Origin of the sequence: Caldimonas mangrovi (assembly GCF_023721835.1) — a bacterium.
Classification (GTDB): domain Bacteria; phylum Pseudomonadota; class Gammaproteobacteria; order Burkholderiales; family Burkholderiaceae_C; genus Caldimonas; species Caldimonas mangrovi.
The window spans coordinates 169,673-285,015 of the sequence record NZ_JAMKFE010000005.1 but is presented as its reverse complement, the minus strand read 5'-3'; the positions used below and the strand labels follow the sequence as shown (position 1 = coordinate 285,015).

Genomic DNA, 115,343 nt, shown 5'->3' with positions numbered 1-115,343 from the left:
GCGAGTACCGAGCCGCCCCTCGAGCCAGCTCGCTGCGGCATTGGGAGCGTTGGCCACCATGCCGTAGCGCGACCGCATGCCTTGGGGCTCACGCAACGCGACCTTGGGATACATCGCCAGCCAGCGCATTTCCTCGGGCGAATTGATGTCGATCTGCGTGGTCATCGCCTTCGTGAAGCGCTCGTAGGCCTGTGCCTCGAGCTTTTCCTTCAGCGTTCGCGACAGCAGCAACACGTTCAGGGAAGGCGGCAGCTGCAACTCCATGCGCATGCGCAACTCGTTGCCCTCGATGTAGTTGCGCTGCGTGGCGCCGTATTCCAGGCGCCAGCGTTCGGCAGGTTCGAAATGGCCGTCGAACACCACCTTGAAGGGGTCGCGCTCGCGCCGCATTTGACAGTCGAGGTTGCGTGCCCAGGCCTCGATCGCCGGCCAGTCGATCGAGGAGCCGCTCCCCCCGAGAAGACGTTTCAGGGCATTCAGCATCGTTGTTCGTGCCGCCAGCCGGTGGGCCTCGGCGCTGCGGGCTTTTCTCCGGGCTGCTAGATTCGGGCCGTCGACAACCACGTCAACGGAAGCGAGCCAGATGATCGAAGTGTATTCCTGGGCCACCCCCAACGGGCACAAAGTGCACATCATGCTGGAGGAATGCGGCCTCCCCTACAAGGTGTTCCCGGTCGACATCGGCGCGGGCGACCAGTTCAAGCCCGAGTTCCTGTCGATCAGCCCGAACAACAAGATCCCGGCCATCGTCGACCCGGTGGGGCCGGACGGCAAGCCGGTCGCGCTGTTCGAGTCGGGGGCCATCCTGCTCTACCTGGCATCGAAGTGCGCCAAGCTGCTGCCCAAGAGCGATCGCCAGAAGTTCGAGGTGCTGCAATGGCTGATGTTCCAGATGGGCGGCGTCGGCCCGATGCTGGGACAGGCCCATCACTTCCGGATGTATGCCCCCGAGAAGATCGACTATGCGATCAACCGCTACACCAACGAGGCCCGGCGCCTATACGGTGTGATGGACAAGCGCCTGGCGCAGAGCAAGTACATCGGCGGCCCCGAGTACAGCATTGCCGACATCGCCGTCTTCCCGTGGCTGCGCTCGTGGAAAAACCAGGGCATCGACTGGAACGACTACCCGCACCTCAAGGGCTGGTTCGACGAGATCGCCGCCCGCCCGGCCGTCCAGCGGGGTGTCGAGGTGCTGGCCGACCGGCGCAAGCCGCTGACCGGCGACAAGGAGCGCGAGGTCCTGTTCGGTACCCAGCAGTACAAGCGCCACTGACGGCGCCCTGCGGCGTCAGGGATCGAGGGCAAACACCAGCGCGGCCTCGCGCTCGGCCGCGCTGTGGCCTTCGAGTGCCGCGCCCCATTCGGGCCCGGTGGCGCCACGTTGAGGCACGACCCCGGACGTCATCACCGCCACCTCCTCCGACGCGGCATCGAAGTCGGAAAGATGCGCTCGTCGCGCGTCGAACAGCCTTGCGATCATCGGACCGGCGGCTTCGATCAGGACCAGGAATTTCGCAGGCGCGTGGGTATGCATGTTCGGCTCCGGGACGCGCCTAGCGTATCACCGCAGAAATGCGCGCTGGCACAGGCCGGCGGAGTCGACCGCAACGAGTGGCCTGCCCGGAGGGACTCGAACCCCCGACCTGCTGCTTAGAAGGCAGCTGCTCTATCCAGTTGAGCTACGGGCAGACGGCCTGTTCATGAGGCGGTCGGATTCTACGCCGCCCCTGTGGGGAGGCTCTCGGCACGGGAAGCGTGCCCGCTTGACGGCAGGCACCCTGTCAACTGTGGCAGCGCGGTTTCCCCTCGGTTCCCCTCCTCAACGGCAGGACCGGTGGGTAGGATGGCCGCGAGCAAGAACCCACCGCGCAGCGACAGTGAACCCACCAGACCCAACCGCGTACGACGAACCCGCCGGCCAACGCAAGGCGGGCGGTGCACCCCGCCCTGGAGAGGCTGAGCGCAGCGAGGAGCATGCCGACGCGCTGGCGCTCCTTCAGTGCGGCGCGGCATCCGCCGGGCCCGGCTGCGGCTTGAGTTCTCGACCTGTCGTCGCGACCGACCTGGAGTTTCTGTACCGGCTCTACCGCAGCACGCGCTGGGACGAAACAGCCGCCACCGGCTGGGCTGACGAGGAACGCGCCGCCTTTCTCGACACTCAGTTCCACCTGCAGCATCGCTACTACCAGGAACACTATGCCGATGCGCAGTTCCGGCTCTTGCTGCAGGTGCGGGGGCCCATCGGCCGCGTGTACTGGCGCGATCGGCCAGACGCGTTCACGTTGATCGACATCAGCCTTGTTCCCGAGGCACGAGGTGCCGGCATCGGCAGCGCCGTGATGGCATGGATGACACATCGTGCGGACCAGCGCTCGCAACCCTGCAGGCTGCATGTCGAGCCGGCCAATCCGGCCCGGCGGCTTTACGAGCGCTTCGGCTTCGAAGTCGTCGCCAACAACGGCGTGCATCTGTCGATGCGTCGCACCCCGGGCTTGCTGCAAGCCCCCTCTTCCTGCCCGCGACACGCGTATGCAGACCTTGCCCGGCCATGACCGCTTTGCCCGCGCCGCCGGGCAGACCTTTCGCATTCTCTGGGGCACCGACGGTGCCGTCGAGGCCGAGTTGCGACGGGTCGACACCCGCCTGCCGATGAATGAACGCCATGAGTGTTTTTCGCTGCTTTTCGCGTTGCCGCCCGGCGTCGCCTTGCCGCAGGCGCTGTATCACGTCGGCGGGCCCGAGGGCATCGAGTGCGCGTTGATGCTGACGCCGGTGCGCCCCGAGCCGGACGGCCGGTCCTGCCTCGAAGCCGTGTTTCATCGGCTCAAGACCCCGGCGGCGGCATGACGCTGCAAGCTTGCCCCGCAGGCAGACACCGCGGGAGGCTGCCGTCAGCCGGCCCGCTCCCCCACCCCCCAAGGAGACGAGTATGAGTGAACCATTCATCGGCGAGATCCGCATGGTCGGCTTCAATTTCGCGCCGGTCGGTTGGGCGCAATGCCAGGGACAGTTGGTGCCGATCGCCCAGAACCAGGCGCTGTTCGCGCTGCTGGGCACGATGTACGGCGGGGACGGGCAAGTCACTTTCGGCCTGCCGGACCTGCGCGGCCGCAGTCCGGTTGGCATGGGTCAAGGACCAAGGCTTTCCAACATCGTCCAGGGTGCACTCGCCGGCACGGAGAACGTGACGCTCACGCTCAACAATCTGCCCATGCACAACCACCCGACCTCGGTGCAGGTCGCCGGCACGGCGACGGAGCCGGCCAACACGCCCAGCGCAAGCAACAACGCCCTCGGAGCATCCAGCGGCGGGCCGGGCTCGGCGAACATCTGGTCCACGCAGTTGAACGGGCCCGTCGAGATGGCGGGTGTGCAGTCGGGTGTTGCGGGCGGCGGCCAGCCGGTGGGAATGCGCAACCCCTACATCGGCATCAACTTCGTGATTGCGATGGAAGGCATCTTCCCGTCGCGACCCTGAACATCAGCGTTCGAGGCGCCGCAGCAGCAGATCGAGCACCAGGTCGGCGGCCTGCTGCGGTGTGTGCCTCGACGTGTCGATCGACAAGTGCGGGTTCACCGGCGGCTCGTACGCGGCGCCCACACCGGTGAAGTTTGCAATCGCCCCGGCCTTGGCCTGCGCGTAGAGCCCCTTCGGATCGCGGGCCGCGCACACGTCGAAAGGGGTGGAGAGATAGACCTCGATGAACCTGTCGTTGCCGATGATCTCCCGTGCCAGGCTGCGGTGGACCGCCAACGGAGCAATGAACGCCGCCATCACCCACACGCCGCCCTCGTTGGCCAGGCGCGCTACTTCGGCCGCGCGGCGGATGTTCTCGTGCCGGTCTTCGGCAGAAAAGCCGAGGTCCCGATTCAGCCCGCTGCGCACGGCGTCTCCATCCAGCACCAGCACCGGCCGACCCTCGCTGCGCCACGCGCGGTACAGCTGCAACGCCAGCGTCGACTTGCCCGCCCCGCTCAATCCGGTGATCCAGACGGTCGCCATGGGCCACGTAGGCGACATGCTGTCGGAGGTGTCGGTGGAACTGTCCTGCATTGATCCTCCTGCATCGGTACTTGTACACGGCCTGCTGCTTTCGCTTGGCCACACCGGCCGCATCTTGCGCAATAGTGCAGGCAGATACAACCAGATTCATGTTGCGCTGTCCGCGCACCACGAGCGCGCCGACAGTTGCGCATGAACTCAAGGCCGCCGACGCACAGGAAACCGATTTGAACAGCCCCCCCCGGACCTTCCACTTCATTTCGGGCCTGCCTCGCTCCGGCTCGACGCTGCTGGCAGCGCTGCTGCAGCAGAACCCGCGCTTCCATGCCGGCATGACAAGCCCGGTCGGGTCGCTGTTCACGTCGATGCTGGGGCAATTCAGTGCCGGCAGCGAGTTCGGTCCCGTGATATCGCGCGAGCAGCGTCAGCGGCTGCTGCGCGGGCTGTTCGACAACTATTACAGCGAACATGTCGACAAGCCGGTCGTCTTCGATACCAACCGCCTCTGGTGCGCCAAGCTGCCGGCCGTGCTGGGTCTCTTTCCACAAGCCAAGGTCATCGCTTGCGTGCGCAACGTCGCGTGGGTGATGGACAGCATCGAGCGTTTGTATCGGGCCAACCCGTTCGAGAACACCAAGCTTTTCAACGACGACGTGGAACGCAACACGGTCTACAGCCGCGTGGACACGCTCGCCCAGCGCAACCGACTGGTGGGCTTTGCCTGGGCCGGGTTGAAGGAGGCCTTCTACAGCGAGCATGCCGGCGCCCTTCTAGTGGTGGAGTACGACCTGCTTGCGCAAGCACCAGACAAGGTCCTGCGTCTCGTCTACGACTTCATCGGCGAGCCCTGGTACCCGCAGCACGACTTCGACGATGTCCGGTACGACGCACCGGAGTTCGATCAGGCGCTTGGGCTGGCCGGGTTGCATCGGGTGCGTCCCAAGGTCGGCGCGCAGTCCCGGCAGACCATCCTGCCACCCGATCTGTTTCAGCAGTACGCCAACCTGAGCTTCTGGCGCGAAGAACACACCAGCGCCGCTCATGTGATCCGCGTGAGGAACGACGAAACACCGAATGGCACGGCCCACCCCGCTCGCCACGCCACCTGACCCGCAGCTTGCCAAAGGAACCCAACCATGTGGTGGCTCAAATCTCGCGCACCCCGTCGCTCCCCTGCGGGCAAGACCAGCCCGGCGCGTTCCCAGCAGCCGCCGCTGATGCTCGCGCTGGAGCCGCGCATCATGTTCGATGCGGGAGTCGTCGCGGCGGCGGCCGGCGTTGCCGAAGCGAGTAGCGACGCTCCACCGCCGCCTGCCCCGGCGCACGAAACTGCGGCAGACATCAGCGATGCGCTGGCTCCTGCGCAGCATCCACGCACCGAGATCGTCTTTGTCGACACCCGGCTGCCAAACTACGACGAGATCGTTGCGGCTGCCGCCCCGGGAGCAGAGATCGTCTTGCTCGACAGCAACCGCGATGGCGTACAACAGATCGCTGATGCCCTGAACGGGCGCACCGGGATCGACGCCATTCACGTCGTCTCGCACGGCGACGAAGGGGTATTGCTGCTCGGCAACGTGCCACTGCACAGCGGCAACCTGACGGCGTACAACGACCGGTTGAGCGCCATCGGTTCCGCACTGGCACCCGACGGCGACATCTTGCTGTACGGATGCGACGTAGGCGCAGGTACCAAGGGCGAGCAGTTCCTGGCGGCACTGGCCGATGCGACCGCCGCCGACATTGCGGCATCGAACGACAGCACCGGCAACACCCGGGGTGGCGGCAACTGGACCTTGGAGATCACCACCGGCCTGGTCAACGCGGTGCCCGCGTTCGACGGCGCCCGACTGCAGGACTACGACCATCAACTCGCCACGTTTTCAGTCAGCACCATAGGCGAACTTCGCACGGCATTGAGCACGGCGGCCTCGAACGGCGCGACCGATACCATCACCCTTCTGGGCAACATCAGCGCGACGGGCACCGGCGACATGCTTGCCAGCAGCACCGACGGACACCGCACCTTTGTCGATATCAACGTTAGTGACGGTCAGGCTCTCGATATCGTGGGCGGTGGGTACACCGTGGACGCCAATTATTACGGGCGGGTCGTAGAGGTTCGTTCCGGGACGGTCAGCATCGCCAACCTCACCATCCGTGAAGGCTTGATCGCTGCCAACGGCGGCAACAAGGGGGCTGTCGGCAGCGATGCCCTTGGTGGTGCGATACGCAACGCCGGTACTCTGACCCTGACCGGGGTCACGGTCACCGCAAGCGGTGCCTCGGGGGGGGGTGGTGGCGGCGGTTCCGGCGTATATGCCGGTGGCGGTGGCGGCGGGGGCGGCGGCCTTGCCGGCATTGGCGGCGGGTCCGGCGGCGCTGGCGGCACGAGCGGCACCAACTACGCTGGCAGTTCCGGCGGCGGCGGTGTCGGTGGCAATGGCGGGGACTACACGACACCGATAAACAACAGGCACGGCGGACGAGGCGGTAGCACCACCGGTGGAGCAGGAGGGGCGCTGGGCGGCTATGCCAGCGGAGGGACAGGTGGGACCGCCAGCAACGGCAGCTTGTCGATCGGCGGCGGCGGCGGCGGCGCGGCGTACGCGAGCAACGGTGGCAGGGGCGGTCACGCAGCGGGTGCGGTTTACAACGCCGGCACCCTGACGATTTTGTCCTCGACAGTATCCAACAACGTCGGTGCGGCAGGCGGCGGCGGCGCGGGTGGAGCGTTACAACCGGGTGTCGGAGGCGGCGGAGGTATCGGCGTTGGTGGCCTGTGGAACGCCGCCGGTGCGACGCTGAGGCTGGACAGCATCAGCAACGGCGACCTGGCGTCGAATGCCGGCGCAGGGGGCTCGGGTGGCTCCGGGCAAGGCAACGGTTCAGCGGGTAGCGGCCAGACCAACATCTACAACCTCGGCACACTCGACACCAATTTTTCGCCCAACAGCGCGCCGACGGCTACCAATCTCACCCAAACGGTCGCATACGTCGAAGACCCGGGCGGCGCTGTAGCGCTCGACGATATAGTGGTGACCGACGTGGATAGCGGCGATACGATCATCGCGACCCTCACGCTCTCAACTCCTGCGGCAGGCACCCTCAGCACCGGCACCTTTGGCTCGGCCACCGCAACCTACAACGCTGGCACTGGCGTGTGGACGGTCACGGGCTCGTTGACCGACGTGAACGCGGCGCTCGCCGCCGTGGCTTTCACCCCGGCGGCGAACCGGGACCAGGACGTCACCATTACCGCGCGCATCCGCGATGCCGCCAACACCGGCCCGGCGGACGGCACCATCACGCTCGACGTCACACCGGCCAACGATGCGCCCACGGCTACCAACCTCACGCAGAGCAAGGCCGCGACCGAAGGCGGCGGCGCGGTGGCGCTGGACGACATCGTCGTGACCGACGTGGACACCGGTGACACGACCACCGCCACGCTCACGCTTTCGGACACCTCGGCCGGCACGCTGTCGACCGGCACCTTCGGCTCGGCCACGTCCACCTACAACGCCGGCACCGGCGTGTGGACGGTCACCGGCTCGGTGGCCGACGTCAATGCCGCACTGGCTGCCGTCGCGTTGACCCCTTCGACCAACAACGACCAGAACTTCACCATCACCACGCGCGTTCGAGATGCCGCCAATACCGGCCCGGCCGACGGCACGATCACGGTCACTGTCACGGGCACCAACGATGCGCCCACGGCGACCAACCTCACCCAGAGCAAGGCCGCCACGGAGGCCGGCGGCGCCGTGGCGTTGGACGACATCGTGATCACCGACGTCGATACCGGCGACACACTCACCGCCACGCTCACGCTGTCCGACCCTGCGGCCGGCACGCTGTCGACCGGCACCTTCGGCTCGGCCACGTCCACCTACAACGCCGGCACCGGCGTGTGGACGGTCACCGGCTCGGTGGCCGACGTCAACGCCGCGCTGGCAGCCGTGGCCCTGACCCCCTCGGCCCACAACGACCAGAACTTCACCATCACCACCCGCGTTCGCGACGCCGCCAATGCCGGCCCGGCCGACGGCACGATCACGGTCACGGTCACCGGCACCAACGATGCGCCGACGGCCACCGACCTCACGCAGAGCAAGGCGGCCACCGAAGCCGGCGGCGCGGTGGCGCTGGACGATATCGTCGTGACCGACGTGGACACCGGCGACACGATCACCGCCACGCTGACGCTTTCGGACACCTCGGCCGGCACGCTGTCGACCGGCACCTTCGGCTCGGCCACCTCCACCTACAACACTGGCACCGGCGTATGGACGGTCACCGGCTCGGCGGCCGACGTCAATGCCGCACTGGCTGCCGTCGCGTTGACCCCCTCGGCCAACAACGACCAGAACTTCAGCATCACCACGCGCATACGCGACGCCGCCGACACCGGCCCGGCCGACGGCACCATCACGATCACCGTGACCGCGGTGAACGACGCACCTGTGGTGACGACCTCCGGCGGGACCAGCGCCTTTACGGAAAGCGGCAGCGCCACGGTGGTCGATGCCAGCCTGACGCTGAGCGATGTGGACAGCACAACCTTCGTTAGTGCCACGGCCGCCATCACCGGCAACTTCGCCAGCGGCCAGGACGTGCTTGCTTTCACCAACGACGGCAGCACCATGGGCAACATCAGTGCCAGCTACAACGCCGCCACCGGCGTGCTGACGCTGACCTCCGCCGGCGGCACCGCGACGCTGGCCCAATGGCAAGCCGCGTTGCGCAGCGTCACCTACGACAACAGCTCGGATGCGCCCAGCACCGCCAACCGCACCATCGGTTTCACCGTCAACGACGGCGGTGCCGACAGCAACGCGGCGACCAAGGTGATCAGCGTGGCGGCCGTCAACGACGCACCTGTCGTGACGACGCCCGCTTCGATCGGCGTGACCGAGGACGTTGCCAGCGCCCTGACCGGCATCAGCTTCAGCGATGTCGACGCCGGTGGCGGCAGCGTGACGGCAACACTTTCGGTAGCGAGCGGCAGCTTGGCGGCGACCAGCGGCGGCGGCGTCACCGTCGGAGGCACCGGCAGCGCCCTGACCCTGACCGGCAGCATCGCCAACATCAATATTTTCATCGCCGGCAGCAATGTCACCTTTACCACGGCCAGCAACGCGACCGCCGATGTGACGCTGACCGCAAGCGTCGACGATGGCGGCAACACCGGCAGCGGCGGCGCGCAAACTGACAGCGGTACCACCACCCTGCAGGTGAGCGCCGTCAACGACGCGCCCGTGGTCACAACGCCTGTTTCGATCAACGTCACCGAGGACGTCAGCAGCGCGCTTACCGGCATCAGCTTCGCCGACGCAGATGCCGGCAGCAGCCCGGTGACCGCCACCTTTTCGGTCGGCTCTGGCAGCCTGGCAGCCACCAGCGGCGGCGGCGTCACCGTCGGCGGGACCAGCTCCGCGCTGACCCTGACGGGCAGCATCGCCGACATCAATGCCTACATCGCCGGCGGCGGCGTCGCTTTCCAGACGGCGACGAACGCCACCGGCAACGTGGTGCTGACCGTGGGCATCGCCGACAACGGCAATACCGGCAGCGGCGGCAACCTGGACGATGCAGAGACCGTCACGTTGTCGGTGACCGCGGTGAACGATGCGCCAGTCCATGGTGTGCCCGCCGCCCAGTCGGTGGATCAGGACGCGACGCTGGTCTTCAGCAGCGGCAACGGCAACCTGGTTTCTGTCGGCGACGTCGATGCCGGCGGCGGTACGGTGCGAGTGACGCTGACCGCCAGCAACGGCTTGATCACACTGCCCGGCACCACGGGCCTGAGCTTCATCGTGGGCAGCGGCGCCAACGACGGCACCATGACTTTTGAAGGCACCATTGCCGACATCAACAGTGCGCTGAACGGACTGATCTTCTCGCCCACGCCCGGCTACAACGGCGCCGCCGGCCTGCAGATCACGACCAGCGACCTCGGGTTGAGCGGGTCCGGCGGCACACAGACCGACACCGACATCATCGCCATCACCGTCAACAGCCTCAACCCGGAGGTCACCAACGTGCAGGTGACCAACCCCGATGGCGGGTACAAGGTGGGCGACACCGTCACGGTGACCGTCACCTTCGACCAGGCGGTGAACGTCGACACGACCGGCGGCACGCCCACGCTGCTGCTGGAAACCGGCACCACCGACCGGCTGGCCAGCTACGTGTCCGGTTCCGGCAGCGACACCCTGACCTTCAGCTACACGGTGCAGGCCGGCGACCTCAGCGCCGACCTCGACTACCAGTCGACCGGCGCGCTGGCCTTGAACGGCGCCACCCTCCGCAACGCCACCGACGACGACGCAGTGCTCACGCTGCCGGCCACCGGCGGCGCCAACTCCATCGCCGGGCAGCACAACCTGATCATCGACGGCGTGGCGCCCACGGTGGGCTCGGTCTCGGTGCCGGCCGACGGCACCTACGTGGCCGGGCAAAACCTCGACTTCACCGTCAACTTCGGCGAGGCCGTCACGGTGGACACCACCGGCGGCACCCCACGCATCGCTATCACGCTGGACACCGGCGGCACCGTTTACGCGAGCTATCTCGCCGGCTCGGGCACCAGCGCGCTCAGCTTCCGCTACACCGTGCAAAGCGGCCACCTCGACAGCAACGGCATTGCGCTCGGCGGCAGCATCGACGCCAACGGCGGCACGCTGCGCGACGCTGTGGGCAATACCGCGAATCTGGCGCTCAACGGCGTCGGCGCTACCACTGGCGTGCAGGTCGACGCCGTCGTGCCGGCGGTGGCATCGGTCTCGGTGCCGGCCAGCGGCCACTACAACGCCGGCGACGTGCTGAGCTTCAGCGTCAACGCGAGCGAGGCCGTGGTGGTCGACACCACCGGCGGCACGCCACGGCTGGTGCTGGACATCGGCGGCGTCACCCGTCACGCCAGCTATGTGTCCGGCTCGGGCAGCAGCGGGCTGGTGTTCGAGTACACCGTGCAGGCGGGCGACACCGATGCCAACGGCATCGCCGTCAGCTCGCTGCAGGCCAACGGCGGCACGCTGCGCGATGCGGCCGGCAACAGCCTGAACGTCGCGCTCACCGGTGTGGGCGACGCCTCGGGCGTGGTCGTCGACACCACCGCACCGGCCAACACCGGCATCGTGCGCGTCAACGCCACCCCGACCACCGCCGGCTCGGTCAGCTACACGGTCACCTTCTCCGAAGCCGTCAGCGGCATGGACGCGGCCGACTTCACGCTGGTCACCACCGGCTCGGCCGCCGGCACCATCGCGACGGTCACGCAGGTCGACGGTTCGACCTACACCGTCGTCGTCAACGGGCTCAGCGGTACCGGCAGCGTGCGGCTCGACCTCAACGGCAGCGGCACCGGCATGGCCGATGCGGCCGGCAACGCCCTCGCGGCCGGCGCCACTGGCGAGGTCTACGGCATCGATCGCGACATTCCTGCCGTGGCATCAGTCTCGGTGCCGGCCAATGGCACCTACGTGGCCGGACAGAACCTCGATTTCACCGTCAACTTCGGCGAGGCCGTCACGGTCGACACCACCGGCGGCACCCCGCGCCTCGCGGTCACGCTGGACACCGGCGGCACCGTTTACGCCGATTACGTCAGCGGCTCCGGCACCGGCGCGCTGGTGTTCCGCTACACCGTGCAAAGCGGCCACCTCGACAGCAACGGTATCGCGCTCGGCGGCAGCATCGACGCCAACGGCGGCGCGCTGCGCGATGCCGTGGGCAATACGGCGACCCTGACGCTCCAGGGCGTGGGTGCCACCGCGGGCGTGCAGGTCGACGCCGTGGTGCCCACCGTCGCCACGGTCGCGGTGCCCGCCAGCGGCCACTACAACGCCGGCGACGTGCTGAGCTTCACCGTCAACGCCAGCGAGGCCGTGCTCGTCGACAGCGCCGGCGGTACGCCCCGGCTGGTACTCGACGTCGGCGGAACCACCCGCCATGCGACCTACGCAACCGGTTCCGGCGGCACAGCCCTCGTCTTCGAGTACACCGTGCAGGCCGGCGATACAGACCCCAACGGCATTGCGGTCGGCGGCCTGCAGGCCAACGGCGGCACGCTGCGCGATGCGGCCGGCAACGACCTGACCGTCACGCTCGCTGGCGTCGGCAGCACCGCAGGCGTTGTGGTCGACACCACCGTGCCCGCCATTGTCGGCATCGTGCGCGCCGACCCCTCCCCCACCTTTGCCCGCAGCGTCACCTACACCGTGAGCTTCTCGGAGGGCGTCACCGGCCTCGACACGAGCGACTTCAGCTTGGCCGCCACCGGGTCGGCGGCGGGCAGCGTCACGACGGTCACACAGGTGGATGCCTCGACCTACGTCGTCACCGTCGGCGGCATTGCCGGCAGCGGCACGCTGCAACTCGCACTCGCATCGGCCGGCAGCGGCATCGCCGATCTGGCCGGCAATGCCCTCGCCGTGGGAGGCAGCGGCGACGCCTATCAGATCGAGCAGTTGCCGCCGCCCCCGCCCCCGCCGCCTCCCACGCCGCTGTCGCCCCTGCCCCCACCGGTGGCCGCCCCGGCACCGGTCTTCGAGCAACCGCCTGTCACGCTCAACCCGATGGCGCCCATCACGCCGATCGACACGCCCACCCTCACACCGACCGGGCCGGCAGCAGACGGCGGCCTTCCCGGCACCTTCGTGGGCAGCGCCCTGGGCCAGAACCCGCTGACCCCCGCTGCGTTGAGCGCCACCGCTTGGGCAGCGGACGCACCGCGCAGCACCTTCATCGAAGTCGGGGCCGGCAACGGCGCGGGCCTGCAAGCGATGCCGGATGTCGGCGACTTCCGCGTCCCGCCCGGCTCGCAGATCAGCATTGCGCTGCCGGCGTCCACGTTCACGCACAGCGACCGCAATGCGGAAGTGGCGGTCGAGGTGAGGATGGCCGACGGCCGGCCGCTGCCCAACTGGCTGAAGTTCGATCCCACCACCGGCACGTTGTCCGGCCGCGCGCCCGACGGCGTGGCCGGGCGCTTGAAGATCGAGGTCATCGCCCGTGATGCCAAGGGCAACCGCGCCAGTTCGCAACTGGAGATCGAGTTCAACCGGGCGGCGCCGCCAGCGCGGCCGGCCGGTGAGCCGCGCACCGACCTGCACCTGCCTCCCGGCGAAGCAGGCTTCGACGCCCGCTTCGCCGACCTGCCCGGGCAGCCGTTGCCGTCCGAGTCCGGCCGACCGGCCCTTGCTGCGCAGTTCGAACGCTATGGCCACGTGGCGCGCGAAGCGGAGCGCGCCGCGCTGCTGGAGCACCTGCGTGCACTGGCGCAGGAGGAAGGATGAGCATGGCCCTTCCTGGCCCGATGGCCCTCACGTCGACAACAACCATGGAGCACACCATCTTGACCATCGCCCGCCGCCGGACGCCCTTTCGACGATTGCTGCTCGCCTCGCTGGTCGCCGTCGCCTTCACCGGCTGTGCGATCCAGCCGCGCTCGCTGACCGCCGATGAACTGCGAACCGCCGTGCAGCAGGACCGCTCGCGCATGTTCGCCGAGCAGGAGCCGCTGCAGGGCGCGATCACGCTCGAAGAAGCGATGGCGCGAGCCATCAAGTACAACCTCGACCACCGGCTCAAGCTGATGGAAGAGGCGGTGTCGCAGCGGCAGCTCGACCTCTCGCGCACCGACCTGTTGCCCAAGCTCGCCGCCTCGGCCGGTTATACGCACCGCGACAACGTGCTGGCCTCGTCGTCGCGCAGCGTGCGCACCGGCACCGAGTCGCTGGAGCCGTCCACCTCCACCGACGACGAGCGCTACACCACCGACCTGACGCTGTCGTGGAACGTGCTCGATTTCGGCGTCAGCTACTACCAGGCCTCGCAGCAGGCCGACCGCCTGCTGGTCGCCCAGGAGCGGCGCCGCAAGGTGTTGCACCTGCTGATGCAGCAGACCCGGCAGGCGTACTGGCAGGCCGCCGGCGCGCAGGCGCTGCAAGGCAAGGTGGAACCGGTGCTGGCGCTGGCGCGCCAGGCGCTGGAAGACGCGCGCAAGGTCGAGGTCGAGAAGCTGCGCTCGCCGCTCGAGGCGCTGACCTACCAGCGCCAGTTGCTCGATATCGTGCGCCAGCTCGAAGCCGTGCGCGACGACCTGGCGCAGGCCAAGCCGCGACTGGCGGCCATCATGAACCTGGGCCCCGGCCGCCCGTTCGAGGTGTCGGGCGCGCTCACGCTGGACGTGCCCAAGCTCGCGATCTCGACCGACGTCATGGAAGAGACCGCACTGACCCACCGGCCCGAGCTGGTCGAAGCGCACTACAACGAGCGCATCGGCCTGCTGGAAACCCGCAAGGCGATGGCCAAGCTCTTCCCCGGCATCGAGCTCAGCCTCGGCGGCCACTACGACAGCAACAGCTACCTGGTCAACCAGCACTGGGGCGACGTCGGTGTCAAGGTGAGCTGGAATCTGCTGAATGTGCTCAACGCCGGCAAGATCCGCGGGCTGGCCCAGGCCCAGCTCGAGGTTGCGCAGCGACAGCGCCTGGCGCTCAACATGGCGGTGCTGACGCAGGTGCACGTGGCCCACCTCGACTACCTGGGCAAGCTGCGCCAGTACGAATTGACCCAGCAGCTCCACACCGTCGAGCAGCGCATCCTGCAATACACGCGCAACGCCGCCAGCGCCAATGCGCAAAGCAAGCTCGAAGAAATCCGCGCGGCCGCCACGGCCATGATGGCCGAGCTGCGCCTCTACCAGAACTACGGTGCCCTGCAGGGTGCCTACGGGCAGGTGATCGCGACGCTGGGCCTCGACCCGCTGCCGGAATCGGTCGGCGCGCACGATCTCAAGACGCTCGGCGAAGCCGTGCGCGCATCGGAACAGGCCTGGCAGAAGGTGATCGACCCGCAAGGAGGGACGTGAGCTTGCGACGCCATGTGCTGCTCCTGCTCGCGCTGCTGCCGCTGCCCCTGGCAGCGCAGACCGCCGCGCCCCTGCCACCGGCACTGACGGCCGACAAGGACGGGCGCATCCGCACACAGCTGAGTTCGCGCAACGCGGTCACGCTGTCGAGCGAGTTGGCAGCCCGCATCTCCAGTCTGCCGCTGCGCGAGGGCGACGCCTTCCGCGCCGGCCAGGCGCTGGTGAGCTTCGACTGCTCGCTGGTGCAGGCGCAACTGCGCAAGGCCGAAGCCGGCGTCGAGGCCGCGCAGGCGCTGATGCAGTCCAACCAGCGACTGGCCGAACTCAACTCGATCGGCCGGTTCGAACTCGACCAGGCACGGGCCAAGCTGAAGGAGATGCAGGCCGAGGCCAGCGGCGCGCGCACCTTGATGAGCCGCTGCACCATCGCCGCACCGTTCAACGGGCGCATCGCCAAGCGCCACGTTGCGGCGCATCATTACGTGCAGCCGGGCACCCCGCTGCTCGACGTGCTGGAAACCGGGCAGCTCGAACTGCAGATGATCGTGCCGTCGCGCTGGCTGGCCTGGCTGAAGCCCGGCATGAGCTTCAGCGTCGAGGTCGAGGAACTCGGCAAGACCTATCCCGCCAAGGTGCAGCGCCTGGGCGCCCAGATCGACCCGGTGAGCCAGACGCTGCCGGTGATCGGTGTCATCGACGGCAGCCACCCGATGCTCCTGCCTGGCATGAGCGGCTGGGCCATGTTCCCGCCGCGCAAGTGAAGCGATGAACGCCCGGGACGCCGTCAGCCCGCTGTTGACGCTGCTGCAGCTGGCGCGCCGTGCGCGTGCCGCCGCCACGCTCGAAGAACTGGGTTTCGTCGCGGTCAACGAGACGCTGCAGCTGCTGCCGTACCGGCAGGCCGTGCTGTGGAGCGAGCAAGGCCTCGCCCGCGTCGCCGCCGTCTCGGGATTGCCCCAGCCCGACCCGACCGCCCCCTACGTGCAATGGGCCGGCAAGATCGGCCGGCACGCGATGCGCGAACGCTGGCCGGCGCAGGGGTTCGGCGCCGTCGACCTGCCCGAGCCCTTGCAGGCCGAGTGGTCGCAATGGTGGCCCGAACACGCGTTGTGGTTGCCGCTCGGCCGCCCCGGCGAACCGGCCGACGCCGGGCTGGTGCTGGTGCGTGAACGGGCCTGGCCCGAAGCGGAACTCGCGCTCGCGAAAGAGCTCGCCGACGCCTACGGCCATGCACTGGCCGCCTTCAAGCCGCGTCGCAGCGGCCTGGCGCAGGCGGGCAGCTGGCTGCGCGGCGGCAAGGCGCGCCGCCGCCTGGTGATCGCGGCGCTGGTGCTGTGCCTGGTGCCGATGCGCCTGACCGTGCTCGCGCCCGCCGAGGTCACCGCGAAGGACCCGTTCCTCGTGCGCGCCCCGCTCGACGGCGTGATCGACCGTTTCGACGTCCAGCCCAACCAGCCCGTTCATGCCGGCACGCCGCTGTTCAGTCTCGACATCACGTCGCTGCAGGCCCGCCACGACGTGGCCCGCAAGGCCTACGACACCGCGCTGGAGGAATACCGTCAATCGGCCCAGGCCGCTGTCACCGACGACAAGAGCCGCATCGAGATCGCACTCAGCCGCGGCAAGCTGCAGGAGCGTTCGGTCGAGCTCGAATACACCGCGCAGCAGTTGGCGCGCATCCAGGTCAAGGCCGAGCGGGACGGCGTGGCGGTGTTCGCCGACACCAGCGACTGGCTCGGCCGCGCCGTCGCCATCGGCGAACGCATCCTGCTGATCGCCGACCCGCGCCAGGTCGAGCTGACCGCGCACCTGCCAGCCGGCGACCACATTGCCGTGCAGGCGGGCGACGTGCTGACGCTCTACCCGCAGGGCTCGCCGCTCTCCGCCTATGAAGCGCGCATCGTGCAGGTCGCCTACCGCGCCGAACCGACGGCCGAAGGCTTTCTCGCGTACCGGCTGAAAGCCGATTTCCTGCCCGGGCAGGCGCCGCCGCGACTGGGCCAGATGGGCACCGCGCGGCTCGAAGCCGGCTGGGCACCGTTGATCTACATCGCGCTGCGCCGCCCGCTGGTGGTGGCACGCCAGTGGCTGGGCTGGTGACGCGATGGCCACACTGGCGACCCTGCCCCCGCTGCGCCAGGATCTGGCGCTGCACCCCGGCGCACCAGCCGCCGACGGCACGCCGACCTGGACGCTGCACGACCCGGCGGCCAACCGCTTTTACCAGCTCGGATGGGCCGCCTTCGAGATCCTGTCGCGCTGGTCGATGGGCGCACCGCAGGCGGTGCTGCAGGCGGTGCACGACCACACCACGCTGCGCCCGACGCCGCAGGACCTGCAGGGCCTGGTCGAGATGCTCGGGCGCAACCACCTGCTGCAGGCAACACGGGGCGCCGACACCGAGCGGCTGCGGCAGGCCGCGCAGGCCTCGCGCCCGGGGCCCGGCATGTGGCTGCTGAAGAACTACCTCTTCTTCCGCCTGCCGCTGGTGCGGCCCGAGCGCCTGCTGCAGCGCCTGGCGCCGCGCATCGGCTGGGCCTTCCACCCCGGCTTCTGGTGGGCCGTCGCCGCCGCCGCGCTGGCCGGGCTGCTGCTCGCGTCCCGCCGCTGGGACGAGTTCACCCACACCTTCGTCTCGTATGCCAGCTGGGAAGGTGCATTCGCCATCGGCGTCGCCGTGTCGGCCGCCAAGCTGCTGCACGAGCTGGGACACGCGCTCACCGCACACCGCTACGGCTGCCGGGTGCCGACGATGGGCGTGGCGTTCCTGGTGATGTGGCCGGTGCTGTACACCGACACCAACGAAGCCTGGAAGCTGCCGTCGCGCCGGCAGCGGCTGGCGATCGGCGCCGCCGGGATGCTGACCGAGCTGGCACTCGGCGCCGTCGCGCTGCTGGCGTGGGCGATGCTGCCCGACACGCCGCAATGGGGCCCCGCACGCGCGGGCGCCTTTCTTCTCGCCACCACCACCTGGGTGCTGACGCTCGCGATCAACGCCAGCCCGTTCATGCGCTTCGACGGCTACTTCCTGCTGTCCGACTGGATCAACCTACCCAACCTGCACGAACGCGCCTTCGCGCACGGCCGCTGGTGGCTGCGCGAGCGCCTGTTCGGTTTCGGCGAGCCGGCGCCCGAGCTGCTGCCGCCCGCCCGGCAGCGCTTCCTGATCGTCTTCGCCTACGCGACCTGGCTGTACCGGCTGGTGCTGTTTCTCGGCATCGCGCTGCTGGTCTATCACCTGTTCTTCAAGGTCCTCGGCCTGGTGCTGATGATGGTGGAACTGGCCTGGTTCATCGCATTGCCGGTGCAGCGCGAGATGAAGGCCTGGTGGCAGCGGCGCGGCCGCATGCGCTGGAATGCGGCGACCGTGCGCCTCGTGCTGGTCGCCGGTGCCGCCGCCGCCTTCGTGCTGTGGCCGTGGCAGTCGAACGTCCGCGCACCGGCCGTGCTGGGCGCCTTGCAGACACAAGGGCTGTACGCCCCGAGGGCGGCACAGCTCCTGACGCCGCTGCCGGCCGCTGGGACTCGCGTGCGCGCCGGGCAGGAGCTGGTGCGGCTGCAGGCGCCCGAGCTGCAGGCCCAATTGGCCCTGGCGCACGCGCAGGAACAGCAGCTGCGCTGGCAATTGACGCAGCAGAGCTTCGATGCACGCCTGCGCGAAGCCGGTCCCGCGCTGCGCAAACGGTGGGAACAGGCCGCCGAGGCGGTACAGGGGCTGCAGCGGGAAGCCGAACGCCTGACGCTGGTCGCACCGTTCGATGCCGACGTGGTCGACGTCAACCCCGACGTGTCGCCAGCCGCCTGGCTGCCGGCCGGCGAGCGCTTGCTGACGCTGGTCGGCCCCAGCGGCAACAAGGTCGACGCCTATGTCGACGAGCATGCGCTCCAAAGCCTCGAAGGCCAGCCGGGCCGGGCGGTCTTCCTGGCCGACCTGCCGGGCCACCCGGGCGTGACGTGCACGGGGGTCGGCGTGCATCCGGTGCAGTTGTCGCAGATCGAGCATGCAGCGGTCAGCAGCAGCTTCGGTGGCGAGATCCCGTCCCAGCGCATGCCGGACGGGCGTCTGGTGCCTTTGCGGGCGGTCTTCCGGGTGCGGTTGACCGATTGCGACCTGCCTGGGGTCTCGCAGCAGGAGCGCACCGGCATCGCCGTGTTGCAGGGAACCGATCGCAGCTGGATGGAATGGGCGATTCGCCGCGTGGCGGCGCTGTGGCAGCGCGAAGTCGGCTTCTGACCGCTGGCCGCACGCAGCCATGCCGGCCGAACGCCCGGGTATGCCGCTTGCCGGCTTGGGGGCGTGACCGATGCCGCCCCCCCCTCCCCGCAACCCGCCCCTCGACCGCGGCTTTCGGTGCGCGGCCCCTGGGCCATCGCGGGCGTGGCGCTCGCGGGCCTGGTTGCCCTGTTGTTGATCTGCGAGGCCGCGGGTTGGCCCTTCCTGCGCGGCCCGTTCGAACGCCAGCTCGAACAGCGCCTGCAACGCGAGGTGACGATCGGTGACGAATTCAAGCTGCGGCTGCTCGGCAGCGTGCGGCTGCGCACCGACCGCTTCGTGATCGGCCCACCGGGTTGGGCCGCTGACGCTGGGCAGCCGTCCGGGTTTGTCGACGCCGAAGGCGTGTACCTGAAGCTCCCCTATTCCAGCCTGCTCGCGCAATGGCGCCATCGCGGCGACCCAGCGGCACCGCCGCTGCGCGTGCGTGCGTTCGAGGTCGACGCGATCGATGCCACGCTGTGGCGGCTCGCCGACGGCCGTGCCAACTGGCAGTTCGGCGAACCCAAACCGGCCCCGCCCGGGCGCGACTTCGAGGCGCCCGAATTCGAGCGGCTGGTGGTCGGCCGCGGCGACGTTCGATACCGCGACGCCGTGCTGCAGCTGGTGCTGCAGGCGCAGGCGCGCACCGACGAAGGCAGCCAGGCGGGCCGCTCCGCGCGCGGGGTGGTGCTGCAGGGCGACGGAAGCTATCGCAAGGCGGAGTTCGAGTTCCGCATCACGTCGTCGGGTGCCCTGCCGCTGCTGGCGCAGGAGGGGCAAGGCGAGCCGGTACCGGTGACTGCGAGCGCGAGTGCCGGCCAGGCGAAATACGCCTTCGACGGACACGCGATCGATCTGCTGCGGCTGCACGGCTTCGACGGGCAGTTCTCGGTGCAGGGTAACTCGCTGGCGACGGCCGGCGCACCGTGGGGCGTGACCCTGCCGACCACACCGCCCTTCAAGCTCGACGGGCAATTGGCGAAAGAAGGCCGGGTCTGGAAGGCCGCCGTGCGCGAAGCGGCGGTGGGCACCAGCCGACTGGGCGGACATTTCACGTTCGACCGTCGGCCGCAGGTGCCGCTGCTGTCCGGCAAGCTGACCGGAGAGCGCCTCGTCCTGGCCGACCTGGGACCGGCCTTCGGTGCGCCCCGGGGCGCCGGCAGCGGCCGGCCGCCAGGGGCCGACGGCCAGGTCTTGCCCCAGCGCGAGTTCAACCTTCCCTCGCTGCGGATCATGAATGCCGACGTGCGCTTCGACCTCGAGATGCTCGACCTCGGTACCGCCTATCTGCGCGACCTGCGGCCCCTGCAGGCCCATGTCAGGCTGCAAGGCGGCGTGCTGCGCATCGACGAGGTGGTCGCCGACACGTCCGGCGGCAAGCTGCGCGGCGCGCTGGTGCTCGACAGCCGTCCCGCCGCACCGCGCTGGGACGTCGACCTGCAATTGGCCGACGTGCGGCTCGAACAGTGGCTGCAGGCGCGCAACCCGCGCGATGAACAGGCCCGCGAGGGCGCCACGGCACCGGCGTACGTCACCGGGTCGATGTCGGGCCGTGCCCAGTTCCGGGGCGTCGGACGCTCCACGGCGGCGATGCTGGGCTCGCTCGACGGCACGGCGTCGCTGTGGGTCCATGACGGCGAGCTGTCGCACCTGGTGGTCGAGGCCCTGGGCATCGACGTGGCCGAAGGCCTCGGCCTGCTGATCACCGGCGACCGGCGCCTGCCGATGCGGTGCGCGGTGATGCGCTTCGTGGCCGACGACGGACAGCTGAAGAGCGAGCTGGGGCTGATCGACACGCCGGACACGCTGGTGCTGGTCGACGGCTCGGTGTCGCTCGCGCGTGAGCAACTCGACCTCACGTTGATGGCGCGGCCGAAAGACTTTTCGCCGCTCTCGCTGCGTTCGCCGATCCACGTGCAGGGCCGCTTTGCCGACCCGCAGGTGCGCCTGGACGCGGGACGCATCGGGCTCAAGGTGCTGGCGGCTGCCGCGCTGGCCGCGGTGAATCCGCTGGCCGCCGTGATCCCGCTGATCGATCCCGGCGCCAGCACCGGCACCCGGCAGGGCTGCGGCCAGGCGCTGCAGCGCCTGCGCAGCGCACGTACCGGCGAGCCGGCTCCGCCCGCGCGCACGCCTTGATTTTTTGCTTCAGGACCCATGCATGACAACTGAGCTGATCGGATGGGCCAGTGCGGCCATCCTGCTGTGGACCATCTTCCACCAGGTGCGCAAGCAGTGGCGCAGCGGTGACAGCCGCGGCGTCTCGTCCTGGCTGTTCATCGGCCAGTCGGCGGCGTCGCTCGGCTTCTCGATCTACAGCGCGCTGCTGCAGAACTGGGTGTTCCTGTTCGTCAACGTCGCCTTGTTGTGCAGTGCGATCGCCGGCCAGGCGATCTACCGGCGCAACACCCGCCGCCAGAGTGCACGGGCGGGCGCGACGCAGGCATAGCGTTTGCCGCATACGTGCCATGGCACGTGTCGTCTGGAAAGGCGCCATCACCTTCGGGCTGGTGCACATCCCCGTCACCTTGCGCGCTGCGCAGCGCAAGAACGATCTCGATTTCGACTGGCTGGACCGGCGCGACATGGCGCCGGTGGGCTACCGCCGCATCAACAAGCGCACCGGCGAGCCGATCGAGAGCGAGCACATCGTCAAGGGCTATCAGTACGAGAAAGGCGAATACGTGCTGATGTCGGATGAGGACTTCCGCCGGGCGAACCCGGAGGCGACGCAGACGGTGGAGATCCTCGGCTTCGTCGACGCCGGGCAGATTTCACCGGCCTACTTCGAGACCCCCTATTACCTGGAAGTGGGCAAGCGCGGCGAGAAGGGCTATGCGCTGCTGCGCCAGGTGATGCAAGCCAGCGGCCGCGCCGGCATTGCCAAGGTCGTCATCCACAGCAAGCAGCACCTCGCCGCCCTGCTGGTCGAAGGCGAGGTGCTGATGCTCAACACGATGCGCTTCGCCGACGAGGTGCTGGAGCCCGGCGACCTGTACGTGCCCGACAGCGACCTGAAGGCGGTGGGCGTCGGTGCGCGCGAACTCGAGATGGCGCAACGCCTGGTCGACGAGATGTCGCAAGACTGGCAGCCAGCCCAGTATCGCGACACCTACCGTGAAGACCTGCTGACGCAGATCGACGCCAAGATCGAGTCCGGCCAGACCCACACGCTGACGCCAGCCGGGGAAGAGACCCGCGCCGAGGGCGGCGCGCAGGTGATCGACCTGATGGCCGCGCTGCGCCAGAGCGTGCAGCGCGCCGAGGGCGGCAAGGGATCTGCGGGCGGCGGCGGCAAGGTGAAGCCGATGCATGTGGGTGGCAAGAAGCCGAGCGCCCCGCCGCCCGCTCCTGCCGCCAAGCGCACTGACGGCGCGAGCGCCAAGCGTGCAGCCCGCAGCGGCAGCACGGCGCGCAAGGCCGCCGCGAAGAAGACGCCTGCGCGCAAGTCGACCACCGCCGCCAAGACGCCCGCTGCGCGCAAGCGAGCGTAAGGAGGCGCCGCGATGCGACGCGACGACCCGCTTTCGACCTACCACGCGAAGCGCGACTTCCGCCAGTCGCCCGAACCTGCCGGCGCCGCACACCGTCGCCCCCGGGCCGACACGCCTCTGCAGTTCGTGATCCAACGGCACGACGCCCGCCGGCTGCACTATGACTTCCGGCTCGAATGGGGCGGCGCGCTGAAGAGCTGGGCCGTCCCCAAGGGACCCAGCCTGGATCCCGACATCCAGCGCCTGGCCGTCGAGGTCGAAGACCATCCGCTCGACTACGCGAGTTTCGAGGGCACCATCCCGAAGGGCCACTACGGTGCCGGCGATGTCGCGGTGTGGGACCGCGGAGAGTGGGTCCCCGAAGACGACGTCGACGAAGCGCTGCGGCGCGGCAAGCTGCACTTCGAACTGCGCGGCAGCCGGCTGCACGGCTCGTGGGTGCTGTTTCGCACCGGCGGCGATCGCTCGCAATGGATGCTGAAGAAGCGCCGCGACCGCCACGCCAGAGCCGGCGACGGCGATGCGGTGCTGCACGAGCCGCTCCCGCACAAGGCGGCGGCGCCGGTCAAAAAACGCGGCCGCAAGAAGGCCAGCGAGCAGCCGCTGCCCGAACTGGTCGAGCCGCAGCTCGCCATGTTGGTCGACCGGCCGCCGGCGAGCGACCTGTGGGCCTATGAGATCAAGTACGACGGCTACCGGATGCTGACGCGCTTCGATGGGCGGCGCGCCCGCATCTTCAGCCGCAACGGGCTGGAATGGACCGAGCGCCTGCCGCGGCTGGCGCAGCAGCTCACCCGCCTGAAGCTGGGCCCCGGCTGGCTCGACGGCGAAATCGTCGTGATGGACGAACAGGGCCACACCGACTTCCATGCCCTGCAGGCCATGCTAGACAACGGCGCGGCCGACGTAGAGTACATCGTGTTCGACGTGCCGTGGTGGCAGGGGCAGGACCTGCGCGACCAACCGCTGACCGAGCGGCTCGCCGTGCTCGACGCGATCTTCGCCACCCTGCCCGCCGATGCCGCCTTGAGCCGCAGCAAGCCGCTCGACCCCCGCCACGTCGGCCAGGCGGTGCTCGACGCAGCGTGCCGGCTCGGGCTCGAGGGCCTGATTGGCAAGCGGCTCGATGCGCCCTACCGCGCCGGACGCTCGCCGCACTGGATCAAGCTGAAATGCCGCGCGGAACAGGAAGTGGTGATCGCCGGCTATACCGAGCCGCGCGGCAGCCGCGGCCACCTGGGCGCACTGCTGGTCGGCGTGTGGGGCGACGACGGCCAGCTCGACTATGCCGGCCGCGTCGGCAGCGGGCTCGACACCGCCGGGCTCGAAGCGATGCGCAAGCGCCTGCAGCCCGACGAGACCGGCACCTGCCCGTTCCGTCGCAAGCCGGCCCTGCCGGGCGCATCGAAGGTGCACTGGGTGCAGCCGCGCCACGTCGCGCAGGTGCGCTTTGCGACCTGGAGCCGCGACGGCCTGCTGCGCCAGGCCTCGTTCGTGGGCCTGCGCGAAGACAAGCCCGCGCGCGAGGTGGTGCGCGAACAGGCCCGGCCGATCAAGGAGAACCGCGCCATGCAGACCCCGAACACCGCCCCCCGCACGGGCACACCCGCAGCACAGCGCGGCAAGGACGCCGTGATGGGCGTGCGCATCACCAGCCCCGAGCGCATCGTCTTCAGCGTGCCGCGCGTGACCAAGCTCGACGTCGTGCGCTACCACGAGGCCATCGCCGAACACCTGCTGCCGCAGTTGCTGAAGCGCCCGCTGAGCCTGCTGCGCTGTCCGCAGGGGACCGGCGGCGAATGCTTCTTCCAGAAGCACATCGAGACGGCCTTGCCGCCCGGTGTCGAAAGCGTCGAGGTGCCGGCGAGCGACGGCACCGACCAGCAGGTGATGGTGACGCGGCCCGAGGGCATCGTCGCGCTCGCGCAATACGGCAATGTCGAGCTGCACACCTGGGGTGCGCGCGCACCGAAGCCCGACAAGGTCGACCGCATCACGATGGACCTGGACCCCGACTCCGATCTGCCGTGGACGCAGGTGGTCGAAGCCGCGCAGCTGACACGCGTGCTGCTCGAAGAACTGGGGCTGGCCACCTTCCTGAAGACGACCGGCGGCAAGGGCCTGCATGTGGTCGTGCCCTTGAAAGCCACACGCGGATGGGACGAAGTGAAGGCGTTCGCGAAAGCCGTCGCGACGCGGATGGCGACGATCGCGCCGCAACGTTTCACCGCCCGGCTGTCGAAGTCGCAGCGTGACGGCCGCATCTTCATCGACTACTTGCGCAACGGCCGCGGCGCGACCGCCATCTCGGCGTACTCGCTGCGCGCCCGCGAAGGAGCGCCGGTCTCGATGCCGCTGCATTGGGACGAACTGTCGACACGCAAGGACCTGCGCGGCGCCTGCTTCAACATCCGCAATGCGCTGGCCCACGCAAAGGACGCCGCAGCGGCGTGGGCCGACTACGACGCGCAGCGCAAGACGTTGAGCGTCAAGATGATGAAGGCGCTGGGCGTCGAGATCTAGACACCGGCCGGACCGCGTTCAGATCCGCCCCGCGCAATTCGGCGCGCCGCAGCGGCATTCGAGCTTGCCCTCGTGGTGTGTCTCGCCGTAGTTGGCGGTCAGCTCCTCGCCGCTCGCGATGTTGCGCAGCGCATAGAACTCCACCCTGCCGCGCTGGATGCGCAGCACCGTGTTCGGCGAGCACGAGTGGTTGGTGTAGCGCATGGGGTCCTGGGAAGCGGACGCATCGATGGCCCGCTTGTCCGAGATCTCGACGATCATGATGCGCTGCTGGTGCTTGGCGCGGCGGCGCGCCTCGCGCACGCTGATGGGCTCGCCGCGGATCTCGCCGATCTTCTTGTAGGCGGGAATGGCTTCGGCCGCGAAGGCGCCCATGCCGTCGATGCGGCTGGGATGGACGTCGACGGCGAATTTCTGAGGATTGGCAGGGGTCGGCATGGGTGGGGCGTGTTCATACCACGCAGGCCCTGAACCTTACCGCATCAGCGAAACGACGTGGCGTAGCGCAATTGGATGAAGTCTTCACCGGGATTCGGGTGGTCGACGCCGCCATTGGAGAAGTGCTGGTATCTCAGCGACAGCTCATGCTGCGCGTTCTCGCCGAAGTTGCGGCCGACCGCCAGATGGTCGCCGAAATTGAACGCAGTGCTGAAACGTTTGCTCGGGCTGCGGTAAATGGGGCTCATCACCGTCAGGCCGATGCCGGCCTCGAGGAACCAGCGAGAGCGCCCCTCGCTCGGACGGAACCGGAACACCGGCGTCACTCCGAACTGGGTGACCCAGGCCCGGTCGCGCCCGTCGACGCCGGGCGTGCTCCAGCGGCCCAGCGCCAGCTCCCAGTAGCCCGACCACTGCCCGCCACCCATGCGCCAGGCCTTTTCCCAAGGCCAGATCAGTCCGAAGACGGTGGCTCGCGTCTCTTGGGCGCGCCCGATTTGCACGAAGCCCACTTCGGGCATCCACGCGGGGAAAGAAGAAGCATCAGCGGCTCGGCTCGGTTTGGCGGCCAGCAGCGACGCGCCACACAGCAACGCCACACAGAACCGTTTGCCCACCGATGCCCGCATGAACCAGCGGTAGAAGGAGAAGAACAGCACGACTCACGACCTCGTCTGCAACACCCCCTGCCCCCACCCGGCTCACGCCGCAGAGCTTGCAACCGTCGTGCCGGAGCACGTTCACCGGTCGAGATCGATGAAAGCCGAGACACCGATGGCGACGGCGGCGGCGGCCGGTACGCTGACCAGCAGCAACAGCGCCTCGCCGGCCTCGGTGCCGAGTGCGACGCCGACCGCCGCGAGCACGCTCACGACCAGGGCCACCACCTTCAAACCCACTGTCCAATTCGACATCTGCAACCTCCTGCATCCATGGCCGCGCCTGGCCAACTCGGTGAAAAGCATCGTAGGAGCCGGGCCAGCCGCCTCGTGTCGGCTGCCTGCACGCGGGCCTGTCCGCCGGTGTCCTACAGCGGGAGCAAACGGCGCGCCCGTCAGAAAATGCCATGCACGTGGACGGCCAGCCGATTAACAATTGAAACAACACATGCAATCGTGGCGGCCCGTCCGGTACGGTATGAATACGGCTCAAACAAATGCAATTTCGCCGCAAGCCCCTCAGGGAGGCCGGTTGTAGGCGGAGGTACCGTGGAGACAATGGAGACACACAAGCCTCGCATCCTCGTCGTCGACGACGAGCGCGACATGGTGGCCATGCTGCAGGATCTGCTTTGCAAGGCCGGTTTCGACGCCGATGGCGCCCATACTGGCGGCGCCATGCACGAGGCGATGGAACGCCACGCCTACGATCTGGTGCTGCTCGATCTGCGGCTCAAGGCCGAGGACGGCCTGACGCTGGCGCGCCAGCTGCGGCAGACGTCCAGCGTGCCGCTGATCATGATCAGCGGCAGCAGCGACGAGACCGACCGCATCCTGCTGCTCGAACTGGCCGCCGACGATTTCCTGATCAAGCCTTTCAGCCCGCGCGAACTGGTGGCCCGCGTGCGTGCCGTGCTGCGCCGCTATGCCGAGCCGGGCGCCGCCGCCCCTCGCGCTCATGGCATGCCGCGGGGTGAACGGCTCGGCTTCGGGCAGTGGGTGCTCGACATGGCCGAGCGCGAGCTGCGGTCGCGCTCCGGCGATCCGTGCCCCCTGACACAGGGCGAGTTCCGGCTGCTCGAGGCGTTCGTGCGGCATCCGCGCCGCGTCTGGACGCGCGACCAGTTGCTGGAGCAGACGCGCAGCCTGGAAACCGAGGTGTTCGATCGCACCATCGACGTGCTGATCCTGCGGCTGCGGCGCAAGATCGAGCCCAACCCCAAGCACCCGCAATACATCTGCACCGAGCGAGGCATCGGCTACATGTTTGCTGCCGAGGTGGCGAGGGTATGAGACCCCCCCCCTACCGGCTATGCCGGCCCCCCCGGGGGGGCGCCACTGGTGGACCGGCGGAGCCGGATCCACGGTGGCCGCTGGGGTGCACCCGCTGGACGCGGGGCACGGTCGCCTGGCGGCGGCGGAACGCGCCTGAGGCGCGGGGCGTATTTGCCTGGCGATCGGGGGGCGGATGACGCCGTTGCGGGCTTGGGCCATCGACCGGGTGCGCACGCGGCTGCTGGCGGCGTTTCTGATCCTGCTGGTGGCCGCGATCGCGCTCGCGGCGGTCGGGTGGTTCGGGATGCGGGGGGCGCAGCGGGCGGTGGCGGGGTTCGAGGACGACCTGCTGCCGAACATCTCGCATTCGCTCGAACTGGCGGAACGGACCACGCAACTGGCGGCGGTGGCGCCCAAGCTGGCCGATTCGGCCACCGAGGAGGCCTTCAACGAGAACACCAGCGCGGTGCTGGATCTGCTGGAGCAGATCCGCCAGCAGTCGACCGGGATGGAGCCGTCGACCGAGTTCGGTGCCGCGCTGACGCGTCTGCAGGACGAAGTGCGGCGCGACCTGAACTTCCTGATCGTGCTGACGCGCGAGAAGCTGGAGCTGCAGCGGCGTTTCGCGCAGCGCCTGGTGCAGCTCGACCGGCTGGGGACCGAACTCAACGGCCGCGGGCGCGGGTTGGTGATCCTCGACCCGAGCATCGCCACCGCATGGTCGAGCATGGTCATGGGCATCGCGGTCGACGACCCGGCCCTGCTCGGTCGGCTGGAAGCCGATGTGGAAGCTTCGCTGCTGTCGGCGCAGCGGCGCCGCGCACTGGCCCCCTACGGCGCCGAATTCGGCACGCTGCTCGACGAATTGAGCACCGGCCCGGACAGCGTGCTCGGCCTGCGGCGCTCGATCTTCGACGTGGAGCGCCACGCCAGCTACCTGGTGGTGCTGACCCGTGCCAATGCGAACGAACTGAGCGACGAAGTGGCGCGGCACGTCGGCAAGCTGCGCGCAAATGCCGCGATGCGCAGCGACGCGATCGGCCGCGCGGCCCGCTTCGGCGAGACCGGCATGATCGCGCTGGCACTGGTGTGCCTGGCCATTGCCGGCGGCGCCGCCCACTACGTGCGGCGGCTCGTGGCCGAGATCGAGAACATCACCAACGTGATGTCGCGCCTGGCCCAGGGCGACACGAAACAGTCGACGCCCGCGACGCGGCGTCGCGACGAACTCGGCGCGCTGGCGCGCACCTTCGAGGTGTTTCGCGACGCGCTGGTCGCGAAACAGCAGCTGGTGACCGACCTGCGCACGCAGCGCGAGATGGTCGAGGCCGTGCACAACAGCATGACCGACGCACTGGCGGTGTTCGACAGCGATCAGCGGTTGATGCTGTGGAACCCGCAGTTCACCCAGTTGCTGGCGCGCTACGAGATCCACCCGCGCTGCGGCTTCACGGCCGAGCAACTGCTCGCACAGCTGCCGGCCGGCTCCACCTGGCTGGCCCCTGGCCACACCGCGCCCAACCGCCTCACGACTGCACGCCCCGGCGACTTCTCGGCCTTCGACCACATCGAGCTGCGCCTGCCCGACGGCCAGGTCTTCGACCTGCGCACGCGCGCCATGCCCGGCAGCGGCGCCGTCACGCTGGTGACCGACCTGACCGCGCGCCGCGCCATCGAGTCGCAGCTGCAGCATGCCCAGAAGCTGGAGGTGCTGGGCCAGTTGACGGGCGGCGTCGCGCACGACTTCAACAACTACCTCGGCACCATCCTCGGCAACCTGTCGCTGGTCGAGGCCGAACTCTCCGCGCAGTCCACCGCGCAGGCGCAGCTCGCGCGCGTGCAGCGCGCCGCCCACAGCGCCGCCGGGTTGACTCGGCGGCTGCTCGCCTTCGCGCGGCGCCAGCCGCTGCAGGCCGAGCACGTGGCCGTCGATGAAATGGTGGAGGAGATGGGCGACCTGATCGAATACAGCGCGGGCTCGCAGGTGACCGTGGCATTCGAGCTCGATGCGCCCGGGGCCTACGTCTTCGTCGACCGCGGCCAGCTCGAGAACAGCCTGCTGAACCTGGTGCTGAACAGCGCTGCGGCCATGCCGGCGGGTGGCCGGTTGACGGTCGCCACCGCCCGGGCCGATGGCCATGTCGAGGTGCAGGTGCGCGACACCGGCACCGGCATCCCCGAGCATCTGCAAGGCAAGGTGTTCGAGCCCTTCTTCTCCACCAAGGCCGCGGGCGTCGGCAGCGGCCTGGGCCTGTCCATCGTCTACGGCTTCGTCAAGCAGTCGGGCGGCGACATCTCGCTGGCCAGCGCACAGGGCGTCGGCACCGCGGTGCGGCTCAGCTTCCCGTGCTCGACCGCGCCCGCGCCGCAAGCCGTCAGCGCGGCGCGCGCCCTGCCGGTGCCGCGTCCGCTGACCGGGCTGGAGGTGCTGGTGGTCGACGACGACGAAGCTTTTCGCGCCACGGTGACCGACATGCTGGAAAAAGCCGGTGCCCACCCCCGCCCGGTGGCCAGCGCCGAAGACGCGCTTGCCGCCATGGCGCAGGGGTGCGAGCCGACGCTGGTGCTGTCGGACATCTGCCTCGGTGCCGGCATGGATGGCCTGCGACTGCGACGCGAGGTGGCGACGCGCTGGCCGGGACGGCCGGTCGCCCTGATGTCCGGCCTGTCGCCCGAGATGCTGCAGGAGCGCACCGCCTGGGACCCGGCCGCCGCATTCCTGCAAAAGCCGTTCGAGCTGCCCGCACTCGAGGTGTGGCTGGCCGGCGTGATGGCCGACGCTGCCGAAGGCGTCACCGAGACATGACTGCCATGCCACAGGCACGGTGGTTGCCTGCGCCTTGACGCCCCTGCGTGCTGTTTCAAGCTCTGAGTCCGGCTTTAAACAATCGAAATCCAGAGTTCACCCACCCGGGGTCTGATAGCTCCAGAAGCCACGGCCGCCGGCACGTGGGTTCGACAAGCAAGCGGCCGCAGCCGTCGGCCGCACAAGGAGACAACCCGCGAGGCGCATGGCGTGACGGCCGTCGCTTCGCGAGCTGCGTCTTCGGTCAAGACTGATTTCGCAATCTGGAGGACTTCGATGAAACGATACAAGCTGAGCGCCTTGGTGTTGGGCGTCGTCATAGGCGCGGCTGCACAGGCGGCCTCGATCAAGGTGTCCTGCGGCGCGGTGGGCCAGGAGCTGGAGCTGTGCAAGTCCGCCGCCGCCGAGTGGGCCAAGAAGACCGGCAACGAGGTGCAGGTCGTCGCCACGCCGAACGACGCGAGCGAGCGGCTGGCGCTGTACCAGCAGGTGCTGAGCTCGCGCTCCGACAAGATCGACGTGTTCATGGTCGACGTGGTGTGGCCCGGCATGCTGGCCAACCACCTGCTCGACCTCAAGCCCTATTCGAAGGGCGTCGAGAAAGAACACTTCCCGGGTTTTGTCTCCAACATGCAGGTCGACGGCCAGTTGGTCGCGATGCCGTGGTTCATCGACGCCGGCCTGCTGTACTACCGCAAGGACCTGCTGTCCAAGCACGGCGCCAAGGTGCCGACGACCTGGGACGACCTCACCGCCACCGCGAAGAAGATCCAGGAGGCCGAGCGCGCCGCCGGCAACGACAAGCTGTGGGGCTATGTGTGGCAGGGCCGGGCCTATGAAGGCCTGACCTGCGACGCCCTCGAATGGGTGGCCAGCCATGGCGGCGGCACCATCGTCGAGCCCGACGGCAAGGTCAGCATCAACAACCCGAACGCGGTGAAGGCCATCAGCACGGCCGCGAGCTGGGTCGGCACGATCTCGCCGTCGGCCGTGCTGAACTACGCCGAAGAAGAGGCCCGTGGCGTGTTCCAGGCCGGCAACGCGGTGTTCATGCGCAACTGGCCGTATGCGTGGTCGCTTTCGCAGGGCGAAGGCAGCGCCGTGAAGGGCAAGGTCGGCGTGGCGGTGCTGCCCAAGGGCGCCGCCGGCGGCCGCCATGCGGCCACACTCGGCGGCCAGGTGCTGGCGGTGTCGAAGTATTCGAAGAACGCCGACGCCGCCGCCGCACTGGTGCTGTACATGACCAGCGCGCAGGTGCAGAAGGAACGCGCGATCACGGGCTCGTTCAACCCGACCATCGCCGCGCTCTACAAGGACGCCGACATCGCGAAGGCCAACCCCTTCATGATCGAGCTGCTCGACACCTTCACCAGCGCGGTCGGCCGCCCCGCCACCGTCACCGGCGCCAAGTACAACCAGGTCAGCAACCAGTTCTGGAATGCCGTGCACGAGGTGTTGTCGGGCAAGGCGAAGGCGCAGGACTCGCTGGCCCGGCTGGACAAGTCGCTGGGCCGCATCGGCCGCTCCGGCAAGTGGGAGTGAGCCCAGTCGCCACACGCTGAACCGATCCCGGGCGCGCGCAGGCACCGCCGCTGCACGCGCCCGGGCTGCCCGAACTTCTTGCCGCACCGTCCCATGACAACCCGACGATCCTCGCTCTCGGCCGACCGGGTGCGCCGCGCGTGGCTGATGGCCACGCCGATGCTCCTCATCCTGCTGCTGGTGGCCGGGTGGCCGCTGGGCCGCACCATCTGGCTCAGCTTCACCGACGTGCAGCTGTCCAACCTGGACGAGTGGAACTTCGTCGGGCTGGAGAACTACGTCGGCGAATACGGCCTGCTGGCCGACCCCGAGTGGTGGGGCGCGGTGGGCAACACGCTGGTGTTCGCGGGCCTGTCCGTCACGCTGGAAACCTTGCTCGGTCTGGGCGTGGCGCTGCTGCTGAACCACCCGTCGCGCCTGCGCACGCTGCTGCGTGCATCGATGCTGATCCCATGGGCCATCCCGACCGTGGTGTCGGCCAAGATGTGGAGCTGGATGCTGCACGACCAGTTCGGCGTGGTGAACCACTACCTGATGTCGTGGGGCCTGATGTCCACGCCCATCGCGTGGACGGCCGACCCGGACCTGGCGCTGTTCACCATCGTGCTGGTGGACGTGTGGAAAACCACGCCCTTCATGGCGCTGCTGATCCTCGCCGCGCTGCAGATGGTGCCCGCCGACTGCTACGAGGCCGCGCGCGTCGACGGCGTGCCGCCCTTCACCGTGTTCCGCAAGGTGACGCTGCCGCTGATCCTGCCCGGCGTCGCAGTGGCCATGATCTTCCGCATGCTCGATTCCATGCGGGTGTTCGACCTGATCTACGTGATGACCTCCAACAGCCGATCGACGAAAAGCATGTCGGTGTTCGTGCGCGAACAACTGATCGACTTTCAGCTCGTCGGCTACGGCTCCGCGGCGGCCACGGTCGTATTCTTCACGATCTCGCTGATGACGATCCTGTACATGGGCTTGCTGCGGCCGGCCCTGCAGAAGGTGGAAGCATGAGTTCGCATCCGATCGCCGCCACCGCCGCCACGACACACGCGCGCCGCCCGCGCCGCACCAAGCCGATGAGCGCTGCGGCGCTGATGAAGCGCATTGGCTACCTGGCGGCCGCGGCCGCGCTGGTGTTCTTCTCGGTGTTCCCCTTCCTGTATGCCATCTCCAGCTCGCTGAAGGGGCGCACCGGGCTGTTTTCGCCCGAGATGATCCCCGATCGGCCCACGCTGGAGAACTACGTCGCCGTCTTCAGCGAGCAGCCGTTCGCGCACAACTTGCTGAATTCGGTCATCGTGGCCGGCGGCGTGGTGCTGATCTCGCTCGGCGTCAGCCTGATGGCGGCCTGGGCGCTGGGGCGCGTGCAGTTCCGCGGCCGCGGCGTGCTGCTGATGACCATCCTGTCGGCGTCGATGTTCCCGCAGGTGGCCGTGCTGTCGGGCATGTTCGAGCTGGTGCGCTGGGCCGGCCTGTACGACCACCTGGGCTCGCTGCTGTTCGCTGACCTGCTGCTGACGCTGCCGTTCACGGTGTGGGTGCTGGTCACCTTCATGAAGCAGCTGCCCAAGGAACTGGAAGAGGCCGCAACGATGGACGGCGTCGGCGTCTTCACGCTGATCTTCAAGATCTTCATGCCGCTGCTGTGGCCCGCGATGGCGGCCACCGGGCTGCTGGCCTTCATCGCGGCCTGGAACGAATTCCTGTTCGCGCTGACCTTCACGCTGTCGACCGAACAGCGCACCGTGCCGGTGGCCATCGCGCTGATCAGCGGGCCCAGCGGCTACGAACTGCCCTGGGGCACCATCATGGCCGCTTCGGTGATCGTCACGATGCCGCTGGTGCTGCTGGTGCTGTACTTCCAGCGGTTGATCGTCTCCGGCCTGACGGCCGGCGCCGTCAAGGGTTGACGGCATCCATAACCAGAGACAGACACCATGAGCCGTATCCAATTGCGCAACGTCGAGAAGACCTTCGCCGACGTTCCCGTTTTGCAGAACATCAACCTCGACATCGACCCGGGCGAATTCTGCGTCTTCATCGGCCCGTCGGGCTGCGGCAAGTCCACGCTGCTGCGCATGATCGCCGGCCTGGAAGATGCCACCGACGGCGACATCGAGATCGACGGCGTGGTGGTGAACGACCTGCCGCCGTCGGCACGCAATGTCGCGATGGTGTTCCAGAGCTATGCGCTGTACCCGCACATGACCGTGTACGAGAACATGGCCTTCGGCCTGCAGCAGCAGAAATGCGCCAAGCCCGAGATCGAGCGCCGCGTGCAGGACGCCTCGCGCATCCTGCATCTCGACGGCCTGCTCGACCGCAAGCCCAAGGCCTTGTCCGGTGGGCAGCGCCAGCGCGTCGCGATCGGCCGGGCCATCGTGCGCAAGCCCAAGGTGTTCCTGTTCGACGAGCCGCTGTCCAACCTGGACGCCGCGCTGCGCGTGGCCACCCGTGTCGAGATCGCGCGCCTGCACCGCGAGCTCGGCTCGGCCAGCATGGTCTACGTGACGCACGACCAGGTCGAAGCCATGACGCTGGCCAGCAAGATCGTGCTGCTGCGGCCCGACCCGGCCGCGCATGGCGGCCAGAGCATCGCGCAGGCCGGGCACCCGCTGGAGCTGTACCACCACCCGGCCAACCAGTTCGTCGCGGGCTTCATCGGCTCGCCGTCGATGAACTTCCTGCCGGCAATCGCCACGACGCTGTCCGACCACACGCTGGAGGCCCTGTGGAATGGCAGTCCCTGCGTCGCGCACGTGGAAGGCAGCGTGCAACCGGGCGAGCCGGTCACGCTCGGCATCCGCCCCGAGCACGTGCGCGTCGGCGAAGGCCCGCACCGGGCCCAGGTGACCCACGTCGAACGCCTCGGCGAGCACAGCTATGTTTATCTGTCGGTGCCGCAAAGCAGCCAGCTGCCGCTGCTGGCCAAGGTGCAGGACGAGCGCATCGCCATCGGCGACACGCTGCCGTTCACACTGCCGCCCGAGTCAGTGCACGTGTTCCGCCGCGACGGCCAGGCCCTGCGCCGCAGCGTCCCCGCCGGCGGTGAAGCCGACGTCGCGCAACGGTCTCCTCAAGCCGCTCCTGAAGTGGCCCGTCGAGCGGCCTCGCTCTGACGGTTGCGCGGCGGCGCGCCCATCGTGGCGCGCCGCCGTGTCCTTTGCTGCCCCGCGCTTTCCGCCGGTTGCCAGTGCAGCGACATTGCGCACCCAGCGTCTCCGGCCCGCGGCGCTCCCCCTCACATGGCCACCCGAGGCAGACTCCAAAGTCAGCCTGCGTCACCTCAACGTGCCGCGCCCCGCAAACACAAAAACGCACACCGCGGACCCAGCGTCGCCGCCCCGCGGTGGGCACTCCCCCTCACACGGCCGCCGAAGGGCAGCCCCCAAAGTCAGCCTGCGTCACCTCGACGTGCCGCGCCCCGCAAACACAAAAACGCACACCGCGGACCCAGCGTCGCCGCCCGCGGTGTGCACGCCCCCTCACATGGCCGCCCAAGCGCAGCCCCCAAAGTCAGCCTGCGTCACCTCAACGTGCCGTGCCCCGCAAACACAAAAAGCGCACACTGCGGACCCAGCGTCGCCGCCCCGCGGTGTGCACTCCCCCTCACATGGCCGCCCAAGAGCAGCCCCCAAAGTCACCCGGCGTCACCTCAACGTGCCGTGCCCCGCAAACACAAAAAACGCACACTGCGGACCCAGCGTCGCCGCCCCGCGGTGTGCACTCCCCCTCACATGGCCGCTCAAGAGCAGCCCCCAAAGTCAGCCTGCGTCACCTCAACGTGCCGCGCCCCGCAAACACAAAAACGCACACCGCGGACCCAGCGTCGCCGCCCCGCGGTGTGCACGCCCCCTCACATGGCCGCCCAAGAGCAGCCCCCAAAGTCAGCCTGCGTCCCCCCCCCCGCCGTGCCGCGCCCCGCGCACGGCTTGCGCCGGCCCAACGAACACCGCGGATCCGGCTCCGCCGGTCCGCTGGTGTTGCCCCCTTGAGGGGGCCGGCGCAGCCGGTAGGGGGTGGTCAACAGTCACCACCAAACTTCAGCCTGAACGCCGAAGGTGCTGCCGCTTTTCTTCGACCCGAAGACGCCGGTGCTGGAAACCGCCGTGCCGACCAGGTTCTCGTTGTCGTCGGCAGCGGCCTGCGCCCCCGAGTTCCACTTCGCATGCGTCCAGAACAGGCGGAACACCGGCCGGGCCCAGAAGTTCTTCGCGGTGCCGTACTGTGCCGCCAGCGTCAGCTTGGTCAGGTTCTGCTTCGCGCCGCTGTCGGGCTTGAACTGGTCATGGCCCAGCTCCACCGCACCGCTCCAGCGGTCGTTGAAGAAGTACACCGGGCGCACGCCAAACGACAGCCACTTGCCGCTGGCGCCCTCGATGTCGCGGTCTTCGTAGACCAGCGTGGCCATGCCGGCCAGCGGCAGGCCGGTGCTCGGCTGCCACACCACCGACTCGACGATGCGCCAGGAGTTGTCGCTCTTGTCGGCGTCGAGTGCCGGGAAGCTGTGGTCGAGGTTGGACAGCGCGCCCTTGCCGTACTGCAGCGCCAGCTTGTTGTAGCCGTCGTTGAAGATCTTGGTCTGCTGGTGCTGCACCGTCAGGCCCTGCCCGCCGGCGTTCTTGATGCCGCGGTCGCTGTGGCGGTGCCGCACGTCCAGACCGACGGTCAGCGTGCCGTTGGTGTTGACGGGGATGTCCTTCCAGCGCAGGTCGTGCCCCAGCAGCTGCGTGCGGTCGCCGGCGGCATTGCGGCGCAGCGCGTAGCTGAGCTTGCCCAGGCCGACGTCGACGTTTTCGATGCCCGCACCCGGGCCGCTGTTGCTCCAGTAGTAGAAGTCGTTGATGTGGACGTCGTGGCGGTCGTAGTAGCGCTTGCCGGCCCACAGGCTGGCCTTCGAGAACGCGCCTTCGCCGATGCCGACGGCTTCGACATAGACCTCGCGCCACGACGGGTCGAACTGCTCCCAGTCCTGGTGGTTGGGCACCGAGAAGGCGAGCATGGTGCCGATGTTGAACTTCGGGCCGTTCTCGACCTCCATCACGGTCGCGTTCAGCGACAGCTCGCCGTAGGTCTCGCACTCGTTGCCGAGCCGGTACTTCTTGGGCGCGCCCGGCAGCTGGAAACAGGCCTGGTCGCCCCCGCCCGAGGAGCCTCCGACCCCGGAACGGAAATAGCCATGGAAATCGATCGGCACCTTCTGCGCGAACGCAGGCGCGCTTGCCATCAGGGCCGCGGCCAGCGGCAGCAAACGAAAACGGAAAGTCATTGCGCTCCTCCAGTTGTTGGACAGACATCACGACAACGGGGAGTGCGCAGTGGGAGCCGGCGTCCTCGCCCGTTCGTGCGAGGCCAATGTAGGAAGCACGTCCTGACGCCGGATTTGGTTCGTTGCGCTGTGTAGTCGATGTAGTTTCATTCGTGACGCGCGCACGAAAGAAACGCAACGCAAGCGGCCGCGCCGGCGTTCCTGGCCGGCTGCCCTAGGGGTAAACGAGGGGAAAAGAAATGCCCGGCGCCGCCCGTGCGGCCGCACCGGCGTTGCGTCAACGCAACTTCAGGTTTCGCGCTGCGGGACTTGCTCGCAGACGTTGTGGCCGACGTCGGTCAGGCGCAGCGAACCGCCATGCCATTCGAGCCATTCGAGCACCAGGTACAGCGCGATGTCGCGCGCCGGGATCAGGTCGACGCGCCGGGCGCGCAGGTGCTGCGCCACTTCGGGCAGCATGGCGCGCAGCACTTCGCGCTCGGGCGGAGGCCCCTGCAACGCGGCTGCGGCCAGGCTGGCCGTGCGGGCGTTGGCGCGTGCGGGCCGCGGGTGCTTGGCGGTGGACGCCGGCTTGCCGGCACATTGGTCGACCATGCGCAGCCAGTTCGCATCGGCAGCTTCGCCATCGCGGTCTTCAGCCATGAGCGCCTCCCGCGTCGACCACTCGCGCTGCGCGGCGGGTGCCGAGCGCAGCGCGCCTGCGGGGAAAGTTCAATTGGTCCAAACCACCCTCCTCATGCGACACCTGCACCTTACCACCGGCAGATGACGCCGCGCGCCATATGGCAGGACGAGTGCAGAGGGGTTTGACCCTATTTCACGCTCAGTGCAGGGTCTGCCGGCCCCCGGCCGGGTCACTGGCGTCGTCTTCCCAGGCGGCGGCCTCGGTGTCGGCCGCCTCCTCGGGCGAGGGCCAGTCTTCGGCCTTCAGCCACAGCCCGGCCGCCAGCGTGATCGCCTGGTCGGCTTCGAGCCAGGGGTTGGTGTCGAGAAAGCGCTGGGCGCAGCGGCGTATCCAGCGAAGTTTGGGCAGTTCCATCGTTCCGCTCCTGGAGCATCGCCAACGCGATGCAAGCACCATGCCGCAGGCTGCGGCCGTTCAGGGAATGTCGTAGTCGGCCGCATCGATGCGGCTTTGCACGCCGACCATCACCGCCTTGACGGCGTCCATGTCGGCCGAGTTGAAGATGGCCGTGCCTTCGAGTTCGTCGACCACGCGGCCGCCCTGCTCGATGCGCGCATGCCAACGCGCCACCTGCCCTTCGACCTGGTACTCGCCCTGGTAGGCGAACTGCCGGCCGGTCAGTGCGTGCGTGTGAAGTCCCTGAAAGGTCGGCATGGCGTGGTGCGCAAGATGTGCAATCCATTGCAGCAACTTGCGCGCCCGCGCGCAGGGGGCCGCTTCGCAGCCGCCACGCATACTCGGTGCCGGAACCCCAAGGCGACCGGCCGAGTCGCACCTGTCGACCCCAAGACCAGGAGACAACCGATGAAGGAAAAATGGTTCACCGCGCTGTTCACGGTGTTGCTGCTCGCCGCGCTGTCGAGCGTGGGCTACCTGTGGTGGCAGCGCCAGCAGCCGCCGCCCGCGCCAACGCAGCAGGCGCGCACCGCCCCGCAGGACGTCGCGCAGGCGCCCGCCGCCCCGCCCCCCGCCGAAGGCCCGCGCTACCCCGTGTCAGAAGAGGCCCCGCCGGCCGCCGAAGCGCCCGCCACCGTGGACGCCGCGATTGCCGACCTCGTCGACAGCCCTGCCGCGCTGTCGATGCTGCAGCTCGACGGCTTCGTGCGCCGGGTCGTCGCCACCGTCGACAACCTCGGCCGCGCCCATGCGCCGCCCCGGCTGTGGCCGGTCGACCCGTCACCGGGCCGCTTCACGGCCGCCGACACCGGCGCGGGCGGCGTCATCGATGCGCGCAACGCCGCGCGCTATGAGCCTTTCGTCGCGCTGGTCGAACGCATCGACACCGAACGTGCACTCGCCTGGTACACGCGGCTGTACCCGCAGTTCCAGCAGGCCTACGAGGAACTGGGCTACCCCGGCCGCTATTTCAACGACCGGCTCGTCGCGGTGATCGACCTGCTGCTGGCCACGCCGCAGCCATCGCAGCCGCCGCGCGTGCACCTCGTCGAGGTACAGGGGCCGGTGGCGTCGACGCGCCCGTGGGTGCGCTACGAATTCGTTGACCCGGCGCTGGAGTCGCTGGCCAGCGGCCAGAAGGTGCTGCTGCGCATGAGCGAGGGGCAGGCGCGCCGGCTCAAGGGCAAGCTCGCCGAGGTGCGCGAGCAACTGGCCGGGACGACAACCGCGCGCTGAAACCGGGGCCGTGCCGCCGCGGCAGACGGCCGCCGCACGGGCCAATGGAGGCAAAGGTGACGCACTGCTGCTAAGGTCGCGGCTGTCCGTTTCACCTTGCCCATGGATTTCGTCAACATTCCGCTTTTTGCCGCGTCGGCCCTGGTGTTCCTGAGCGTCATCTCAGGCCTGTTCTCGACGCGCGTCGGTTTTTCCTTCCTGCTGGTCTTTCTGCTCGCGGGCGCCTTGGCCGGCGAGGACGGCCCCGGCGGGCTGCACTTCGACGACTTCCGGCTCAGTTTCTGGGTCGGCAACATCGCGCTGGCGGTGATCCTGCTCGATGGCGGCCTGCGCACCGCTTACTCGACCTTCCGCACCGGCCTGAAACCTTCGTTGCTGCTGGCCACCGTGGGGGTGGCGATCAGCGCCGCGCTCACCGGCGCGGCCGCGACGCTGCTGCTCGACGTGGAGTGGCGCCACGGGTTGCTGCTGGGCGCCATCGTCGGCTCCACCGATGCCGCAGCGGTGTTCGCGCTGCTGAAGAAGTCGGGCGTGACGCTGAACGAGCGCGTGGCCGCCACGCTGGAAATCGAGTCGGGCATGAACGACCCGATGGCCGTGTACCTGACGCTGGCCTTCATTGCCGTGATCGTGGGCACCGAGGCCGGTGCGGCGGCCAGCGGCAGCGGCCTGCACACCATCGTCGCCACCTTCGTGCTGCAGTTCGGCATCGGCGGCGCGCTCGGCGTCGCCGCGGGCCTGGGCCTTTCGGCATTGCTGAACCGCCTGCCCGAAGCCAGCGACTCCGGCGGCGGCATCACCGCGCTGCTGCTGGTGTCGGCGGGGCTGGGTGTGTTCGGCCTGACCGGCTGGATCGGCGGCTCCGGCTTCCTGGCCGTGTACCTGGCGGGCATGATCGCCGGCAACCGCGCCACCGCCCGCGTGCGCGTGTCGCTGTCGGCCATGGACGGCTACGCCTGGCTGTCGCAGGCCGGCATGTTCTTGTTGCTGGGCCTGCTGGTCACGCCGTCCGAGATGCTGAGCACGGCCGGCCCGGCACTCGGCGTGGCCGCCGTGCTGATGCTGGTGGCGCGGCCGATCGCGGTGTGGCTGTGCCTGGCGCCGTTCCGCTTTCGCGCCAACGAGGTGTGGTTCATCTCCTGGGTGGGCCTGCGCGGCGCAGTGCCCATCGTGCTGGCGGTGTTCCCGCTGATGGCCGGCGTGCCGAACTCGATGCTGCTGTTCAACGTCGCCTTCGTCGTGGTGCTGGTGTCGCTGCTGTTGCAGGGCACGACCATCGGCTACGCCGGCAAGCGCCTGGGTGTGGCGCTGCCCGAATACAGCGACGAGCAGCGCACCCGCGCCGTGTTCGGCGACTTCGTGCTGGACGGCCGCGCGCCGGTGGGGCCCGTGTGCGAGTTCTACGGCCTGCCGGCCCCCGACAACCCGCAGGCCGCGCTGGCCGACTGGATGTCGCGTGCGCTCGGGCGGCCCGCCGTGGTGGGCGACCGGCTGCCGCTGGGCAGCGCGACGCTGGCCGTGCGCAGCATGGACGGTGCCCGCATCGCCGAAGTCGGCCTGAAGCTGGAGGAGTCTGCGCCCGGCGACGCTTGAGCGGCCCCGTCAGGCCTGCAGAACCTGCTGCAACCGGGCCAGGATGCGCACGATCTCGTCGTGGCGCAAGGGCACGAATTCCAGCACCAGCCGGCCCTGTCCGGCCTCGTGGCCCATCACCCAGATCGACGGCGAGCCTTCACGCAGTTCCTGCAGCAGCGTGGCCGCGCTGCGCCCTGCCACGGCCGGGTCCACCGACAACACCGCACGCGAGAACGGCATGCCGGCCGGGTCTTGCAGCGCCTGGGCCTGCAGCCCCGGCAGGCGTGCCGCCCGTTCGACGAAAAACGCCACCTTGGTGTCCTGCTCGGCCTGCCATGCGCCGACATCGAGCCGCTCGCGCTGCCCGATCGCGGCAAGGCAACCGAGCAGCGCTTCCTTGGTGGCCTTCATCGCACGGCCGATGCCTTTTTCCTGCGCGTGCGCAGCCTGCACCAGCGCTGTACGCCCGACGACCAGCCCTGCGGTGGGTGCTGCCAGGTACTTCTGCGCGCTGATGATCACCGCGTCGGCGCCGGTGGCCAGCAGCGCCGGAATGCGCAGGTCTTGCGCCGCGCCGTCGATGAGCGCCGGCACACCGCGCCGGTGAGCCGCAGCCACCGCCTGCGTCAGGTCGACCGCCTCGCCCTTCACCAACCGCGAGGCCACCAGCAGCAGGCAGGCCGTGTCGGGCGCCGCCAGCGCCTGCTCCAGCTCGGCGAGGGTGCACCGCTGCTCGGTACCGGCCAGCACCGGCGTGGCGCCGGCCAACCGGATGTCGGTGACGATCGGGTGCCCGTAGTCCACCGCATGGCCGGCCGGCAGCACCACCTTGTGCGGCAGGCCCGTCGCGTCCGGCAGCGCAGCGATCCTGGCCGCGTCCACACCGGCCATCACACCGGCGATGGCCATCGTGATGCCCGCCGCGGCACAGTGCATCACGGTGGCCGCTTCGGCGCCAGCGTAGCGGGCGATGGCAGCACCGGCTGCCGCTTGCAGCTCTTCGATCACAAAAAACTCGGTGAGCGACTCGCCCACCACGTCGGCGACCGCGCGCGTGGAGCGCGAAACGCCGACCGGCGTGTAGCTGCCGGCCGCGTTGATGACGGGTGTGAGGCCGTAGGTGTCGTGCAGTGAATTCATCAAGACATGTGCAAGGTAAAGGCTGGAAGAACGATGGTATCGCTGCGGCCCGACACCGCCACGCCCTGCGAACTTAGGGGGTGGTCCTGGTTGATCGGCGCCATGACGGCGCCCATACTCACTCACGCCGGCATGACCTGCCCTTGCCGGCTGGCGCCGCCGAATCGTTGTGCGGCCTGAACGAGGAGCGCGGCATGCCAGGCACCCTGCTCGCTTACGACGCCGCCTTCCCCAGGGCGGCGACTGTGCTGTCTTCCCCATCGGCGCAGCAACTGCGAGACCACCACTACCCCACCCCGCACCAGTTGCTCGCGTGCCCACCGACGATGCATGCCGATGTGATCGGCCGGCAGCTGGCCCTGTCGGCCGACTTGATGGGGCTGCTCGACGTGCTGATCCTCTTCGGCCACGGCATCATCACGAACGGCGTGACCCGCGGCATCTTGATATCGGCCGACCCACTGACGGACAGCAACCTGTGGGCACTGGACCAGATGCGCGGCAAGTTCGTGCGCGGCGGCCGGATCGAGCTGTGGGTGTGTGCCGCGGCGTCGAGCACCACTGGTGGCGGCCGCTCCAGCGGCAGCTCTTTCTGCCAGCTGATGGCCGACCGCGTGGGCGTGGATGTTCTGGCCGCAGAAGATCTGCAAGGCTTCCTGAACAGCGCCCAGCGCAACGTGGCCGACACCGGCCTGTGGTTGACGGAGAGCTACTTTCTTCCGTGGGAAGGGACGGTGCGCCGGTTTCGTCCAAGGGGGTAGGTTCGGGGTGATGGGTCAGGTAGATGTCGGCAGTGCAGCGGTTGCTGCCATTCGAATGGACGGTGCGTAAGGCGACTACTTTGTCGCAAGCAGTCGCTGGCCCTGGCGAAAGCGCTTGGTGCGAATGACAGCTATATGCGGTAGCGGAGTCGCGCGAATCAATGCAGCTCGGCCCACGCTCCTCCGCGACCGTCTGGGTGGAAGATGCGGTCCAACGAGGTGTCCCTGGCGGGCACCCCCGGGATGCTGTGGATCAGGCTGTCGAGGGGATTCCCGGGACGCGTAAACTCCAGGTGCTCGCCCTACTGGAATTCCTCGGTGAGCGCGGGCTGCTGCGAGCGGAAAAAGATCGCATTCTTCGCATAGACCTGCACCGTTTTGTTGCAGATGTCGACCTCGTGGTCGTCCAGCACCAGCGTCGTGAGCCTGGGCTCGACCGTGTACTAGGACGGCCGGCACACGAGCACGGAGACGTGCGGCGTGATCGGCACGAAGAGCTCTGGCGACCACAGGACGTTCTGGACGTTCTTGACGTTGTGGAAGAAGCCGTCCCCGAAGACGAACTCCCTGCCCTGCGAGTACACCGCGACGAACTTGCCGCGCGACTTGATGCTGTCAGCGATCACGCGATGGGAGTTCCTCATGTTCAGGCCGATCAGGGCGTTGCGCTCAGACGTCGCTTCGACCTCGTGGTCGTCCAGCACCAGCGTCGTGAGCCTGGGCTCGACCGTGTACTAGGACGGCCGGCACACGAGCACGGAGACGTGCGGCGTGATCGGCACGAAGAGCTCTGGCGACCACGGGACGTTCTGGACGTTCTTGACGTTGTGGAAGAAGCCGTCCCCGAAGACGAACTCCCTGCCCTGCGAGTACACCGCGACGAACTTGCCGCGCGACTTGATGCTGTCAGCGATCACGCGATGGGAGTTCCTCATGTTCAGGCCGATCAGGGCGTTACGCTCAGACGTCGCTAGCGGCCCTCGCTGGCGCTCCGCCAGGGCGACAGACGCTTCCCGATTCATGGGGCCGCGCACCGCCAGAGAGACCGCGCACTCGGTCATGCGCGCTAACTCCACATCAGTGCACGGCTGCGGGATGAAGCGCTGCCTCAGTTCCCGAACGTCACGTACAGGCCTGCGCTCAAGCCGTTCCAGCCACCTGATCAGGCCGAGGAAGGCGTCGTCCGCCCGGTCGAACACGCGCTCGAAGCTCTGGTCCTAAACCGTGTCCTCATCGTTGCGCCCCAGCTTTATGAGGTGCCCATTGCCGATGACGCCAAGTCTGGCCGGCGGGAACCGCACGGTGCTTCCATCCGGGTTGAGCCAGCTGGTCTTGCCATCCTCCCCCGCTCAGTGACAAGACACGCACACGGGCCACCAGTGATGTCGCTCAGACTTCAGCTTTGCCATCGGATGATTTTCGATGAACAACATCACCGACCGGCGCGGCGAAGATAGTACTTTCCACGAGCGACAGTCGCCGCCCCTTTGCAGTCCAATCAGAGCATGGGAGGGGCTTGGCAGAGCACGCGCCGGCGCGACCGGATGGCATCGGAGCCTCTTGTATCAACGCCGCGGCAAGCGCGGGCACGCAATACGGGAGGCACGGTGCCATGAGCACGCCAGCAGCACCTACACCACCAGCCGCAGCCTCCGCCGCACCAGCACCAGCACCAGCACCAGCACCAGCAGCAGCAGCAGCAGCAGCAGCAGGGCCGTCGGGAAGCATCACGCTGCGGTTTGTGGAGCTGTGTAGGTTCCGACGCCTGGGTAGGGTTCAGTTGGACCTGGATCCGCAGACGACGATTCTTGTGGGTGCCAACAACAGCGGCAAGACCGCCATCCTCACCGCGCTACGGCACTTCCTGGCTGAATCCTCGCCCTTCGGCGCGTTCGACATCAGCCTGTCGGAGTGGCCCGCGCTCCGTGCGCTGGGCGTCAAATGGGAAGCGTTGACGGAGGATCCAGCGACCGCCGCGCCGAAGGAGGGAGAAAACTGGGAAGACCAACTCGCGACGCTGTTGGCGGCGATGCCCACGCTGGATCTGTGGTTCGACGCTGAGGCCGGGATGTTCCACTACGTCCAGCCCTTCTTGTCCAAGCTGATCTGGAAAGGTGGCGCTGTTGGCGTCCGGCTGCGCCTGGAGCCGGCCAGCGATGTCGCGTCGCTCAAAGAGCTGGCCTGGGCCTACAACCGCGCGCGCGAACCCGTGAAAGGCATGAGCAGCGAATCGCTCGCTTGGCCGATCGACCTGCTCGACTACTGGCTACGTGAGCCCAGGAAGCTCGGACAGGTCAGGCCGTACAGCCTTGATGCCGCCAACAATCCCATCCAGGGGATCAAGACCTACCAGACCCAGGTCTTAGCGGCCGGTGCGCAGCCAGCCGACCGCAAGCACCTGACCAAGCTGATCCGCGTCGACTTCGTCGCGGCCCAGCGGGGCCTCGGCTCCGAAGAGGCCGACTCCAAGTCCACGGCGTCGTCACATCCCGTCGGCCTGTTCTCGAACCAGCTCCTGAAGTTTGCGCGCCAGCATCTCAACGTCGCCGCGACCGGGCACGGGCAACGTGCCGACCTCATCCAGGCTGTCGCCAATGCGCAGAAGGACCTGGACCAGAAGATCCACGATGCCTTGGCGTCCTCAGTTGCCGAGGTGAAGCTGCTTGGCTACCCCGGCCTTCATGATCCTCAGGAAATCCGATTCAGGACGCGCATCCACACCGCCGACCTGCTCGACCACAGCACCGCCGTCCAGTACAGCATGAAAGGCGGGACCGGCGAAGATATGCTGCCGGAGTTCTCGATTGGTCTGGGCTACCAAAACCTGCAGTCGCTGAGCTACCAGCTCGTGTCGTTCAAGACCGCGCGCATGAACCCCGAAAAAGGCTCGCCGCCCCCTGTCCACCTCGTCATGATCGAGGAGCCCGAGGCCCACCTGCACGTCCAAGTGCAGCGCATCTTTCCGGACAAGGCGCACAAGCTCATCAGCCCGACGGACAAGGATGCCAGCGCGCTGAGAAGTCAACTGCTGATCAGCACGCATTCCAGCCATCTCGCGCACGCCGAGGACTTCGACCGGCTGCGGTACGTGCGGCGTATCCCGCCCTCGACGTCCCATCCCACGCCGAGCACCGAAGTCGTCGACCTGGGCGAGGTGTTTGGCGACGACGACGAGACGCGTCAATTCGCGGAACGCTACTTCCGCGTGCAGCACACCGATCTACTGTTCGCCAACGCCGCCCTGTTCGTGGAAGGCGTCGCGGAGCGCATGCTCGTGCCGCTCTTCATGGAGCTGAAGTACGAGAAATTGAACAGCCGCTACGTCTCCTTTCTGGACATCGGCGGTAGCCACGCCCACCGGCTGAGGCCCCTGGTCGAGAAGCTCCGGATTCCCACCGTCGTCATCACCGACCTCGACCCAACGGAGAAGAAGGCCGGCCCCAAAGGCAAGATGCGCTGGATGGCTACGGCGAACACAGGCCAGGCTGGCCTCAGGTGCGGCAATGCGACGCTGCGCGAATGGCATCCCCAACTGCAGAACGTGGACGACTTCAAGGCGCCGACGCCTGCCCAACTCATCTGGACAGGCGCCCCGGACTGCAAGGTCCGGTTCGCCTGGCAACTGCCGGTTGCCGAGGCAGGCGGCCAATGGCCGACGACGTTCGAGGACTCGCTGATCCTTACCAACATCGATTGGTTCAAGGGGCTGAACAAGCTCGCCGAAGAAGCGAAGGCTGCAAAAGCCAGTGGCCAGCAGAAGGCTGAGGACGATAAGAAGCTCAAACCACCGACCGGAGCGCTGGCCGATGTGGCGGAGGCGGTTGCAGGCGCTGCCACCGCGGTTGACCTGCTGAACGACCTTCACGCTTTGATGCGCGATTCGTTCAGCAAGGGCGATTTCGCGGCCAGCATCTTCGAGCGCGTCGCGACTGGTGAAAACGTGACCTGCCCGAAGTACATCGCTGACGCCCTCGCCTGGCTGCAGGACGAACTTGATCCCGCCGTGGACGCAACGCCATGAAGGGCACCGTCGTCCTTGAAGGCAACGACCGCGACGCCGGCGTCGTCGAGGAAATTTGCGCTTACTTGACGGAGCATCCGCCGCGCAGCTTCTTCCTATTTGCAGGAGCCGGCTCGGGCAAGACGCGCACGCTGGTTGAAGTGCTGCGCCGGCTCACCAGCGTCGTACCGCACGAAAGCGGCGGGAAGCTGGCACACCGCCTGCGCCTCTATGGTCGATCGATACGCGTCGTCACCTACACCAAGAACGCCGTCGCGGTCATCAGCGGCCGGCTGGGCATCAACGACTTGGTCGCCGTCTCCACCATCCACTCGTTTTGCTGGGAACTGATCGGCGGCTTCAACGACGACATCCGAGCGGCGCTCATCGCCGTCAAGACGGCGAAGCTCGAAGACAAGCGCGTCGAGGCGGCGAAGAAGGCGAAGGGCATCAGCAAGACGGACCTTAGGAACTTCGCAGAAATTGAGGCGGAAATCGAAGCCCTGAAGGCCGTGCCGACGTTCATCTACCACCCCGACAAGGACACCTACGGTGATGGAGCCTTGGAGCATGGCCAAGTGCTAGACGCCACGGCTTGGATGCTGTTGCACCGGCCGACGCTGCGAACCATCCTGCACGACCGTCACCCCATCATCCTGATCGACGAGTCCCAGGACACGATGAAGTCGGTTTTGGACGCACTGATGAAACTTGCGGAGCCCAGGGGCAGCGGTCTCACGCTCGGCCTCCTCGGGGATCACCGCCAGCGCATCTACATGGACGGGCATTCCGACCTGCCAGGCCTCGTGCCCGACGGCTGGGCCAAGCCCGAGCTGAAGATGAACCACCGCAGCCAGCAGCGAATTGTTCAACTCATCAACAGTATCTGGGCGGCGAAGCTGGCGGGTCGTACACAGCCCGCCTCAGGTGTCGAACAGCATCCCCGCACTGAGAAGACTGGCGGCACGGTGCGCTTGTTCATCGGGCGTGCATCCCTCTCGACACCAGAAAAGCGCCAGAAGGAAGCCTGGGTTGCCTCGCAGATGCAGCAGGCGGCCAACAGCGACGCATGGGCGACACCCGGCGGCTTCCAGTCGCTCGCGCTGGAGCACAAGCTCGTTGCGGCGCGCGGCGACTTCTTGAACGTCTACACGGCGATGACGCTCATCGACCCGAACGCTGCGGCACCATCGGGCAGGGGCGAGAACACCGGACCTTCAGCCGCTCGGCTGGTGCTGCACGATCTCGCGCAGCTCGCGGCCTGTGTAGCCGCGGACGGGTCCGTCAACGAGTTCGCGGCCACCGAAGTGCTGCGGCGCGCCGGCTGCCTTGAGCAGTTGCCGGCCGACGCCGATCAGCGGATTGCGCGGACGGAAGAAATGCATGATGCCGTCGTGGCGTTTGGCGTGACATGCGTCAAGCCAGACGCCACCGTCGCTGACGTCGTAGCGCCCATCATCAAGGCGCAGGTGTTCAAGGTGGACGCTCGGCTGCTTCAGCAGTTTGCCGACCCGACGCCGCCGCCGGCGGCGCCGATTCCGCGCAAAGAAACCGAGACGGACGACGCGCGACGGCGAAGGGGGTGGTGCGCGCTGTTCAAAGCGCCATGGACCGAACTGGAGCGGTATCGGCGCTACCTGGCCGGCCAGTCCGAACTCGCCACGCACCAAGTGGTCAAGGGATCGGAGTTCACGCACGTCATGGTGGTCATGGACGACGACCAGTCCGGTGGCCACCAAATCTCCTACGACAAGCTGTTTGGCGCGACCGAACTGGGAGAGCGCGATTTGGACAACATCCAGGCTGGCAAGGAGACGACGATCGACCGGAGCCTGCGACTGTTGTACGTCACCTGCAGTAGGGCCCGTGAATCGCTGGCGCTTGTCTTATGGGCTGAGAACCCGACCGAAGCCCTGAGATTCGCGCGGCAGGAAAGCGGCTGGTTTGCCGAGGGAGAAGTGTTGGAGATTCCTTAGGACGGCCACGAGAGGCCATCCGCCAGCCTCTTTCGCCAGTCAGTGACCAACCGCTTGCGACCCGATGCAGTCCTTCGTTTGTGAGCTATGCGCGCGCAAAGGGCGCCGGGTAGCCGACTCCGCTCATGTCCCCCGGGATGGGCTACGCCCATCCCTCCTCCTTTACTTCGCTGCGTCGGCCACCCGGCACCCTTTGCCTGAGCGGCTCGCTGCCTTCGAAGTCGCGAACAACGTGCGGTGGTGGATCGGGCCGGCGGGGTGTTCTGCGCAGCGAAGTAAAGGAGGAGCGGCGGGCGTAGCCCGTCGCGGGGGACATGAGCGGAGCAGAGCACCCCGCCGGCTCGATCTCGCGCCAGCGTCTGCAAATGGCCGAAAACCGGCGTCCCGCAGAGCAGCGAAAGGTGGCCGCTGACGCGTGGCGCGTACGCGCTGATCGTCAGCTTCCTGGGTGGGTCACGAAACCGTGCTGCCGGCCAGGAGCAGCCGGTCGCCAACGACCGGTTTTCGGTTAGGCTGCACACCTCCGTTCGGGATCCCGATGCAACACCTGAGTCACTCATTCAGCGGCGCGCTACGAACGTTCGCGTACTTCATGGCAAGCGGTACTCAGTACACGCTTGAAGGCATCAAGTACCTAGACCTGTATGGAAATGATCCGAGCGCAATTGAGCAGGTCTATGCGATATTCGCGAACGTCTTACAGCTCGACGAGACAGGGCGCGTGATGAATGCGCATTACGCGCAAAAGAGAGCAACCGACTATCTCCGGGCATATTGCGATCCGAGCTTTCAAGTCGAGCCGCCCTACGAGGACTGGGAGGTCGCTTTGCACGAACCGCCGCCTCGGCTGGACCCGGTATGAGGAGCTTTTCAGATCGCGAACTGGTGGACGCCCTTACGTCCCTGTCCGAACGACGGCTCGTCGAGGTAGTCGCCTTGGCGCTGGAGGCGCGCGATGCCGAAGTGGGGCGCCCTGAATGGCAGTCGACGAAGCTCGTGCTTGCGGAGGCCCACCGAGTCAATGAGGCGCCTGGTATGCCGTCACCGTGGGAGATACTTGTGCTCGCGCGGCCGCAACATCTTGGGGAGTTCGTCACGGAGGGTGAGGGCCCAAGCCAAGAAGGCAGTTGCTGCGGGCTCACACTGGCCAGCTATGCCAAGCGCATTGTTTGCCCAGTGTGTGGGAAACAGGCCGATGCGACATAGGTGAACCGCGGAACACCGGCTTTTCCGGCGTCGAATTTTCGACTGGTCAAGCCGCGACGGGTCGGGTAAGACGCAGGTCTCGGCCAGGAGCGATCATTGATGAGGGACGGCTTTCAGGTAGGCTGAGCGCATGCGAACCATCGTTGTCGATTGCCTCACTGTTCAGTCGGAAGCGGACTTCTGGTCGGAGTACGTGAAATCGGCCCAGCCAGACGGTTCAGGCTACTTTGGGCGCAACCTCGATGCATTCTGGGACGCCCTGAATGGTGGCCCTGGTTGTCCAGGCGAGTGTGAGCTTCGGTTTATCAATACAGGGCACGTGCAAGCGTTTCGCAGTGGTCATTTTCTCGAAGCGCTGCGTGACATCGCAAGCCGGTCAAGCATCGTGAAGGTCACGTTTGACTGATTCCAGCGACTGCAAGCTGCACATGGCCCAACAGCCGGCACGATGAAGCCACATCGAGAATCCGACATGCCGAACTACTCACTGATTCAAGCCACACCCCGAGCGCCTGACGGAATTTCTTGCAGGTACTTCCTGGTAGATCACAGCCAAGCAGAACGCCGAACGCTACTGGTTGTCGCCTTTGAGGGTGAGTACCCCGACGGTTCTCGCGGCAACGCTCACGGCGCGTACATTGCGACGGCGGCCATTCATGGGCTTTATGCATTTGACGCGGACGGTGTGGTGCTTGACTTTCGAGGACTGACCTACCGATGGGGCAACACGCTTCTGAAAGTCTTTGAGGACATCGGGCAATTCAAGGACACAAATCTGGAACCGGGGGAACCACGATTTCCTGTCGTTGTCGTGACGTCGGAGAGGTGCCGAAGTGCCTTCTTGTCCCTGGTGACGCCCTCAGGTCAATCCGCACCGGATTGGCACTTTGACGAAATCGACAAGGCCATTGAATTTGGTTTGGCCTGGATCGATCGGTGGTTTGCCTTCTGAAAAAGACGGAGGTCCGCGCTGCGTTCGGGCTTGCTAGACGCAGCATGCCCCCTTTACGGCGAGGAGTCGATAGGTTTACAAGACTGCAACAGATCGGGTCAAGCCGCAGGTGCAGGTCTCGGCCACTAGCATTCGCACGGGAACGACCGGTCTGGGGTAGCCTACACGCCGACGCAACCGTCGGACCCGTGCCCGCCAACATCCGGGCACAACAAGCCCACGAAGGCAGGGAGCGGAAATGGAGACAGGCCTCGACGACCAGGACGACGTCCTCGTGCCCATCTACTTCTCGAACGTGTTCGAGGTGGATGAGCAGGTCGTCGATGATTACGGTGCGTTCAACGTGGCACTGGTCAACGACCTGCCGCTCTTCGTGGACCCGTTCCTGCTGTTCGATAGCGAGGGGGACAAGTACAAGAAGCTTCACGACGGCATCATCGAGTACCTCGTGTTCTTGAAGGAGCGTGCCCTGGAAGGCGAACTGAGCGCCGGGGACATGAACCAGTGGCTCCTGTTCAAGGAGGTCAAGCAGAACTGGTTGGGCTTCAGCCAGGTGGGCAACGGCGGCACCGGGCTCGGTCCCAACTTCGCTCGCTCCCTCGCAACGAACCTTCGCACGGTGTTCCGGAACTTCGGGCGCGAAGCGACCACGGCCGGCAGTCACCTGGAAAAGCTGGGCTTGCTGAGCAACGGGGTCGGCCGCGACCATTTGAGCGACTTCACGACCAACCTCATCAAGAACTTCCTCCTCGAATACACGCAGGAATTCGGTATTAAGCACCTGCGCAAGGAGTTTGTGCGACGCTTTAGGGTCGACAAGGTAGTCTTCGACTACGAGGCTCGCCGTTGGCAGAGCGGCTACTTCGAGTTGCCGTACTTCAACGGCGACTACGTGTTGCTGACGCCGAAGGACATCCTGACCCGGGAAGAGGCATGGATTAACCAGGCCGACATGCTCGCCCAGTTCACCGAGATTCAGGTCTCCATCCCCGATGAAGACCTGCGCAACCGCGTCAGCGACCACTTCATGCGCCAGATTGACGAGCGCACCAAGGCTAACGAGCGCAAGGAAGCCGCGCTGAGGACGCTCGCCGCCCACCCGGAAGTTCTGGACGTCTACATCCGCATGAAGGAGGAGGACGCACCGGAGGCGCACGCGCAGAGCGACATTAAGGTCAAGGTGACCCAAGCCCAGTTTGTGGAGAACGTGCAGGAGCTGGCGCGCCAGCTTCAAGAACTGCGTAGGCAGCAGCCGGCCGTGACCGGGGACGAGAGCGGTGACGCCATGGAAGAGGCCCGCCGTCGGGTTGCGTTCCTGAAGCACGTCATTGAAGACAACGACGGCTACCGGCTGTTCTACGTCGACGGTAAGCCGGTGAAGCGCGAGAGCGACCTGCAGACGATGTTCCGGCTGACCTGGTGCGCGACGGCGTTCGACGTGAACGCGGAGGTCAACAACGGCCGTGGTCCGGTTGACTACAAGATTTCGATGGGTAAGGCGAACGCCGGCCTCGTGGAGTTCAAGCTCGCCAGCAACACCAGCCTCGAGAAGAACCTGCGCAACCAGGTCGCCATCTACGAGAAGGCGAGCAACACAAAGCGGTCGCTCAAGGTGATCTTGTACTTCAGCGACTCGGAGCTGGACAAGGTGCTGCGCATCCTCAAAACCCTCGGGCTCGTCGGAAACCCCGACATCATCCTCATCGACGCCAACAGCGAGAACAAGCCGTCGGCCTCGAAGGCGAAAACCTAGACCTCTGCGGCGAAGCCGCTCGGGCAAAGCTCACTGCGAGGCGACGACGCGCGTCTACCTGTGCGCCTACGAATCCCTGAGCGAGGGGCCAGCTCTTACTCCGGAGAGTGACTGCTTCCGAGCGGAGAGTTCTGTCAGTCCGTGTTCCGCTTTGGGTCGGCAGCACGCATTGGATCGGGTAGGCACCAGCCGCTCAGACCAAGTCTCTGACCGCCAACCATCGAATACCCGGTCCTGGTGGTGTTGCTGTCCTTCGAGGGGCTGACCCATCGAGGGCCGGTGATGGTCAGCGCTGACGCTCGCGCCGTCAGTCGCGAACGTCTCTGTTCAGTCTGCAGCAGCCATGCACTGCCAGCCCCGACAAGAAGAACCCCTGCCGCCTGACAAGCAAGCGGCAGGGGCGAGAGCAAGCTCAGCTTGTCAGCCGAGCACCTCGGTCACGATGCCAGCGCCGATGGTCTTTCCGCCTTCGCGCATCGCGAACCGCATGCCCTTCTCGATGGCCACGGGCTTGTTCAGCTCGAAGCTGATCTGCGCCTGCGTGCCCGGCTCGACCAGGCCGGTTTCCGTATCGACACGGAGGACACCGGTGACGTCGGTCGGCCCGAAGAAGAACTGCGGCTGGTAGCCCGAGCCGAACGGGGTGTGGCGCCCACCTTCGTCCTTGCTGAGGACGAAGATCTGCGCACGTCCGGTCCGGTACGGCTTGACCGCACCCGGCCGCACGATCACCTGCCCGCGCACGACGTCGTCACGCTTGACGCCGCGCAGCAGCAGACCGACGTTCATGCCGGCGCTGGCCTCGGCGACGTCCTTGTGGAACGACTGCACACCGGTGACGACCACCTGGCCCTCGTCCGCCGGGCTGAGGCCGACGATCTCCACGCTGTCGCCGACGCGGATGACACCGCGCTCGACCCGGCCGCTGACCACGGTGCCACGGCCCACGATGGTGTGCACGCCTTCGATCGGCATCATGAACGGGCTGCTGTAGTCGCGCACCGGGTCAGGAATGCGCGAGTCCAGCGCGTTCACGAGTTCGATCACGCATTGCACGTCCGGGCCGTCGAGCTCACCGCGCTCGGCGGCGGCCAGCGCCTTCATCGCGCTGCCGAACACGAACGAGACGTCGTGATAGCCGTGCGTTGCCAGCAGAGCGCCAATCTCCATCTCGATCAGCTGCCCGATCTCGGCCCGGTCATGCTCGGGAACGAGATCCATCTTGTTCACGAACACCACGATGTGGCGGACGTTCACTTGGCGTGCCAGCAGCACATGCTCGATGGTCTGCCGCGCGGCGCCCTCGGTGCCGTCCACCAGCAGGATCGCGCCGTCCATTTGCGAGGCGCCGGTGATCATGTTCTTGATGTAGTCGGCGTGTCCCGGGCAGTCGATGTGCGCGTAGTGGCGGCGCTCCGACTCGTACTCGACGTGCGAGGTGTTGATGGTGATGCCGCGCTCACGCTCTTCCTTCGCGTTGTCGATCTGTCCGTACGACAGCGCGCGGCCACCGAGGCGGGCAGCCTGCACGAAAGTGAGCGCAGCCGTCAGCGTCGTCTTGCCGTGATCGACGTGGCCGATGGTTCCGACGTTCACATGAACCTTGTTCATGATGGGTTTCTCCAAGTTTGAGTGAGTGAAAAGCCGATGCGCTTCGCTGGCCAGGCGAAGCTGTCGGCGGGTTGTCGGCGCGCGCGCCTGACTTCGGGTGCCCGTCATCCGGGCGAAAAAAAGCCTGCGGGGCGTGGACCACCCGGCAGGCTGTCTTGCCTGAAGGGTGGACCTCCAGGCGCAGCGGGGCCTGGAAGCTCTATGCGAACCACTCCATGGAATCGAAGCACTGCGCTGCGCCCGCGGCGCATGCAACGCAAACCAATTCAAGTTCAGAACTCATGTCCAAGCCTCCAACTCAGCAGGCAACAACAAAAAACCCGGTGGCTTGCGGCCTACCGGGTTCTGTGGAACTGGGAGGCCGAGCCTCCGGACATCCGGGGCTCTAGAAAAGCAATGCTTCGCAATAACGGCGCAACGCATCCGCAGCATCAGTGCGGATCGCCGTCATGTCTTGCAACGTGAAGAACTGCTTCATCGAATTTCCCGTACGCTGGGCCGCTGGCATTACGCACCGGCCAAATTTCCAGAGCGGCGAGACTAACACCGAGCCGTTGATCGGGCAACACGAGCGTTGCGCGCGCACCGCGGCCCCTGCCCTCATTGCCGCCCGCTTGCGAGCGCGAACCGGCTGTCCCCGGCGTGTCGTCGATCAGCTCCAACGCCCCCGCAACCGCGCCGTCAGATCGATCGGCACCCCTGCCGGCGCCGGCCGTTCGCCACCGCCCTGCACGGCATACGGCTGCCGCGCCTCGAACAGCGCCGCCACCTGCGGCGGCACGAAGCGCGTCAATGACCCGTAGACATGCCGGTCGGCCACACCCTGCTGGTGCACGTAGAAGCGCTGCGGCACGATCAGCTGCAGGTGCTGCCGCGCGCGGGTCATCGCCACGTACAGCAGCCGCCGCTCTTCCTCGATCTGCTCGCTCGAGCCGGTCGCCAGGTCGGAAGGGATGCAGCCGTCCACGGCGTTGAGCAGGTAGACGGCCTGCCATTCCTGGCCCTTCGCGGAATGGATGGTCGACAGGACCAGGTAGTCCTCGTCCAGCAACGGCGGCCCGGCTTCGGCACTGGTCGCCTCGGGCGGGTCGAGCGTCAGCTCGACCAGGAACTGCTCGCGGGAACGGTAGCCTTCGGCAATGCGCACCAGCTGCGCCAGGTCGGCCGCGCGCACTGCGGCGTCGTCGTGCAGGCGCTCCAGGTGCGGTTGGTACCACTGCTGCACGCGCTGCAGTTCGTCGGGCCAGCCGAGCCGGGCCTGGCGCAGTTCGCGGTACAGCGCGCTGAACGCTCGCCAGTCGTCATGCGCTGCCGGCGGCGCCTCGAAGTTCAGCAATGCCGCCGCGGGGTCTTCCGCTGCCTGCAGCTCGTCGAGCAGGCGCCGCGCGGTGGCGGGCCCGATGCCCGGGACCAGCTGCGCCACCCTGAAACCCGCCAGCCGGCTGCGCGGGTTTTCGGCCCAGCGCAGCACCGACAGCACGTCCTTGATGTGCGCCGCTTCCAGAAACTTCAGCCCGCCGAACTTGACGAACGGGATGTTGCGGCGCACCAGCTCGAGTTCCAGCGCGGCGCTGTGGTGCGACGAACGAAACAGCACCGCCTGCGATTTGAGCTTCAACCCGGCTTCGCGGTGCTGCAGCACCGCGTCGGCCACCCAGCGCGCCTGCGCAGCGTCGTCGAGCACCGTCACCAGGGCCGGCTTCTCCGACGAGCGGCGGTCGGTCCACAGCTGCTTGGCGTGGCGTTCGCGCGCCAGCGCCATCACGGCGTTCGACGCGTCGAGGATGGGCTGCGTCGAGCGGTAGTTGCGTTCCAGCGCCACCACCTCGGCCTGCGGGCTGAACTGGCACGGGAAGTCGAGGATGTTGCGCACTTCGGCGGCACGGAACGAGTAGATCGACTGCGCGTCGTCGCCCACCACGGTCAGCCCCTGCCCGTCGGGTTTCATCGCGCGCAAGATGCTGGCCTGCAAGCGGTTGGTGTCCTGGTATTCGTCGACCAGCAGGTGGTCGAAGCGGCCGCCCACCTCGAGCGCCAGGCCGGGCTCGGACACCATCTCGGCCCAGTACAGCAGCAGGTCGTCGTAGTCGAGCACGTGTTGCTGCTGCTTGGCCTGCACGTAGGCACCGAACAGGCGCTTCAGCTCGTCTTCCCATTGCTGGCACCACGGAAACTGCAGCTGCAGCACGTCGGTCAGCGACGCCTGGCCGTTGACCACGCGCGAGTAGATCGACAGGCAGGTGCCCTTCAGCGGGAAGCGGCTCTTGGCACGGCCATAGCCCAATTCCTCGCGCACCCAGCCCATCAGGTCTTCGGCATCGCCGCGGTCGTGGATGGTGAAGTCTTCGGCCAGCCCGATGCGCGCGGCGTAGTGGCGCAGCAGGCGCGCGCCCACGCTGTGGAAGGTGCCGGCCCACGGCAGCGCCGGCGCACGGGCCTCGCCGCCCCGCCCCAGGGCCTGCTGCAACACGCGGCCGACGCGGCGCTCCATTTCCTGCGCGGCGCGGCGCGAAAACGTCAGCAGCAGCAGCCGCTGCGGGTCGGCGCCGCTGAGCACCAGGCGCGCCACGCGCGCCGCCAGGGTCATGGTCTTGCCGGAGCCGGCACCGGCAATGACCAGCAGCGGCGGGCAAGCGCCCTGCACGCCGATGCCGTGTTCCACGGCGGCGCGCTGCTGCTCGTTCAGTGCCGCGAACGGGTCGGTGCCTGCCGGAACGGCGCGTATGGGATGGGTGATGGTGCTCATGGGTGGGCCTGCGGTTGGCCCGGACATCGGGGTGGGCCAGCCAGCAGCGGACTGTATATCCATCCAGCCCCAAAAACTGTCACGGCGGTGCCGTCCATGGGCCGAATGCCAGTTCTTGTGCGCACCGCGTCGTGTGTCGCAGACGCTGCCCGACGGGTGTGCAGGCCGGCCCGCACACCCGCCGCGTGAACCTACGCGCTTGCCATTTCAGGCCGGGCTTCGTTGTCCGAGGCGGTCGCGGTGGTCAGCGCCCCCAGGCGCAACACCGCGTGTTGCCACATCTCGTCGCTGAGCGGAACGTGCCGCGCCGACTGCGCCGGCTCCAGCCACGCACGCCAGACGCTGGCCGTGCACGCGCGCGGGCCCAGGCCTCGGTTGAACAGGGTCAACAGCACCGCCTGCGGCAGGTCCAGCGCTGCAACCAGGGCCCGCAGGCGGTCGTTGTTGGTCTCGGTGGCTACATTCATGGCCGCGAAGATAGCAGCCGTGCCCGGGGCGTCAACGGTGCGTTTCTGCAGTCGCCGTGTGCACGAGAACTTGTGCAGCAAGCGCCCGATTCCGAACGTGCAAAAGTGCCGGCCGGGGCGGTCTGCGAGATGGGTCGCCTGTCAGGCGCGCTGGAACTGGACGACGGAGTAGCTGTAGCCGTAGAGGAACTCCGCTCCGTACGCCACTTCCGGAAGCTCGCGATCCAGGTGCGCCTCGATGTCCTGATACGTTCGCCCGGCGTGGAGCGCTGCCTGCACGTTTGATTGGGTCGTCAGGTAGCCGATCAAGGCGCTGCGACTGAACTGCACTGGCAAGGCGCCCTTGCCCGAGCCGACGACACGAAGCTCGCGGTCCGTTGCCGGAACGGCGAACTCGGTGCGGCCTCGAGGAGGATCAGGGAAGTTCGAAAGGTAAGCGGTTTTCAGCCAGCGGCTCACGCTCTCGTCTGTCTTGTGGCCCAGCAACGCAAAGTTGTAGATCAGCCAGGTTGCGCGGTGCATGGACGCGCGCTTGAATGCCGATATCGCCGCATCTGCATCGAACCAGTGATAAGCCATGCAGACGGAGATCAGATCGAAAGCGCCACGCTCCAGTTCGGTGTACGGTGCCTGCCGCACCACCAACCCCTTGGCTTTGGCATGCGCCAGCATGGGTCCGGACAGGTCGACGCCCTCCACCTGCTTCGCAATGCCGACGAGGGGCATGGTCGAGTCGCCCGTTTCGCATGCAACGTCGACAGCGCGGTCGAATGGGCCTTCGCCGCTCACGCAGCCACTGCAAGGCGATGCCGTGCACCTTGGGTCGATATCGATCGTAGCGGCTCGCGACTTCTTCTTCCGCGAAGTACATCGGCGCCTCACCCGTTCAAACGAGACGACGGGATTCGACGCGCACCTTGCGCATCGCGAGGTACAGCGGCAAGGTGAAGGCGAGTCCCACGCTGAATGTCAGCACGACATAGATCCACGGCCGACGAACGCCCGCTGAGGGTGCATCTTGAAGCAACCAAACCGAGAACGCTGCGGCCGCCAGGTAGACGTCCCACGTGATGCCAGCCACCAGCTGGTTGGCCGACACCGCGGCGAGAAACGGACCTGGCGCGAAGCTGCCGCCGTTCAACAGGAACGCGAAATGGAAGGACCAAGGAACCACCAGGCCGGCAACGGCCAGGATGACAAGGAGGGGAGTTGTACGTTTGGGCGACATGGCCGGGCATCCTATGAGCGCTGCACGGCGGAAGATAGGAAGAATGCGACATGGTGCGACGGGCAACTGCCATCCCGCCATGTCCCGACCGCAAGCGCCCAATTCTCCGTGTCCCGCTGACGTGTGGTTTCGATCAGCTTGCTCAGTGAAGCGCCAGCCAACGTGCGCAGGTCGCGTGCCATGTGCGATTGGTCATAGTAGCCGTGCCGCAATGCGAGCCCCGCGTCGGTCGTGCCGGTGGCAAGGGCATCGCGCAGCAATCCTTCCACGCGGGCCACTCGCTGAAACAGCTTTGGCGTGACGCCGAAAGTGCCGGCGAAAACCCGTTCAAACTGCCGCACCGAGAGGCCGACTGCATCCTGAGGGGCCGCTCCCCGCAGGGCGACACGCTGCAGCAGCGCGGCGCGGTGCGCCCGCTGCCGATGGACGTCCTCGGCCAGGCGATCATGAGCGAATGCCAACAAGGACGCCAGGCGCCTCTCCGGAATCGATTCTTCCTTCATGCACGCAACCAGCCTCGCCCACGAGTCGCCAAAAACGTCCGACGCATTGGCAAGCTGGTGCGGCAGGGATAGCGGGCTCGACTGGAGCAGCGCCACCGTCGCGGTGGGCTGCAGCCGCAGCCCGGCAAGGCACAACCGGGGGGTCCGATAGAGCGTGAGAGGCACTGCACGCGCACAGCTCACGAACCCGGCAGGGAGAGGGACCAACGCGCCCGACGGGTCCTTGACGAAAAACCGGCCCTCGAGAACCACGGTGAGCCCGCCTTCGACAAGAGCGGGAAAGTGGCAGGGCACCAGGTGCGTCCCTGGCGTGTCGAACGAAAGGTGCACCCCCATCGCAACCCAGGCGCTCAGGGCGGGATGCGGCCTGACAAGATGGACCTCCATCGGCAAATTATGCGACGCACGAGCTGCGCTGGCGCCGCCCCCGGTTCGCGTGGACGCCGTTGAAGAACTCGATGCCCGGGCCTCGAACTGCGAGTCGAACAGCTCTTGTCCGTCAGCCAGGCGTGCAGGTGTGCTCTCGTCGGGATCGACCGCGCGACGAAGCGCCTTCAATCGAGGGGGTTGACTGTTGAGAAACCGCCGCCGAGCGCGACAAAGACATCGGAAGCGAGGCGATTTCCAGTCGTTGAGCGGCTCCGAGAAGGACTCGGCCGACCTTCCCACGGCGCGACTGTGCCCCCCAGCCCTTGTGTTGCACTCGTTGCGCCCCGCGAGGATCTCGTGCAGCGGCCAGCTCGCCCGCACGCTCAGCGGGCCACGCTGCAGTTCGACGTGGAGAGGCTGTGCCGGCTCTTGATGTACCGAGGGTGCACGCAGCGTGCCTCAGCAGCTTTCGCTGGCCTTTCTCGAGCCGCAAGAACCGGTGAGCGACGAGAACGGCCATGCGATCTCTCGGGCCGAAGGGCGCCTGTCGCGATGATGTCGGGTCGGTGCGCACGCCGATTGCCGGGAGAAGATCTTCCATCGCGGCATTTCGGAGAACCAGGCGATGGCGTTCTCCGTAGCCAATGCTTGCGACGAATGCTCTTGGTTGCAGGACGAGACACATGACGACGACCATCAAGACCGCTACCGCATCCGACGAAGCGGCGACCATTGCCGTGCTGGCATTGGCCTTCAGCACCGACCCCGCGGCACGTTGGACATGGCCCGACCCGGAACGCTACCTCCAGCATTTCCCGAACTTCGCCACGGCATTCGGGGGCCAGGCTTTCGCTCAGGGCAGCGCCTTCTACGTGGACGGCCATGCCGGGGCGGCGCTGTGGTTGCCGCCGGACGTCCGCCCCGACGATGAGGCACTGATCGCGCTGCTGCTGCGCACCGGGTCACCGCAGGTGCAGAAGGACGGTGCCGCCGTGTTCGAACAGATGGGGCGCCATCACCCGCAAGAACCGCATTGGTACTTGCCGTTCCTCGGGGTGGATCCGCTTCACCAGGGCAAAGGGTACGGGGCAGCCTTGATGCAACACACGCTGACCCTCTGCGACCGAGACCATGCGCTGGCGTATCTTGAATCGTCCAACCCCAAGAACATTCCCCTTTATGAACGGCATGGGTTCGAACTGCTGGGCACGATCCAGGTGGGGACGTCGCCGCCGATCTTTCCGATGCGCCGGAGGCCGCGGCGCTGAGCCGGTCGTCGCCGGCCCTCGTTCGCAGCTTCAGTCTTCGCACGGCAAACGCCGGCCTTGAGTTCGAAGACGCCGCGATGCCACCGGGCATTTCTTCTCGCCTGAACGCGTGCCTAGCCCCGCACCACAGCGGCCACGCCTGAAGCAAACACCGCGGCCCCCGACAGCGTCAGCAGCACCAGCACCACCTGCCGAAACGCCTGCTGGCTGAGCCCGATGTACAGGCGCGCCCCGATGAGGGCAGGCACCAGCAGCGAGGCCGCCACGATGGCCAGGGCCGGCCACATCGGCGCCGTCACCGCGCCGGTGGCCACGTACGCCGCCATGGTCACGCTCAAGGCCGCCAGGTTGAAGTTCTGGATCAGGCCGCGCTGCACGTCCTTTTCCAGGCCGCGCAGCGTGTACCACAGCGTCGGGACCACACCGGTGAAACCGCCCAGCCCGCCCATGAAGCCGCCCGCAGCCCCGGTCAGCGCATCACTGGGCCAGCCGGCGCTGCCGATGCGCGGCAAACGCGGCGCCATCAGCAACAGCGGGCAGCAAACCAACAAGAAGGCGCCGAACACGAGTTTGAACAAGCCGGCGTCGAGCAGGGGCAGCACCCACACCCCGAGCGGCACACCGACCGCGGCGCCGCTCAGCAGCGGCAGCAGCATGGGCCAATTCCAGCGGCGCGGCACCGTGAAGGTGGCGATCACCTGCCCGGTCAGGCCACCGAACACGGCCAGCACCGCCGCCAGGCGGGGGTCGACGCCCCACACCCAGATCGACATGGCCACCATGCCGAACGCGAAGCCCGACAGGCCCTGCACGAAACCGGCGGCCATGGCGCCCAGTGCGATGAACCACGTTTCAGCTCCCATAGCGCCGTCCCTTGCCCTGCGTTGCCTGCGATGCAGGCGGCATTGTGGCGTGCGCCGGGGTTTGATGCCGGACGATGACGCGATCGTCACGACGCCCGCCGCCATGGCTGCCGGGGACGCTACGACCGCGGCTGGTGCGCCTCCAGCAGCTTCACCACCTCGGCCCGGCCCGGCGACGGGTGCCTGGCGTGCCGCTCGCGGGCCAACTCGGCAGCGGTCTTGCCGTCGGCATCTTTCAAGGACGGATCGGCGCCGTGATCAAGCAGCACACGAACCCCGGCGGCATCGCCGTCCAACGCAACCAGGTGAAGTGCGGTCCATCGCTGCGCATTGCGCTGGTCGACGGCGTTGATGTCCAGCCCGGCTTTGATGTAGTGGGCCAGGAACCGATGGGCGTCAGATTCTTTCTTGACCTGGTGTACGGCGAACAGCGCCCCGGCCCGCTGGTTCATCTCGGCAAGTTCCTCGGGGGTCTGCGAGAACAGCGACTGCTCGCAGACCCATGCCGCAGGGCGCGGGTAGGTTTCAACGCAGGCCTGCAGCATCATCACACCGCCGCTGCGCAGGTCATGGACGGCGTAGGCGCAGGCCGCGACTGCGGCCGCCCCGAAGCCCACCAGGATCCATCGGGCTGCTTTTCTCACGCGGCGCCCCAGAAGAACAGCGGGTCACCGGCAACGTGGAACGGCTTCAGCGTGGGGCCGTACCCCGCCGTCTTGATCACCAACTCCATCTCGGTCTTGAAGTTCCGGGCCACAACGATGCGCACGCCTTCGGCGACACGTGGATTCTCCAGGTCCTTCTGGCGGGCGTGCTTCCACCAGTGCTGGATGTAGCGCTGTGCGAGCTTCATGCCCATCTTGGCCAAACCGGCAAACCCGGCCTGGGGTCGCGCCAACGTCTCCATGAGCTTTTGCACGAAACCGATCGCGTAGGTCGAATCGATGCCGATGATCAGCAGTTGCTGGCCGAAGCGCCGATTCTCGGTGGTGATTTCCATGACGGCGATATCTGCCTTCAGGTGCGGCCAATAGAACGAGAAAATGGAACGGGTTTCGCTCGCGTCAAAGAGCAGGTCGCCGTCGGCACGACGGGCGGATTGACGACTTCGATGGTCATGGTGCGCCTCCCTGTGGGCGTGTGGATGGGCCGCTTGTGCGGTCGTTGTAATGCGCGGCCGATTTTATGCAGCCCCTCGCTCTCCGACCCCTGGCCATCCCGACAGGCGCGGCTCGCCGTTTCACTTTTTGCCCCACTCGATCGCGGGGGTCCGCACGCGGGATTCGCGCAACCGGAGCATTCCTGACGGCCGTCTTGATCCTTTACCCCTGCTTGCCCGAGCCGGCTGTAGCTCGGGCGGAAGAGATCCCCGGGAACCTTCGTGATCAAGGCGCCGCCGGCACCGCGCGCCCCGGCCACCCGTGGGTCACTGCCTCGTCGTCCCCAAACGACACAAGGGTTAGCAGCCGCTAAGCCGCTAACCCTTGCCGATGTTGGTCGGGGTGAGATGATTCGAACATCCGACCCACTGCTCCCAAAGCAGTTGCGCTACCAGGCTGCGCTACACCCCGAAAGACCCGCATTCTAGCGGCTCGCTCCCTGCAGCGGTGCTTCGCCGCCGCATTCCTGCGTTTCGTCGCGCAATGGTGTCGCGCCTGATGGCCCGGCGCGAACATGCCGGCCATCAAGCACACCAGGAGGGAACGGCCCATGTGGAAACGATGGATGACCGCAGCGGCGCTGGCCGGTGCAACGGCAGCGGCGGCACAGCCGCCGGCCTACAACGCCGGCATGACGGCCTTCGAGGTGCCGTATCACGGCGGGCGCATGGAAGTGACGCTGTGGTACCCCACGCGGGCGGCCGAGGCCTTGCGCAGCTTCGGGCCGTATCGGCCGAGCGTCGCGCTCGGTGCGGCGGTGGTCGACGGGCAGTATCCGGTGGTACTGGTGTCGCACGGCACCGGCGGTGGCGCGCTGAACCACCACCTGCAGGCCGAAGCCCTGGCGCGCCGGGGTTTCCTGGTCGCCAGCCCGGTCCACCCGGGCGACAACTTCCGCGACCGGTCGATGTCGGCCGACGCGCGCTACTTCTTCGAGCGCCCCCGCCAGCTGACGCACCTGCTCGACCAGTTGCTGGCCCACCCGCAATGGCGTCGTTCGATCGACCCGGCGCGCGTCGGTGCGATGGGGCATTCGGCCGGCGGTTTTTCGGTGGCGGCCCTGGCCGGCGGCGTGCCGGATACCCGGCGCATGCTGCAGCATTGCGCGGCCGTGGCCGACGACCCGGCCTGCGCCTTTCGTGACCCGAAGATCGGCGTCGCCGCACCGGGCGGCACGCCGCTGCAGCTGCCGGCGTCGGCCACCGCATCGGGCACCGTGCGTGACCCGCGCATCCGGGCGGCCGTGCTGATGGCGCCGCTGGGCCAGCCCATCGTGCCCGGCAGCCTGGCGGGCAGTGCTGCCACCGTGAAGATGATCGGCGCCGAACACGACGAAGTGTTGCCGCGGGCCTATCACTACGACCAGTTGCGCACCCAGTTGCCGGCGGGCGGGCAGGCGCGGCTGGCGGCAGGTGCCGGCCACTACGCCTTCATCGTGCCGACCGACCCGGCCTGGAAAGACCGCCTGGGCCCCGTCCCGACCGACCCGCCGGGCTTCGATCGCGAGCGTTTCCATCGGCAGTTGAGCGACGAGATCGTCGGTTTCTTCGAACAGGCGCTGCGCCACTGAACGGCGGGTCGGGCCGCACTCAGATCCCGCTGATCGTCACCTCGATGCGGTGGAACCGCCCGCGCTCGTCGAGCGCCGTGATGCTGTGCCGCCCGTTGCTGGCGAAGCGCAGCAGCACCCGCTCGCCGGCCTGTGCGCGCTGGTGCTGCTGGCCATCGACGAGCCAGTAGACCGGCGTCGAGGCCCCGGCGGCGCCGAGCGTGCCGACGTGCACCTCGACCTCGTGGCGGCCCGGCGTCGGCTTCAGCACCGCCCCTGCTTCGAGGCCGGCGATGCGCAAGGCCGTGCCACCGTCCAGCGCGCGGGCACACCCCGCAGGCGCATGCGCCAGCCAGGGTTCCAACGCGGCGGGCCAGCGGGCCACCTCGCCGGCTTGCCCGCAGGCGGCCAGGCTGGCCAGCAGGCCGCCGCTGCGGGCGCGGTCGGGCAGCGTGGGCGGCACCCCGCCGTTCAGCGCCCAGCCGGTGCGGCGCACCTGGCAGTGGGTGGGGTCGGTGCTGTCGGCACGCCGCCCCAGCGGCCAGCAGATCGCCACGGCAGCAACGCTGTCCGGCTGCCTGCGGCTGGCGGCCGCCGCAGGCGACACGGGCGGCAGCGCCGAGACGATGTCGTGCAGCAGCGGCGCGGCCACGTTGGCGCCGAAAAAGCCGGGGTTGGGCGTGCCGTCGGGCCGGCCGACCCACACGCCGACGGTGTACTCGTCGGTCACGCCCACGGCCCAGGCGTCCCGGAAGCCGAAGCTGGTGCCGGTCTTCCAGGCGACGCGGCGGTGCGCCTCGGCGAACGGCCGGTCGGGGTGGCCGCCCGACTCCAGGATGTCGCGCACGATGAAGGCGGCGCCGGCGCTCATCAGACGCGCTTCGATGCGCGGCGCCTGCGGCGTCAGCCGCGGCCGGCCCGACAGGCCGCCGCGGGCCAGCGCCCGGTAGGCACCCACCAGTTCTTCCAGCGTGGTGCCGCCGCCGCCCAGGATGAGGCTCAGGTTGGCACTCGAGCCGGCCGGCATGCGCAGGCGCAGGCCGCCCGCGCGCAGCATGGCGGCGAAACGCGCGGGGCCGATGCGGTCGAGCAGGTCGACGGCCGGCACGTTGAGCGACCGCTGCAAGGCCTCGGAAACGCTCACCGGCCCGCTGAACGAAGCCTGGAAGTTGCCGGGCTGGTAGCCGCCGAAGGACTGCGGCGCGTCGATCAGCAGGCTTTCCGAGTGGATCAGCCCATCGTCGAGCGCCAGCGCATAAAGAAAGGGTTTCAGCGTCGAGCCGGGCGAACGCACGCCGCGCACCATGTCGACGTGGGCGGCGCGCTGCGGGTCGGTGAAGTCGGCCGAGCCGGCGTAGGCGTGCACCTCCAGCGTGTCGTTGTGCATCACCAGCACGGCCATCGACACCTTGGGCGGCAGGCCGCCGGTGCGGTCGAGCAGCATGCGCTCGACGCTGGATTGCAGCTCGACGTCCAGTGTCGACTCGACCACCGCCGGCCCTGCCCGGCCCCGGGTCGCGCGCAGGCGCTCGGCGGCCAGCGGCGCGATCCACTGCGCGCGGATCGGTTGCACCGCGACGATCTCCATGCGGGCGTCGGCCACCTCCTGGGGTGTCCACACGCCGTAGGCCTGCAGGCGGTCGAGCACCTTGTCGCGCACGGCCTGGGCCCGCCGCGGCGCGCGGTCGGGCCGCAGGCGCGACGGGGCCTGCGGCAACGCCGCGAGCAGCGCGGCCTCGGCATGGCTGAGGTATTCGCTCGACTTGCCGAGGTAGGCGCGGCTGGCCATCTCGACGCCTTCGACGATGCCGCCCATCGGGGCATGGTTAAGGTAGAGCGTCAGGATCTCGCGCTTGCTCAGGCGCAGCTCGAGTTGCAGCGCTCGCAGCATCTGCCGCAGCTTGGCGCGCACGCTGCGTGCCTCGCCGCGCCGGGGCGGGTCGAGGATGCGCGCCACCTGCATGGTCAGCGTCGAGCCGCCGGACACCACCCGCCCATGGCGCGCCCACTGCCAGGCGGCCCGCGCGAGCGCCACCGGGTTGACACCGGGGTGCCAGCGAAACCAGCGGTCTTCGTAGTGCAGCAGGGCTTCGAGGTAGAGCGGCGACACCTCGTCGGGCGTGACCGGCTGGCGCCAGACGCCGTCGACGCTGGGATAGGTGCGCAACGGCGTGCCGTCGCGCGCAGCGATCACGGTGCCGCGGTCGGGCACCGGTATGGGCGGCGCAAAGGCCAGGTCGAGCGCGAGCAGCAGCACCAGCACGGCAGCCAGTGCCAGCTCGAGCCGCCGCCCGCGCGTCATCGCCGCCCCGCTACTGCGGCGCGCTCGCCGCCGACGCGGCCGGCGCGGCCGCTGGCACCGGGCCGCTCGCCGTGGCAGCCGGTGCCGCGGCCGCCCCGGCCGGGGCGGACTCCAGCTCGGGCACGCCGCCGCCGCGCGGGTCGGTGATGGCCACCGGGTTCGGCGCCGCCCCCACCGCGCGCAGCTCGGGCCGGTACATGTCTTCGGCGAACGGGGCCGGCACCACGTAGCGGCCGGGGCTGACCACCCGCACCAAGTAGAACACGTTGAGCAGTTGCGGCTCCAGCCGCGCCGCGGCCACATAGCGGTCGTCGCGATATTCGCGGTGCTTGATGCGCGGGTCGGCCATGGCCTGCGCCACGTTGACGCCGCCGACGACGAACTCCTCCGCCTTCGGCCCCTGCGACAGGTTGAGGTTCTCGACCTCGAAGCCGGCCGGGATGCGATCGACGATCAGGCCGTCTTCCAGCGGGTACCGCGCACGCGCCTGCAAGCGCACGATGAGCATGTCGCCCACCTTCAGCGGGCGGTGGCTCCAGGGGCGGCCGTCGAGTTCGAACCACTCGCGGCGCAGCTCGATCACGTCGCTGCGCGGCGCGGGCGGCTGGGCCGGGTAGCCGCTCGCCTCGACTTCGACGAACAGCGCTTCGCCGTGCTGGCTGGTCAGCGTGACGCCCTGCGCCAGTGCCGCCGCGCCGAAGCTGCGCATCTCGGTGCTGCGCGAGCTCACTGCCTGCGCAGCCTCGCCGGTGCGCAGCACGGCGGTCCACTCGCTGCCTTCGCTGCCGCCGGCCGCACGCGCGGCCAGGAACAGCGACAGCCGCTCCTGGGTCGAGTAGTACTGCCGCCCACCCAGCCGCGTGGCCAGGTCGAACAACAGGTTTTCACGACGGGCGTGCCGGATGTCGTGACGCACCAGCAGCGCGTACGACATCGCCAGGTCGCGCGCCGGCGAGCCGTAGTCGCCCAGCCACTCGTCGCCCCATCCGTAGCCGGGGTTGCCCAGGTTGGCACGGATGCCGTAGGGCCGCTTCATGGCTTCTTCCAGCGCCACCTTCGAGCGGGCCTCGTCGCCCATCAGCTTCAGTGCGATCGACAGGTGCACCAGCGGCAGCGGCGAGCGCGCGCGGTCGCGCATCTTGTCGTGCAGGAAGCGCAGCATCGCCAGCGGCGCCTTCTGGTCGCGCGCCAGCACGTAGCCGGCATGCGCCATCTCGGCAAAGCGCTGGTGGCTGTCGCGCAGCAGCGTGTACTCGCGCGAGTCGATGTTGCCGGCCTTGTCGGGCGTCGCGCTGGCAGGCAGGCCGGGGAAGCGGTTGGGGGCCTGCTGCAGTTGCTGCAGCAGCCAGTCCTGGCCGTTCTTGTAGATGCCGTCGGGCACCGTGAAACCCTGTGCCCGCGCGTCCTGCAGGAAGCCCATCACGTAGGCCGAGATCCACGCCTCGTAGGCGCCGTCGCCCCACAGCGTGTAGCCGCCGTTGGAGCGCTGCATGCCGGCCAGGCGGCCGATCGCGCCTTCGATGAACTGCGCACGCTCGTCGCGGCTGCCCCCCTTCAGCCCGTAGGCCTTGGCCGCCGCCTCGTCGATGAAGACATGCGGGTAGGCGGCGCTGGTGGTCTGCTCGACGCAGCCGTACGGGTACTCCAGCAAGCCCTGCACCAGGCGGTTGATGTTGAGCGGCGGCTTGTTCGACACCGTCAGGTTGACGGCGGCAGAACCCTTGAAGTACTTCTCGACCCACGCCGGCTCGAGCTTCAGGCTCTGCCCGGGGTCGAGCTTGACGCGCCGCACGTCGCGTTCCTGGGGCACCGGCGGCTGCACCTGCAGCACCGACTCGCGCACGATCTTCAGGCCCGAGGCCGACGTGACCTGCAGCCGCAGCCGGCCCAGCCCGTAGGCGTCGGTCGCTTCAGCGGCAAAGCGCAGCGTGGTGCGCTGCTGGTGCTTCAGGCTCACCGTGCGCTCACCCTCGCGGATGCGCACCGGGTCGGCGCCTTCGAGCTTCACTTTCAGGTCTTGCGGGGCGCCGCTCAGGTTGGTGACGTCGAGCGCGATGGTCGCGGCGTCGCCGGGCGAGATGAAACGCGGCATGGCCAGCTCGGCCACCACCGGCGCGGCGGCCACCATCTCGGCCTCGGTGCTGCCGAAGCGCTCGGGCGACGCCACCACGGCCATCAGCCGCAGCGTGCCGTTGAAGTCGGGGATGTCGAGCGCCACCTCGGCCTCGCCCTGCGCGTTCAGCGCCACCGGTCCGCTGAACAGGTCGACCAGCTTCACTTTCTTCGGCAGGCTCTGGGTGTCGCCGCGCATGCCGGAGTCGCCGCCAAAGGCGAGCTTGCCCTGGCGGCCCTCCATCTTCTCGATCAGCTTGCCGTACATGTCGAGCAGCTCAGGCGCGTAGCGGTGCTTGCCGAAGAAGAAGTCGACCGGGTCGGGCGTGCGGTAGCGCGTGATGTTGAGGATGCCGACGTCGACCGCCGAGACGGTGACAAAAGCGCCCTGCCCTTGCAGCCCCTGCGCCTTGACCTTCACCACGGTGCGCTTCTCGGGCAGCACCTTGGCCGGGGCCGTCAGCGCCACCTGCAGCTTGCGGTCGTCGCGCGCGAGCGGCAGGTGCACCAGCCCGACGGCGCGGGCGGGCGTCACGCGGTTGCCCTCGCTGCCGGGCCGGAACACCGTGACCGTGGCGTACAGGTCGTGCCGGGCCCATTGCGCGTCGACCGGTACTTCGATGGTGACGCCCTTGGTCGACACGTCGATGCGCTGGCTCCACAGCAGGCGGTCGCCTTCGACCGTGACCAGCGCGGTGCCGTCGTGCGGCGGCGTGATCATGATCCTGGCCTTGTCGCCGGCTTTCAGCGGCGCGTCGGCGAGCTTCAGCTGCACGCGGTCGGGCCGGTTGCCGATGTCTTCGGCGTCCTGCGCGTTCCAGCCGGCATAGAAGCGGTAGCGCAGCTTGAGGCCGGTCTGCGGGTCTTCGGCTTCCAGCCGGTAGCGGCCCCAGTTGACCGGCGCGCCGATGCGGGTCCGCTCGGCCACGTCGACGGTGCGCGACTCGACCGGCTCGTCGGTCTCGGTGTAGCCCGAGTGCCAGCCTTTCTGGTCGTCGAAGCGCCAGTAGTACTGGCGCTCCTCGCGCACCAGGTTCAGCTTGACGCCCTGCACCGGTGCGAGCCTGCCCTGCGTGTCGACGCGGACCAGCTCGAACTCGGCCTGGCCGCCTTCACGGGTGACGTCGCGGTCGAACAGCGGCCGCAGCGCCAGCAGCTTGTCGGCCGGCCACACGATGCGCTCGATCGACCGCACCACCGGCCGGCCGCCCGATTCCAGCAGGCTGAAGCTGCCGCGCACGGTGATCGGCGACGCGGCGCCGTCGGCGTTGACCGGCAGCGTGACCTGCGCCTGGCCCTGCTCGTCGAGCGAGCCGTCTTCGACCTCTTCGCGCGACTTGCGGCTGTCGTCGGCGAAGTCGCCGAACACGAAACCGGGCCACTGCTTCGGCAGCGCGTGGGTGGCGCGCTCGGTGGCCGCGCTCACCAGCAGCCGGTTGCCGGCCGCGGGCGAGCCGAACAGGTAGTCGCCCTGCACGTCGACCTGGAAGGCGTCGCCAGCCATCAGCACCGGCTTGTCGGTGCGCAGCTCGAGCTTCATGCGCTCGGGCAGGAACTCCTCGACCTGGAACTTCCAGCGAGCGTCCGCGGCGCCGCCCGGGTCGGCACGCAGCTCCAGCGACCACGTGCCGGTCTGCGCATCGGCCGGCAGTGCCAGGTTGCGCTGGTAGTAGCCGGGGCGCTGCGTGTCGGGGCGCCAGCTCAGCGTCTGCACCGTGCGGCCATCGGGACGCTTGAGCGTGGCCTGCAGCGGCATCGGCGCCAGCGCGCGGCCGTCGGCATTGCGGGCGAGCACCGAGACGTCGAAGCGCTCGCCGGGGCGGTACAGGTCGCGCCCGGCATAGACAAACAGCTTGGTGTTGGACGACAAATGGCCGCCGACGTCGAACTCCGACAGGTCGAGCCCCGGTTCGCGCAGCACGATCACGGTCATCTCGCGGCCCTGGCGTGCCACCAGCAGGCGTGCCGCCGCCGGCACGTCTGCGAAGGCGGCATGGCCGTCGCCGTCGGCCTCTGCCTTGCCGAGCGAACGCGCGTTCTCGTCGAGCAGTTCGTATTCGACGCCGGACAGCCCCTTGCCGGTTTTCAGCGAGGTGGCGAAGGCGCTCAGCCCCTTCGCGTAGCGGCGCGCATGCACGCCGATGTCGCTGACGTAGAAATAGGTGACCTGGTAGTCGTTGCTGAAGCGCCCCGGCTGCGCCATCACCGCGACGTAGACGCCGGGCTCCTGCAGCTCCTTGATGGTTTCGACCGGCAGGAAGGTGACGTGCCGGCGGTTCGGCGTGTCGTCGGTCTTGAAGCGGCCGAGATAGACGCTGCGCGTGCTGCTGCGCAACTGGTCGAGTTCCCAGCCGCCGACACGGCCCTTGAAGCTCGAGTTCTCGCTGTAGCCGTGGTATTCCTCGTCTTCCTCGTCGCTGCTCGGGCGCCCGCCGGCCACCCGCTCGAAGAAGCGCGGCAGATCGCCCGGCTCGACGCGCAGGAACTGCACGTCGACCTCGGGCTGGTTCACCGTGACGATGGGCAGCCCGCCGTTCTGGCCGGCCGGCAGCACGACGCCGCGGCTGGCGAAGTACCACGACGGCGCCATCGCGTCGCTCGCCAGTTCGCAGCGCTTGCCGTCGGCCAGCTTGACGCCGTCGACCGACAGCAACCCGGCCTGCACCTCGATGCGGAAGTTGCGCTGCGGCTGGATGTAGGGGAAGTAGGCGATGCGCGGGTTGTCGCCGATGGTCCAGTGGCCCTGGACGATCTTGCCTTCAGGGGCCGACGCCCCTGCGCTGCCCTTGGGCGCCTGCCGGGCGTCGACGCCCTGCTCGCTGGTGGCCTCCTGCTGGCCGCTCAAGGGCCCCAGGTCGACGACCCGCAGGTATTCGCCGAGCGACTGCGTGCGGTCGAGCGGCTGCGTGAAAACGACCGCCAGCGCCGGCTGGTCGTCCATCAGCCGCGGCTTGCACTCCGCGACCTCGAACGCTGCGGCGGGGTCGACGCCGGCCGTCGGCGCATCGGCGCCACGCTGCTGGCTCCACCACCAGGCGGCCGCTGCAGCCACCAACACGACCATCGCGGCCGCGATCCACCGGACACGAATGCTCCCCTGCATGTTCTCTCCCTCGTCAGACGTGGGGGCGATTGTTGCAGAGCTTGGGGACCGCGGGAAAAGCGGCGCGCCACCGGCCGGCCGGCGCCGGCCTTGCGCCCTGTCAGTGGGACGCCACGACGACCGGCACTTCCTGGGCCGGCGGCGTGTTGCGGCTGCGCCCGCAGCGCACGATGCCGTCGATCATCACCATGCCGACGCCCGGCAGGTCGCCCAGTTCAACGCTTTCGAGCAAGTCTTGCCCTGCCGAATGCTGCGCACGGTCGAGGAAGACGAAATCCGCCGCCCGGCCCACTTCGACCAGGCCGCAGTTCAGCCCTCGCAGCCGCGCGGTGTTGCCGGTGGCGAAGCAGAACACCTGCTCGGCCGGAATGCCGCCGACGCTGGACAGGAAGGCGATCATGCGCAGGATGCCCAGCGGCTGCACGCCCGAGCCGGCCGGTCCGTCGGTGCCCAGGATCACGCGGTGCGGGCACTTCAGCTCGATCGCCGCGTTGGCCGCCGCCAGCGCGACCTTCTCGTTGCCGTTGTGCACGATCTCGATCGCCCGCGACGACTTCTCGCACAGCTCGCACACGTGGCGCCAGGGCAGCGCCGTGTGGCCGCCGTTGATGTGACCGATGACGTCGGCGTCGGCCTCGAGCACCACGTCCTTGTCGATCAGCCCCGAGCCGGGGATGGACGGCCCGCCGGTGTGGATGGTGCTCTGGATGCCGTACTTGCGCGCCCAGCGAACCATCTGGGCGGCTTCCTCGCCTGCCTTGACGGTGCCCAGTCCGACCTCGCCCAGCAGCTTGACGCCGGCGGCCGCGAGTTCGCGGAAGTCGTCCTCGACCATGCCCTTCTCGATCACCGGCGCGCCGGCCAGCACCTTGACGCCGCCGGGGCGGAAGTTGTCGTAGGCGCGCTGCGCGGTGATGGCGAGCGCCTTGAGCCCGACGATGTCCTTGGGCCGCCCGGGCAGGTGCACCTCGCCGGCCGAGATCATCGTGGTGACGCCACCGTTCATCGTCGAGTCGATCCAGCCGAACTGGTTCTGGCGCGGCGTCCAGTCGCCGAACACCGGGTGCACGTGGCTGTCGATCAGGCCCGGGCAGACGCAGGTGCGGCGTGCGTCGATCAGCGTGTCGGCCTGCTCGATGTCGCAATCGGCCTGCCGGCCGACGGCCTCGATCAGTCCGTCGCGCACCACGACGGTGTCGGCGTCGAGCACCGGCCGGTCGATGTCGCCCGACAGCAGCAGGCCGATGTTGGTGATGACGACCTTGCCGGACTTGGCGCTCGCGAGGGGTTCAGCCATTGGGACAGCTCCGTGGGGTGGGTGCATCGGGCGGCGCCGCGCGCCGGCATTCGTTCAGTGGATGCTACATGAACGCAGAGACCGCCTCAAGCGCTGCGTGCCGGTCCCGGTGCGCGTGCCACGGTGCGCAGCACCGCATCGATCATGAAGGCCTCCCAGTGCGCCACCGAGGCCGGATCTTCGAGGTCTTCACCGAGAAAGGCCGACAGCGTGTAGCGGTTGGACTGGTAGAAGTAGCCCATCGCAGCCATCATCAGATAGACGTCGCGTGCGTTGACGTCGGTGCGGAACACGCCCTGGCGGGCACCGCTGCGCAGCAGTTCGTCGATCACCGAGATCGTCGGCGACGAGTACTCGCGCGCGCGCAGCGACTTGCTGATGTGCTTGCCCTTGTGCAGGTTCTCGGTGTTGAGCAGCGTGACGAACTCGGGGTTCTTGCGGTAGTAGTCGCGCACGAAGCTCACCACCAGCTTGAGCGACTCGACCGGCTGCTCGATGTTGATGTCGAGTTCGGACTCGGCGTCGTTCATGCGGCGGTAGATGTCCTCGATCACCGCGATGAACAGGCCTTCCTTGCTGCCGAAGTAGTAATAGATCATGCGGTCGTACGACTTGGCCGCCTTCGAGATCTGCTCGACGCGCCCGCCGTCGAAGCCGTGCTTGGCGAAGACCCGCGTCGCGGCGCGCAGGATGCTGTCGCGGGTGGCCTTGGCGGCCAGCTCGCGCACGCCGGGGCGGCGCACCGCGGACGACGACTTGGCGGCAGCGCGCCGGGAGGAAGAAGTGGCCATGGCAGGTCGTATCCGGGGGTTCGGGCGGCTCCGATGCTACGCGAGCGCGGCGTCGGGCCTCGATGTGCGCGGCTCGGCCGCCACGCTGCGGGGGGCGCTCATTGCTCGGCGAACGCGCGCTCGATGACGAAGTCGCCCGGCGTCGAGGTGTTGCCTTCCTTGAAGCCGCGCTGCTCCAGCGAGTGCTTCAGGTCGCGCAGCATGCCGGGGCTGCCGCAGATCATCGCGCGGTCGTGGGCCCGGTCCAGCGGCGGCACGCCCAGGTCTTCGAACAGCTTGCCGGTGTCGATCAGCTGCGTCACGCGGCCCATGTTGCGGTAGGCCTCGCGGGTGACGGTCGGGTAGTAGCGCAGCTTGCTGCTGACCAGGTCGCCGAGGAACTCGTGGTTGGGCAGGTGCTCGACCAGCAGGTCGTGGTAGGCCAGTTCGTCGATCTGGCGCACGCCGTGCACCAGCACCACCTGCTCGAACTTCTCGTAGGTTTCCGGGTCGCGCACGATGCTCATGAACGGCGCCAGCCCGGTGCCGGTCGACAGCAGGTACAGCCGCCGGCCGGGCAGCAGGTAGTCGATCAGCAGCGTGCCGGTGGGCTTGCGCCCGACCACGATGGTGTCGCCGACCTGCACGTGCTGCAGGCGGGACGTGAGCGGGCCGTCCGGCACCTTGATGCTGAGGAACTCGAGGTGCTCCTCGTAGTTGGCGCTGACGATGCTGTAGGCGCGCAGCAAGGGCTTGCCGTCGACGCGCAGGCCGATCATCGTGAAGTGGCCGTTGCTGAACCGCAGCGACGGATCGCGCGTGGTGGTGAAGGTGAACAGCTTGTCGGTCCAGTGGTGGACGCTCAGCACTTTCTCTTCGTTGAATGCACTCATGGCGTTTTCTCCTGAGGGGATGGTAGGCGCCGCGAGGCGCTCAGCGTTCGAGATAGGCCAGCTTGCCCGGTGTGTCCTTCCACTGCTCGGCCTGCGGCAGCGGCGCCTGCCGCTGCGAGATCACCGGCCATTGCCGTGCCAGCTCGGCATTCAGCGCGACCCATCCTGCCAGCTCTGCCGGCAGATCGTCCTCGGCCAGGATGGCGCCCGCGGGGCACTCGGGCACGCAGACAGCGCAGTCGATGCATTCGTCCGGGTCGATGGCGAGAAAGTTGGGGCCTTCGTGGAAGCAGTCCACCGGGCACACGTCGACGCAGTCGGTGTATTTGCACCGTATGCAGGCATCAGTCACCACATGGGTCATTTTCAGCTCCGTTCGCGCCCCGGGCCGGGGCAGTGAAAGTCTCGTTGCCAGATCCGTCCGATTGCGCTAGATTGCCTCTTCATGTAGTGATCACAACATTTTGATTAAGTGAATACTACATAAACGAAGCTGCTCCGGCAATGACCCGCAACTGGCACGGAATCCGCTAGTACCGCCCCACAGGTACCAGGAAAGTCGACCCGCGATGACTGAGCACACCAAGACCGATGGCCTGCCCGAGATGGACCTGATGCCCCAGGTGCTCGAGCGTGCAAAGCCGCGCAACGAGCGCATGGCGACCAACAAGATCGAGTGCAACGCCTGCCCGGTGCTGTGCCAGATCACCGAAGGACGCAGCGGCGCCTGCGACCGCTACGCCAACGAAGGCGGTGTGCTGGTGCGCGTGGACCCGGTGGTGATGCTGCGCCGCACTTTCGACGCCGGCGAGGTGCGGCTGGTGCCGTTCGCGGCGCGGCAGGCGGACACCCCGGAGGCAGCGCCGCCCGCGCAGGCCATGCCCGGCGAGGTGTTCGTCACCGGCGTGGGCTCGTCGACCACCTACCCCGACTACAAGCCCGCGCCGTTCATCGTCTCGTCGCAGGCCGAGGGCGTCGACATGGTGACCGTGGTCACCGAAGGCATCTTCAGCTACTGCAGCTTCAAGGTGAAGATCGACACCGACCGCTGGCTCGGCCCCGAGCAGGCCAACATCCGCTGCAAGGGCGAGGTGGTCGGCCACGTGACCACCGCCGAGTACGGCTCGCAGATGCTGTCGATCGGCGGGGTGCACCACCTCACCGGCGGCAGCAAGAAAGAGGGCCGCGTCGCCGTCGAGATGATGCAGCAGCTCGGCAACAAGCAGGCCGTGGAAATCAGCATCGACGGCGGCGCCCAGCTGGTCGTGCAGGCCGGCCGCGCGCCCATCGTCAACGGCGTCGAGGAGCAGCGCATGCGCGTCGGCTGCGGCTCGGCCACGATCGGCATCTTCGCCAAGCAGTGGTTCGGACAGGCCGACGAGGTGGTGGTGGTCGACGACCACATCACCGGCGTGCTGACCGAGCACCAGGCAGGCCGCTGTCTGGACATCCGCCCTTCGGGTCTGAAGATCCGCGGCCGCAAGTCCACGCCGGGCCGCTACTTCCAGGTCGCCAACCCCGGCATCGGATGGGGCGGCACCGACATCTCCGACCCGCTGTCCATCATCGAAGGCTGGGACGAATCCTTGGCCTGGCCCGGCCTGCGGCTGCTGATGGTGTCGACCACCGGCGAACACGCGGCCTGGTATGTGCTCGACGAGCACCTGCAACCGCAACCGCAGGAAATGCCCGCCGCCGTGCGGGCGGTGGTCGACCGCATCGGCGAGAACTGCGAGCCTTCGTTGACCAGCGTGCTGTTCCTGGCCGGCGCCGGCGGCAGCCTGCGGGCCGGCGCGACCGAGAACCCGGTGCTGCTGACCCGCGCGATCAAGCGCTCGCTCGTCAACGTGACCTGCGGCGGTGCGCCGGCCTATGTGTGGCCGGGCGGCGGCATCACCGTGATGACGGACGTGTCGCGCATGCCGGACAACAGCTTCGGCACGGTGCCCACGCCGGCCATCGTCGCGCCGATCGAATTCACGATGCAGCTGCAGCACTATCGCGCCCTCGGCGGCCACCTCGAGCACGTACGCTCGCTCGACGAGGTGCTGCGCAGCGGCGCCTGGCACAACGAGGGCGCGCCGAAGTCGCTGCAGTGGGGCCAACCCGAGCCGGGCAACGGCTGGCCGCTGGGCCAGGCCCCGATGCTCGGTTGACCGTGGTATGAACACGCTCTGACCGTCATGCAAGCCGCCCGCCACTCCCTGCCCGGTGCACGCTGGCACTTCCAGCATGGCCCGATCGACCTCGTCATCGGAGCCGGGGGAGACCCGCGCGTGGTGGCGGACTGTCACGAGCAGGCCTGGCAGCGGTTCGGCAGCGTGTTGCCCGAACTGGTGGCCGAACTGCCGGCGCTGCGCGAGCCGGTCGACCCCTACGCACCCTTCGAACCGCGGCTGCGCGGCCCGGTGGCGCGTCGCATGTGGCAGGCCTGTCACCCACACCGCCGCACCTTCGTGACGCCGATGGCCGCGGTGGCGGGTGCGGTGAGCGACGACATGGTGCGCTGCTACGCACGGCCCGGGATCACGCGGGCCTGGATCAACAACGGGGGCGACATCGCCTTGCACCTGAGCCCGGGTGCCTCGGTCAACGTCGGCCTGGTGAGCGAGCCTGCGCGCGCCGACGCCGGACAGCGCCTGGCCACCGACGGCCGCTTCGTGGTGCCGCACGAGCTGCCGGTGCGCGGCGTCGCGACCAGCGGCTGGCGCGGGCGCAGCTTCTCGCTCGGCATCGCCGACAGCGTGACGGTGCTCGCGCGCACCGCAGCCGAAGCCGACGTGGCTGCCACGCTGATCGGCAACGCGGTCGACGTGGACGACCCGCGCATCGTCCGCCGCCCGGCCTGCGAGCTGAAGGACGATAGCGACCTGGGCGTGTTGCTGGTCACCGTGGCGGTGCCTGTGCTCGCTGCCTCGACGGTGCACCGTGCACTGGCGGCCGGCCGCACCGCGGCGCAGCAGATGTGCCGGCAGGGGCTGGCCCACAGCGCGGTGCTGGTGTGCCAGGGGCAGGTGGTGACGGTCGGCGCCGAAGGCGTACGCTGGGCCGAGGTGGCGCGGCTGCCTCACGCACGCGCCAGCGCCGAGGCCGAGAGAACTGGTTCAGTAATTGCTTAACGAAACCGCATGAAGCCGCTTCGCCCCGCCTCCTTGCCCGCCGCGCCGGCCCCGGTGCACGGCGCGCCCGCTGCGTGGGCAGGACGGGGCGACGCCTCATGCCCCCTGGAGCACAGATGATTGAGATCCGGCGCGTCTACACGCATGTCGAAGACATCCATCACGAGTTCGGCCCCACCGCCCCGACGCCGCTGCGGCGCGGCGCCATTGCCGCCGTGCTGCGCAACCCGTTCGCGGGCCGCTACGAGCCCGAGATCCTGCCGATGATGGACGCGCTGCAGCCCGTCGGGGTGCAGATGGCGCACCGCCTGTGCACCGCGATGGGCGTGCCGCCCGAGCGGATCGAGGGTTACGGCAAGGGCGCCATCGTCGGCGAAGCGGGCGAACTGGAACACGGCGCGTTGTGGCATGTGCCCGGCGGCTATGCCATGCGCGAGCTGCTCGGCTGGAAAGGCGACCGCAGTGCCTACGCGCAAGGTCGCGCCGACGGCGTGAAGGGGCAGCCGGCGAACGCGCTGGCCATCGTGCCGTCGACCAAGAAGGTCGGCGGCCCCGGTGCCACGCTCGACGTGCCGCTCACGCACATCAACGCCTGCTACGTGCGCAGCCACTTCGACGCGATCGAGGTGCGGGTGCCCGGTGCGCCGCGTGCCGACGAGGTCGCCTTCATCCTCGTGATGAGCACCGGGCCACGCGTCCATGCGCGCGTCGGCGGTCTGCGTGCAGCCGACATCGCGCAATGGGACGGCCTGCGCTGAACGCGCCGCTCCCCGACAAGACTCAACGATCCAGGAGACCTCCATGCCAGCCAAGATCCGCAAGCTGATCGTCCAGGTGGACGAGACCCTCGTCGAGATGGACCAGCCCGTCACGCCCCCGGTGCGCAAGGCGCTGGCGATCGCGGTGATCGACAACCCGTGCGCGGGGCGCTACGTCGAGCAGCTCGACGAGCTGGTCGCCATCGGCGAAGAGATGGGCGCGCTGCTGGGCGACAAGTGCGTGCAGGCGCTGGGCATCGCACCGGGGCAGGCGCACAGCTACGGCAAGGCGGCCATCGTCGGCGAAGCGGGCGAGCTGGAACACGCCGCCGCCATCCTGCACCCGAAGCTGGGCGCACCGTTGCGCCGCGCTGTCGAGAAAGGTGCGGCGCTGGTGCCGTCGGCCAAGAAGCGCGGCGGCATGGGCTGCGCGATCGACGTGCCGCTGGGCCACAAGGATGCCGCCTACGTGCGCAGCCACTTCGACGCGATGGAGGCCCGCGTCAGCGACGCGCCACGCGCGAACGAGATCGTCGTGGCGGTGGTCGTCACCGACGGCGGCCGCCCCCTGCCCCGCATCGGCGGCCTGCAGGTCGGCGAGATCCAGGGCCAGGACGGCCTGCGCTGACGCACCGCACACCTTGAATTTGTCCCCGCCCCCCGTTCCCGTCGCTCATACAGAAGGAGAGCTGCTCATGACCACAAGACGCCATCTCGTTGCCCTCGCCGCTGCCGTGGCGAGCGGCGCCCTCGGTTCGGCCGCCTGGGCCCAGGACGTCATCAAGATCGGGGAAATCAACAGCTACAAGGCGCAGCCCGCCTTCCTCGAGCCCTACCGCAAGGGCATGGAACTGGCCGTCGACGAGATCAACCAGGCCGGCGGGCTGAACGGCAAGAAGGTCGAGCTGGTGATCCGCGACGACAACGCCAACCCGGGCGACGCGGTGCGGGTCGCCGAGGAACTGGTCTCGCGCGAGCGCGTCGACGTGCTGGCCGGCTCCTTCCTGTCGCACGTCGGGCTGGCCCTGACCGACTTCGCAAAGCAGAAGAAGTTCTTCTTCCTCGCCGGCGAGCCGCTGACCGACAAGATCGTCTGGGACAACGGCAACCGCTACACCTTCCGCCTGCGCCCGTCGACCTACATGCAGGTGGCGATGCTGGCCCCCGAGGCGGCAGCGCTGAAGAAGAAGCGCTGGGCCCTGGTGTACCCCAACTACGAGTACGGCCAGTCCGCCGTGGCCACCTTCAAGAAGCTGATGAAGCAGGCCCAGCCCGATGTCGAGTTCGTCACCGAGCAGGCCACGCCGCTGGGCAAGGTCGACGCCGGCAGCGTGGTACAGGCGCTGGCCGACGCCAAGCCCGACGCGATCTTCAACGTGCTGTTCGGCGCCGACCTGTCGCGCTTCGTGCGCGAAGGCAACACCCGCGGCCTGTTCCAGGGCCGCGAGGTGGTCAGCCTGCTCACCGGCGAACCCGAGTACATGGACCCGCTGAAGGACGAGGCGCCGAACGGCTGGATCGTCACCGGCTACCCGTGGTACGGCATCCAGACGGCCGAGCACAGGGCCTTCGAAGCGGCCTACCGCGCCAAGTTCAAGGACTACCCGCGGCTCGGCTCGGTGGTGGGCTACAGCACCATCAAGTCGCTCGGTGAAGGCATCCGCAAGGCGGGCTCGACCGACACCGAGAAGCTGATCGCCGCCTTCCGCGGCTTGTCGGTCAGCACGCCGTTCGGGCCGATCACCTACCGGGCCGAAGACCACCAGTCGACGATGGGCGGCTACGTCGGCCGCACCAAGAACGACGGCGGCAAGGGGGTGATGGTCGATTACCGCTACCTGGACGGTGCGCGCTACCTGCCCCCGGCCGCCGAGGCGAAGAAGCTGCGACCTGCCGAGTGACAGCCCCACCCGGCGCGGCGCACCGGGTGCCTGTTTTGCGAACCTACTGCTTGCGAGAGTGATGGCATGAGAGTGTCCCCGTCCCCCCGACGCACGCCGCCCGAGGTGGCCGCATGAGCTTGTCCGGCTTCATCGTCCAGCTGCTCAACGGGCTGGCGGGCGCCTCGTCGCTGTTTCTCGTCGCGGCAGGCCTGTCGCTGATCTTCGGCGTCACCCGCATCGTCAACTTCGCCCACGGCTCGTTCTACATGGTGGGCATCTACGTCGCCTACTCGCTGGTGGAGCGGCTCGGCACCGGCCTGGGCTTCTGGCCTGCGCTGCTGCTGGCGGCCGTCGCGGTGGGGGTGCTCGGCGCCGTCGTCGAAATGACGCTGTTGCGGCGCATCTACCGTGCACCCGAACTGTTCCAGCTGCTGGCCACCTTTGCGCTGGTGCTGGTGCTGCGCGACGCGGTACTGTGGCTGTGGGGCCCCGAGGAGCTGCTCGGGCCGCGCGCGCCGGGGCTGTCGGGTTCGGTCGGCATCCTCGGCCGCCAGTTCCCCTCGTACGACCTGTTCCTGATCGTCGTGGGCCCGTTGGTGCTCGGCTTGCTGTGGCTGCTGCTCAACCGCACGCGCTGGGGCACGCTGGTGCGCGCGGCCACGCAGGACCGCGAGATGGTCAGCGCGCTCGGCGTCAACCAGGCCTGGCTGTTCACCGCGGTGTTCGCGCTCGGTGCCCTGCTGGCCGGGCTGGGCGGCGCGCTGCAACTGCCGCGCGAGCCGGCCAACCTGGAAATGGACTTGCACACCATCGGCGCGGCCTTCGTGGTGGTGGTGGTGGGCGGCATGGGCTCCATCCCGGGCGCCTATGTCGCGGCCTTGCTGATCGCCGAGCTCAAGGCCATCTGCATCTGGCTGGGGCTGGTCGACGTGTTCGGCGTCAGCATCAGCTTTTCCAAGCTCACGCTGGTGGTCGAGTTTCTCGTCATGGCGGCCGTGCTGGTGGTGCGCCCGTGGGGCCTGATGGGCCGGCCTCAGGGCGCCAGCCGCCACGGCGGCGCCGCGGAGGCGCCGCTGCGGCCGCCCGGGCGGCTGTTCGTGCTCGGCGGCATCGGCCTGGTGCTGGCACTCGTCGCGTTGCCGCCGATGACCAGCGACTCCCCGTACATGGCCGTGCTGGTCATCGACCTGATGGTGGCCGCGCTGTTCGCCGCCAGCCTGCACTTCATCATGGGCCCCGCCGGCATGCACTCGTTCGGCCATGCGGCCTATTTCGGCCTTGGTGCCTACGCGGCGGCGCTGCTGGTGCGTGCCGCCGGGTTGCCGATGGAGGCGGCACTGGTGGCCGCCCCCGTGGCTGCGGCGCTCGGAGCGTTGGTGTTCGGCTGGTTCGCGGTGCGCCTGTCGGGTGTGTATCTGGCGATGCTGACGCTGGCCTTCGCCCAGATCACCTGGGCCGTGGTCTACCAGTGGGACGCCTTCACCGGCGGCAGCAACGGGCTGACCGGCGTGTGGCCGGCCGAGTGGCTGTCGCCGAAGCAGGCGTACTACTACCTCACGCTGGCGCTGGTGGTGGCCGGCGTGCTGGGCCTGCGCCGCATGCTGTTCTCGCCGTTCGGCTACGCGATGCGCGCGGGCCGCGACTCGCCGCTGCGCTCGGACGCCATCGGCATCGACGTCAAGCGCGTGCAGTGGGTGGCCTTTGTCGTCGCCGGGGCCTTCGCCGGCCTGGCTGGCGCCTTGTTCGCGTTCTCGAAGGGCAGCATCTCGCCTGAGGCGATTGCCGTCGGCAAGTCGGTCGACGGCCTGGTGATGGTGCTGCTGGGTGGCCTGCAGACGCTGGCCGGGCCGGTGGTGGGCGCGGTCACCTTCACCTGGCTGCACGACACGGTGGCGCGCGCCACCGACTACTGGCGTGCCATGCTGGGCGCGATCATCCTGCTGCTGGTGCTGCTGTTCCCGCAAGGCATCGCCGGCTTCTTCCGCCAGCTTTTCGAGCGCCGTCGCCACGCTGCAGGAGCAGACGCATGAGCCTGCTGACAGTCAACGGTCTGGGCAAGTCCTTCGGCGGCGTCAGGGCCGTCGACGGCATCAGCTTCGACGTCGCGGCCGGCGAGCTGCTGGCGCTGATCGGTCCCAACGGTGCCGGCAAGTCGACCACCTTCAACATGGTCAACGGCCAGATCCGGCCGGACACCGGCTCGATCGCGCTGGCCGGCCGTGAGCTCGCCGGCCTGAAGCCTCGCCAGATCTGGCAGCTGGGTGTGGGCCGCACCTTCCAGATTGCCGAGACCTTCTCGTCGCTGACGGTGGTCGAGAACGTGCAGATGGCGCTGATCTCGCACGACCGCCGCTTGTTCTCGATGTGGCGCCGCGCCGCCGACCACCGGCGCGCCGAAGCGTTGGCCCTGCTGGAACAGGTGGGCATGGCGGCGCAGGCCGACCGCCCGTGCAGCGTGCTGGCGTACGGCGACGTCAAGCGGGTGGAGCTCGCCATCGCGATGGCCAACCAGCCCAAGCTGCTGCTGATGGACGAGCCCACCGCCGGCATGGCCCCCAAAGAGCGCAACGAGCTGATGGCACTGACCAAGCGACTGGTGGTCGAGCGCGGCATGGCGGTGCTGTTCACCGAGCACAGCATGGACGTCGTATTCGCCTACGCTGACCGCATGATCGTGCTGGCGCGCGGCCGGCTGATCGCCGAGGGCCGGCCTGCCGAGATCCGCGACCACCCCAAGGTGCAGGAGGTCTACTTCGGCAGCGGCAAGACCTTCGAGAAAAAGGCCCCGCTACAGAACCCGTCCACGAGGGAGGTGGCATGACGATGGCTCACACCGCCAACACGCCGGCCGAGATGCTGCTCGAGGTGCAGGGCCTGTCGGCCTGGTACGGCGCCGCGCAGATCCTGTTCGGCGTCGACCTGCAGGTGCGGCGCGGCGAGGTGGTCGCGCTGATGGGCCGCAACGGCGCCGGCAAGTCGACCACGCTGAAGACCGTCATGGGCATGGTGAGCCGGCGCCGCGGCCGGGTCGCCTTCCTCGGGCAGGACGTCTCGCGCAGCGAGCCGCACGCGATTGCGACACAGGGGCTGGGTTTCGTGCCGGAAGACCGCCGCATCTTCACCGACCTCACGGTGATGGAGAACCTCGAGGTGGGGCGCCAGCCGCCGCGCCACTGGGCTGACGGCAGCGCCGCGCCGGTGTGGACGCCGCAGGCGCTGTTCGAGCTGTTCCCCAACCTCGGCGAGATGCCCACCCGCCCGGGCGGGCGCATGAGCGGCGGCGAGCAGCAGATGCTCACGGTGGCCCGCACGCTGATGGGCAACCCCTACCTGGTGCTGCTCGACGAGCCTTCGGAAGGCGTCGCGCCGGTGATCGTCGAGCAGATGGCGCACATGATCCTGGCGCTGAAGGCGCAAGGGGTCAGCATCCTGCTGTCCGAGCAGAACATGCACTTCGCCGAGCTGGTGTCCGATCGCGCCTACGTGCTTGAAAAGGGCGAGATCCGCTACACCGGCTCGATGGCCGAACTGGCCGCCGACGACGACGTGCGGCGAGCCTACCTGAGCGTCTGAGAGGCATCTTGTGCACCGGCCCCGGCGGACGCAGGGTGCCGGTCATCCGGGGCCGATGCGCCCCATTCTTTCGAGGGAGAAACGGATGTTCGACACGCTACGCGCCTGCCTGCGCACTCTGGCCCTGTTGTGCGTCACCGGCTTGTCGGTGCCGGGGCTGCACGCCGAAACCGGCGTCAGCGACACCCGCATCGTCATCGGACAGTCGGCGGTGTTCAGCGGGCCGGCACGCGACTTCGGCGTCGACTACCGGGCCGGCATCCAGCTCTACCTGCAGCGCACCAACAAGCAGGGCGGCGTGTTCGGCCGGCGCATCGAGCTGGTGTCGCACGACGATGCCTACGAGCCCAAGCGCACCGCCGACAACACCGTGACGCTGATCGAGCAGGACCGGGTCTTCGCGCTGATCGGCTACGTGGCGACCGGCAACCTGATCGCGTCGCTGCCGATCGCCGAGAAGGCCGGCGTACCGATGTTCGCGCCCATGGTGGGCACCACGTCGTTTCGCACCACGCACAACCGCTACCTGTTCCACGTGCGCGCCAGCTACGAGAGCGAGCTGCGCAAGATCATCGGCCACCTGGCCACGCTGGGCATCCACCGCATCGCGGCGGTCTACCAGGACAGCGCGTTCGGCAAGTCCAACCTCGACACCGCGTTGAAGATCGCCGCCGGGCTGAACGTGCAGGTGGTCGAGTCGGTGCCGCTGGCGATTGCCGCCACCGATGCGCAGCCGCAGGTCGCGGCACTCAACAAGGCCCGACCGGGTGCCGTGCTGATGATCATGGCCGGCCGCATGGTGGAGGTTTTCATCCGCGACTACCGCGCGACCGGTGCGGCGGCGCCGCTCTACACCATCTCGGTCGGCATCACCGACGCGCCGGGCTCGGCCAGCCGCCTGCAAGGCGGGCTCCAGGGCGTGGTGACCGCCAGCATCGTGCCGCCGCCGACATTGACGCGCTATGCGATCGTGGCCGAGTACCAGCGCGACCGCGCCGAGTTCGGCGAGAAGATCGACAGCTACAACGCGCTGGAAGGCTACATCGTCGCACGCGTGTTCGTCGAAGGGCTGCGGCGTGCGGGGCGCGACCTCACGCGCCAGGGTTTCATCCAGGCCATGGAACGCATCGGGACGTTCAACATCGGGGACTTCCCGGTCACCTACGGCCCGGGCAACCACAACGGCTCGCACTACGTCGACCTCGAGATGTACCTGGCCGACGGCCGCCTGGTTCGCTGAATTCGTTCGTCCTGTCTGTCCCATGTCCCGTACGCCCCCGCCGAGCTGCTCATTGCAAGTCAACGGCCGCCTGCAACTGCTGGCGGTACCGCCCGATGCACCGCTGCTGAACGTGCTGCGCAACGACTGCGGCCTGGCCGCACCGAAATACGGCTGCGGCCTGGGCCAGTGCGGCGCCTGCACGGTGCTGGTCGACGGTGTCGCGGCGCGCTCCTGCGTGATCCCCGCCGGTGGCATGGCCGGCCGTGAGATCACCACGCTGGAAGGTCTCGCGCGCGACGGCGTGCTGCACCCGGTGCAGCAGGCCTTCATCGACGAGCAGGCCGCGCAGTGCGGCTACTGCCTCAACGGGATGATCATGACGACGGTGGCGCTGCTGCGTGAGAACGGGCACCCGTCCGAGGACGACGTGCGGCGCGCGCTGTCGGGCAACCTGTGCCGCTGCGGCACGCACCTGGAGATCATCCGCGCCGTGCTGCGGGCCGCCGAACGGCTGCGCGGCGAGCCGCCGGAGTGCACCGCATGACAGCGCCCACCGCTGCGCAACGCATCGCCTCGCTACGGACGCGCGCCGACTTCCTGTCCGCCAGCGGCGTGCTGCTCGTCACGCGTGACCCGCCCCCTGCGCCGCCGCCTACCCCGGGCCAGCCGGCCGCGGTACCGGGCAACCCTGCCGAAGGCGTCGAGATCCTGCTGTCGGTGTGGGACGACGGCGATGTGATCGCGCTGCACGGGCACGTCGACCTCGGCACCGGCATCCGCACCGCGCTGGCACAGATCGTCGCTGAGGAACTCGACGTGGCACTGGCCCGCGTGCACATGGTGCTCGGCGACACCGCGCGTGCGCCGAACCAGGGCGCGACCATCGCCAGCGCCTCGATCCAGATTCACGCCGTGCCGCTGCGCCAGGCAGCTGCGCAGGCGCGCTCGTTCCTGTTGCGGCAGGCGGCGCAAGCGCTGCAGGCCGAGCCGTCGGCGCTGGCCGTGGACGATGGTTTCGTGCACGTGGTCGGCGAGCCGCAACGCGGCGTGCGCTACGACGAACTGCTGAGGGGCCGGCACGTGCAGCTGCAGCTCGACCCGGGCGTGGCGGTCAAGCGCGTCGAGGACTACCGCATCGTCGGCACGCCGGCCGCGCGGGTCGACATTCCGGCCAAGGCCGCCGGCGAACCGGCCTTCGTGCACGACATGCGGGTGCCCGGCATGCTGCATGGCCGCGTGGTGCGGCCGCCGTATGCCGGTGCCGACCACGGCGAGTTCATCGGCAACACGCTGGAGGCCGTCGACGAGCAGTCGATCGCCCACATCCCCGGCATCCGGGCGGTGGTTGTGATCCGCGACTTCGTCGGCGTGGTGGCCGAACGCGAAGAGCACGCCGAGCAGGCGGCGCGCGAACTGCAAGTGCGCTGGAAAGACTGGCCCGGGCTGCCGCGCACCGACGACATCGAGCAGGCGCTGCGCGCCCACCCGTCGAGCCGCCGGGTGCTGGTCGACGAGGGCGACGTGGACGCGGCCAGCGCAGGCGCTGCGCAACGCCTGACGCGCACCTACCTGTGGCCCTACCAGATGCATGCGTCGATCGGCCCGTCGTGCGCGCTGGCCGACTGGCGCGGCGACCGCCTGACGGTGTGGGCCGGCACGCAGAACCCGCACGTGCTGCGGCTCGACCTGTCGCGACTGACCGGCCTGCCCGACGTCGCGGTCGAGGTGGTGCGCATGGAAGCCGCCGGGTGCTACGGCCGCAACGGCGCCGACGACGTGGCCGCCGACGCGGCGCTGCTGTCGCGCGCGGTCGGTGCCCCGGTGCGCGTGCAACTCACGCGCGAGCAGGAGCACCAGTGGGAACCGAAAGGCGCCGCGCAATGGATGCAGGTCGACGGCGGGCTCGCAGCGGATGGTTCGGTCGCCTATGACTTTGCCACCTCCTACCCGTCCAACGGCGCGCCGACGCTCGCACTGCTGCTCACGCGCACGATCGAGCCGGCTGCACAGGCCTACGAGATGGGCGACCGCACCGCCCGCCCACCCTACGACTACCCGCACCTGCGTGTCGCGATCAACGACATGGCGCCCATCCTGCGGGCGTCGTGGTTGCGCGGCGTCTCGGCACTGCCCAATTCGTTCGCGCACGAGTCCTACGTCGACGAGCTCGCCACCGCGGCCGGCGAAGACCCGGTGGCGTTCCGGCTGCGCCACTTGAAAGACCCGCGCGCGCACGAGCTGCTCGACGCCACCGCGAAGCGCGCCGGGTGGATCCCGCACACGCAACCGCAACAGCAGGGCGCCACCGGCGACATGCTGCATGGCCAGGGTGTCGCCTATGCCCGTTACGTGCACAGCAAGTGGCCGGGTTTCGGGGCATCGTGGGCAGCTTGGGTGGCCGACGTCGACGTCAACCGCGACACCGGCGAGGTGCACGTCAAGCGCGTGGTGGTCGGGCACGACGCCGGGCTGATGATCAACCCCGCCGGCGTGCAGCACCAGATCCACGGCAACGTGCTGCAGACCACCAGCCGGGCGCTGAAGGAGCAGGTACGCACCGAGCCCGGCACGCATGTGGTGGCCAACCGCGAATGGGGCAGCTACCCGATCCTGAGCTTCCGTGAAGTGCCGGTCGTCGAGGTGATGATGATGCCGCGCCCGGACCAGCCGCCGCTGGGGGCCGGCGAGTCGTCGTCGGTGCCCGGCACCGCGGCGATCGCCAACGCGATCTTCGACGCCACCGGCGTGCGCTTCCGGCAGCCGCCGTTCACGCCCGAGGTGGTGCGTGCGGCGCTGAACCCCTTGCCGGCACCCCCGCCAGGCCAACCGGCTGCGCCGGCCCCTGCACCGGCAACACGCGAAGCGCCGCACGATGCCCCGTGGCCGCGGCGCAAGCGCTGGTGGGCGGCGGCCGGCGCGCTGGCAGCCGGCACGCTGAGCGTGGGCGCCGCGATGCTCGGCTGGCGCCCGGCCATCGCGCCGGTCAGCCGGCCGGACGCCTCGATCTACACGGCCGCCACCATCGAACGCGGGCGCCAGCTCGCCGCCGCCGGCGATTGCGTGGTCTGCCACACCGCGCCGGGCGGCACGCCCAACGCCGGGGGCCGCGCGATGCCGACGCCGTTCGGCACGGTCTACACGACCAACCTGACGCCGGACCCGGACACCGGCATCGGCCGCTGGTCCTTCAACGCCTTCCAGCGGGCGATGCGCGAAGGCGTGTCCCGCGATGGGCGCCACCTCTACCCGGCCTTTCCCTACACCGCCTTCACGCGCATCACCGACGACGACCTGATGGCGTTGTACGCCTACCTGATGGCCCAGCCGGCGGTGCGGCACGAGGCGCCTGAAACGCGGCTGGCCTTCCCGTTCAGCCTGCGCCCGCTGATGTCGCTGTGGAATGCGCTGTACCTGCAGCCCGGGCCGGTCGCAGCCGAGCCGGCTCGCTCGGCGCAGTGGAACCGCGGCGCCTACCTCGTCAACGGCGTGGGGCACTGTGCCGCCTGCCACACCCCGCGCAACGGGGCCGGCGCCGTGCAGAGCGGCCGTGCCTTCCTGGGCGGCGCCATGGTCGAAGGCTGGGAAGCGCCCTCGCTCACCGCGTTGGGCGCAGCGCCGGTGCCCTGGACCGAGACCGACCTGTTCGAGTACCTGCGCCACGGCCACTCGGCACGCCATGGCATCGCGGCCGGCCCGATGGCACCGGTGGTGCGTGAACTGGCCACGTTGCCGGAGAGCGACGTGCGTGCGATGGCGCACTACCTGGCGTCGTTCCAGCCCTCGGCCGCCGACCCTGCACAGGCTCAAAGCCAGGCGCAGGCCGCTGCCGAAGCGGCCCTGGCACGCAGCCTTGAGCAAGCGCAGCAGCTGCGCGGCCCGGCCCAGCGCATGTTCGAAATGGCCTGCGCCGCCTGTCACCATGACGGCGACGGCCCGCGCCTGCTCGGCGTGAACGTGCCGCTCGCGCTGAATACCAACCTGCACAGCGACCGCCCCGACAACCTGATCCAGGCCATCCTGCACGGCGTGCGCGAGCCGGCCTCGCGCGACATCGGCTTCATGCCCGCGTTCAAGGACGCGCTGAGCGATCGCCAGATCGGCGAGCTGGCCGCCTACATGCGGCAACGCTACGCACCCGACCGGCCGGCGTGGAACGACCTGGAACACGCCGTGGCTCGCGTGCGTGCGGCGGGTGCCGGACACTGAGCCGTCAAAGGCGACGGTAGGATGGCGGGCATGAAACTGTCTTACGTGTTCGCCCTCCTCCTCGCCACCAACGTCATGGCCGTCGTGGTCGGCAGCAGGGGCACCAAGGCCGCGCTCGCGGCGGTCAGCGCCATCGGCGCGCTCTACGGGCTGGGCCGCACCACCGGCATGCTGTAGGCACTCAGGTCGATGGCCGTCGCCGCCGGCGGCAGCAACGCCTTGCAGTGCGCGATGAAGCGCTGGTATTCGCCGGCATGCAGGTCCTCGCCCGGCACGGGCAGGACGTGCGCGCCCGTGCGGTGCACCGGCGGCAGCCGCATGCCGATCGCCTCGGCGGCCATCAGCGCCGCGCCGTAGGCGGAGGCCGCCTCCACCGCCGTCGGCCGCAGTTCGCAGCACAGCACGTCGGCCAGCATCTGCCGCCAGGCCGGGTGCCGGGTGCCGCCGCCCGCGAGATGCAGGTGCCGGATCTGCGAGCGCTGCGGATCGAGCGCCTCGAGCCCGGCGCGCAGCGAAAACGCCACGCCGCGCAACGCGGCATGCAGCATCGCCGGGCGAGCGTCGCTGCGCGCCAGGCCCACCCAGGCGCCGCAGGCGCCCGGGCTCATCCATGGCGTGCGCTCGCCGCTGAGGTAGGGCAAGAACATCGCCTGCGACGGTGGCCGCGCGGCATCGAACGCCTGCTCGTAGAACGTCTCCCAGGTGAGCCCGAACAGGCCGCGCACCCACTCGAGTGCCGTGCCGGCGTTCTGCATCGCGGCGATCGCATACCAGCCCGGCAGCCCGTCGCCCTGCACCGCGCAGTAGGCATTCAGCACGTCGGAGCGCGGCGGGCAGGCGCCGCGCATCACGACGATCTGTGCGCCGCTGCCCACCGTGAGCTGGGCCTCGCCGTCCTGCAGCAAACTGGAGCCATAGGCGGCTGCCGCCGTGTCGGCCGCGCCGACGGCCACCGGCACGCCTTCGGGCAGCCCGAGTTCAAGCGCGGCAGACCGCAGCAACCGGCCGGCAACGGTGCGCGAAGGCCGCACCGGCGGCAACAGGTGCAAGGGCAGGCCCAACGCCGTGACCAGCGCCTCGTCCCACCGGCCGTCGGGCGTGGACAGCAAGGTGCCGCTGGCATCGCTCGGGTCGGTCTGGGCCGTGCCGACCAGGTGCATGCGCAGCCAGTCCTTCGGCAGCAGCGCCCACCGCGCACGCTGGAAGGCCGCCGGCTCGTGCCGCTGCAGCCACAGCAGCAACGGCCCCGCCATGCCGGGCGTCACGGGGTTGGCCAGGCGCGTGCGCAGCATCTCGCCATAGCGGGCCGCCTCGTGCACCGCGCGCTGGTCGGGCCACAACAGCGCCGGATGCAGCGCGCGCCCCTGCTCGTCGGCCAGCACCACGCCGTGCATCTGACCTGACAGGCCCACGCCACGCACGGCCCGGCGCAACTCGGCGGGCAGTTGCCGCGTGCAACGGCCCACGGCGTCCCACCAGCGCAGCGCTTCGGTCTGGGCCCAGCCGGCAGCCGGGGCATCGAGTTCGTAGGAGGCCGACGACCCAGCCTCGATGCGGCCGTCTTCGGCCACGAGCAGGGCCTTGGCCGAGCCGGTGCCGAGATCGAGACCGAGGAACATCAGGCCAGCTCGGCGCGGCGCGGCAGGTCGGCGCCGCGACGCGAGCAGGTGATCGCTGCCGCTCGGCCGGCGAACCGCAAGGCCGCCTCCAGTTGCGGCGCGCTGAGTGCGGCCAACGCGTCGGCCGCCAGCAGGCCGTGCTCATCGAGCCAGGTCAGCAAGGCCGCCTGGAAGGTGTCGCCGGCGCCGACCGTGTCGATCACCTTCACCGTCTCGGCCGCCGCACCGGCGTGGGACTGCCGCGTCCACGCCCGGCTGCCGTCGCCGCCGCGGGTGACGACGACGAGGCGCACGCCCTGCTCCAGCCAGCTTTTCACCACCGCATCGTGCGAGCGACCGGGATACAGCAGCGACAGGTCTTCGTCGCTGATCTTCAGCAGATGGGCCGAGGCCGACATCTCGTCCACCACGGCTTGCCAGCGCTCGATGCGCGGCTCGACATTGAGCCGCACGTTCGGATCGTAGGCGATGAGCCGGCGCTGGCGCTCGCGTGCCGCCAGCGAGCGCAAGGCGGTGCCCACCGGCTCCACCACCACCGCGTAGGAGCCGAACTGCAGCAGCGTCACCGCCGCCGGCAATTCGGGCAGCGACTCGATGGACAGGCTGCGGTCCGCCGCGCCCTGCCCATGGAACGCGTACCGCGGCACGCCTTGCGCGTCGAGCCCGACGACGCTGAGCGTGGTCGGCGCACTGCTGCGCACCACCAGCGACGCGTCGATGGCCTCGTCGGCCAGCGACTGCATCAGCCGCTCGCCGAATGCGTCGGTCGACACGCCGCCGAGGAAGGCGACCTGACGGCCCAAGCGCGACAACCCGAGCGCCACGTTGTAGGGCGAGCCGCCGATGCGCGCATCGAGCACCAGCCCGGTCGGCGTGCGCTCGCCGGTGTAGACATCCATCAGGGCTTCGCCACAGACGACGAACATGGGGACTCTCCTGCTGTTCCGACCGATCGAGGACGCCCGCTTCAGCGCGGCGACGACCAGCCCTGGTAGCCGGCGACGTTGGCGCGCGTGATCAGCTTGGACGGCATCAGCACCATCGGGTCGGCCGGCTTGTTGCCGTTGAGGATGCCCAGCCCGATCTCGACCGCCTTCTGCGCCATCGCCCACGGGTCCTGGCTGGCCGACGCCTGCACCTGGGTGTCGCCCTTGAGCGCGGCCTCGATGTCGGGCGCGCCGTCGACCGAGGTGATGACGATGTTCTTGCGGTTGAGCTGCCGCGCAGCCAGGTCGGTGCCGATGGCCTGCGGGTCGTTGATCGTGAACACGGCGTCGATCTTGGGGAAACGCGTCAGGTGCCCCTGCATCACGTTCATGCCGCCTTCGCGCGAGCCCTTGGCGTCCTGGTCGGACGACAGGACCTTGAGGCCGGGATGCTTGCCGAGCACGGCCTTGCAGCCGTTCACGCGGTCGATCACCGCCGACACCTGCGGGCCGTTCTGGATGATGACGTTGCCCTGGCCCTTCAGCTTCTCGGCGATGTAGCCGCAGGCCAGCTCGCCGGCCTGCACGTTGTTGGTCTGCACCGTCGCGTCGGCACCGGCGGCCGCCACGTCGACGGCGACGACCACGATGCCGGCCTTTCTGGCGCGCATCACGGCCGGCTCGATCGCCTTCGGGTCCGAGGCGTTCAGCAGGATCATGTCGACACCCGACGAGATGAAGCTGTCGATCTGCGAGAACTGCTTGTTCAGGTCGTAGTCGGCCGACAGCGCGGTGACCTTGACGTTCGGGTTCAGCTGCTTGGCCTTGGCTTCGGCGCCCTGGGCCAGCGTCACGAAGAACGGGTTGCCGAGCGAGCCGAGCGTGATGCCGATGCTCTTGATCTGCTTTTGCTGGGCCTGCGTGGCCGGGGCGCACAAGGCGGCGGCGATCGCGGCCGCGACGAACAGCTTCTTGCTCATGGAGGATCTCCTGTCATGGTCGGGTAGGAAGGGCGCGGCAGCCGACCTCGCCGCACGCGCCTCGGAAACGAAGAGCGAAGCGCCCTCAGGTGCGCGCCGAGCCCTTGCGGCGATAGCGGTCGAGTGCGACGGCGCCGATGATCACCAGGCCCTTGACGATGTACTGCCAGATGTCGGAGACGCCCAGCAGGATCAGCCCGTTGGACAGCACCGCGATGATCAGCGCACCGATCAGCGTGCCGACGATGGAGCCGACCCCGCCGACGAAGCTGGTGCCGCCGAGGATGACCGCGGCGATCGCGTCGAGTTCGTATGACTGGCCCAGCTGCAGGCCGTTGGCCGCATACAGCCGCGAGGCCGACATCACGCCGCCCAGGCCGGCCAGCAGCCCCGACATCGCATAGGCGAACAGCAGCACCGCCCACACCTTGATGCCGGACAGCCGCGCCGCTTCGGGGTTGCCGCCGACCGCGTAGATGTTCAAGCCCAGCACCGTGCGGCGCAGGATGAACCACGACAGGGCGATCACCGCGAAGGCGATGATCACCAGCCATGGCACGCCGAGCACCTCGCCGTTGCCGATGAAGGCGAACGGCAGTTGCGGGTTGAACACCGTGGTGTCGTTGCCGATCAGCCGCGCGATGCCTCGCACCGCCGTCAGCGAGCCCAGCGTCACGATGAAGGGCGGCAGGCCGACAAAGGCGATCAGTGCGCCATTGAGCAGGCCGAACAACAGCCCGCAGGCGAGCGCCGCGGCAATGCCCAGCATGCCGAACTCCGGCATCTGCGAGACCAGCATCGCGACCACGGCCGACGCCGCCAGGATGGAGCCCACCGACAGGTCGATGCCCGCGGTGAGGATCACGAACGTCATGCCGGCCGCCAGCACGATGTTGATCGAGGCCTGCTGCGCGACGATGGACAGGTTCTGCAGGCTGGCGAAGTTTTCGGTCAGCAGCCCGAAGCCGATGCACAGCAGCATCAACACCGGCAGCATGCCGAGCGTGCGCATCAGCTCCTGGCCCTGCGCCTTGCGGGCGGCCCAGCCGCCGGTGGGCTGGGCGGTCGTGCCCGAGATGTTGGGCATCGTCATCGCGGTCTCCTTCATGGTTGTCCTCCGGGGCGGCCGGCTCAGGCGAGCACGGCGTCGGGTTGTCGGGATGCGGCGGTGTCGGCGTCCTGCGCCGCGCCGGTGGCGAGCGCGACGATGGCTTCCTGCGTGATCGGCCGGCCGGTCGCGCCGCCCACCTCGCCGGCAAGGCGGCCCTCGCGCATCACCAGCACACGGTCGCAGATGCCCACCACCTCGGGCAGTTCGCTGGAGATCACGAGCACCGCCACGCCGCGCCGCGCCAGCTCGTCGATCAGGCGGTAGATCTCGGACTTCGCGCCGATGTCGACGCCGCGCGTCGGTTCGTCGAGGATCAGCACACGCGGCTCCACTTCGAGCAGGCGCGCCAGCAGCACCTTCTGCTGGTTGCCGCCGGACAGCGACCCGACGTTGGCACGCGGCGAGGCCACGCGAATGCCGAGCCGGCCGATCGATTCGCGGGTGCGCCGCGCCGCCTGCGCGCGGTCGAGCACGCCGCCGGCACGCGCGTCGCGCGGGCTCACCATCACGTTCACGTTGTCGTGCACGCTCAGGTCGAGGAACAGGCCCTGCCCCTTGCGGTCTTCGGTCAGGTAGACGATGCCGGCGCGGATCGCATGCAGCGGCTGGCCGATGTCGACCACCTTGCCGTCGAGCCGCACCTCGCCGCCGGCGTGCGCGTCGGCACCGAAGATCAGCCGCGCCAGCTCGGTGCGCCCGGCGCCGACCAGGCCGGCCAGGCCCAGCACCTCGCCCGCATGCAGCTCGAAGCTGCACCCTCGCACGCGCCGGCCGTCGGCCATGTCGCGCACCGACAGCACCACCGGCCCGCGGTCGCCGCCCTGGTGTTGCTTGCGGTAGAAGCCGGACAGGTCGCGCCCCACCATCATCTTGACGAGCGCCTCCTGCGACAGCTCGTCGCGCGTCAGCGTGCCGACGTAGCAGCCGTCGCGCAGCACGGTCACGCGGTCGGCCAGCTCGTCGATCTCGGCCATGCGGTGGCTGATGTAGATGATGGCCAGGCCGTCCGCGCGCAACTGGCGGATCAGCGCGAACAGGCGGTCGGTCTCGTGGCTCGACAGCGGCGTGGTCGGCTCGTCCATCACCAGGATGCGCGCATCGAAATGCACCGCGCGGGCGATCTCGACCAACTGGCGCTGCGCGATCGACAGCACGCCGACGCGCGTGGCCGGGCCGAAATCGGCGCCCAGGCGCTGCAGCACGCCCTCGCAGGCGCGCACCATCGCGGCACGGTCGATCACGCCGCGGGCCGTCAGGGGCCGGCCCAGGTAGATGTTCTCGGCCACGCTCAGGTTGGGCGCCAGGCACAGTTCCTGGTAGATGACGGCCACGCCGTACTGTTTGGCCGCAATCGGGCCGTCGATCACGGCCAGCCGGCCGTCGATCAGCACCTGGGCGCCGGGGTCGGCGGTGTAGGCGCCGGACAGGATCTTCATCAACGTGGACTTGCCGGCGCCGTTCTCGCCCATCAGCGCATGCACTTCGCCGGCATGCACGCGCAACTGCACGTTCTGCAAGGCCTTCACGCCGGGGAAGGTCTTGGAGACGTTGCGCAACTCGAGCAAGGCAGTGGTCTCAGACATGGGCGGCCTCCGAAGCGCGGGGGAAATGACCGCGCAGCACGTCGGCGCGCGGCGAGAAGTTGAAGAACATCGGCAGGCTGGCCGCGCCCAGGGCACCGGCGTCGGCACCGAAGCTGCCGCGCAGCAGCCTCGGCGCGCCGCGCGACTCGGGCGCAATGGCGCGCAGCCCTTCGTCGAGACGCTGCATCAGTTCGACCACCAGGCCGCCGTCAATGTCGGCGTCGATCACGCACACCGGCACGTCGAGCACCGCGATCGCGGCCCGCACGGCCGGCACCAGCGCATCCACGCAATCGTCCAGCCATTCGCGCACCGCCGGGTCGCCGCGCTCGAAGCAGGTCTCCAGGTCGGTACGTCCGTTCACGCGCACGCCGTTGTGGCGCAGGTGCCGGCTCAGCGCATTGAGCGACGCCCGCGACAGCAGGATGTCCCAGGGCTTGGCCGTGCGCGGCGCCGACGCGAGCTTGCTCGGCGGCACCGGGATCATCGCGACGTCGGCCGCGTTGCCGGTGGTGCCGCGCAAGCCCTCGCCATTGAGGACGATGCCGCCGCCGATCGCCGGGCCGAGGAACAGATAGAGAAAGTCGCTGGTGTCGCGGCCGACGCCGAAGAACAGCTCGGCGATGCCGGCCGCGTTGCCGTCGTTCTCCTTGAACACCGGCTGCTGCACCGCCTGCGCGAGCAGGCTGCCGAAGTCGACCTCGTCCCAGACGCGGAAATCGGCCTGCAGGTCGAGTTCGCGCAGCCAGCTGCCCAGGTTGTACGGCTGCGCCAGGCCGATGCCGGTGAGGCGCTGCCGCTCGGCGTCGTTCAGCACTGCAAGCACCGAGGCGACATCGCGTCGCACGATCTCCAGGGCCTTCTGCGGATGCGGCAGCAGCAGGTCATGCGCCTGCCTGGCCAGGATCTTGCCGCTCAGGTCGACCAGCACCGTCTCGATGCTGGTGCGGTCCAGCCGCACGCCGATGCCGAAGGCGCCCTTGGGATTGAGCCGGTACAGGCTGGCCGGCTGGCCGCGGCCACCGTCCTGCCGGCGGCCGAAGCTCTCGATCAGCCCCGCCTCTTCCAGCGTCTGCACGATGCTGCCGACCGCCGTGTTCGTCAGCTGCGCCCAGCGCGCCAGGTCGGCCTTGGAGCCCTCGCCTTCGCGCCGCAGCCGCTGCAACAGCGTGCGCTCGTTGTACTGGCGCAAGTTGACGGAGTTGGTGCCTCGGCCGAGGCGGGTGGTGGTCACGGGCATCCGTATTAATTAATTCAAGTTGAATTAATTTTAGGAAGCGGTACGGTGCTGTCTTTGAGGGATAACCCGAGGTCGGGCCACCCGCACGGTAACGGTTTGTGGAAACCCGCCGGCAGCGGGCAGCACGAACGGGTACAACACCGGCCGTCACCCTGGGAGAAACAATGAACCGTCCATTGCGCTGGCTGACCACCCTCGCTTTGCCGTGGGCCGTGCCGATCGCGCTGTTGCTGGGATCGCAGCGCGCACTCGCTGGCGAAGCGACCGTCTATGCCGCCGCCAGCCTGACAAATGCGGTGCAGGACGTCGTCAAAGCCTGGCAGACGCAGACCGGCCACCGCGCCCGCACGTCGTTCGCGGCCTCCTCGGCACTGGCTCGCCAGATCGAGAACGGCGCCCCGGCCAGTGTGTTCCTGTCTGCCGACGAACAGTGGATGGACTACCTCGAGCGACGCCGGCTGATCGATCCCGGCTCGCGCACCGACCTGCTCGGCAACCGACTGGTGTTGATCACGCCGCTCGACAGCCAGGCAGTGGTGGAACTCGAGCCCGGCTTCGATCTGGCACGCTTGCTCGGCACCGGCCGCCTCGCGACCGGCGACCCGGCCCACGTGCCGGTCGGCCAGTACGCGCGGGCGGCGCTGACGCACCTGGGGGTCTGGGCACTGGCCGAAAAGCGCCTGGTGCGGGCCGATTCGGTGCGCGCGGCGCTGGCGTATGTCGAGCGGGGCGAGGTGCCGGCGGGCATCGTGTACGCGACCGACGCCGCGGTTGCGCCGAGGGTGCGGGTCGCCGGCATCTTCCCGGCCACCTCGCACCCGCCCATCGTCTACCCGATGGCGCTGGTCAGCGGGCAAGCCGACGAGGCGGCGAAGTCCTTGCACGCCTTCCTGCGCGGCGACCAGGCCGGCGGCATCTTCAAGCGTTACGGCTTCTCGCTGCGGCCGGCACGATAACGGCAGCCCGTCAGCTTGCGTGCTGCAGGATCTCGCGCGCCATCGCACCGAGCGGCACGCTGCGTTGCACCGCACCACGCCGCACGGCCTCCTTCGGCATGCCGTAGACCACGCAGCTGGCTTCGTCCTGGGCCAGCGTGCTGCCGCCGGCGTTGCGCAGTTCCAGCAGCCCTGCCGCGCCGTCGTCGCCCATGCCGGTCATGATGATGCCCAGCGCATTGGGGCCGGCACTGCGTGCCACCGAGCGGTACAGCACGTCCACCGAGGGCCGGTGGCGGTTGACCGCGGGGCCGTCGCGCACCTCGACCACGTACTGGGCCCCGTTGCGCCGCAGCAGCAGGTGCCTGCCGCCCGGCGCGATGAGCGCGCGTCCCGGGATCACGCGGTCGAGGTTCTGGGCTTCCTTCACCTCGATCTCGCATAGCGAGTCGAGTCGCGCGGCAAAGGCCGCGGTGAATTTCTCCGGCATGTGCTGCACGATTACCAGCCCGGGCGACACGCGGGGCAGCGCCGTCAGCACTTCCTCCAGCGCCTGCGTGCCGCCGGTCGAGGTGCCGATCGCCACCACCCGGTCGGTGGTCCGTGTCATCGCGGGGGCGCTGCCGGCAGGCAGCACGGCATCTGCCGTGAGCTTGACGGTCGGTGCCGGCTCGCGCTCGGTCGCGCTGCGCAGCTTGGCGCGGGCAGCGGCGCGCACCGTAGCGACGAGGTCGTTTCCGCTGTCGTGCAGGAACTGCTTCAGCCCGAGCCGCGGCTTCGTGACCACCGCCACCGCCCCGGCGGCCAGTGCTTCCATCGTCGTCTGCGCGCCCTTCTCGGTCAGCGTCGAGCAGATCACGACCGGTGTCGGGCGCTGTCGCATGATCATCTTCAGGAAGGTGATGCCGTCCATGCGCGGCATCTCGACGTCGAGCACGATCACATCGGGCCACTGGGTCTTGAGCCGCTCGATCGCGAGCACCGGGTCTGCCACCGCATGGGTGACTTCGATGCCGGGCGCTGCGCCGAGCAGGCCGGCAAGCACCTGACGCACCACGGCAGAGTCGTCGACGACCATCACCTGTATTGCCTTCATGGCATCCCCCCGGGCCGCGTGTCGCGCGCTCCGGGCGGCGTCGCAAGTCGCACCCACACGTCGCCGCTCCCGATGTCGAAATAGATCTGCCGGTATCCCTTGCCGAACAGGCTCTCGGAGCGGACGGTGATGCCATGGGCAAGCAGCATCTGTTGCGCCGCCTCGCCATTGCGCCGCCCGACGCTGTTGCCGCCGTCCAGCTCGCGCAACGGAAACATGTCACCGCCGCCGAACACCTTGGCCTCGCATTCCCGGGGCGACACGCCGTACTCCGAGAGCAGACGCTGCAGCATCAGGCGCAGCGCATCCTGACCGTAGCGGGCGTCCAGAGGCCCGCCCTGCTGCACGGCGGCCCGGTGCGGCAGCAGGAAATGAGACATCGCGCCGACGCGATACCTCGCATGCCACAGCGTGATGGACACGCAGGACCCGAGGATGGTCCGGACCCGTTGGCGCGCATCGCCGACGAAATACTGCCCCGGTTGCAAGTCGACCGCCCCCATCCCCCCGCGCCATGAAGGAGTGCTCGCGGTCGCGTGCTCCGGCTTCATGGCTTGCGGTAGATCGACGGCGCCAGGGGCCGCACCGCATCGGTGATGTCGTTGAGGCTCTCGGAGTGCCCGATGCACAGGCAACCTCCGGGCTTCAACTGCGCAATCACGCGCGCCACCACCTGCCGTTTGGTGTTGGCATTGAAGTAGATCATCACGTTGCGCAGGAAGATCACGTCGAAGCTGCCCAGTTGCGGCAACGCGGCATTCAGGTTGGCCTGCACGAAGCTGACGCGGTTGCGCAGCCCGCGCTCGATCAGCAACGTGCCGTCCTGGGTGCCGTGGCCCTTCAGGCAGTAGCGCTTCAGGTAGCCCGGCGGAATGTGCCGGGCGCGCGCCATCAGGTAGTGCCCGGTGCGCGCACGCTGCAGTACGCGAGTGCTGATGTCGGTGCCCAGCACCTCCCAGCCGGCGCATCCCAGCGTGTCGTCCAGCACCATCGCCATGCTGTAGGCCTCCTCGCCGCTCGAACTGGCCGCACTCCAGACGCGAAACGGCTGCGAGCGGCTCGCGGCGGCGGCCGCCTCGCGTAGCACCTCGAAGTGCCGGGGCTCGCGGAAGAAGTAGGTCTCGTTGGTCGTCAGCAGGTCGATCGCGGTCTGAACTTCGTCGCGGTCGGCTTCGCTGCCGAGCAGCTCGAAGTAGTCGGCGAAGCTCGACACGTGGCGGGCCTGCAAGCGCTTCGACAACCGACCGCACACCAGTGCCTTCTTCGCCGGCGACAGGCTGATGCCCGCCGCCTCGTAGATGAAGCGCTGGAAGCGGCCGAACTCCTGGTCGCTGATCTGGAAGTTCATCGGCCCCTCGCCCCGCTCAGGCCGCCTCGAGCATTTCGGCGGGCGCCTGCACCAGCACGCCGATGTCAGTCGGCGACAGCACCTGGTCGACGTCGAGCAGGATCACGAACTTGCCGCGCACCTTGCCCATGCCGCGGATGAAGTCGCTGCGCATGCGCGCACCGAATGCCGGTGCCGGCTCGATGTCGGCCGCGTCGATGTCCAGCACTTCGTTGACCGCATCGACGACCACGCCGATCACCTGCGACTCGTCTTCGTGGCGCACCTCGACGATCACGACGCAGGTGCGCTTGGTGACGTCGGACGGCTTGCGGCCGAAGCGGCCGAGCAGGTCGACCACCGGCACCACGGCACCGCGCAGGTTGATCACGCCGCGCACGCAGTCAGGCATCATCGGCACGGTCGTCAGCGAGTGGTATTCGATGATCTCCTTGATCGCCAGGATGCCGATCGCGAAGGTCTCGCCCGCGAGCATGAAGGTCAGGTATTGCGTGGGCCCGTTCGCGGCCTCGCGCTTGGCGGCAGCTTGCGTCATGGTGGACGTCTCCTCTGTCAGAACTTCGCGAACTGGGTTTCGTCGACCGCGTCGGCCGCCGCGAACGCCATCCCCCCCGCCAGCGCCATGCCGGGCAGCCTGCGCACCACCGGTTTCGGCGCAGCCCCCGCCTTGCGTGCGGGCGCCGGTGCCTTCGTGGTCGCGCGGTGGCCGTCGAGCCGGAAGAAAGCCATCGCCTGCTGCAGTTGCTCGGCCTGGCTGCTCATTTCCTCGGCGGTGGCCGCCAGCTCCTCGGAGCTGGAAGCGTTCTGCTGCGTGGTCTGGCTCAGTTGCGCCACGGCCGCATTGATCTGGCCAACGCCGGACGACTGCTCTTCCGACGCTGCGGTGATCTCCTGCACCAGGTCGGAGGTCTTCTTGATGTTGGGCACCATTTCGTCGAGCAGCTTGCCCGCCTTCTCGGCCAGGTCGACGCTCTCGCTCGCGACAGTGCCGATCTCCTGCGCTGCCACCTGGCTGCGTTCGGCCAGCTTGCGCACTTCTGCGGCCACCACCGCGAAGCCCTTGCCGTGCTCGCCGGCACGCGCGGCCTCGATCGCGGCGTTCAGTGCCAGCAAATTGGTCTGGTAGGCGATGTCGTCGATGATGCCGATCTTCTGCGCGATCTGCTTCATCGCCGCAACCGTGGCCTTCACCGCCTCGCCGCCTTCGGTGGCTTCGCTAGCCGCCTTGGTCGCCATGCCGTCGGTGACCTTCGCGTTTTCGGTGTTCTGCGCGATCGACGAGGTCATCTGCTCCAGCGAGGCGCTGGTTTCCTCGACGCCCGCGGCCTGCTCGCTGGACGCCTGCGACAGCGACTGGGCAGTGGCGCTCACCTCCTCGGAGGCGCCGGCCAGCGCTTCGGCGCCGCTGGTCACGTCGGTGACCACCTGCGACAGTTTGTCGATCATGTGCTGCATCGATTGCAGCAGCTGACCGGTCTCGTCCTTGCCGGTGGCCTCGATGCGCACCGTCAGGTCGCCTTCGGCCAGCCGGTTCGCCACCTCGACCGCCTTGTTGAGCGGCTTGGTCACGCTGCGGCTGATCAGAAAGCCCAGCGCGATGCCGAGCAGCACGCCGCCGGCAATGGCCCCGATCATCATCGAGCGGCTCTCGTGGTACAGCGCGGTGCTCGCCTCGGACGCTTCCTTGGCGTTGCCCTCCTTGACCTGCGTCAGTTCGGTCAGCATGCCGTCGAGCGCGTCGGCCTTCTGGCGCACCGCATCAAGCGACTGCGTCAGCGCCTCGTCACGCTCGTAAAGCTTCTTCGTCGCCGCGATCGACATGGCCCGCTGGGTGTCACGCTGGTACTCGTCCCAGGTGCTGTTGATCGAGGCGAAAAGTTGCTGCGCACGTTCGCTGCTGAACAACGGGCGGGACTTCTCGAGAAAGTCCTTCACCCGAGCCCCCGCGGTGGCCATCGACGCGGCGTGCTTCTCGCGTTCACCCTGAGTGGTGGCCAGCAGAAAGTTGGAGCGAGCCCGGCCGATGTAGACCAGGTTGATGTTCGCTTCCTTGATGTACGACAGGCCGAGCAGTTCGCGCTCGTAGAGCCGGTCGGCCATGGTGTTGATCTGGCTCGTGTTGGAAATGCCGATGAAGCCGACGACCGCGCTGATCGCGGCGACAAGCATGAAGCCGACGATCAGGCGCACGCCGATCTTGAAGTTGCTGAACATGGTGGGTCCCCCGCGGTTGAAGAAAAACAGGTTGTGTTGAATCGAAGGCGGCTTATTGCACGCCCTGGGCGCTTCGCGCCCGTCCCTCCGAGAGGGAGTCCCGAGCGTCGGCCGGGTTGTGGGAAGCGTGGACGCGGCGCATCAGCGCAGGCACGTCGAGAATCAGCGCCACGTCGCCGTTGCCGCGGATGCTCGATCCGCTGATACCCTGCACATGGCTGAACATCTTGGACAGCGGCTTGATGACGGTCTGAAACTCGCCGAGCAGCGCGTCGACGACCAAACCCGCGGTGTGCCCGGCATACCGGACCACGACGATGTTCTCCCGGGCGCCGGGGGCGCCCGGCAGCTCGAAGTAGTCACGCAGCCGGATGAAAGGCAGTACCTGCCCGCGCAGGTTGGTGTAGTCGCGTCCAGCATCGGCGGAGAACGCCACGCACTCCTCCACCATCTCCAGCGGCACGACGAATACCGACCTGCCGACGCCGACCTGGAAGCCGTTGATGATCGCGAGCGTCAGCGGCAGCCGCACCTCCACCGTTGTGCCTACGCCTTCGGTGCTGCGGATGTCGACGTTGCCCCGGAGCGCGGTGATGTTGCGCTTGACGACGTCCATGCCGACGCCGCGGCCCGAAAGATTGGTGATCTGCTCCGCGGTGGAGAACCCGGGCTCGAACACCAGCGCGTAAGTCTCGCTCTCGGTGAGTTGGCGGCCAGACTCCACCAGGCCGCGCTCGACGGCTTTTGCAAGAATCTTCTCGCGGTTCAGGCCACCGCCGTCGTCGCTGACCTCGATCACGATGCTGCCCGAATCGTGGAAGGCATTGAGGCGCACCGTGCCGCGGGCCGGCTTGCCGCGCGCCGTGCGCAGCTCGGCCGGCTCGATGCCGTGGTCCATCGCGTTGCGCACCAGGTGCGTCAGCGGGTCGGCAATGCGTTCGACCAGCGTCTTGTCGAGTTCGGTGTCTTCGCCGCTGACGACCAGGCCGATGTCCTTGCCCAGTTCACGCGAAACGTCGTGCACCACGCGCTGGAAACGCGCGAAAGTCGCACCGATCTTCACCATGCGCAGCTGCAGCGCACTGTCGCGCACCCCTTCCACCAGCGTCGACAGCGACGAGTGCGCTTCTTCGAGCTGTGGGATGCGCGCCGTGCGGGCGACGAGCTGCGCGCCGGCCGCCGCGATGATGAGTTCGCCGACGAGATTGATCAGGCGGTCGAGCTTGTCGGCATCGACGCGTACCGACTGCGTCTCCGGTGCGCGCGTCTCGATCGTCTGCTGTTGGCGAGCCAGCGCGGCTTCGACCACCGCGGGCGGCACCGAGCCTTGCCCGACCAGGATTTCGCCGATGCGCGCAGCCGGCCCGGCCTGCTGCGCCTTCAGCGCGGTGTCGAGTTCATGCTGCGTCAGCGTGCCGCAATGCACCAGGATGTCGCCCAGGCGCGGCGGTTGCTCAGGCAGGTTGCGGATCAGGTCGAGGTATTCGGAAGTGCGGCTGCGCGGCGGCAGGATGTGGACCTGGCAGTCGTCGAGCACGAACTCGAACACGCTTTCGATCGTCGCCTTGTCGGCGTCGCTGCGCAAGGCGATTTCGAAGCCCAGGTAGCACGACTCCGCGTCCATCTGCTCGGCCGGCGGCAGCGCATCGTGCAGCGTGACGATGCCGACGATCTGCCCGATGGTGCCGAGGTAGCCGATGAAAGACAGCGGATCCATGCCGTTGCGCAGCACGTCGCGTCCGAACCTCAGCGAGATGTGCCAGTTGTCGGCGTTGCCACCGATGCCGTCCCGTTCCGCGCACGGCGGCGACGGGTCGCTCGCGGCTTTCTTCAGATAACGGCTGAGCCGCTCGACGAGGGCCGTGCCTGCGGCAGCGTGGCTCTCGTCCGCATCGGCCCGGCGGCGTTCGACGGAGGTCAGCAGCACAGCGACATGGTCGCTGCAGGCCAGCAGCAACGCAACGAGTTCGTCGTCGACCGCGATGCCGCCCGCCCGCACGTCGTCGAGCACGCTTTCCACCACATGCGTGAACTCCACGATGCGGTCCAGACCGAACAGCCCGGCTGATCCCTTGATGGTGTGCGCGGCCCGGAAGATCGCGTTGACGCACTCGTCTCGATCGGCCGCCCGGTGAACGTCGAGCAGCGTCTGCTCCATCTCCTGCAGCAGTTCGCGACTTTCGACGATGAAGGTCTGCAAGGCCTGGTCGAGATTCATCGCGGCTCCTCGGCGGGTTCAGCTTCGCCGCCGTCGAAACAGCCTTCGAGGCCGAGCAGCGCAAACACCTGCTCCACCGCCGGACTCGGCCGGCAAACCCGCAGGTTGCGCTGCTGCCCGAGGGCTGCGCTCTTCAGCATGAACAGCAGTTGCACACCGGCGGAGTCGAGTTCCGTGACGGCCGACAGGTCGAGCTCGATCCGGGCAGCGGAATCGGCCAACGCGCCCAGCAACACCGGCTTCAGCTCGGCTGCGCGCTGGACCGTCATCTCGCCGTCGATGCTCAGCGAGACCGTACTCATCACGGCAGCACCAGCTTCTGCACCGCTGCGACCAGCTGGTCGGGCTTGAACGGCTTGACGACCCAGGCCTTCGCGCCGGCCTCCTGGCCTTCGCGCTTCTTGCTGTCCTGGTTCTCGGTCGTCAGCATCACGATGGGCGTGAACTTGTACGCCGGCATCTGCTTGACGGCGCGCACCAGGCTGATGCCGTCCATGTTGGGCATGTTGACGTCGCTGATGATCAGATTGATCTTCTTGCCGTCCAGCTTGGTCAGTGCCACCTTGCCGTCGGCTGCCTCGATCACTTCGTAGCCGGCGCTTTTCAGTGCAATGCCGACCACCTGCCTCAGCGAGCTGGAGTCGTCGACGATCATGATGGTTTTTGTCATGGTGTGCCCTCAGAAGAATGTGATCTCGGTGTCTTTGGGTGCCGCCGCGGCCTTCGCGCCGCCGTGCACGGCGCGTTCCTCGGCCATCGCGTAGGTGCGTTCCAGTTGGGCCAGCAGCGTCCTGGCGTCCAGCGGCTGCAGTTGCCCGGCCTGTTCGTACTGCACACGGTTGCGCTCCAGGCAATCGGGCAGTTGCTCGATGTTCTGCTTCACGTGCGTCACGATCTGGTTGACCCGGTCCTGGAACTGCAGCTGCACCAGCGCTTCGGCGATCTTGCCCTTGATGCCCAGGCTTTCGTGCCGCATGCGCGCCGACGCGCCGACCAGTGCATCGGTCACGCCGCGAAAGTCGCCGAGCACGGCATTGATGGTCTGCTCCGACACGGCGAGCGAGCTGCTGTCCTGCTCGCCGGTTTCCGCCGCGCTCTGGCGCGCGGCAGCGATGGCTTCGCTGATCAGCCGGACCTTCTCCGCCATCCGGCGCCCGGTTTCACCGGAGCGTGCCGCGAGCTTGCGCACCTCTTGTGCCAGCACACCGAAGCCGCGGCCTTCTTCACCGGCGTGAGCGGCCTCGATGGCCGCGTTGATGGCCAGCAGGTTGGTGGTGGACGCGATGCTGGCGACGTCGGCCGCCATCTCGTGCAGTTCTTCGATGAAGCCGTGCAGCCCGTGCACCTTGTCGAGCATCGCGGCCTTGCTGTGCATCGCGCCCTTCAGCGACGAGACCACGTCTGCGAGGCGGGCTTCGCCCTTCGCGAACACGCCTACCAGGCCACTGCTGCCGTCCTCGACCGACTCGGTGGCGGCATGGGAAGCTGCCACCGCCTCGTCGAGCTTGTCGACGATGCCGGAGAAGCGTTGAGCCAGTGCCGAGACGGCGCTCTCGATCTGGCTGCGCGAGGCCTCCAGGTGGCCGCTCCAGACCGGAGCGAGCGCTTCGCCGAAGTGCTGCTGCTGCGTCAGGTACTGGCGCAGGGCCTCGTCGCCGAGGCGCAGCTCCTGCCGTCTGGCGTGCCAGCCGAGCACCGCGCCGGCCGCGACCAGCATCAAGGCGACGGCAACGGGGATGGCGCCCCAGCCGCCGACGGCCAGCACCGCAATGCTCCCCGCGCCACCGAGTAGCGGGAGGGAAAACCGATGCAGTCGAACGCGAGGCGTGGCGGTCACAGGCAGTGTTCCTTGAAAACTTCAAAGCCCTCCGGTCTTGCCTTTGGGTTGCCTGCGATATCGACCACCTCGACGGTCGTCCGCACTGTCAGCAGTGACAGGTTCGAGATTTCCTGTGGACTATTGAGCGGCCCGGGTGCGCTTATCGCACAGCAATTCAGGATTGAGGTGCGATACGCGCCCCCCGTGTTGTGGCCGCTCCCGCGGCGATGCCGCCGGGAGCGCTTCAGCCCGCCATTTGCGTCCAGGCCTTTTCGAGGCGCTTGACCGACACGGGCTGCGGCGTGCGCAACTCCTGCGCGAAGAGGCTGATGCGCAGTTCCTCGAGCAGCCAGCGGAACTCGTCCAGCCGCGCATCGGCCGCGCCCTTGCGTTCGGCCAGCGCGCGCAGGTAGCGCTGCTCCAGCGGCCGCAGCTCGGTCAGGCGCTGTGCGTCGCGCGCGGGGTCGATACGCCACTTGTCCAGGCGCATCTGCACGCCTTTCAGGTAGCGCACGAAGTGCTGCAACTGCACGTAGGGCGTGACAGCCAGAAAGCGCTTGGGCACCAGCCGCTGCAGTTGCGCCTGAAGGTCGTCGGCCACGTCCTTCGGTGCGCGGGCGTCCTTCAGCTTGCGGGTCGCGGCCTGGTACTCGGCCAGCACCGAAGCGGCGAGCCGGGCGATGTCCTGGGCAATCAGATTCAGCCGCGCGCGCCCTTCCTCGAGGCGCGCCTTGAAGGCGAACTCGTCCGCAGGCAGGGGCTCCTGCAGGAAGGCCCGCTCCAGCGCGACTTCGATGATCTGGTCGCGCAGCTCGTCGCCGGTGCCCAGGCTCATGTAGCTCACGGCCATCTTCTGCAGGTCGGGGATGTTCTTCTCGAGGTACTTCAACGGCTCCTTCAGCTGCAGCGCCACCAGCCGCCGCAGCCCCGCACGGTGCTTCGACGCGGCCACCTCGGGCTCGTCGAACACCTCGATCTCGACATGGGTGCCCTTGTCGATCAGCGCCGGAAAGCCGATCAGCGACTGGCTGCCGCGTTTCACCTCCATCAGTTCGGGCAGCTCGCCGAACGTCCACGCGATGTACCTGGCGCTGCCGTCTGCGGGCGGCGGCTTGCCCCCGCGCGGCACCGGCTGCACGTCCGCCTTGACGCCGCCGCCCGCCGGCAGTGCGGCCGGCGCCGGCTCGGGCGTCTTCAGCTTCAGCGCGGCCAGCGCCTGGAAGGCACTGCGCGCCTGCGAACCCAGCTCGGACTTCAGCGCGGCCAGGTTGCGGCCCATGCCGAGTTGCCGCCCATGCTCGTCGACAACGCGGAAATTCATGAACAGGTGCGGCTGCAGCGTCTCGAGCTTGAAGTCGTTGCGCTTCACGTCGAGTTGCGTCTTCTCGCGCACGGCCTTCAGCAGCACCTCGATCAGGCTGCCCTGGGCGAACTCGGCAGAAGCGACGAACTGCTCGACATAGTCGGGCAGCGGCACCAGCCGTGCGCGCGGCTTCTGGTGCAGGCTCTTCACGAGCGCCAGCACCTTGTCCTTCAGCATGCCGGGCACCAGCCACTCGCAGCGCTCGTCACTCACCTGGTTCAGCGCATAGATCGGCACCGTCACGGTGACGCCGTCCTTGGCATCGCCGGGGTCGTGCAGATAGGTCGCGCTGCAATCCACGCCGCCGAGCCGCAGGGTCTTCGGGAAGGCCGAGGTGGTGATGCCGGCCGCCTCGTGTCGCATCAGCTCGTCGCGTGTCAGCATCAGCAGCTTGGGGCTGCGTTTGCTTTCCTCGCGATACCAGCGCTCGAAGCCATGGCCGCTGCTCACATCGGCCGGCAGCTGCTGGTCGTAGAAGGCGTAGATCAGCTCGTCGTCGACCAGCACGTCCTGGCGGCGCGACTTGTGTTCCAGCTCCTCGACCTGGCGCACCATCTTCTGGTTGTGCGCCAGGAACGGCAGCCTGGTGTCCCAGTCTCCGTTGACCAGCGCCTCGCGGATGAAGATCTCGCGCGCGCCGACGGCATCGACCTGGCCGTAGTTGACCCGGCGGTTGTTGTAGATCACCAGGCCATACAGCGTCGCGCGCTCCAGCGCCACCACCTCGGCGGGCTTCTTCTCCCAGTGCGGTTCCAGCAACTGCTTCTTCAACAGGTGGCCGGCGATCCAGGGAATCCACTCGGGCTGGATGGCGGCGATGCCGCGGCCGAACAGCCGCGTCGTCTCGACCAGCTCCGCGGCGACGATCCAGCGCCCCGGCTTCTTCGACAAGTGTGCCCCCGGATGGCGCCAGAACTTGATGCCGCGCGCGCCCAGATACCACTCGTCCTCGTCGCTCTTGACGCCGACGTTGCCGAGCAGGCCGGACAGCATCGCCAGGTGCACCTGGTCATAAGTGGCCGGCTGGGTGTTGAGCCGCCAGCCATGCTCGGCCACCACCGTGTGCAGCTGGCTGTGGATGTCGCGCCACTCGCGCACGCGACGCGGCGAGACGAAGTTGTCGCGCAGCAGCTGTTCGTGCCGTCGGTTCGACAGCTTGTGCTCGCCGTCGTGGCCGCCCTTGGACGCGTCCAGCCACTTCCACAGCTTCAGGTAGCCCATGAACTCCGACTTCTCGTCGTCGAACTTCCGGTGCTTCTCGTCGGCGGCCTGCTGCTGCTCGAGCGGGCGGTCGCGCACGTCCTGGACGCTCAGGGCGCTGGCGATGACGAGCACTTCCGTCAACGACTGGCGCTCGCGCGCCTCGAGGATCATGCGGCCCACGCGCGGGTCGAGCGGCAGCTTCGCCAGTTCGCGGCCGATCTCGGTCAGCTCGTTGGCGTCGTCTACCGCGTTCAGCTCGGCCAGCAGCTGATAACCGTCGGCGACCGCGCGGCGCGGCGGCGGCTCGAGGAAAGGGAAGTCCTCGACGTTGCCGAGCCCCAGCGACTTCATGCGCAGGATCACGCCGGCCAGCGACGAGCGCAGGATTTCCGGGTCGGTGAAGCGCGGCCGCCCGGTGTAGTCCTGCTCTTCATAGAGCCGGATGCAGATGCCGTTGGCGACCCGGCCGCAGCGGCCGGCGCGCTGGTTGGCCGCCGCCTGGCTGACCGGCTCGACCTGCAGCTGCTCGACCTTGTTGCGGTAGCTGTAGCGCTTGACGCGTGCCTGGCCGGAGTCGACGACATAGCGGATGCCGGGCACCGTCAGCGAGGTCTCGGCCACGTTGGTCGCCAGCACGATGCGCGGCGCGGCGCCGGACTCGAACACCCGGTCCTGTTCCTGCTGCGACAGCCGCGCGAACAGCGGCAGGATCTCGACCCCCGGCGGGTGGTGACGGCGCAGGTGCTCGGTCGCCTCGCGGATCTCGCGCTCGCCGGGCAGGAACACCAGCACGTCGCCCGGCCCTTCGCGCCAGAGTTCGTCGACCGCGTCGGCGATGGCGTTGTTCAGGTCGTAGTCTCGGCTCTCTTCATAGGGGCGCCAGCGCTGCTCGACCGGGTACAAGCGGCCGGAAACGTGGATCACCGGCGCCGGGCCCCGGGCCGACGCGAAATGCTGGGAAAAGCGCTCGGCATCGATGGTGGCCGAGGTCACGACGATCTTCAGGTCCGGGCGGCGCGGCAGGATCTGGCGCAGATAGCCCAGCAGGAAGTCGATGTTGAGACTGCGCTCGTGCGCCTCGTCGATGATCAGCGTGTCGTAGGCCTTCAGCAGCGGGTCGGTCTGCGTCTCGGCCAGCAGGATGCCGTCGGTCATCAGCTTGACGCTGGCGCCCGGCGACAACCGGTCCTGGAAGCGCACCTTGTAGCCCACCACGTCGCCGAGCGGCGTGTTCAGTTCCTGCGCAATGCGCTTGGCGACACTCGAGGCGGCGATGCGCCGCGGCTGCGTGTGGCCGACCAGGCCCTTGCCGCCCGCGCCCAGGCCACGACCGAGCGCCAGCGCGATCTTCGGCAGCTGGGTGGTCTTGCCCGAGCCCGTCTCGCCGCTGACGATCACCACCTGGTGCTGTGCCAGCGCGCGTGCGATCTCGTCGCGCCGTGCGCTGACGGGCAGCGACTCGGGAAACGAAATCGGGGGGATCGGGTTGGGTGGGCGTGCCGGGCGCGGTGCAGAGGCGCCTTTCGCCCGCACCGGCTGTGCTGGCAACGGCTGCCGAGACTCGGTCATCGAGGGGGTTCGTGCAAAATCGATGATTATTTCAAAAGCTTGGCCGCCCCCCACGCTTCAGAGTTTTCCATGAGCCTCGTCTTCCCCCACACCTTCGTGCCCTGGTTCCGCTCGGTGGCACCCTACATCCACGCCTACAAGGGCGAAACCTTCGTGGTCGCGATGGCGGGAGAAGGCATCGCCGCCGGCAAGCTCAACGCCTTCGTGCAGGACCTGGCCATCCTGCATGCGATGGGCATCAAGCTGGTGCTGGTGCACGGCTTCCGCCCCCAGGTCAACGAACAGCTCGCGGCGAAAGGCCACCCGGCACGCTACTCGCACGGCATCCGCATCACCGACGCGGTCGCGCTCGACTGCGCCCAGGAGGCCGCCGGCCAGTTGCGCTTCGAGATCGAGGCGGCGTTCTCGCAAGGCCTGCCGAACACGCCGATGGCCAATGCCACCGTGCGCGTGGTGTCTGGCAACTTCCTGACCGCCCGCCCGGTCGGCGTGGTCGACGGCGTCGACTTCCAGCACAGCGGTGTCGTGCGCAAGGTCGACGGCATGGCGATCCGACGGGCCATCGACACCGGCGCAGTCGTGTTGCTGTCGCCGTTCGGCTTCTCGCCGACCGGCGAAGCGTTCAACCTGACGATGGAAGACGTCGCCACCAGCACCGCGATCGCGCTACAGGCCGACAAGCTGCTGTTCCTCACCGAGATCGACGGCATCCACGAGAACCAGGCCGACCCGGAGAGCCCGATCGACACCGAGATCGCGCTGCCCGAGGCCGAGCGCCTGCTCGCGTCGCTGCCCTCCCCGACGCAGCCGACCGACACCGCGTTCTATCTGCAGCACTGCGTGAAGGCGTGTCGCGCCGGTGTCGAGCGCACGCACATCCTGCCGTTCGCGGTGGACGGCGCCGTGCTGATGGAGGTCTACACGCACGACGGCATCGGCACCATGGTGGTCGACGAGAAACTCGAAAGCCTGCGCGAGGCGACGGCGGACGACGTCGGCGGCATCCTGCAGCTGATCGAACCCTTCGAGCGCGACGGCACGCTGGTCAAGCGCTCGCGCACCGAGATCGAGCGCGACGTGTCCTGCTACACCGTGATCGAGCACGACGGCGTCATCTTCGGCTGTGCCGCGCTCTACCCCTACCCCGAGGCCCGCACCGGCGAAATGGCCGCGCTGACCATCTCGCCCCAGGTGCAGAGCCAGGGCGACGGCGAACGCATCCTCAAGCGCATCGAGCAGCGTGCCAGGGCCATGGGGCTGCAAAGCATCTTCGTGCTGACGACGCGCACGATGCACTGGTTCATCAAGCGCGGTTTCCAGCAGGTCGACCCCGACTGGCTGCCCGAAGCACGCAAGCGCAAGTACAACTGGGACCGGCGTTCGCAGGTGCTGGTCAAGAAGCTTGTGTGACGGGCCGCGAGGCCTCTCACCCCCTTACTAACCCACGAGATACAAGGAGTTCCCCATGGCCCGCATGGTGCAATGCGTTCACTTGAAGAAGGAAGCCGAAGGCCTCGACTTCGCACCCTACCCGGGTGAGCTCGGCAAGCGCATCTACGACAACGTCAGCAAGGAAGCCTGGGCCGGCTGGCTCAAGCACCAGACGATGCTGGTGAACGAGAACCGGCTGAATCTCGCCGACCAGCGCGCCCGCCAGTACCTTGCACGTCAGATGGAGCGCTATTTCTTCGGCGAAGGTGCCGAACAGCCGGCGGGCTACGTCCCGCCGAGCAACTGAGCACACGCTCTCAGTTGAACAGCGACGCCGGACGCAGCGCGGCCGGCAGCTGCTCCAACCGCAGCGGCCGCAGCAGGCGCTGCTCGAGTTCGCGCGGATGCAAAGGCTTGGCCAGCCAGCGCGAGCCGGTCAAGGCGCCACGCAGGCGCCATTTCATGCCCTGGCCCGGGGTACCGAGCAGCAGTACCTGGGGAGGCGCCCAGCAAGGGTGCGGCCGGCGCAGCTGCCGGCACAGCCCCGGCACCTGTCCCCCCAGCACGTCGGCGTCGACGAACACCAGGTGCACCTCGTGCTCGGTACAGTGGTCGATCGCCTGCTCGACCGTCCACACCTCGCGCACAGCGACGCGGTGCAGACTGAGGCGGGTGCGCAGGTAGAGCCGCTCGTGCGTCTCGCAACCTACCAGCAAGGCGCGCGGCTGCCACTCGAGCGCCGGCAGCAGACTGCTCTTGGCATGGCGGCGCACATGCGGCTTGCCGCCAGCGGGTCGGGGGGTGGGACGGCTGCTCACGACGCGCATCTTCGAGACGCCGGTTCGGCACTGCAAGCGGCAAAAGTCACACAAAGCGCCCTGGGGTGAAATTCCTTTTCCTTGATTTGATCGTGAGAATCATTCTTGTTCGTGCTTACAATGCGCGCTGTCCAGGAAAAGGAGATCCCATGGTCCGCCGCTTCGCCGCCCCGTTGACGCTGTTCGCGCTCGCCGCATCATTGCAGGCCCCTGCCGCTCAGGCGCAGGAACTGAACCTCTACTCGGCCCGCCACTACCAGACCGACGAAGCGCTCTACGAGAACTTCACGAAGGCGACCGGTATCAAGATCAACCGCGTCGATGCGGACGATGCCGGCATCCTCGCCCGTCTGAAGAGCGAAGGAGAGGCCAGCCCTGCCGACGTGATCCTGCTGGTCGACGCCGCCCGCCTGTGGCGTGCCGAACAGGACGGCCTGTTCCAACCGGTGCGCTCGCGCGTGCTCGACGAGCGCATCCCGCAAACACTGCGCAGCGAAGACAAGGGCCAAGGCTCGCAGTGGTACGGCTTCTCGACCCGCGCCCGCGTGATCGTCTACAACAAGGCCACCGTCAAGCGTGACGACGCCGACACCTACGAGGAACTGGCCGACCCGAAGAACAAGGGCAAGGTCTGCACCCGTTCCGGCTCGCACCCGTACAACCTGTCGCTGTTCGGTGCGCTGATGGAGCATCTCGGTGCCGAGAAGGCCGAAGCCTGGGCCAAGGGTGTCGTGGCGAACATGGCGCGCGACCCGAAGGGCGGCGACACCGACCAGATCAAGGCGGTCGCCAGCGGCGAATGCGGCATTGCGGTGTCCAACAGCTACTACGTCGCCCGCCTGATGCGCTCGACCAAGCCGGAAGACCGCGCGGTGATGGAAAAGGTCGGCGTGGTGTTCCCGAACCAGCAGAGCTGGGGCACGCACGTCAACATCGCCGGCGGTGCGGTGGCTCGCTACGCAAAGAACCGCGAAGCGGCGGTCAAGTTCCTCGAGTACCTGTCCAGCCCCGAGGCGCAGACCTACTTCGCCAACGGCAACAACGAGTACCCGGCCGTGCGCTCCGTCAAGGTGCCCAACCCGGCCCTCGACGCACTGGGCGAGTTCAAGACCGAGCTGATCCCGATCTCTGTGGTCGGCGCCAACCAGGGCAAGGTGCAGCAGATGCTCGATCGCGTCGGCTACAAGTAAGCGGCCTTTCACGTCCGTCGAAAGACGCCCGCCCGGTTCGCCGCGCGGGCGTTTTTCTTTTTTTTGCGTCGAGTTCGCCTGAACTGCTTCCAAGGGTTGGCGAGACAGCACACCAGTACGGCGTCCCCCAGATCCCTTGCAGGAAAGCGCGTCTTCGCTCGCAGCGCGCTGGAGCGGCTGGCGCTGGCCGCCGCCGTCACCCGCGTGGGCCTCTGGAAATACGATCTGCGAACCAGACATGCCGAGTCGAACGACGGCATGTACCGGCTGCTGGGCCACGCTTCGGCAGGGCGCCCTTCGCCGCGCGAGCTCTGGAGACAGGCTGTCGACCCGCAGCCCGGCCACCGCCGCACGCGGTGCGCCCCAGTACGAAGTGGTCGACAGCGGCATCGCCGTCACGGCCGCGGCCCTGCCCGAAGATCACGAGCAGGCGTTGCGCTCGGGTTTCGGCGGCCACTGGACCCAACCGATATCCCTGCCGGCGTTTCTGGCCGGCATACGCGAGCACCTGGGAAACTGAAACCCACGCCCGTGCCGGGCCGGAATCGCTTCGGAGACGTCAATTTCGGCCGGCGACACGGTTACACGAGAAACCGAATTTCATCGAACCCGGCGCCCCGCCGCGGGCTGCAATTTTCTTCGTTGCGACTTGCAGCGTCATAAAGCCGCGGCTATTATCCCGTCGTACGAATTTCCCCTCCCCAACCATTTTTCGAGCATATTCGCATGGCCACCTACCAGGAACTTCTTGCACAGAAAGCCGACCTCGAAAAGCAAATCGAGAACGCGCGTAAACAGGAGCTTTCCGACGCGATCGCTCAGATCCGTTCGCTGATGTCGCAATATGGCCTCAGCGTC

Annotated in this window: 94 protein-coding genes and 2 tRNA genes (2 of these 96 running past the window's edge); 49 read left to right on the top strand and 47 right to left on the bottom strand. The window is 68.3% G+C overall.

Annotated elements, in window-relative coordinates; all coding sequences use genetic code 11:
- Positions 1-483: the 5' portion of a hypothetical protein gene (locus tag M8A51_RS10740; RefSeq protein WP_251778228.1), read on the bottom strand. It extends 285 nt beyond the left edge of the window; 483 of the gene's 768 nt are visible here — the first part of the coding sequence; the start codon lies at positions 481-483; the stop codon falls past the left edge of the window.
- 100 nt (positions 484-583) lie between these two features.
- Here M8A51_RS10740 and M8A51_RS10735 point away from each other — a divergent pair, with 100 nt between their 5' ends.
- Positions 584-1,276 carry a glutathione binding-like protein gene (locus M8A51_RS10735; RefSeq protein ID WP_251778226.1) on the top strand — a complete coding sequence of 231 codons (693 nt, stop codon included), beginning with the start codon at positions 584-586 and terminating at the stop codon, positions 1,274-1,276.
- Positions 1,277-1,291: 15 nt separating this feature from the next.
- Here the strand turns inward: M8A51_RS10735 and M8A51_RS10730 are convergent, their stop codons facing one another.
- Positions 1,292-1,537: a hypothetical protein gene (locus tag M8A51_RS10730; protein WP_251778223.1), complete on the bottom strand. Its 246-nt coding sequence runs from the start codon at positions 1,535-1,537 to the stop codon at positions 1,292-1,294.
- A gap of 78 nt (positions 1,538-1,615) precedes the next feature.
- Positions 1,616-1,692, bottom strand: a tRNA-Arg gene (locus M8A51_RS10725).
- A gap of 344 nt (positions 1,693-2,036) precedes the next feature.
- Between M8A51_RS10725 and M8A51_RS10720 the strand changes: the two genes are divergently transcribed.
- The 3 genes from M8A51_RS10720 (at position 2,037) to M8A51_RS10710 (ending at position 3,481) form a co-directional block, all read left to right on the top strand.
- Positions 2,037-2,555 carry a GNAT family N-acetyltransferase gene (locus M8A51_RS10720; protein WP_251778221.1) on the top strand — a complete coding sequence of 173 codons (519 nt, stop codon included), beginning with the start codon at positions 2,037-2,039 and terminating at the stop codon, positions 2,553-2,555.
- Positions 2,533-2,850 carry a DUF6916 family protein gene (locus tag M8A51_RS10715; protein WP_251778219.1) on the top strand — a complete coding sequence of 106 codons (318 nt, stop codon included), beginning with the start codon at positions 2,533-2,535 and terminating at the stop codon, positions 2,848-2,850. The genes M8A51_RS10720 and M8A51_RS10715 overlap by 23 nt, the downstream gene beginning before the upstream one ends.
- An 82-nt stretch (positions 2,851-2,932) precedes the next feature.
- On the top strand, positions 2,933-3,481 hold the full coding sequence (locus M8A51_RS10710) for a phage tail protein (protein WP_251778218.1): 549 nt from the start codon (positions 2,933-2,935) through the stop codon (positions 3,479-3,481).
- 3 nt (positions 3,482-3,484) lie between these two features.
- Here M8A51_RS10710 and cysC read toward each other — a convergent pair whose 3' ends face one another.
- Entirely contained in the window at positions 3,485-4,057 is a 573-nt protein-coding gene (gene cysC / locus M8A51_RS10705) for an adenylyl-sulfate kinase (protein WP_251778216.1), read from the bottom strand.
- A 176-nt stretch (positions 4,058-4,233) separates the two neighbouring features.
- On the opposite strand from cysC, the gene M8A51_RS10700 reads away from it, so the two are divergent.
- The 10 genes from M8A51_RS10700 to ligD all read left to right on the top strand — a co-directional run bounded on the left by M8A51_RS10700 (position 4,234) and on the right by ligD (position 25,157).
- On the top strand, positions 4,234-5,115 hold the full coding sequence (locus tag M8A51_RS10700) for a sulfotransferase family protein (protein ID WP_251778215.1): 882 nt from the start codon (positions 4,234-4,236) through the stop codon (positions 5,113-5,115).
- 27 nt (positions 5,116-5,142) lie between these two features.
- Positions 5,143-13,308, top strand: coding sequence for a DUF4347 domain-containing protein (locus M8A51_RS10695; RefSeq protein WP_251778213.1), 8,166 nt, complete (start codon positions 5,143-5,145; stop codon positions 13,306-13,308).
- Between the two features lie 44 nt (positions 13,309-13,352).
- The gene (locus M8A51_RS10690) at positions 13,353-14,885 is read left to right on the top strand and encodes a TolC family protein (protein ID WP_251778212.1); all 1,533 of its coding nucleotides are present in this window, start codon (positions 13,353-13,355) and stop codon (positions 14,883-14,885) included.
- Positions 14,882-15,646, top strand: a complete 765-nt coding sequence (locus tag M8A51_RS10685) for an efflux RND transporter periplasmic adaptor subunit (protein WP_251778210.1) — start codon at positions 14,882-14,884, stop codon at positions 15,644-15,646. The genes M8A51_RS10690 and M8A51_RS10685 overlap by 4 nt, the downstream gene beginning before the upstream one ends.
- Before the next feature lie 4 nt (positions 15,647-15,650).
- Positions 15,651-16,985 carry an efflux RND transporter periplasmic adaptor subunit gene (locus tag M8A51_RS10680; protein WP_251778209.1) on the top strand — a complete coding sequence of 445 codons (1,335 nt, stop codon included), beginning with the start codon at positions 15,651-15,653 and terminating at the stop codon, positions 16,983-16,985.
- Between the two features lie 4 nt (positions 16,986-16,989).
- Positions 16,990-19,119 (top strand): HlyD family efflux transporter periplasmic adaptor subunit, encoded by a 2,130-nt coding sequence (locus tag M8A51_RS10675; RefSeq protein ID WP_251778207.1) that lies wholly within the window; start codon positions 16,990-16,992, stop codon positions 19,117-19,119.
- 117 nt (positions 19,120-19,236) lie between these two features.
- Positions 19,237-21,279, top strand: a complete 2,043-nt coding sequence (locus M8A51_RS10670) for an AsmA family protein (RefSeq protein WP_251778205.1) — start codon at positions 19,237-19,239, stop codon at positions 21,277-21,279.
- 22 nt (positions 21,280-21,301) lie between these two features.
- Positions 21,302-21,589 (top strand): hypothetical protein, encoded by a 288-nt coding sequence (locus M8A51_RS10665; protein WP_251778204.1) that lies wholly within the window; start codon positions 21,302-21,304, stop codon positions 21,587-21,589.
- A 19-nt stretch (positions 21,590-21,608) separates the two neighbouring features.
- On the top strand, positions 21,609-22,634 hold the full coding sequence (ku, locus tag M8A51_RS10660; protein WP_251778203.1) for a non-homologous end joining protein Ku: 1,026 nt from the start codon (positions 21,609-21,611) through the stop codon (positions 22,632-22,634).
- A gap of 12 nt (positions 22,635-22,646) precedes the next feature.
- Positions 22,647-25,157, top strand: a complete 2,511-nt coding sequence (gene ligD, locus M8A51_RS10655) for a DNA ligase D (RefSeq protein WP_251778202.1) — start codon at positions 22,647-22,649, stop codon at positions 25,155-25,157.
- Positions 25,158-25,175: 18 nt separating this feature from the next.
- Here the strand turns inward: ligD and M8A51_RS10650 are convergent, their stop codons facing one another.
- The 3 genes from M8A51_RS10650 to M8A51_RS10640 all read right to left on the bottom strand — a co-directional run bounded on the left by M8A51_RS10650 (position 25,176) and on the right by M8A51_RS10640 (position 26,509).
- Entirely contained in the window at positions 25,176-25,595 is a 420-nt protein-coding gene (locus M8A51_RS10650; RefSeq protein ID WP_251778200.1) for an SET domain-containing protein, read from the bottom strand.
- Positions 25,596-25,639: 44 nt separating this feature from the next.
- Positions 25,640-26,254, bottom strand: coding sequence for an acyloxyacyl hydrolase (locus M8A51_RS10645; RefSeq protein ID WP_251778199.1), 615 nt, complete (start codon positions 26,252-26,254; stop codon positions 25,640-25,642).
- Between the two features lie 81 nt (positions 26,255-26,335).
- Positions 26,336-26,509 carry a hypothetical protein gene (locus tag M8A51_RS10640; RefSeq protein ID WP_251778198.1) on the bottom strand — a complete coding sequence of 58 codons (174 nt, stop codon included), beginning with the start codon at positions 26,507-26,509 and terminating at the stop codon, positions 26,336-26,338.
- 303 nt (positions 26,510-26,812) lie between these two features.
- Here M8A51_RS10640 and M8A51_RS10635 point away from each other — a divergent pair, with 303 nt between their 5' ends.
- The 6 genes from M8A51_RS10635 to M8A51_RS10610 all read left to right on the top strand — a co-directional run bounded on the left by M8A51_RS10635 (position 26,813) and on the right by M8A51_RS10610 (position 34,990).
- Positions 26,813-27,547: a response regulator gene (locus M8A51_RS10635; protein ID WP_251778197.1), complete on the top strand. Its 735-nt coding sequence runs from the start codon at positions 26,813-26,815 to the stop codon at positions 27,545-27,547.
- 175 nt (positions 27,548-27,722) lie between these two features.
- Positions 27,723-30,335 carry a hybrid sensor histidine kinase/response regulator gene (locus M8A51_RS10630; protein WP_251778196.1) on the top strand — a complete coding sequence of 871 codons (2,613 nt, stop codon included), beginning with the start codon at positions 27,723-27,725 and terminating at the stop codon, positions 30,333-30,335.
- Between the two features lie 276 nt (positions 30,336-30,611).
- The gene (locus tag M8A51_RS10625) at positions 30,612-31,877 is read left to right on the top strand and encodes an ABC transporter substrate-binding protein (RefSeq protein ID WP_251778195.1); all 1,266 of its coding nucleotides are present in this window, start codon (positions 30,612-30,614) and stop codon (positions 31,875-31,877) included.
- A 93-nt stretch (positions 31,878-31,970) separates the two neighbouring features.
- Positions 31,971-32,882, top strand: coding sequence for a carbohydrate ABC transporter permease (locus tag M8A51_RS10620; protein ID WP_251778194.1), 912 nt, complete (start codon positions 31,971-31,973; stop codon positions 32,880-32,882).
- A complete protein-coding gene (locus M8A51_RS10615) occupies positions 32,879-33,781 on the top strand; it encodes a carbohydrate ABC transporter permease (protein ID WP_251778193.1) in 903 nt (300 codons plus the stop codon). Before M8A51_RS10620 ends, M8A51_RS10615 begins: the two co-directional genes overlap by 4 nt.
- Before the next feature lie 27 nt (positions 33,782-33,808).
- Positions 33,809-34,990: an ABC transporter ATP-binding protein gene (locus tag M8A51_RS10610; protein ID WP_251778192.1), complete on the top strand. Its 1,182-nt coding sequence runs from the start codon at positions 33,809-33,811 to the stop codon at positions 34,988-34,990.
- Positions 34,991-35,901: 911 nt separating this feature from the next.
- On the opposite strand, the gene M8A51_RS10605 is transcribed toward M8A51_RS10610, so the two are convergent.
- The 4 genes from M8A51_RS10605 to M8A51_RS10590 form a co-directional block, all read right to left on the bottom strand.
- Entirely contained in the window at positions 35,902-37,140 is a 1,239-nt protein-coding gene (locus M8A51_RS10605) for a maltoporin (protein ID WP_251778191.1), read from the bottom strand.
- A gap of 288 nt (positions 37,141-37,428) precedes the next feature.
- On the bottom strand, positions 37,429-37,782 hold the full coding sequence (locus tag M8A51_RS10600) for a hypothetical protein (RefSeq protein WP_251778190.1): 354 nt from the start codon (positions 37,780-37,782) through the stop codon (positions 37,429-37,431).
- Between the two features lie 181 nt (positions 37,783-37,963).
- Entirely contained in the window at positions 37,964-38,179 is a 216-nt protein-coding gene (locus M8A51_RS10595; RefSeq protein ID WP_251778189.1) for a hypothetical protein, read from the bottom strand.
- 60 nt (positions 38,180-38,239) lie between these two features.
- Positions 38,240-38,479 carry a hypothetical protein gene (locus M8A51_RS10590; RefSeq protein WP_251778188.1) on the bottom strand — a complete coding sequence of 80 codons (240 nt, stop codon included), beginning with the start codon at positions 38,477-38,479 and terminating at the stop codon, positions 38,240-38,242.
- 150 nt (positions 38,480-38,629) lie between these two features.
- On the opposite strand from M8A51_RS10590, the gene M8A51_RS10585 reads away from it, so the two are divergent.
- Together M8A51_RS10585 and M8A51_RS10580 are read left to right on the top strand one after the other, a co-directional pair.
- Positions 38,630-39,457, top strand: coding sequence for a DUF3014 domain-containing protein (locus tag M8A51_RS10585; protein ID WP_251778187.1), 828 nt, complete (start codon positions 38,630-38,632; stop codon positions 39,455-39,457).
- Between the two features lie 102 nt (positions 39,458-39,559).
- On the top strand, positions 39,560-41,050 hold the full coding sequence (locus tag M8A51_RS10580) for a potassium/proton antiporter (RefSeq protein WP_251778185.1): 1,491 nt from the start codon (positions 39,560-39,562) through the stop codon (positions 41,048-41,050).
- Between the two features lie 9 nt (positions 41,051-41,059).
- Here M8A51_RS10580 and M8A51_RS10575 read toward each other — a convergent pair whose 3' ends face one another.
- On the bottom strand, positions 41,060-42,172 hold the full coding sequence (locus M8A51_RS10575) for an aminotransferase class V-fold PLP-dependent enzyme (protein ID WP_251778184.1): 1,113 nt from the start codon (positions 42,170-42,172) through the stop codon (positions 41,060-41,062).
- A gap of 194 nt (positions 42,173-42,366) precedes the next feature.
- Between M8A51_RS10575 and M8A51_RS10570 the strand changes: the two genes are divergently transcribed.
- Positions 42,367-42,933: a hypothetical protein gene (locus M8A51_RS10570; protein WP_251778183.1), complete on the top strand. Its 567-nt coding sequence runs from the start codon at positions 42,367-42,369 to the stop codon at positions 42,931-42,933.
- Between the two features lie 443 nt (positions 42,934-43,376).
- Here M8A51_RS10570 and M8A51_RS10565 read toward each other — a convergent pair whose 3' ends face one another.
- Together M8A51_RS10565 and M8A51_RS10560 are read right to left on the bottom strand one after the other, a co-directional pair.
- Positions 43,377-43,637, bottom strand: a complete 261-nt coding sequence (locus M8A51_RS10565) for a hypothetical protein (RefSeq protein ID WP_251778181.1) — start codon at positions 43,635-43,637, stop codon at positions 43,377-43,379.
- Between the two features lie 30 nt (positions 43,638-43,667).
- The gene (locus M8A51_RS10560; RefSeq protein WP_251778180.1) at positions 43,668-44,132 is read right to left on the bottom strand and encodes a hypothetical protein; all 465 of its coding nucleotides are present in this window, start codon (positions 44,130-44,132) and stop codon (positions 43,668-43,670) included.
- Positions 44,133-44,674: 542 nt separating this feature from the next.
- Between M8A51_RS10560 and M8A51_RS10555 the strand changes: the two genes are divergently transcribed.
- The 6 genes from M8A51_RS10555 (at position 44,675) to M8A51_RS10530 (ending at position 52,820) form a co-directional block, all read left to right on the top strand.
- The gene (locus M8A51_RS10555; protein WP_368408540.1) at positions 44,675-46,954 is read left to right on the top strand and encodes an AAA family ATPase; all 2,280 of its coding nucleotides are present in this window, start codon (positions 44,675-44,677) and stop codon (positions 46,952-46,954) included.
- Positions 46,951-48,909 carry a UvrD-helicase domain-containing protein gene (locus tag M8A51_RS10550; protein WP_251778177.1) on the top strand — a complete coding sequence of 653 codons (1,959 nt, stop codon included), beginning with the start codon at positions 46,951-46,953 and terminating at the stop codon, positions 48,907-48,909. Before M8A51_RS10555 ends, M8A51_RS10550 begins: the two co-directional genes overlap by 4 nt.
- 538 nt (positions 48,910-49,447) lie before the next feature.
- Positions 49,448-49,771, top strand: coding sequence for a DUF7677 family protein (locus tag M8A51_RS10545; protein ID WP_251778176.1), 324 nt, complete (start codon positions 49,448-49,450; stop codon positions 49,769-49,771).
- Positions 49,772-50,245: 474 nt separating this feature from the next.
- A complete protein-coding gene (locus tag M8A51_RS10540) occupies positions 50,246-50,521 on the top strand; it encodes a barstar family protein (protein WP_251778175.1) in 276 nt (91 codons plus the stop codon).
- A gap of 66 nt (positions 50,522-50,587) precedes the next feature.
- On the top strand, positions 50,588-51,067 hold the full coding sequence (locus M8A51_RS10535; protein ID WP_251778174.1) for a hypothetical protein: 480 nt from the start codon (positions 50,588-50,590) through the stop codon (positions 51,065-51,067).
- A 238-nt stretch (positions 51,068-51,305) separates the two neighbouring features.
- The gene (locus tag M8A51_RS10530; protein ID WP_251778173.1) at positions 51,306-52,820 is read left to right on the top strand and encodes a hypothetical protein; all 1,515 of its coding nucleotides are present in this window, start codon (positions 51,306-51,308) and stop codon (positions 52,818-52,820) included.
- A 420-nt stretch (positions 52,821-53,240) separates the two neighbouring features.
- Here M8A51_RS10530 and M8A51_RS10525 read toward each other — a convergent pair whose 3' ends face one another.
- From M8A51_RS10525 to M8A51_RS10500, 6 genes are all read right to left on the bottom strand, one after another.
- Positions 53,241-54,431, bottom strand: a complete 1,191-nt coding sequence (locus M8A51_RS10525) for an elongation factor Tu (protein WP_251778172.1) — start codon at positions 54,429-54,431, stop codon at positions 53,241-53,243.
- 652 nt (positions 54,432-55,083) lie between these two features.
- Complete coding sequence (locus M8A51_RS10520; protein WP_407062222.1) at positions 55,084-57,168, bottom strand: ATP-dependent helicase; 2,085 nt, start codon at positions 57,166-57,168, stop codon at positions 55,084-55,086.
- Between the two features lie 200 nt (positions 57,169-57,368).
- Positions 57,369-57,644, bottom strand: a complete 276-nt coding sequence (locus tag M8A51_RS10515) for a hypothetical protein (RefSeq protein WP_251778170.1) — start codon at positions 57,642-57,644, stop codon at positions 57,369-57,371.
- A gap of 141 nt (positions 57,645-57,785) precedes the next feature.
- Positions 57,786-58,433 (bottom strand): class I SAM-dependent methyltransferase, encoded by a 648-nt coding sequence (locus M8A51_RS10510; protein ID WP_251778169.1) that lies wholly within the window; start codon positions 58,431-58,433, stop codon positions 57,786-57,788.
- A gap of 97 nt (positions 58,434-58,530) precedes the next feature.
- Complete coding sequence (locus M8A51_RS10505) at positions 58,531-58,872, bottom strand: DUF2834 domain-containing protein (RefSeq protein ID WP_251778168.1); 342 nt, start codon at positions 58,870-58,872, stop codon at positions 58,531-58,533.
- A gap of 11 nt (positions 58,873-58,883) precedes the next feature.
- Entirely contained in the window at positions 58,884-59,762 is an 879-nt protein-coding gene (locus tag M8A51_RS10500; protein WP_251778167.1) for a helix-turn-helix domain-containing protein, read from the bottom strand.
- Between the two features lie 665 nt (positions 59,763-60,427).
- On the opposite strand from M8A51_RS10500, the gene M8A51_RS10495 reads away from it, so the two are divergent.
- A complete protein-coding gene (locus M8A51_RS10495; protein WP_251778165.1) occupies positions 60,428-61,012 on the top strand; it encodes a GNAT family N-acetyltransferase in 585 nt (194 codons plus the stop codon).
- A 113-nt stretch (positions 61,013-61,125) separates the two neighbouring features.
- On the opposite strand, the gene M8A51_RS10490 is transcribed toward M8A51_RS10495, so the two are convergent.
- The 4 genes from M8A51_RS10490 to M8A51_RS10475 form a co-directional block, all read right to left on the bottom strand.
- On the bottom strand, positions 61,126-61,875 hold the full coding sequence (locus tag M8A51_RS10490; RefSeq protein WP_251778164.1) for a sulfite exporter TauE/SafE family protein: 750 nt from the start codon (positions 61,873-61,875) through the stop codon (positions 61,126-61,128).
- A gap of 119 nt (positions 61,876-61,994) precedes the next feature.
- Complete coding sequence (locus tag M8A51_RS26510) at positions 61,995-62,519, bottom strand: ankyrin repeat domain-containing protein (protein WP_251778163.1); 525 nt, start codon at positions 62,517-62,519, stop codon at positions 61,995-61,997.
- A complete protein-coding gene (locus tag M8A51_RS10480) occupies positions 62,516-62,875 on the bottom strand; it encodes a hypothetical protein (protein WP_251778162.1) in 360 nt (119 codons plus the stop codon). The genes M8A51_RS26510 and M8A51_RS10480 overlap by 4 nt, the downstream gene beginning before the upstream one ends.
- A gap of 494 nt (positions 62,876-63,369) precedes the next feature.
- A tRNA-Pro gene (locus M8A51_RS10475) sits at positions 63,370-63,446 on the bottom strand.
- Between the two features lie 139 nt (positions 63,447-63,585).
- On the opposite strand from M8A51_RS10475, the gene M8A51_RS10470 reads away from it, so the two are divergent.
- Entirely contained in the window at positions 63,586-64,605 is a 1,020-nt protein-coding gene (locus M8A51_RS10470) for an alpha/beta hydrolase family protein (protein ID WP_251778161.1), read from the top strand.
- A 19-nt stretch (positions 64,606-64,624) separates the two neighbouring features.
- On the opposite strand, the gene pbpC is transcribed toward M8A51_RS10470, so the two are convergent.
- From pbpC to fdxA, 6 genes are all read right to left on the bottom strand, one after another.
- A complete protein-coding gene (gene pbpC / locus M8A51_RS10465; protein WP_251778160.1) occupies positions 64,625-66,886 on the bottom strand; it encodes a penicillin-binding protein 1C in 2,262 nt (753 codons plus the stop codon).
- 10 nt (positions 66,887-66,896) lie between these two features.
- The gene (locus M8A51_RS10460) at positions 66,897-72,101 is read right to left on the bottom strand and encodes an alpha-2-macroglobulin family protein (RefSeq protein WP_251778159.1); all 5,205 of its coding nucleotides are present in this window, start codon (positions 72,099-72,101) and stop codon (positions 66,897-66,899) included.
- A 100-nt stretch (positions 72,102-72,201) separates the two neighbouring features.
- A complete protein-coding gene (locus M8A51_RS10455) occupies positions 72,202-73,398 on the bottom strand; it encodes an amidohydrolase family protein (protein ID WP_251778158.1) in 1,197 nt (398 codons plus the stop codon).
- An 86-nt stretch (positions 73,399-73,484) separates the two neighbouring features.
- Positions 73,485-74,189, bottom strand: coding sequence for a TetR family transcriptional regulator (locus M8A51_RS10450; RefSeq protein WP_251778157.1), 705 nt, complete (start codon positions 74,187-74,189; stop codon positions 73,485-73,487).
- 98 nt (positions 74,190-74,287) lie between these two features.
- A complete protein-coding gene (locus M8A51_RS10445; RefSeq protein WP_251778156.1) occupies positions 74,288-75,061 on the bottom strand; it encodes a ferredoxin--NADP reductase in 774 nt (257 codons plus the stop codon).
- A 40-nt stretch (positions 75,062-75,101) separates the two neighbouring features.
- Complete coding sequence (gene fdxA, locus M8A51_RS10440; RefSeq protein WP_251778155.1) at positions 75,102-75,425, bottom strand: ferredoxin FdxA; 324 nt, start codon at positions 75,423-75,425, stop codon at positions 75,102-75,104.
- Between the two features lie 205 nt (positions 75,426-75,630).
- Here fdxA and M8A51_RS10435 point away from each other — a divergent pair, with 205 nt between their 5' ends.
- From M8A51_RS10435 to M8A51_RS10380, 12 genes are all read left to right on the top strand, one after another.
- Positions 75,631-77,217, top strand: coding sequence for a 6-hydroxynicotinate reductase (locus tag M8A51_RS10435; protein ID WP_251778154.1), 1,587 nt, complete (start codon positions 75,631-75,633; stop codon positions 77,215-77,217).
- A gap of 27 nt (positions 77,218-77,244) precedes the next feature.
- A complete protein-coding gene (locus M8A51_RS10430; protein WP_251778153.1) occupies positions 77,245-78,180 on the top strand; it encodes a UPF0280 family protein in 936 nt (311 codons plus the stop codon).
- A gap of 116 nt (positions 78,181-78,296) precedes the next feature.
- Positions 78,297-78,938, top strand: coding sequence for an amino acid synthesis family protein (locus M8A51_RS10425; RefSeq protein ID WP_251778152.1), 642 nt, complete (start codon positions 78,297-78,299; stop codon positions 78,936-78,938).
- A 43-nt stretch (positions 78,939-78,981) separates the two neighbouring features.
- A complete protein-coding gene (locus M8A51_RS10420; protein WP_251778151.1) occupies positions 78,982-79,566 on the top strand; it encodes an amino acid synthesis family protein in 585 nt (194 codons plus the stop codon).
- A gap of 67 nt (positions 79,567-79,633) precedes the next feature.
- Entirely contained in the window at positions 79,634-80,839 is a 1,206-nt protein-coding gene (locus M8A51_RS10415) for an ABC transporter substrate-binding protein (protein WP_251778150.1), read from the top strand.
- Positions 80,840-80,952: 113 nt separating this feature from the next.
- A complete protein-coding gene (locus M8A51_RS10410) occupies positions 80,953-82,851 on the top strand; it encodes an ABC transporter permease (protein ID WP_251778149.1) in 1,899 nt (632 codons plus the stop codon).
- Positions 82,848-83,642 (top strand): ABC transporter ATP-binding protein, encoded by a 795-nt coding sequence (locus M8A51_RS10405; protein WP_251778148.1) that lies wholly within the window; start codon positions 82,848-82,850, stop codon positions 83,640-83,642. The genes M8A51_RS10410 and M8A51_RS10405 overlap by 4 nt, the downstream gene beginning before the upstream one ends.
- 2 nt (positions 83,643-83,644) lie before the next feature.
- Positions 83,645-84,394, top strand: coding sequence for an ABC transporter ATP-binding protein (locus M8A51_RS10400; RefSeq protein ID WP_251778448.1), 750 nt, complete (start codon positions 83,645-83,647; stop codon positions 84,392-84,394).
- Positions 84,395-84,479: 85 nt separating this feature from the next.
- Entirely contained in the window at positions 84,480-85,634 is a 1,155-nt protein-coding gene (locus M8A51_RS10395) for an ABC transporter substrate-binding protein (protein ID WP_251778147.1), read from the top strand.
- 22 nt (positions 85,635-85,656) lie between these two features.
- On the top strand, positions 85,657-86,160 hold the full coding sequence (locus M8A51_RS10390) for a (2Fe-2S)-binding protein (protein ID WP_251778146.1): 504 nt from the start codon (positions 85,657-85,659) through the stop codon (positions 86,158-86,160).
- Positions 86,157-89,822 carry a molybdopterin cofactor-binding domain-containing protein gene (locus M8A51_RS10385; protein WP_251778145.1) on the top strand — a complete coding sequence of 1,222 codons (3,666 nt, stop codon included), beginning with the start codon at positions 86,157-86,159 and terminating at the stop codon, positions 89,820-89,822. Before M8A51_RS10390 ends, M8A51_RS10385 begins: the two co-directional genes overlap by 4 nt.
- Positions 89,823-89,852: 30 nt before the next feature.
- Positions 89,853-89,999: a hypothetical protein gene (locus M8A51_RS10380; RefSeq protein WP_251778144.1), complete on the top strand. Its 147-nt coding sequence runs from the start codon at positions 89,853-89,855 to the stop codon at positions 89,997-89,999.
- On the opposite strand, the gene M8A51_RS10375 is transcribed toward M8A51_RS10380, so the two are convergent.
- From M8A51_RS10375 to M8A51_RS10350, 6 genes are all read right to left on the bottom strand, one after another.
- The gene (locus M8A51_RS10375) at positions 89,966-91,441 is read right to left on the bottom strand and encodes a xylulokinase (protein ID WP_251778143.1); all 1,476 of its coding nucleotides are present in this window, start codon (positions 91,439-91,441) and stop codon (positions 89,966-89,968) included. The genes M8A51_RS10380 and M8A51_RS10375 overlap by 34 nt on opposite strands.
- Positions 91,441-92,367, bottom strand: a complete 927-nt coding sequence (locus M8A51_RS10370) for a carbohydrate kinase family protein (RefSeq protein ID WP_251778142.1) — start codon at positions 92,365-92,367, stop codon at positions 91,441-91,443. Before M8A51_RS10370 ends, M8A51_RS10375 begins: the two co-directional genes overlap by 1 nt.
- Before the next feature lie 41 nt (positions 92,368-92,408).
- Positions 92,409-93,347, bottom strand: coding sequence for an ABC transporter substrate-binding protein (locus M8A51_RS10365; protein ID WP_251778141.1), 939 nt, complete (start codon positions 93,345-93,347; stop codon positions 92,409-92,411).
- Between the two features lie 85 nt (positions 93,348-93,432).
- A complete protein-coding gene (locus tag M8A51_RS10360) occupies positions 93,433-94,434 on the bottom strand; it encodes an ABC transporter permease subunit (protein ID WP_407062221.1) in 1,002 nt (333 codons plus the stop codon).
- A 44-nt stretch (positions 94,435-94,478) separates the two neighbouring features.
- Positions 94,479-96,041, bottom strand: coding sequence for a sugar ABC transporter ATP-binding protein (locus M8A51_RS10355; protein WP_251778139.1), 1,563 nt, complete (start codon positions 96,039-96,041; stop codon positions 94,479-94,481).
- On the bottom strand, positions 96,034-97,275 hold the full coding sequence (locus M8A51_RS10350) for an ROK family transcriptional regulator (protein WP_251778138.1): 1,242 nt from the start codon (positions 97,273-97,275) through the stop codon (positions 96,034-96,036). Before M8A51_RS10350 ends, M8A51_RS10355 begins: the two co-directional genes overlap by 8 nt.
- 170 nt (positions 97,276-97,445) lie before the next feature.
- Here M8A51_RS10350 and modA point away from each other — a divergent pair, with 170 nt between their 5' ends.
- Entirely contained in the window at positions 97,446-98,237 is a 792-nt protein-coding gene (gene modA, locus M8A51_RS10345; protein WP_251778137.1) for a molybdate ABC transporter substrate-binding protein, read from the top strand.
- A gap of 10 nt (positions 98,238-98,247) precedes the next feature.
- On the opposite strand, the gene M8A51_RS10340 is transcribed toward modA, so the two are convergent.
- The 10 genes from M8A51_RS10340 to hrpA all read right to left on the bottom strand — a co-directional run bounded on the left by M8A51_RS10340 (position 98,248) and on the right by hrpA (position 111,046).
- Positions 98,248-99,312: a protein-glutamate methylesterase/protein-glutamine glutaminase gene (locus tag M8A51_RS10340; protein ID WP_251778136.1), complete on the bottom strand. Its 1,065-nt coding sequence runs from the start codon at positions 99,310-99,312 to the stop codon at positions 98,248-98,250.
- A complete protein-coding gene (locus M8A51_RS10335; RefSeq protein ID WP_251778135.1) occupies positions 99,309-99,815 on the bottom strand; it encodes a chemotaxis protein CheD in 507 nt (168 codons plus the stop codon). Before M8A51_RS10335 ends, M8A51_RS10340 begins: the two co-directional genes overlap by 4 nt.
- Positions 99,816-99,859: 44 nt before the next feature.
- Positions 99,860-100,660 carry a CheR family methyltransferase gene (locus M8A51_RS10330; protein WP_251778134.1) on the bottom strand — a complete coding sequence of 267 codons (801 nt, stop codon included), beginning with the start codon at positions 100,658-100,660 and terminating at the stop codon, positions 99,860-99,862.
- Between the two features lie 16 nt (positions 100,661-100,676).
- A complete protein-coding gene (locus M8A51_RS10325) occupies positions 100,677-101,195 on the bottom strand; it encodes a chemotaxis protein CheW (RefSeq protein WP_251778133.1) in 519 nt (172 codons plus the stop codon).
- A gap of 17 nt (positions 101,196-101,212) precedes the next feature.
- The gene (locus M8A51_RS10320) at positions 101,213-102,874 is read right to left on the bottom strand and encodes a methyl-accepting chemotaxis protein (RefSeq protein WP_251778132.1); all 1,662 of its coding nucleotides are present in this window, start codon (positions 102,872-102,874) and stop codon (positions 101,213-101,215) included.
- Between the two features lie 52 nt (positions 102,875-102,926).
- Positions 102,927-105,092: a chemotaxis protein CheA gene (locus tag M8A51_RS10315; protein ID WP_251778131.1), complete on the bottom strand. Its 2,166-nt coding sequence runs from the start codon at positions 105,090-105,092 to the stop codon at positions 102,927-102,929.
- On the bottom strand, positions 105,089-105,394 hold the full coding sequence (locus tag M8A51_RS10310) for an STAS domain-containing protein (protein WP_251778130.1): 306 nt from the start codon (positions 105,392-105,394) through the stop codon (positions 105,089-105,091). Before M8A51_RS10310 ends, M8A51_RS10315 begins: the two co-directional genes overlap by 4 nt.
- Positions 105,394-105,762 (bottom strand): response regulator, encoded by a 369-nt coding sequence (locus M8A51_RS10305; protein WP_251778129.1) that lies wholly within the window; start codon positions 105,760-105,762, stop codon positions 105,394-105,396. The genes M8A51_RS10310 and M8A51_RS10305 overlap by 1 nt, the downstream gene beginning before the upstream one ends.
- 9 nt (positions 105,763-105,771) lie before the next feature.
- On the bottom strand, positions 105,772-106,857 hold the full coding sequence (locus tag M8A51_RS10300; RefSeq protein WP_251778128.1) for a methyl-accepting chemotaxis protein: 1,086 nt from the start codon (positions 106,855-106,857) through the stop codon (positions 105,772-105,774).
- A gap of 298 nt (positions 106,858-107,155) precedes the next feature.
- A complete protein-coding gene (hrpA, locus tag M8A51_RS10295; protein WP_251778127.1) occupies positions 107,156-111,046 on the bottom strand; it encodes an ATP-dependent RNA helicase HrpA in 3,891 nt (1,296 codons plus the stop codon).
- Positions 111,047-111,115: 69 nt separating this feature from the next.
- Between hrpA and argA the strand changes: the two genes are divergently transcribed.
- Positions 111,116-112,456 carry an amino-acid N-acetyltransferase gene (argA, locus tag M8A51_RS10290; RefSeq protein ID WP_251778126.1) on the top strand — a complete coding sequence of 447 codons (1,341 nt, stop codon included), beginning with the start codon at positions 111,116-111,118 and terminating at the stop codon, positions 112,454-112,456.
- Positions 112,457-112,511: 55 nt separating this feature from the next.
- Positions 112,512-112,784 (top strand): oxidative damage protection protein, encoded by a 273-nt coding sequence (locus tag M8A51_RS10285; protein WP_251778125.1) that lies wholly within the window; start codon positions 112,512-112,514, stop codon positions 112,782-112,784.
- 10 nt (positions 112,785-112,794) lie between these two features.
- Here M8A51_RS10285 and M8A51_RS10280 read toward each other — a convergent pair whose 3' ends face one another.
- On the bottom strand, positions 112,795-113,295 hold the full coding sequence (locus M8A51_RS10280) for a response regulator transcription factor (RefSeq protein ID WP_251778124.1): 501 nt from the start codon (positions 113,293-113,295) through the stop codon (positions 112,795-112,797).
- 149 nt (positions 113,296-113,444) lie between these two features.
- On the opposite strand from M8A51_RS10280, the gene M8A51_RS10275 reads away from it, so the two are divergent.
- The 3 genes from M8A51_RS10275 to M8A51_RS10265 form a co-directional block, all read left to right on the top strand.
- Positions 113,445-114,485, top strand: a complete 1,041-nt coding sequence (locus tag M8A51_RS10275; protein ID WP_251778123.1) for a Fe(3+) ABC transporter substrate-binding protein — start codon at positions 113,445-113,447, stop codon at positions 114,483-114,485.
- 238 nt (positions 114,486-114,723) lie between these two features.
- Positions 114,724-115,005 carry a response regulator gene (locus M8A51_RS10270; protein WP_251778122.1) on the top strand — a complete coding sequence of 94 codons (282 nt, stop codon included), beginning with the start codon at positions 114,724-114,726 and terminating at the stop codon, positions 115,003-115,005.
- 206 nt (positions 115,006-115,211) lie between these two features.
- Positions 115,212-115,343 carry the 5' end (the start) of an H-NS histone family protein gene (locus M8A51_RS10265; RefSeq protein WP_251778121.1) on the top strand. 180 nt of this gene lie beyond the right edge of the window, so only the first 132 of its 312 coding nucleotides appear in the window; the start codon lies at positions 115,212-115,214; the stop codon falls past the right edge of the window.

Excerpts from the sequence above, each read along its gene's own strand:
- M8A51_RS10410 (WP_251778149.1), top strand. The coding sequence starts at position 80,953 with ATGAGCTTGTCCGGCTTCATCGTCCAGCTGCTCAACGGGCTGGCGGGC.
- M8A51_RS10580 (WP_251778185.1), top strand. The coding sequence starts at position 39,560 with ATGGATTTCGTCAACATTCCGCTTTTTGCCGCGTCGGCCCTGGTGTTC.
- fdxA (WP_251778155.1), bottom strand. The coding sequence starts at position 75,425 with ATGACCCATGTGGTGACTGATGCCTGCATACGGTGCAAATACACCGAC.
- M8A51_RS10275 (WP_251778123.1), top strand. The coding sequence starts at position 113,445 with ATGGTCCGCCGCTTCGCCGCCCCGTTGACGCTGTTCGCGCTCGCCGCA.
- M8A51_RS10500 (WP_251778167.1), bottom strand. The coding sequence starts at position 59,762 with ATGGAGGTCCATCTTGTCAGGCCGCATCCCGCCCTGAGCGCCTGGGTT.
- M8A51_RS10285 (WP_251778125.1), top strand. The coding sequence starts at position 112,512 with ATGGCCCGCATGGTGCAATGCGTTCACTTGAAGAAGGAAGCCGAAGGC.
- M8A51_RS10715 (WP_251778219.1), top strand. The coding sequence starts at position 2,533 with ATGCAGACCTTGCCCGGCCATGACCGCTTTGCCCGCGCCGCCGGGCAG.
- M8A51_RS10395 (WP_251778147.1), top strand. The coding sequence starts at position 84,480 with ATGTTCGACACGCTACGCGCCTGCCTGCGCACTCTGGCCCTGTTGTGC.
- M8A51_RS10385 (WP_251778145.1), top strand. The coding sequence starts at position 86,157 with ATGACAGCGCCCACCGCTGCGCAACGCATCGCCTCGCTACGGACGCGC.
- M8A51_RS10335 (WP_251778135.1), bottom strand. The coding sequence starts at position 99,815 with ATGGGGGCGGTCGACTTGCAACCGGGGCAGTATTTCGTCGGCGATGCG.
- M8A51_RS10470 (WP_251778161.1), top strand. The coding sequence starts at position 63,586 with ATGTGGAAACGATGGATGACCGCAGCGGCGCTGGCCGGTGCAACGGCA.
- M8A51_RS10515 (WP_251778170.1), bottom strand. The coding sequence starts at position 57,644 with ATGAATGTAGCCACCGAGACCAACAACGACCGCCTGCGGGCCCTGGTT.
- M8A51_RS10650 (WP_251778200.1), bottom strand. The coding sequence starts at position 25,595 with ATGCCGACCCCTGCCAATCCTCAGAAATTCGCCGTCGACGTCCATCCC.
- M8A51_RS10635 (WP_251778197.1), top strand. The coding sequence starts at position 26,813 with ATGGAGACACACAAGCCTCGCATCCTCGTCGTCGACGACGAGCGCGAC.
- M8A51_RS10450 (WP_251778157.1), bottom strand. The coding sequence starts at position 74,189 with ATGGCCACTTCTTCCTCCCGGCGCGCTGCCGCCAAGTCGTCGTCCGCG.
- M8A51_RS10640 (WP_251778198.1), bottom strand. The coding sequence starts at position 26,509 with ATGTCGAATTGGACAGTGGGTTTGAAGGTGGTGGCCCTGGTCGTGAGC.
- M8A51_RS10585 (WP_251778187.1), top strand. The coding sequence starts at position 38,630 with ATGAAGGAAAAATGGTTCACCGCGCTGTTCACGGTGTTGCTGCTCGCC.
- M8A51_RS10710 (WP_251778218.1), top strand. The coding sequence starts at position 2,933 with ATGAGTGAACCATTCATCGGCGAGATCCGCATGGTCGGCTTCAATTTC.
- M8A51_RS10305 (WP_251778129.1), bottom strand. The coding sequence starts at position 105,762 with ATGACAAAAACCATCATGATCGTCGACGACTCCAGCTCGCTGAGGCAG.
- M8A51_RS10445 (WP_251778156.1), bottom strand. The coding sequence starts at position 75,061 with ATGAGTGCATTCAACGAAGAGAAAGTGCTGAGCGTCCACCACTGGACC.
- M8A51_RS10550 (WP_251778177.1), top strand. The coding sequence starts at position 46,951 with ATGAAGGGCACCGTCGTCCTTGAAGGCAACGACCGCGACGCCGGCGTC.
- M8A51_RS10535 (WP_251778174.1), top strand. The coding sequence starts at position 50,588 with ATGCCGAACTACTCACTGATTCAAGCCACACCCCGAGCGCCTGACGGA.
- M8A51_RS10390 (WP_251778146.1), top strand. The coding sequence starts at position 85,657 with ATGTCCCGTACGCCCCCGCCGAGCTGCTCATTGCAAGTCAACGGCCGC.
- M8A51_RS10695 (WP_251778213.1), top strand. The coding sequence starts at position 5,143 with ATGTGGTGGCTCAAATCTCGCGCACCCCGTCGCTCCCCTGCGGGCAAG.
- M8A51_RS10495 (WP_251778165.1), top strand. The coding sequence starts at position 60,428 with ATGACGACGACCATCAAGACCGCTACCGCATCCGACGAAGCGGCGACC.
- hrpA (WP_251778127.1), bottom strand. The coding sequence starts at position 111,046 with ATGACCGAGTCTCGGCAGCCGTTGCCAGCACAGCCGGTGCGGGCGAAA.
- M8A51_RS10620 (WP_251778194.1), top strand. The coding sequence starts at position 31,971 with ATGACAACCCGACGATCCTCGCTCTCGGCCGACCGGGTGCGCCGCGCG.
- M8A51_RS10570 (WP_251778183.1), top strand. The coding sequence starts at position 42,367 with ATGCCAGGCACCCTGCTCGCTTACGACGCCGCCTTCCCCAGGGCGGCG.
- M8A51_RS10400 (WP_251778448.1), top strand. The coding sequence starts at position 83,645 with ATGGCTCACACCGCCAACACGCCGGCCGAGATGCTGCTCGAGGTGCAG.
- M8A51_RS10270 (WP_251778122.1), top strand. The coding sequence starts at position 114,724 with ATGCCGAGTCGAACGACGGCATGTACCGGCTGCTGGGCCACGCTTCGG.
- pbpC (WP_251778160.1), bottom strand. The coding sequence starts at position 66,886 with ATGACGCGCGGGCGGCGGCTCGAGCTGGCACTGGCTGCCGTGCTGGTG.
- M8A51_RS10375 (WP_251778143.1), bottom strand. The coding sequence starts at position 91,441 with ATGTTCCTCGGTCTCGATCTCGGCACCGGCTCGGCCAAGGCCCTGCTC.
- M8A51_RS10480 (WP_251778162.1), bottom strand. The coding sequence starts at position 62,875 with ATGGAAATCACCACCGAGAATCGGCGCTTCGGCCAGCAACTGCTGATC.
- M8A51_RS10575 (WP_251778184.1), bottom strand. The coding sequence starts at position 42,172 with ATGAATTCACTGCACGACACCTACGGCCTCACACCCGTCATCAACGCG.
- M8A51_RS10545 (WP_251778176.1), top strand. The coding sequence starts at position 49,448 with ATGCAACACCTGAGTCACTCATTCAGCGGCGCGCTACGAACGTTCGCG.
- M8A51_RS10730 (WP_251778223.1), bottom strand. The coding sequence starts at position 1,537 with ATGCATACCCACGCGCCTGCGAAATTCCTGGTCCTGATCGAAGCCGCC.
- M8A51_RS10310 (WP_251778130.1), bottom strand. The coding sequence starts at position 105,394 with ATGAGTACGGTCTCGCTGAGCATCGACGGCGAGATGACGGTCCAGCGC.
- M8A51_RS10360 (WP_407062221.1), bottom strand. The coding sequence starts at position 94,434 with ATGCCCAACATCTCGGGCACGACCGCCCAGCCCACCGGCGGCTGGGCC.
- M8A51_RS10530 (WP_251778173.1), top strand. The coding sequence starts at position 51,306 with ATGGAGACAGGCCTCGACGACCAGGACGACGTCCTCGTGCCCATCTAC.
- M8A51_RS10455 (WP_251778158.1), bottom strand. The coding sequence starts at position 73,398 with ATGGCTGAACCCCTCGCGAGCGCCAAGTCCGGCAAGGTCGTCATCACC.
- M8A51_RS10365 (WP_251778141.1), bottom strand. The coding sequence starts at position 93,347 with ATGAGCAAGAAGCTGTTCGTCGCGGCCGCGATCGCCGCCGCCTTGTGC.
- ligD (WP_251778202.1), top strand. The coding sequence starts at position 22,647 with ATGCGACGCGACGACCCGCTTTCGACCTACCACGCGAAGCGCGACTTC.
- M8A51_RS10680 (WP_251778209.1), top strand. The coding sequence starts at position 15,651 with ATGAACGCCCGGGACGCCGTCAGCCCGCTGTTGACGCTGCTGCAGCTG.
- M8A51_RS10430 (WP_251778153.1), top strand. The coding sequence starts at position 77,245 with ATGCAAGCCGCCCGCCACTCCCTGCCCGGTGCACGCTGGCACTTCCAG.
- M8A51_RS10665 (WP_251778204.1), top strand. The coding sequence starts at position 21,302 with ATGACAACTGAGCTGATCGGATGGGCCAGTGCGGCCATCCTGCTGTGG.
- M8A51_RS10630 (WP_251778196.1), top strand. The coding sequence starts at position 27,723 with ATGACGCCGTTGCGGGCTTGGGCCATCGACCGGGTGCGCACGCGGCTG.
- M8A51_RS10425 (WP_251778152.1), top strand. The coding sequence starts at position 78,297 with ATGATTGAGATCCGGCGCGTCTACACGCATGTCGAAGACATCCATCAC.
- M8A51_RS10460 (WP_251778159.1), bottom strand. The coding sequence starts at position 72,101 with ATGCAGGGGAGCATTCGTGTCCGGTGGATCGCGGCCGCGATGGTCGTG.
- argA (WP_251778126.1), top strand. The coding sequence starts at position 111,116 with ATGAGCCTCGTCTTCCCCCACACCTTCGTGCCCTGGTTCCGCTCGGTG.
- M8A51_RS10690 (WP_251778212.1), top strand. The coding sequence starts at position 13,353 with ATGGAGCACACCATCTTGACCATCGCCCGCCGCCGGACGCCCTTTCGA.
- M8A51_RS10675 (WP_251778207.1), top strand. The coding sequence starts at position 16,990 with ATGGCCACACTGGCGACCCTGCCCCCGCTGCGCCAGGATCTGGCGCTG.
- M8A51_RS10735 (WP_251778226.1), top strand. The coding sequence starts at position 584 with ATGATCGAAGTGTATTCCTGGGCCACCCCCAACGGGCACAAAGTGCAC.
- ku (WP_251778203.1), top strand. The coding sequence starts at position 21,609 with ATGGCACGTGTCGTCTGGAAAGGCGCCATCACCTTCGGGCTGGTGCAC.
- M8A51_RS10355 (WP_251778139.1), bottom strand. The coding sequence starts at position 96,041 with ATGTCTGAGACCACTGCCTTGCTCGAGTTGCGCAACGTCTCCAAGACC.
- M8A51_RS10320 (WP_251778132.1), bottom strand. The coding sequence starts at position 102,874 with ATGTTCAGCAACTTCAAGATCGGCGTGCGCCTGATCGTCGGCTTCATG.
- M8A51_RS10380 (WP_251778144.1), top strand. The coding sequence starts at position 89,853 with ATGAAACTGTCTTACGTGTTCGCCCTCCTCCTCGCCACCAACGTCATG.
- M8A51_RS10435 (WP_251778154.1), top strand. The coding sequence starts at position 75,631 with ATGACTGAGCACACCAAGACCGATGGCCTGCCCGAGATGGACCTGATG.
- M8A51_RS10420 (WP_251778151.1), top strand. The coding sequence starts at position 78,982 with ATGCCAGCCAAGATCCGCAAGCTGATCGTCCAGGTGGACGAGACCCTC.
- M8A51_RS10600 (WP_251778190.1), bottom strand. The coding sequence starts at position 37,782 with ATGGCTGAAGACCGCGATGGCGAAGCTGCCGATGCGAACTGGCTGCGC.
- M8A51_RS10610 (WP_251778192.1), top strand. The coding sequence starts at position 33,809 with ATGAGCCGTATCCAATTGCGCAACGTCGAGAAGACCTTCGCCGACGTT.
- M8A51_RS10330 (WP_251778134.1), bottom strand. The coding sequence starts at position 100,660 with ATGAACTTCCAGATCAGCGACCAGGAGTTCGGCCGCTTCCAGCGCTTC.
- M8A51_RS10490 (WP_251778164.1), bottom strand. The coding sequence starts at position 61,875 with ATGGGAGCTGAAACGTGGTTCATCGCACTGGGCGCCATGGCCGCCGGT.
- M8A51_RS10625 (WP_251778195.1), top strand. The coding sequence starts at position 30,612 with ATGAAACGATACAAGCTGAGCGCCTTGGTGTTGGGCGTCGTCATAGGC.
- M8A51_RS10540 (WP_251778175.1), top strand. The coding sequence starts at position 50,246 with ATGCGAACCATCGTTGTCGATTGCCTCACTGTTCAGTCGGAAGCGGAC.
- modA (WP_251778137.1), top strand. The coding sequence starts at position 97,446 with ATGAACCGTCCATTGCGCTGGCTGACCACCCTCGCTTTGCCGTGGGCC.
- M8A51_RS10595 (WP_251778189.1), bottom strand. The coding sequence starts at position 38,179 with ATGGAACTGCCCAAACTTCGCTGGATACGCCGCTGCGCCCAGCGCTTT.
- M8A51_RS10405 (WP_251778148.1), top strand. The coding sequence starts at position 82,848 with ATGAGCCTGCTGACAGTCAACGGTCTGGGCAAGTCCTTCGGCGGCGTC.
- M8A51_RS10325 (WP_251778133.1), bottom strand. The coding sequence starts at position 101,195 with ATGACGCAAGCTGCCGCCAAGCGCGAGGCCGCGAACGGGCCCACGCAA.
- M8A51_RS10415 (WP_251778150.1), top strand. The coding sequence starts at position 79,634 with ATGACCACAAGACGCCATCTCGTTGCCCTCGCCGCTGCCGTGGCGAGC.
- M8A51_RS10340 (WP_251778136.1), bottom strand. The coding sequence starts at position 99,312 with ATGAAGGCAATACAGGTGATGGTCGTCGACGACTCTGCCGTGGTGCGT.
- M8A51_RS10615 (WP_251778193.1), top strand. The coding sequence starts at position 32,879 with ATGAGTTCGCATCCGATCGCCGCCACCGCCGCCACGACACACGCGCGC.
- M8A51_RS10605 (WP_251778191.1), bottom strand. The coding sequence starts at position 37,140 with ATGACTTTCCGTTTTCGTTTGCTGCCGCTGGCCGCGGCCCTGATGGCA.
- M8A51_RS10315 (WP_251778131.1), bottom strand. The coding sequence starts at position 105,092 with ATGAATCTCGACCAGGCCTTGCAGACCTTCATCGTCGAAAGTCGCGAA.
- M8A51_RS10525 (WP_251778172.1), bottom strand. The coding sequence starts at position 54,431 with ATGAACAAGGTTCATGTGAACGTCGGAACCATCGGCCACGTCGATCAC.
- M8A51_RS10370 (WP_251778142.1), bottom strand. The coding sequence starts at position 92,367 with ATGTTCGTCGTCTGTGGCGAAGCCCTGATGGATGTCTACACCGGCGAG.
- M8A51_RS10590 (WP_251778188.1), bottom strand. The coding sequence starts at position 38,479 with ATGCCGACCTTTCAGGGACTTCACACGCACGCACTGACCGGCCGGCAG.
- M8A51_RS10505 (WP_251778168.1), bottom strand. The coding sequence starts at position 58,872 with ATGTCGCCCAAACGTACAACTCCCCTCCTTGTCATCCTGGCCGTTGCC.
- cysC (WP_251778216.1), bottom strand. The coding sequence starts at position 4,057 with ATGCAGGACAGTTCCACCGACACCTCCGACAGCATGTCGCCTACGTGG.